The 107,845-nt window shown below is 51.1% G+C and carries 82 protein-coding genes, 2 pseudogenes and 1 riboswitch; of the genes and pseudogenes, 49 read left to right on the top strand and 35 right to left on the bottom strand.

The annotated features are described in order from the left end of the window. From F456_RS0112360 to F456_RS0112340, 5 genes and pseudogenes are all read right to left on the bottom strand, one after another. Nucleotides 1-206: pseudogene (locus F456_RS0112360) on the bottom strand (DUF4372 domain-containing protein); the annotation flags it as partial. A gap of 629 nt (nucleotides 207-835) precedes the next feature. Then, complete coding sequence (locus F456_RS0112355) at nucleotides 836-1,513, bottom strand: methylated-DNA--[protein]-cysteine S-methyltransferase (RefSeq protein ID WP_018977349.1); 678 nt, start codon at nucleotides 1,511-1,513, stop codon at nucleotides 836-838. 48 nt (nucleotides 1,514-1,561) lie between these two features. After that, nucleotides 1,562-2,650, bottom strand: coding sequence for a DNA-3-methyladenine glycosylase 2 (locus tag F456_RS0112350; RefSeq protein ID WP_018977348.1), 1,089 nt, complete (start codon nucleotides 2,648-2,650; stop codon nucleotides 1,562-1,564). Between the two features lie 160 nt (nucleotides 2,651-2,810). Then, a pseudogene (locus F456_RS0112345) lies at nucleotides 2,811-3,356 on the bottom strand (bifunctional transcriptional activator/DNA repair enzyme AdaA); the annotation flags it as partial. Nucleotides 3,357-3,516: 160 nt separating this feature from the next. Further along, nucleotides 3,517-4,986 carry an N-acetylmuramoyl-L-alanine amidase family protein gene (locus F456_RS0112340; protein ID WP_018977346.1) on the bottom strand — a complete coding sequence of 490 codons (1,470 nt, stop codon included), beginning with the start codon at nucleotides 4,984-4,986 and terminating at the stop codon, nucleotides 3,517-3,519. Nucleotides 4,987-5,430: 444 nt separating this feature from the next. On the opposite strand from F456_RS0112340, the gene F456_RS0112335 reads away from it, so the two are divergent. Together F456_RS0112335 and F456_RS0112330 are read left to right on the top strand one after the other, a co-directional pair. Further along, on the top strand, nucleotides 5,431-5,994 hold the full coding sequence (locus tag F456_RS0112335; protein WP_018977345.1) for an RNA polymerase sigma factor: 564 nt from the start codon (nucleotides 5,431-5,433) through the stop codon (nucleotides 5,992-5,994). Next, complete coding sequence (locus F456_RS0112330) at nucleotides 5,981-7,672, top strand: hypothetical protein (RefSeq protein WP_018977344.1); 1,692 nt, start codon at nucleotides 5,981-5,983, stop codon at nucleotides 7,670-7,672. Before F456_RS0112335 ends, F456_RS0112330 begins: the two co-directional genes overlap by 14 nt. 141 nt (nucleotides 7,673-7,813) lie before the next feature. On the opposite strand, the gene F456_RS0112325 is transcribed toward F456_RS0112330, so the two are convergent. After that, nucleotides 7,814-9,586 (bottom strand): solute:sodium symporter family transporter, encoded by a 1,773-nt coding sequence (locus F456_RS0112325; RefSeq protein WP_040925213.1) that lies wholly within the window; start codon nucleotides 9,584-9,586, stop codon nucleotides 7,814-7,816. A gap of 245 nt (nucleotides 9,587-9,831) precedes the next feature. Continuing rightward, complete coding sequence (locus F456_RS0112315) at nucleotides 9,832-10,632, bottom strand: hypothetical protein (protein WP_018977341.1); 801 nt, start codon at nucleotides 10,630-10,632, stop codon at nucleotides 9,832-9,834. A gap of 332 nt (nucleotides 10,633-10,964) precedes the next feature. On the opposite strand from F456_RS0112315, the gene F456_RS0112310 reads away from it, so the two are divergent. The 14 genes from F456_RS0112310 to F456_RS0112240 all read left to right on the top strand — a co-directional run bounded on the left by F456_RS0112310 (nucleotide 10,965) and on the right by F456_RS0112240 (nucleotide 33,785). Next, nucleotides 10,965-11,723: an exodeoxyribonuclease III gene (locus F456_RS0112310; protein ID WP_018977340.1), complete on the top strand. Its 759-nt coding sequence runs from the start codon at nucleotides 10,965-10,967 to the stop codon at nucleotides 11,721-11,723. Nucleotides 11,724-12,032: 309 nt separating this feature from the next. After that, the gene (locus F456_RS0112305) at nucleotides 12,033-13,865 is read left to right on the top strand and encodes a cache domain-containing sensor histidine kinase (protein ID WP_229675722.1); all 1,833 of its coding nucleotides are present in this window, start codon (nucleotides 12,033-12,035) and stop codon (nucleotides 13,863-13,865) included. Beyond that, nucleotides 13,840-15,360 (top strand): response regulator transcription factor, encoded by a 1,521-nt coding sequence (locus F456_RS0112300; RefSeq protein WP_018977338.1) that lies wholly within the window; start codon nucleotides 13,840-13,842, stop codon nucleotides 15,358-15,360. Before F456_RS0112305 ends, F456_RS0112300 begins: the two co-directional genes overlap by 26 nt. 286 nt (nucleotides 15,361-15,646) lie before the next feature. Continuing rightward, the gene (locus tag F456_RS0112295; RefSeq protein ID WP_018977337.1) at nucleotides 15,647-17,131 is read left to right on the top strand and encodes an ABC transporter substrate-binding protein; all 1,485 of its coding nucleotides are present in this window, start codon (nucleotides 15,647-15,649) and stop codon (nucleotides 17,129-17,131) included. Nucleotides 17,132-17,233: 102 nt separating this feature from the next. Continuing rightward, entirely contained in the window at nucleotides 17,234-18,163 is a 930-nt protein-coding gene (locus tag F456_RS0112290; RefSeq protein ID WP_018977336.1) for an ABC transporter permease, read from the top strand. 28 nt (nucleotides 18,164-18,191) lie between these two features. Continuing rightward, complete coding sequence (locus F456_RS0112285) at nucleotides 18,192-19,109, top strand: carbohydrate ABC transporter permease (protein WP_018977335.1); 918 nt, start codon at nucleotides 18,192-18,194, stop codon at nucleotides 19,107-19,109. A gap of 141 nt (nucleotides 19,110-19,250) precedes the next feature. After that, entirely contained in the window at nucleotides 19,251-21,602 is a 2,352-nt protein-coding gene (locus F456_RS0112280) for a glycoside hydrolase family 3 N-terminal domain-containing protein (RefSeq protein ID WP_018977334.1), read from the top strand. 7 nt (nucleotides 21,603-21,609) lie between these two features. Then, nucleotides 21,610-24,771 (top strand): alpha-mannosidase, encoded by a 3,162-nt coding sequence (locus F456_RS0112275; RefSeq protein WP_018977333.1) that lies wholly within the window; start codon nucleotides 21,610-21,612, stop codon nucleotides 24,769-24,771. A 257-nt stretch (nucleotides 24,772-25,028) separates the two neighbouring features. Then, entirely contained in the window at nucleotides 25,029-26,348 is a 1,320-nt protein-coding gene (locus tag F456_RS0112265; RefSeq protein ID WP_018977331.1) for a glycoside hydrolase family 125 protein, read from the top strand. Then, on the top strand, nucleotides 26,345-29,749 hold the full coding sequence (locus F456_RS0112260; RefSeq protein ID WP_018977330.1) for a glycoside hydrolase 5 family protein: 3,405 nt from the start codon (nucleotides 26,345-26,347) through the stop codon (nucleotides 29,747-29,749). The genes F456_RS0112265 and F456_RS0112260 overlap by 4 nt, the downstream gene beginning before the upstream one ends. Before the next feature lie 261 nt (nucleotides 29,750-30,010). Then, nucleotides 30,011-30,871, top strand: a complete 861-nt coding sequence (locus F456_RS0112255) for a hypothetical protein (protein WP_018977329.1) — start codon at nucleotides 30,011-30,013, stop codon at nucleotides 30,869-30,871. Nucleotides 30,872-30,984: 113 nt separating this feature from the next. After that, entirely contained in the window at nucleotides 30,985-31,509 is a 525-nt protein-coding gene (locus tag F456_RS22500) for a hypothetical protein (protein ID WP_018977328.1), read from the top strand. A 78-nt stretch (nucleotides 31,510-31,587) separates the two neighbouring features. Next, a complete protein-coding gene (locus tag F456_RS0112245; protein ID WP_169577842.1) occupies nucleotides 31,588-32,154 on the top strand; it encodes an SUKH-4 family immunity protein in 567 nt (188 codons plus the stop codon). Nucleotides 32,155-32,492: 338 nt separating this feature from the next. Then, nucleotides 32,493-33,785: an amino acid permease gene (locus F456_RS0112240; RefSeq protein ID WP_229675725.1), complete on the top strand. Its 1,293-nt coding sequence runs from the start codon at nucleotides 32,493-32,495 to the stop codon at nucleotides 33,783-33,785. Between the two features lie 219 nt (nucleotides 33,786-34,004). Here the strand turns inward: F456_RS0112240 and F456_RS0112230 are convergent, their stop codons facing one another. The 3 genes from F456_RS0112230 to F456_RS0112220 form a co-directional block, all read right to left on the bottom strand. Further along, entirely contained in the window at nucleotides 34,005-35,243 is a 1,239-nt protein-coding gene (locus F456_RS0112230) for an MFS transporter (RefSeq protein ID WP_018977324.1), read from the bottom strand. Nucleotides 35,244-35,405: 162 nt separating this feature from the next. Then, nucleotides 35,406-35,843: an AAA family ATPase gene (locus F456_RS0112225; protein WP_018977323.1), complete on the bottom strand. Its 438-nt coding sequence runs from the start codon at nucleotides 35,841-35,843 to the stop codon at nucleotides 35,406-35,408. Between the two features lie 99 nt (nucleotides 35,844-35,942). After that, nucleotides 35,943-37,136 carry a M20 metallopeptidase family protein gene (locus F456_RS0112220; RefSeq protein ID WP_018977322.1) on the bottom strand — a complete coding sequence of 398 codons (1,194 nt, stop codon included), beginning with the start codon at nucleotides 37,134-37,136 and terminating at the stop codon, nucleotides 35,943-35,945. 273 nt (nucleotides 37,137-37,409) lie between these two features. Between F456_RS0112220 and F456_RS0112215 the strand changes: the two genes are divergently transcribed. From F456_RS0112215 to F456_RS0112200, 4 genes are all read left to right on the top strand, one after another. Further along, entirely contained in the window at nucleotides 37,410-39,095 is a 1,686-nt protein-coding gene (locus tag F456_RS0112215; protein WP_018977321.1) for a methyl-accepting chemotaxis protein, read from the top strand. 446 nt (nucleotides 39,096-39,541) lie between these two features. After that, nucleotides 39,542-40,942 carry a methyl-accepting chemotaxis protein gene (locus F456_RS22495; RefSeq protein ID WP_018977320.1) on the top strand — a complete coding sequence of 467 codons (1,401 nt, stop codon included), beginning with the start codon at nucleotides 39,542-39,544 and terminating at the stop codon, nucleotides 40,940-40,942. A gap of 433 nt (nucleotides 40,943-41,375) precedes the next feature. Further along, nucleotides 41,376-42,584 (top strand): enoyl-ACP reductase FabV, encoded by a 1,209-nt coding sequence (gene fabV / locus F456_RS0112205; protein WP_018977319.1) that lies wholly within the window; start codon nucleotides 41,376-41,378, stop codon nucleotides 42,582-42,584. A 59-nt stretch (nucleotides 42,585-42,643) separates the two neighbouring features. Beyond that, a complete protein-coding gene (locus F456_RS0112200; protein ID WP_018977318.1) occupies nucleotides 42,644-43,039 on the top strand; it encodes a hypothetical protein in 396 nt (131 codons plus the stop codon). 753 nt (nucleotides 43,040-43,792) lie between these two features. Here the strand turns inward: F456_RS0112200 and F456_RS0112190 are convergent. After that, the gene (locus F456_RS0112190) at nucleotides 43,793-44,527 is read right to left on the bottom strand and encodes a PDDEXK family nuclease (protein ID WP_018977316.1); all 735 of its coding nucleotides are present in this window, start codon (nucleotides 44,525-44,527) and stop codon (nucleotides 43,793-43,795) included. Between the two features lie 436 nt (nucleotides 44,528-44,963). Here F456_RS0112190 and F456_RS0112185 point away from each other — a divergent pair, with 436 nt between their 5' ends. The 5 genes from F456_RS0112185 (at nucleotide 44,964) to F456_RS0112165 (ending at nucleotide 50,077) form a co-directional block, all read left to right on the top strand. Then, complete coding sequence (locus tag F456_RS0112185; protein ID WP_018977315.1) at nucleotides 44,964-46,496, top strand: sensor histidine kinase; 1,533 nt, start codon at nucleotides 44,964-44,966, stop codon at nucleotides 46,494-46,496. 4 nt (nucleotides 46,497-46,500) lie between these two features. After that, complete coding sequence (locus F456_RS0112180) at nucleotides 46,501-47,211, top strand: response regulator transcription factor (RefSeq protein ID WP_018977314.1); 711 nt, start codon at nucleotides 46,501-46,503, stop codon at nucleotides 47,209-47,211. A gap of 305 nt (nucleotides 47,212-47,516) precedes the next feature. Next, nucleotides 47,517-48,422, top strand: a complete 906-nt coding sequence (locus tag F456_RS0112175) for a hypothetical protein (RefSeq protein WP_018977313.1) — start codon at nucleotides 47,517-47,519, stop codon at nucleotides 48,420-48,422. 12 nt (nucleotides 48,423-48,434) lie between these two features. Continuing rightward, entirely contained in the window at nucleotides 48,435-49,160 is a 726-nt protein-coding gene (locus F456_RS0112170) for an ABC transporter ATP-binding protein (RefSeq protein WP_018977312.1), read from the top strand. After that, entirely contained in the window at nucleotides 49,157-50,077 is a 921-nt protein-coding gene (locus F456_RS0112165; protein ID WP_018977311.1) for an ABC transporter permease, read from the top strand. Before F456_RS0112170 ends, F456_RS0112165 begins: the two co-directional genes overlap by 4 nt. A gap of 606 nt (nucleotides 50,078-50,683) precedes the next feature. Here the strand turns inward: F456_RS0112165 and F456_RS0112155 are convergent. The 3 genes from F456_RS0112155 to F456_RS0112145 form a co-directional block, all read right to left on the bottom strand. Beyond that, the gene (locus tag F456_RS0112155) at nucleotides 50,684-52,231 is read right to left on the bottom strand and encodes an MFS transporter (protein WP_018977309.1); all 1,548 of its coding nucleotides are present in this window, start codon (nucleotides 52,229-52,231) and stop codon (nucleotides 50,684-50,686) included. Between the two features lie 2 nt (nucleotides 52,232-52,233). Beyond that, nucleotides 52,234-52,743, bottom strand: a complete 510-nt coding sequence (locus tag F456_RS0112150; RefSeq protein ID WP_018977308.1) for an ArsR/SmtB family transcription factor — start codon at nucleotides 52,741-52,743, stop codon at nucleotides 52,234-52,236. 284 nt (nucleotides 52,744-53,027) lie between these two features. Continuing rightward, entirely contained in the window at nucleotides 53,028-53,780 is a 753-nt protein-coding gene (locus F456_RS0112145; RefSeq protein ID WP_018977307.1) for a ZIP family metal transporter, read from the bottom strand. 234 nt (nucleotides 53,781-54,014) lie between these two features. Here F456_RS0112145 and F456_RS0112140 point away from each other — a divergent pair, with 234 nt between their 5' ends. Continuing rightward, nucleotides 54,015-54,281, top strand: coding sequence for a hypothetical protein (locus F456_RS0112140; RefSeq protein ID WP_018977306.1), 267 nt, complete (start codon nucleotides 54,015-54,017; stop codon nucleotides 54,279-54,281). A 138-nt stretch (nucleotides 54,282-54,419) separates the two neighbouring features. After that, nucleotides 54,420-54,854, top strand: a complete 435-nt coding sequence (locus F456_RS0112135; protein WP_018977305.1) for a hypothetical protein — start codon at nucleotides 54,420-54,422, stop codon at nucleotides 54,852-54,854. Between the two features lie 156 nt (nucleotides 54,855-55,010). Here the strand turns inward: F456_RS0112135 and F456_RS0112130 are convergent, their stop codons facing one another. Next, nucleotides 55,011-55,736, bottom strand: coding sequence for a metallophosphoesterase (locus tag F456_RS0112130; RefSeq protein WP_018977304.1), 726 nt, complete (start codon nucleotides 55,734-55,736; stop codon nucleotides 55,011-55,013). A 223-nt stretch (nucleotides 55,737-55,959) separates the two neighbouring features. Between F456_RS0112130 and F456_RS0112125 the strand changes: the two genes are divergently transcribed. The 16 genes from F456_RS0112125 (at nucleotide 55,960) to F456_RS0112050 (ending at nucleotide 74,550) form a co-directional block, all read left to right on the top strand. After that, nucleotides 55,960-56,595 (top strand): TetR/AcrR family transcriptional regulator, encoded by a 636-nt coding sequence (locus F456_RS0112125; RefSeq protein WP_018977303.1) that lies wholly within the window; start codon nucleotides 55,960-55,962, stop codon nucleotides 56,593-56,595. Nucleotides 56,596-56,779: 184 nt separating this feature from the next. Then, nucleotides 56,780-57,298, top strand: coding sequence for a DUF4188 domain-containing protein (locus F456_RS0112120; protein WP_018977302.1), 519 nt, complete (start codon nucleotides 56,780-56,782; stop codon nucleotides 57,296-57,298). Nucleotides 57,299-57,605: 307 nt separating this feature from the next. After that, a complete protein-coding gene (locus F456_RS0112115) occupies nucleotides 57,606-58,988 on the top strand; it encodes a sodium-dependent transporter (RefSeq protein ID WP_018977301.1) in 1,383 nt (460 codons plus the stop codon). A gap of 215 nt (nucleotides 58,989-59,203) precedes the next feature. Continuing rightward, nucleotides 59,204-60,289, top strand: a complete 1,086-nt coding sequence (chvE, locus tag F456_RS0112110; RefSeq protein WP_018977300.1) for a multiple monosaccharide ABC transporter substrate-binding protein — start codon at nucleotides 59,204-59,206, stop codon at nucleotides 60,287-60,289. 23 nt (nucleotides 60,290-60,312) lie between these two features. Continuing rightward, a complete protein-coding gene (gene mmsA / locus F456_RS0112105) occupies nucleotides 60,313-61,872 on the top strand; it encodes a multiple monosaccharide ABC transporter ATP-binding protein (RefSeq protein ID WP_018977299.1) in 1,560 nt (519 codons plus the stop codon). Then, nucleotides 61,847-63,010, top strand: coding sequence for a multiple monosaccharide ABC transporter permease (gene mmsB / locus F456_RS0112100; RefSeq protein WP_018977298.1), 1,164 nt, complete (start codon nucleotides 61,847-61,849; stop codon nucleotides 63,008-63,010). Before mmsA ends, mmsB begins: the two co-directional genes overlap by 26 nt. 214 nt (nucleotides 63,011-63,224) lie before the next feature. Next, nucleotides 63,225-64,235: a substrate-binding domain-containing protein gene (locus tag F456_RS0112095; RefSeq protein WP_018977297.1), complete on the top strand. Its 1,011-nt coding sequence runs from the start codon at nucleotides 63,225-63,227 to the stop codon at nucleotides 64,233-64,235. Next, the gene (locus F456_RS0112090; protein WP_018977296.1) at nucleotides 64,216-66,129 is read left to right on the top strand and encodes a cache domain-containing sensor histidine kinase; all 1,914 of its coding nucleotides are present in this window, start codon (nucleotides 64,216-64,218) and stop codon (nucleotides 66,127-66,129) included. Before F456_RS0112095 ends, F456_RS0112090 begins: the two co-directional genes overlap by 20 nt. Next, on the top strand, nucleotides 66,126-67,355 hold the full coding sequence (locus F456_RS0112085; protein WP_018977295.1) for a response regulator: 1,230 nt from the start codon (nucleotides 66,126-66,128) through the stop codon (nucleotides 67,353-67,355). Before F456_RS0112090 ends, F456_RS0112085 begins: the two co-directional genes overlap by 4 nt. Nucleotides 67,356-67,454: 99 nt before the next feature. Next, nucleotides 67,455-67,886 (top strand): DUF6526 family protein, encoded by a 432-nt coding sequence (locus F456_RS0112080; protein ID WP_018977294.1) that lies wholly within the window; start codon nucleotides 67,455-67,457, stop codon nucleotides 67,884-67,886. Between the two features lie 228 nt (nucleotides 67,887-68,114). After that, nucleotides 68,115-68,825 carry a response regulator transcription factor gene (locus tag F456_RS0112075; protein WP_018977293.1) on the top strand — a complete coding sequence of 237 codons (711 nt, stop codon included), beginning with the start codon at nucleotides 68,115-68,117 and terminating at the stop codon, nucleotides 68,823-68,825. A gap of 1 nt (nucleotide 68,826) precedes the next feature. Beyond that, the gene (locus tag F456_RS0112070) at nucleotides 68,827-70,284 is read left to right on the top strand and encodes a HAMP domain-containing sensor histidine kinase (protein ID WP_018977292.1); all 1,458 of its coding nucleotides are present in this window, start codon (nucleotides 68,827-68,829) and stop codon (nucleotides 70,282-70,284) included. Further along, nucleotides 70,281-71,252, top strand: a complete 972-nt coding sequence (locus F456_RS23635; protein ID WP_018977291.1) for a PepSY domain-containing protein — start codon at nucleotides 70,281-70,283, stop codon at nucleotides 71,250-71,252. Before F456_RS0112070 ends, F456_RS23635 begins: the two co-directional genes overlap by 4 nt. Nucleotides 71,253-71,412: 160 nt before the next feature. Beyond that, nucleotides 71,413-72,084 (top strand): PepSY domain-containing protein, encoded by a 672-nt coding sequence (locus tag F456_RS22485; protein ID WP_018977290.1) that lies wholly within the window; start codon nucleotides 71,413-71,415, stop codon nucleotides 72,082-72,084. Nucleotides 72,085-72,323: 239 nt separating this feature from the next. Then, a complete protein-coding gene (locus F456_RS0112055; protein ID WP_169577841.1) occupies nucleotides 72,324-73,628 on the top strand; it encodes a DUF5050 domain-containing protein in 1,305 nt (434 codons plus the stop codon). A gap of 229 nt (nucleotides 73,629-73,857) precedes the next feature. Next, nucleotides 73,858-74,550 carry an MgtC/SapB family protein gene (locus F456_RS0112050; protein WP_018977288.1) on the top strand — a complete coding sequence of 231 codons (693 nt, stop codon included), beginning with the start codon at nucleotides 73,858-73,860 and terminating at the stop codon, nucleotides 74,548-74,550. Nucleotides 74,551-74,651: 101 nt separating this feature from the next. On the opposite strand, the gene F456_RS0112045 is transcribed toward F456_RS0112050, so the two are convergent. The 8 genes from F456_RS0112045 to F456_RS0112010 all read right to left on the bottom strand — a co-directional run bounded on the left by F456_RS0112045 (nucleotide 74,652) and on the right by F456_RS0112010 (nucleotide 83,429). Continuing rightward, nucleotides 74,652-75,953 (bottom strand): pyrimidine-nucleoside phosphorylase, encoded by a 1,302-nt coding sequence (locus tag F456_RS0112045; RefSeq protein WP_026293844.1) that lies wholly within the window; start codon nucleotides 75,951-75,953, stop codon nucleotides 74,652-74,654. Nucleotides 75,954-76,077: 124 nt separating this feature from the next. Further along, complete coding sequence (gene deoD / locus F456_RS0112040; protein ID WP_018977286.1) at nucleotides 76,078-76,785, bottom strand: purine-nucleoside phosphorylase; 708 nt, start codon at nucleotides 76,783-76,785, stop codon at nucleotides 76,078-76,080. 543 nt (nucleotides 76,786-77,328) lie between these two features. After that, entirely contained in the window at nucleotides 77,329-78,510 is a 1,182-nt protein-coding gene (gene deoB / locus F456_RS0112035; protein ID WP_018977285.1) for a phosphopentomutase, read from the bottom strand. A gap of 43 nt (nucleotides 78,511-78,553) precedes the next feature. Next, the gene (locus F456_RS0112030) at nucleotides 78,554-79,759 is read right to left on the bottom strand and encodes a NupC/NupG family nucleoside CNT transporter (RefSeq protein ID WP_018977284.1); all 1,206 of its coding nucleotides are present in this window, start codon (nucleotides 79,757-79,759) and stop codon (nucleotides 78,554-78,556) included. A 136-nt stretch (nucleotides 79,760-79,895) separates the two neighbouring features. Next, complete coding sequence (locus F456_RS0112025) at nucleotides 79,896-80,294, bottom strand: cytidine deaminase (RefSeq protein ID WP_026293843.1); 399 nt, start codon at nucleotides 80,292-80,294, stop codon at nucleotides 79,896-79,898. 70 nt (nucleotides 80,295-80,364) lie between these two features. Then, on the bottom strand, nucleotides 80,365-81,030 hold the full coding sequence (deoC, locus tag F456_RS0112020) for a deoxyribose-phosphate aldolase (RefSeq protein WP_018977282.1): 666 nt from the start codon (nucleotides 81,028-81,030) through the stop codon (nucleotides 80,365-80,367). A gap of 239 nt (nucleotides 81,031-81,269) precedes the next feature. Continuing rightward, complete coding sequence (locus F456_RS0112015; protein WP_018977281.1) at nucleotides 81,270-82,256, bottom strand: hypothetical protein; 987 nt, start codon at nucleotides 82,254-82,256, stop codon at nucleotides 81,270-81,272. Between the two features lie 42 nt (nucleotides 82,257-82,298). Then, nucleotides 82,299-82,390, bottom strand: a riboswitch (cyclic di-GMP riboswitch). Nucleotides 82,391-82,490: 100 nt separating this feature from the next. Continuing rightward, nucleotides 82,491-83,429, bottom strand: a complete 939-nt coding sequence (locus tag F456_RS0112010) for a DNA-binding transcriptional repressor DeoR (protein ID WP_026293842.1) — start codon at nucleotides 83,427-83,429, stop codon at nucleotides 82,491-82,493. 202 nt (nucleotides 83,430-83,631) lie between these two features. On the opposite strand from F456_RS0112010, the gene F456_RS0112005 reads away from it, so the two are divergent. The 3 genes from F456_RS0112005 (at nucleotide 83,632) to F456_RS0111995 (ending at nucleotide 91,763) form a co-directional block, all read left to right on the top strand. After that, nucleotides 83,632-84,456 carry a 4'-phosphopantetheinyl transferase family protein gene (locus tag F456_RS0112005; RefSeq protein ID WP_083923646.1) on the top strand — a complete coding sequence of 275 codons (825 nt, stop codon included), beginning with the start codon at nucleotides 83,632-83,634 and terminating at the stop codon, nucleotides 84,454-84,456. Nucleotides 84,457-84,516: 60 nt separating this feature from the next. Further along, complete coding sequence (locus F456_RS0112000; protein ID WP_018977278.1) at nucleotides 84,517-91,302, top strand: non-ribosomal peptide synthetase; 6,786 nt, start codon at nucleotides 84,517-84,519, stop codon at nucleotides 91,300-91,302. Nucleotides 91,303-91,418: 116 nt separating this feature from the next. Further along, nucleotides 91,419-91,763, top strand: coding sequence for a hypothetical protein (locus F456_RS0111995; RefSeq protein WP_018977277.1), 345 nt, complete (start codon nucleotides 91,419-91,421; stop codon nucleotides 91,761-91,763). Nucleotides 91,764-91,940: 177 nt separating this feature from the next. Here the strand turns inward: F456_RS0111995 and F456_RS0111990 are convergent, their stop codons facing one another. Together F456_RS0111990 and F456_RS0111985 are read right to left on the bottom strand one after the other, a co-directional pair. After that, a complete protein-coding gene (locus F456_RS0111990; RefSeq protein WP_018977276.1) occupies nucleotides 91,941-92,201 on the bottom strand; it encodes a GlsB/YeaQ/YmgE family stress response membrane protein in 261 nt (86 codons plus the stop codon). A 268-nt stretch (nucleotides 92,202-92,469) separates the two neighbouring features. Beyond that, the gene (locus tag F456_RS0111985) at nucleotides 92,470-93,696 is read right to left on the bottom strand and encodes an outer membrane protein assembly factor BamB family protein (protein ID WP_018977275.1); all 1,227 of its coding nucleotides are present in this window, start codon (nucleotides 93,694-93,696) and stop codon (nucleotides 92,470-92,472) included. A 691-nt stretch (nucleotides 93,697-94,387) separates the two neighbouring features. On the opposite strand from F456_RS0111985, the gene F456_RS0111975 reads away from it, so the two are divergent. Continuing rightward, complete coding sequence (locus F456_RS0111975; RefSeq protein ID WP_018977273.1) at nucleotides 94,388-94,699, top strand: ribosomal protein L7/L12; 312 nt, start codon at nucleotides 94,388-94,390, stop codon at nucleotides 94,697-94,699. A gap of 179 nt (nucleotides 94,700-94,878) precedes the next feature. Further along, on the top strand, nucleotides 94,879-95,595 hold the full coding sequence (locus F456_RS23630; RefSeq protein WP_018977272.1) for a class I SAM-dependent methyltransferase: 717 nt from the start codon (nucleotides 94,879-94,881) through the stop codon (nucleotides 95,593-95,595). Between the two features lie 180 nt (nucleotides 95,596-95,775). On the opposite strand, the gene mnhG is transcribed toward F456_RS23630, so the two are convergent. The 10 genes from mnhG to F456_RS0111920 form a co-directional block, all read right to left on the bottom strand. Continuing rightward, nucleotides 95,776-96,273 (bottom strand): monovalent cation/H(+) antiporter subunit G, encoded by a 498-nt coding sequence (gene mnhG, locus F456_RS22475; RefSeq protein ID WP_018977271.1) that lies wholly within the window; start codon nucleotides 96,271-96,273, stop codon nucleotides 95,776-95,778. Beyond that, entirely contained in the window at nucleotides 96,245-96,535 is a 291-nt protein-coding gene (locus F456_RS0111960) for a Na(+)/H(+) antiporter subunit F1 (protein WP_018977270.1), read from the bottom strand. Before F456_RS0111960 ends, mnhG begins: the two co-directional genes overlap by 29 nt. Then, the gene (locus F456_RS0111955; protein WP_018977269.1) at nucleotides 96,535-97,014 is read right to left on the bottom strand and encodes a Na+/H+ antiporter subunit E; all 480 of its coding nucleotides are present in this window, start codon (nucleotides 97,012-97,014) and stop codon (nucleotides 96,535-96,537) included. Before F456_RS0111955 ends, F456_RS0111960 begins: the two co-directional genes overlap by 1 nt. 6 nt (nucleotides 97,015-97,020) lie before the next feature. Beyond that, complete coding sequence (locus tag F456_RS0111950) at nucleotides 97,021-98,499, bottom strand: Na+/H+ antiporter subunit D (protein WP_018977268.1); 1,479 nt, start codon at nucleotides 98,497-98,499, stop codon at nucleotides 97,021-97,023. Continuing rightward, nucleotides 98,496-98,852 (bottom strand): Na(+)/H(+) antiporter subunit C, encoded by a 357-nt coding sequence (locus F456_RS0111945; RefSeq protein WP_018977267.1) that lies wholly within the window; start codon nucleotides 98,850-98,852, stop codon nucleotides 98,496-98,498. Before F456_RS0111945 ends, F456_RS0111950 begins: the two co-directional genes overlap by 4 nt. Next, a complete protein-coding gene (locus tag F456_RS0111940; RefSeq protein WP_018977266.1) occupies nucleotides 98,852-99,277 on the bottom strand; it encodes a Na(+)/H(+) antiporter subunit B in 426 nt (141 codons plus the stop codon). The genes F456_RS0111945 and F456_RS0111940 overlap by 1 nt, the downstream gene beginning before the upstream one ends. Then, nucleotides 99,270-101,837 (bottom strand): Na+/H+ antiporter subunit A, encoded by a 2,568-nt coding sequence (locus F456_RS0111935; protein WP_018977265.1) that lies wholly within the window; start codon nucleotides 101,835-101,837, stop codon nucleotides 99,270-99,272. Before F456_RS0111935 ends, F456_RS0111940 begins: the two co-directional genes overlap by 8 nt. 397 nt (nucleotides 101,838-102,234) lie before the next feature. After that, entirely contained in the window at nucleotides 102,235-103,419 is a 1,185-nt protein-coding gene (locus F456_RS0111930) for an asparaginase (protein WP_018977264.1), read from the bottom strand. A gap of 330 nt (nucleotides 103,420-103,749) precedes the next feature. Further along, on the bottom strand, nucleotides 103,750-104,712 hold the full coding sequence (locus F456_RS22470; protein ID WP_018977263.1) for a bifunctional helix-turn-helix transcriptional regulator/GNAT family N-acetyltransferase: 963 nt from the start codon (nucleotides 104,710-104,712) through the stop codon (nucleotides 103,750-103,752). A gap of 301 nt (nucleotides 104,713-105,013) precedes the next feature. After that, nucleotides 105,014-107,023 carry a methyl-accepting chemotaxis protein gene (locus tag F456_RS0111920; protein WP_018977262.1) on the bottom strand — a complete coding sequence of 670 codons (2,010 nt, stop codon included), beginning with the start codon at nucleotides 107,021-107,023 and terminating at the stop codon, nucleotides 105,014-105,016. A gap of 376 nt (nucleotides 107,024-107,399) precedes the next feature. Here F456_RS0111920 and F456_RS22465 point away from each other — a divergent pair. Continuing rightward, a partial coding sequence (locus F456_RS22465; protein ID WP_018977261.1) for a RidA family protein occupies nucleotides 107,400-107,845 on the top strand: 446 nt, incomplete at its 3' end.

Here is a 107,845-nt window from a genome sequence, read left to right as displayed (position 1 = left end):
TTCAGGCCGCTGGCGGCCAGACGCGGTTCGGCATCCCGGTACCCCTTCCACTGCTGCAAAGCCGCTTCAGCCAAAAACAGAAACAAATCGTAACCGGTGAACTTCCGAGCCACATCGACATAGCCGATTTCCGCGAGCAACTCTTCGATTTGCTCGCGGGGAAATACAGTTTGCAGAACACTCGAGAATGTCGTAGACTTTGTCATGAGGTCGCCTCGTTTCGATGTTTGTAGGGGTACAAACAGCTTAACAAAGAGGCGTCCTTTTTGCTATTTTTTGGTTAATCAACAGGCCTACTTATATACAATTAATTTCCGCAAAAGCTCGCCAAATCGTACAATAAGTGCACAGGTACAACTATTTAATAGGGAAGTACAGTTAGAAACTCGAAAACGCTGAAATAAGTGTATGGAAGCACTTATTTCAGCGAAATTCAAAAATTCGATAAAAATAATTGCATATGCGCACTTATTTTCTTTTTTCTCTTCCTTTCCTTCTTTCTCACACCTTCAATAGACTCTTCAGAACACACTCGCAAGCCTCTTTTTCATACTTTTTAACACACTTTAGAAGACGTGTACGCAAACTTCAGGAGTGCTTTTAATTCCATTAAATTAAAGACATAAGACATTGATACGATTTAACCGACGAAGAGTGGAATGCCATTGAATCTTTTTTGCCCCTGTCCAAATACAAAAGGAGGGACGGCATCCGAAAGATCGGAGACATCGACTGAATGTGGTACTTTGGGTCGCACACACCGGAGCGGCTCGTTATGGCAAGGCAGCGAGCATGTTTAAGGCTTTTTTGGCACTGATCTCGGTTGGGATCTGGCTTAACTGAGTTTGCGTACAGAACCAATTCTGCCGAACTTTGCTTCATGCTGCAGCAGCCACTCTTTGCGCCACAGCCCGCCGGCATAGCCGGTCAGTTTGCCGCTTGCGCCGACGATACGGTGGCAGGGCAGTACAATGCTGAGTTTGTTGCGGCCGTTGGCCGCGCCTACTGCACGAACAGCGCGCTGACTGCCGATTGCGACGGCAAGGTCTTTATAGGAACGGAATTCTGCATAAGGGACGCCGGACAGCTCACTCCAGACAGCACGTTGGAACAATGTACCGTCGAATGTATAAGGGAAATCGAACTCACGCCGCTGACCGCGGAAATATTCAACGAGCTGTCGACGGCACAACCGCAGGGCCTCGGGAATCTTGCTTTCAGGCGGATCGGATGGATGGATTTCGGACGCCGATGCGTCAGGGAACGGATGAACGGCAGGCCAACCTTCAGGCATTGTCGTATCAGTGAACAGAATTGTTGATACCGCTTCGGTCGTTCCTTCAATAAGCAGTTCGCCGAGCGGCGAATTGTAGAATAAGCGGGATATCCTAGGCGTTGACGATGCAGATGCTGTTGAATCAGACAGCTTAACCTGCTGAATTGTAAGCGCCGAAGCATTCGAACCGGTAGCATGTGAACCGGTAGGATGCGAAACGGGGATATGAACGTTCATATCGAAACCTCCTTCTATCTGATTATGAAAAAAGCAATTTATGAAAAGTTACAGAAGCGACTGCCATAGATAAAATGTCGCATAGGCTTCCCAACCGTGCCAGCCGGCAGAGACTTCGGCAATCTCGTTCGGGTGAGGCTTGCGATTTAATCCAAGCGCTCGCTTGAGTGCTTGATGCAGCCCGGCATCGGCAATTGGGAAAGCCGACGGTCGGCGCAGACATTTCATTCCGACGTAGTCCGCCGTCCACGCTCCGACACCGCGGATCGAGAGCAGCATTTCCCGGGCCTGCTCTTCGTCCATACGCAGCAGGCCCTCCTTGGAGAGACGGCCTTCCTCCATCATCTGCGCAATGCCGATGATATATTCCGCTTTGCGGCCGGAAAACTGCATGGGCCGCAGGTCGTCCGGCGTTAATGCAGCGATACGTGCAGGGCGCGGAAAGAGATGAAAAGGCTCGTTTGCAGCTCCCATAATCCCAACATCGTCACCAGCAATGACTGCCGCTTCACCAACAATATCTGCAGCGTCAACAGTAATATCTGTCGTGTTATCAACAATATCTACAGCGTCTGCAGCAGCGCTAATAGAGAGCGTTTCACCATAGGCTTCAACCAGCCGCCTTTTCATCGTATAGGCAAACGGTAGGCTGATTTGCTGGCCGATGATTGCCCAAGTCAATGCTTCAAAAAGGTCGGGAATGCCGATCAGCCGCAGTCCGGCATGGGCGGAGACGACCAGGCCCAAGATAGGATCGCGCTGAGCCATAACAGAAAAAGCTTCCAGATCATCGTCAAGGCCGAACCAGTCACGGACATAATCCTCGGCCGCATTCCGAAGTTCCGGCCCAGGGTCCTCCTGAGGAAAGCCGATCCGTAGTGCGGAGAGGACACTTGCAGGCATCGCATTGTTTCGAAGAACATTTTCTTGCGTATAATCCAATTTCAGCAGAATAGGATATCCATTCAATTCGACGGCTTTGTATACGCAGTCCTCTTCAACACGGTGCATGATCTCCAGATCGGATCTTCCCAAGTAAGCCAAACATTCCGACCAGCTGAAAGGAGCGGGAACGCGCAGTTCAATCCGCTCGCATGCATCAGGAGATATAGAGAGAGGAGAGAATTTGTTCATCATGCAGCGTGTCTCCTTTCAGATGGGGATTTCATGTTCTGAGACCCGTTCAATACCCTATTTCACTCACAACCATTTGACCGACGTATTCGGCGTTTTCGGCAGCTGCCGAACGTTTTAGGGCTTTTCGCCGAATATCTTCGCGCATGATCGGTGCACCTTGATTGCGATACTCGCCCGGCGAGCAATCGTGATGACGGCGGAATGCTTTGTAGAAATTGGACGGCGTATGAAATCCAGCCTCGTAACAGATCTCCAGATTCGATTTTTCGCTCCATCGCAGCAGATGTGCCGCACGATCTACCCGCACCTTTTCTAGATATAGACGGGGCGTTTCTCCAGTCTCCTGTTTGAACAGCCGGTCAAGATAGTGGACACTAAGTTTGACATGTTCCGCAATGTCTTTTAACAGCAAATTTTCCCTATAATGTTCGACGATAAAAGCTCTTGCCAGCAGCACAAAGCCGTTCCAGGGGGAGTGTTCAACCTGCGGCTGACATCGTTTGCACGGCCGATATCCGGCAGCTTCCGCTTCGGATATAACCAGGTAAAAATCCACATTCTCTTTTTTGGGTTTGCGCGAACGGCAGGAAGGTCGACAGTAGATGCGTGTCGTCTTGACTGCCGTGAAGAACAACCCGTCGTAGCGATCGTCGCACGCCATGATTCGTTCCCACATCTCCTCGAAAGAAAGCCGGCTTCCGGTCATTCCGCATTCCTCCTCTACGTTTTCCGTTTCTCGATTCGTCGGTTCTGCTCTTATTGTAACAGGACCGGATAAGGAACATCCTCCTCAATATTGCTCTTATGGTCTTGGTTTGGAATTGAAAAAAGACTCCTCATATGAGAAGTCCTTTCGGGTTGGCACATCAATTCAATTTCAGATATTCCTTGATACCCGCTACGATCGCTTCGGCAACTTTCTGCTGGAAGCTGTCTTGGGTCATTAGAGCGGCTTCCTGTTTGTTGCTGAGGAATCCGATTTCCACCAGAGCGGCCGGCATATTCGTTTTGCGAATAACGAGATAATTGGCCTGCTTGGAGCCCCGGTCTCTGAAGCCCGTAGCTTCAAGCACATGCTTCTGAATGGTGTCCGACAGCGACTTGCTGCGTGCGGCGTCGGCATAGAAGGTCTCGGTTCCGCCTGCACTGCTCGATGAAGCCATATTGGCATGAATGGATACGTAGACATCCGCTTCGGCATTATTGGCCAACTGCGCACGTCCGTCCAGTGTGACGAACGTATCGTCGCTTCGGGTCATAATCAGATCGATATTAGGCTCCTGCTTGAGCAGAGCGGCGACTTTCAGTCCGACATTCAATACAACGCCTTTTTCTTTCACGCCGTTGCCGACACCGCCGGAATCATGATCGCCATGTCCCGGATCAATGACGACGATCTTTTTGCCGTTGGTTCCGGCAGGAGGTGCAATTCCATCGTCATTCAGATCGACGATAACCAGATTGCCCTGCGTGTACAAGTTGTAGCCAACGCTGCGGTTTAGGTCGAGTACAACCCGAACGGTAGATGGGCTTTCGCTGAACAGCGAATAGCGAACCTGCTTGACGACGGCTGAATTAGATACCGGCAGAGTCGCGACTTTGCCAAGACTCAGGTTTTCTTTTTGAAGCAGGCCTGGGCCAAAGGCGCTGTTCGGCAGGTCGACGACGATCCGGTCCGGATTGCTCAATACCGTGCTTTTCGGCGTCACGGATGCTCCGGCGGAGATCGTCAGCCTTTTGTCGCTGAAGCTGATACTATCGATCGAAGCAGCTGACGAAGGTGTTGAAACGACAGGTACTGAATCGACAGGTGCCGAACCGACAGGTGTTGAAGGCACTGGGACAGCCGGAGTTGCAGGAGCGGCAGGTTCTTCAAGCCGGCTTTGCAAATACACGGTCTGGGAAGCTTGTTCCCATTTGACCCCGAGTCCCATCTGCGAGCCGACAAAACGCAGCGGTACGTACGTAGTATTCGAACGGACAAACGGTGCCTGTTCCATCGCAATCGTATGGTTTGCCGATTCGGCGGTCAGACTGCCGAGCGTCAAAATGAGAGGAGGGGAGGAACTGCTGCCGATCGTAATGCGTCCGGAATTCTGGTTCCAGTTTACGGAGTAGCCGAGCTGCTCCGAGACGATCCGAATCGGGACCATCGTCGTTCCGGCAATGACAATAGGCTCGGCACCTTCGATAGTTTGCCCGTCCAGCACAATGCGTGTTCCGGCTTCTGCAGCGGCGGCGTGTCGAATCGATCCGGGAAGTACCAGGGTGGCCAGCAGCATAACGGCCATAAATACCGCAGCTGTTTTTTTCCACATGTGATTTCCGAGTTTCATTTTCACTTCTCCTTTGCTCTCTTGATGATCGCAACTATCCGACGTTTTCATAGAATTGGACGCTTGAATATAACAAAAGTTTCGCCCGCGCAAAAAATATTACCTTACACAAAAATAGAGCATTAAAGAGAAAAATTCAAGTGAATTTGATTTGATAGAATGGACAAACTTACGGCAAAAAGGCTGGGAGCGCTGCTTCAGGGATATGGGCGTTTATGCGAAGAGGGATGGCGGGCAATGAGCTGCCGCTTTTTTAATGAGGGGATATGCAAAGACGGCAAGTAGTGCGGACATGAGATAATGAGAATCATACCTGGTTTTTGCATAATTACTGACGTGGGAAACGCAGTGAAATTTTTTGGTGTGAAAGTGAGTACTTCGGAAACAAGTATCGTCTATGTATAAGGATCAGATCGAGATGATACAGAAAAGAGGAGGGGGACGATGAGCGAACCACTGACAGAGCGAGAACTGCTGATGCAGATCCGACAGGGAGACAAACAGAGGTATGCTTTGATCGTTGACCAATACAAAAATAAAATCTACGGTCTGCTGCGGGGGATGGGGGCCGGGCATCAAGATGCTCAGGATTTGGCGCAGGAGACCTTTATACGGGCTTATCGGAAGCTTGGAGATCTGAAGGAAGAGGAACGCTTCTCGGCTTGGATCTACAGTATTGCGGTCAATGCCATGCGCGATTTCACTCGAAAACGAAGGCCGCTGTACATAGAAGATGAAAACATAGCGGAGCCCCGCAGCGACGATACGCCCGAACGGCAAGTTTTAGAACTCGAAATGCGCAGGGAAGTACATCGGCTGCTGGAGCGTTTGCCCGAGAAATACAGGATTGTGCTGCTGCTTCGATATACGAATGAACTCAGCTACGAAGAGATTGCTGGAATTACAGGGTTAAGTGCAAACCAAGTCAAAAACCGCATTTATCGAGCCAAGAAGAGTTTGTACAAAAAAGTGCAGGCGGAAGGAGGATTGCGCTATGAGATGCTTTAGCCGCAGCGAGTTGGAACACCATGTTATGAGAGAAGCCGACCCATCGGGGTCTCCGGTTAGCGCCCATATGGAGGCACATCTGAAAGAATGCGATGCCTGCAGAAAAGAATTGGATCGGATTCGGTCCGAGCAGCGTATGTTCGAGAATGCGTTTTATTCGGACGGTCCGGATGAAGGGTTTACTGCGGGAGTGATGGCAGCCCTCGAAGGAGCGGAAATTGAGTACTCGGGTTCCGCAGCGAGGCATACGACACGCAGACTCAAACCTATCGCTCAATGGAGAAGAGCTGCAGTCGCCGCATGTGCGCTGGTGCTGCTCGGAGGCGCGGGGTGGTATGCCGCTCTTCAAAGCGGCATGGAACTTCTCGGAAAGCAGGAACAGCAGCCTTCCATTACCGCCGGCGTACAGAAGAAGATCGATACCGCCGACCGTGAACGGATCGGAAAGCTGCTGAATGATCCTAATTACGAGTGGAGTTGGACAAGCCGAGCGGCGCTGTTGGATTCGTTCGGACTGGTATTTTATCCGGACATCTCGCTTCACGACGATAAGAGCGGGTACCGTTTTGAAGTGATGGGGATACTGGCGGACGCCTCTCAAATTGTCATTCTGACCCGAACGACCGACGGTAACGGACAGCCTGTCAGCAGAGCGTTTCCGTACGAACTCCCTTTTGTGCTGACAGGTCCTGACGGCCGGGAGGGTGCTGTTCATGCCCGCACAGATCAGTCTGCAGTAAACGGAATGGAAGCCTATGTGTATGTAATGAATCAGCCGCTTCCCGATCGGATCGAGTTTTCGGGGGAAATCGAAGGAATTAACCGAATGGACAGAGAGTTGGATCGGGAAGAGATCGTCGAGACCGAGCCGCTTGTGTTCGATTACTCACTGGATCTTCAAACGGCCAAGAAATATGCCGCATTCTCGGCTGTCGACAAGACTTACAAGGCGCCGGACGGATTGAACATCGAGGTAAACCGTTTGATCCGGACTCCGGGAACGATTCGCGTTGATCTGCATACGATCGCTTCTGGCGAGATCAGGGATCGCAGTCCGGGGGATTTGGGCAGTCAAATCGAGTTCCAATTTCGTATCGAAGATCAAGACGGACGCGTGGTTGGGCGTTACGGCAGCACAAGCAATTATTTTAACGCGGAGACCGTTTTGACACATTACGACAAGAATACCGGAGAGGGAGAATGGACGCTTGTTTATCCAATGGCGGAAACAAATGGTTTGAGCGGAGACGGTCAGCAGCCTTATAAATTTATTTTGGAAAGTTACCAAACCGCTCTGGAAGGCCGGGAAGAGATTACATTTGATCCGTCCGATCTTAAGCGGAATCCCGTTGTACTGGAAGACGAAGGTGACCGCTTTGAGCTGACAGGTGCCGAGATCGACAAACGGGACGGCATCCCTACCGTATATTTGGATTACCGGTCCGAGTATGTCAACGGCCGCGACGGGATCTGGGAAGCGGTCGATGAAAACGGTCAGTTTTATTATCCCGATCCGACTGCGGGAGATGAGGTGCGTTTTGAAATTTTATACATGGAGAAGCTTCCGGAACAGCTGACGCTTCGACGTACGATGGTACCCAAGATTTATAATGATGTCGGCTGGTCGGTCGATCTGCCGGCAAATGCGCTTTCTTTGCCGACAGAAAGCGGAGAATGACCGTTTTCGCTTACAAATAGCCTGCAAATAATAGGACGATAAACAGACGAAAAGCGTAAGAGCGGGCTGATGCCCGTCCTTACGCTTTTTGAATTTGGTCTGTATCAGAATTTGGCCTGCACGATAAGTCATACCATTCAATCAGGGAGTATGATTTTCCGCCTGATCCGGTGTTCGATTCAGATAATGGGCGTAACGTCCGTTCCATTTGCGGATCGACCAGAGCGAGATTAGCACGGCCAGAACAATCAGGGCGGTTATGGCCGGCAGGAACCAAGGCGACACAATACCGTCCGAATATGCCAGACCAATTGGGGAGAATAGAATGTACATCCCGATGATAGCCGAGAACAACAAGATGGAAGACATGATGGCATATTTCCAAGGAGTCATATCACCGCGGGGACGATAGGGAATCCGGTAGGATTCCCGGGATTTGCCTACGCGTCCGATCACCAGCATGATACCTGCTTCGACAAAGAACATGATGCCGTAAACGTAGACGAAATTCAAACCAAGATCAAGGCCGAACAGCTGATCCGTTCCCCAGACGAGCATATAGTAGGCAATGACGTGGAAGATGATAACGACTTTGGCTGCCATAGGCGGCACTTTCTTCGTCCAAATGCCCATCAGCAAAATTACGATGATCGGAATATTGAAAAATCCCGTAAATTTGCGGATGAGATCCCACAGTCCGTCCGGAGCATTAACCAGCAGCGGAGAGATCGCCATGGAGACTACAGCAACAATCGTTCCGAATATTTTACTGATCCGGATCAGCTTCCTGTCATCCGCATTTGGAGCGAACAGCGGCTTGTAGACGTCCAATGTAAACATGGTCGCCGCGCTGTTCAGCAGGGAATTGAACGAGCTGAATACGGCCCCCAGCAGAACGGCGAGGAAAAATCCGCTTAAGTAGATTGGAAGTTCATTAGCGACAAGCGTCGGATAAGCGAGATCGACGCTGGCTAGATTTCCGCCATACAGATGAAAGGCAATAACGCCTGGAATCATCATGAAAAAAGGAATTAGAAGCTTGAAGTAACCGGACAGAAGAGCCCCCTTTTGTCCCTCGGCCAAGTTCTTTGCACCGAGCGTCCGCTGAATGACATATTGGTTTGAGGACCAATAGAACAAGTTGGCGAACAAAATGCCGGTAAAGATCGCTGCGAACGGTACGGAATCCGTACTGGAGCCGATCGCGTTCAGTTTTTCTGGTGCCTGCGTTGCAATCGTCTTCATTCCCTGCAGTATGCTCCCGTCTCCAAGAGCGATAAAGCCAAGAATAGGAACAAGAATGCCGATAATCAGCAGGCCGATTCCATTCAGCGTATCCGAAACGGCTACGGCACGAAGTCCGCCGAAGATGGCATAAATCGCTCCGATAATACCGATGATCCATACGATCAACCATAACGACTGGCCATAAGAAATTCCGAACAGCGAAGGAATATCAAACAGCTGCATGACCGCCAGTGCACCGGAATACAGCGTGGATGGGATCGTCACAAGAATATAGCCGAACATAAACAGCAGAACGGTCAATCTTCTAACTCCATCGTCGTAGCGCTTACTCAGAAATTCAGGGATGGTCGAGATTCCGGCGCCAAGATATTTAGGCAGCAGATAGAGCGCCAGTACGATCACTGCGACACCGGCAGTAACTTCCCAGGCCATGTTTGACAAATTTGCCCGGTAGCCTTGACCGTTCAGGCCGATCAACTGTTCTGCGGACAGATTGGTCAGCAGAAGAGAACCGGCGATAAACGTTCCGCTCAATCCTCTTCCCGCCAAGAAATAACCTTCGCTGCTGTTCACCTCGCCTTTGGTCAGGCGATACGAAATGTAGGCGACGAGGCCCATGAAGAACAGGCAGGAAAGAAGGGTGAACCAGATATTCGATACTTCCAAACGAACCACCTCGACGTAAAATTCTTCTTTATACATACAAGCATCCACAGCAAGCGACATATCTCCTATTAATAGCCGGAGAAAAGCTTCATGAATCACCGGCTGTTATTTTTTTTCAGATATCTTACGCTGGGAGAAGAAGAACCGGAGGAGCAGCAGGAGTTCGATAGAAGGTTTGGCGGCTGAACGTTTTAGAATATGATGTCTTGCATCTTAGACCTGGGCAACCGATGGCAGAATTCGGCCTAGGACGGCAGTTTTGCCGCTGCCGACTTGACTGCTGTTGAGATCTGCTTTTCCCAGCCGTAAATTTTCTGTTGGGAAGAATGGATTTTGCCGAGCTGGGTATACATCAACGTCATCTCGGCTGCCGCCGTAATGGCATTGCCCTGCTTGACGGAGGAACGATAGCGCTTATAGGCGGCAGCGCGTGTTTTGTTAAATCCCGCAATTGATTTATTCTCGGCGGTTATCTGCTGCTTGAGCGCCTTAACAGGTGCAAGGGTATCTTTGACGATCTTCGCTTTGGCTGCCGCCTGCTTTTTGGCCGCAGCCAGGGCGTTTTGGGCGTTCTTGATCTCAATCTTGGCGGCATTAACCGATGGCTTCAACTTATTGCGTTTTAGATCGAGCAGGTCTGCATTTTTCTTGTCCTTGCGCTTACGGGCTGCGCTCGCCTGTTTGCCTAGATCGCTGTACTGCCCGATGACAGCGGCATATTTGCTTTTGAGTGCTGCCCACTCTGCGGCGAGACGGTCGATCTTCGGCTTGTCGATCGCCTTGATAGCGGCATTTACATTTTTAAGTCGGGCCGCCGTGTCTTTGCGCAGCGTTTGAATTTCCAACTTCTCGATTTTGTTGGCAGTTTCGAGCGCCGTATAGCCGTCGTACAGGGTATCAATGCCGGACAGGGCGGAAGCCCATGCCCCGTCGGCGGCATAGGTGCGACCTTGGGGGGCGGCAAATGATAGTGTGAGCGTAAAGACCAGCAGGAGGGCGGCGAGACGAAGGGGACGGCGTTTTTTGGAAATGGACAACAAAGACATAAATTCAGCTCCTTTTTGAAATGAAATAGTGAATCGGAACGGTAGAACGCAAAAAAGCACCCTGCGGAAAGGTTAATTAACCTTGTCCACAGGGTGCTTCCCCGCGCCGTTCACTTCAATTGCGTCCACTATACTACAAGAAGACTATTGTCGTCAACAAAAAATGGAATGTATGTTCCTATCAATACACCCGGCAAGCTTTTGCGGAAAATGAAAAACAGATACAATAGATGCTGCAGGTCAAGGAGCGGACAATATGATACACTGGCTTACGGAGCCGGCCGATCATCTGCCATCTTCCGAAAGTTCAACGTTAGAAGGAGAGTTTTACTGTGAAATTGATTTCTTGGAACGTCAACGGCCTGCGGGCTGCGGTCAATAAAGGCTTCAACGATTATTTCGAGGAGCAGGATGCCGACATCTTCTGTCTGCAGGAGACGAAGCTGCAGGAAGGCCAGATCACGATGGAGCCTTCCCGCGAATATTATCAATATTGGAATTATGCGTTGAAAAAAGGCTACTCCGGCACCGCTGTATTCACTAAGGTTCGTCCGCTGTCAGTCCGCTATGGCATCGAGACCGATTCGGAAGACGAGGGTCGCATTTTGACACTGGAATTTGAAGGTTTTTATCTGGTGAATGTCTATACGCCGAATGCCAAGCGCGACCTGACCCGTCTGCCCTACCGACTAGAATGGGAAGACCGATTCCGCGATTATTTGATCCGGTTGGATGCGGAGAAGCCTGTGATCGTCTGCGGTGATCTTAATGTGGCACATCAAGAAATCGATCTTAAAAATGCCCGTTCCAATATCGGCAATTCCGGTTTCACGCATGAGGAGCGCGGCAAGATGACCGAGCTGCTGGGCGCCGGTTTCATTGATACATTCCGTCATTTCCATCCGGATAAGACGGATGTCTACAGTTGGTGGTCCTATATGGCAAAAGTCAGAGAGCGCAATATTGGCTGGCGAATCGACTATTTCCTGGCTTCCGCGCGTCTTGCGCCGAAATTGAAGGACGCGCGAATCGACTGCCTGATTATGGGAAGCGATCATTGTCCGGTCATTTTGGAAACGGAAGATCTGTAGCTGTACTTCGGGACGAATTCTTTACATCCGGTGGTCACGAGCCTATAATTCGAGTGAACATTCCAACGGATATAACCGAGAGACCTGTCGGAAGACGGGTCTTTTTCCTTTTCTTTAATTCAAACACCAAATCTTTAGTTTTGCCCCTTATTGAAAAGGCTTTCATTGTATAGGGTAGACAGATAATGATAGTTGAAAATAGAACATTTATGTCTCAAGCGGATAGACAGATAGCAAACGGAATGCGAAAATATCGAAAAATCCGAAAGGGGAGGAGCGGGCAAACATATGCTGGAGTTTTATCGAAGAATGTTTAAAAACAATTTGTTTACCAAAACCATTCTGCTCTTCTCTTTCATTACAATCGTAACGATTATCGCTTTTTCTTATTTTATGTTTGTTTCCATGTCGCAGTCGGCGGTACGCCGGGAGCTGGATAATCAGAAAGCGGCCATGTCAGCGATCGATCGTTATATCGGTCTGCGTCTTGAAAATGCGGATTCGATCATGCCGGATATTTATCGTAACGATGCGCTGTCGCTCGATTTGTCGCATTTTCTCTTATACCCGTATCCGGATTACGTTCGCTATCGGCTCGACCTCTATACGCAAACGGGTATCGATTCAGCGAATGCCAAGACGCATATGGAGAATGTGCTGGAGACCCAACCGGATATCCGGATGCTCGTTCTGTACAGCAGTGAGCAGCAGATGCTTTATGCTTACGGCCGGAATGCGGAATTCAAAGCGGTGCCGGTTAACGCATCGCAATCCTACGTGCCCGATGCGATGGCATTGGAGAGCGCTAACGTCTCAAAACCTAATGCTTGGGTAAGCCGTGCTCTCGGCAGCAGCGGAGAAACGATGTACTCGGTTACCAGGCCAATTAATGATAAGCAAAGTTTTAAAAATCTTGGTCAGCTGACCGTTTGGTTTGATTCGACCGGTCTTTGGAATGCGCTGACTGCCTACGAACAGGAATTCAAAGGAGATATTTTTGTGTTGGATGCGAATGGGCAGGTCCTGTTCGATACGTCAGATCAGTACTATGGTGGCAAGTTCCCCTATGCGGAGCGGTTGAAGTCGGTCTATGACGTCAGCTCGTCCGGCCCGTCGCCGGAAGGCGGTCTTTACCTCAACAAGCTGGCTTCGACTTCCGGCGGTTATACCGTTGCCGGAATCCTGAGCCCGGCCGAAGCAGCCGAATCGTATGAGCATCTGCGCAATACAATCGTGACCATTGGAGCGGTATGCATTCTTTTTGCGATTCTCGTTCCGTCACTGTTCATTTTCAGTTTTGCAAAACGAACGAACCGGATTATTCGTCTAACCCAGCGCGTCAAACACGGCGACCTGCAGACACGAATCCACGATCGGAAAGAGGACGAGCTGGGGCAGATTGCCGGAAGCTTTGACGACATGCTCGATGAACTGAATTTGTATATCGATCGAGTGTACAAAGCGGATATCAAACAAAAGCATACGGAATTGGCGGCGCTGCAGGCAAGGGTGAACCCGCATTTTCTGTATAATACATTGGAAGTGATTCGGATGAGAGCCGTGTCGCAGGGAGCGCGCGACGTCGGCGAGATGATCTACAGCCTGTCCATGCTGTTCAAGAGCTTCGTTCAGCAAAAAGAGCGGCATACCATGAAGGATGAATTGGAGGCGTGTCGGCTGTATCTCGAGTTGTTCCGTATTCGGTATAAAGATCGGCTGGCCTACGATATACAAGTCGATCCTGAACTGCTGAATGCGGAAGTGCCGAGATTGTGTGTGCAGCCGATTGTGGAGAACTATATCGTGCACGGTATTCGCAGTCGGGATGAAGACAACCGCATTGTCATTTTTGTCGACCTGGAACAAGGGGATATTGCGGTACGGGTACGGGACAACGGGCGTGGGATTCCGTCCGAGAAACTGTGCGATCTGCGTAATATGCTGTATCGCACAGATGGAGAAGCAGCAGCGGAAGGAGGTTTCGGCCTGCGCAGCATACATGAACGATTGAGGCTTCTTTATGGGCCGGAATACGGTATTGAAGTACATAGCGGAGGCGCAGGGCAGGGAACGCTGGTCGAAATGCGCTGCCCCAATTCGGGAGAGGAGGAGCGGCATGTACAAAGTGTTTCTGGTGGATGACGAACCTTTTATTATCGATGGACTTTATGACATCATGGATTGGAATTCGCTCGGACTTGAAGTTGTAGGAAACGCATTGGACGGCCGCGAAGCGTTGGGGGCGCTGCGGGACATATCGGCAGATGTGCTGCTTACCGATATTTCTATGCCGGAGATGAACGGGCTTGAGTTGATTCGCAAAGTCCGGGAGTTTCAGCCGAACCTTAAAGTGATTGTATTGAGTGGGTTCAACGAGTTCAATTATCTCAAGGAAGGCATGAAGCTTGGCATCGAAAACTATTTGCTCAAGCCGATTAATGTAGAAGAACTTGAAGCGACTCTGGCAAATGTGACGGAGAAGCTTAGCCGTGCAGAGCGCGAGAAGCGGTTCGATGCGTTCGGTACAAGAATTATCCGCGATAATGTGCTGCATCGTTGGCTGACGGAGCAGATCTCACAAACGGAATTCGCCGAACGGGCAGGGCTGATGGGTCTTGAGTTTCGGCATCCACAGCTGGCTGTGCTGATGCTTCGTTCTGTCCGGGACGGTGACACGCTGACAGACCGTGCGGAGGAAGCTCTCCGGGATGAACCGGAGTGCATCGTTTTCCGCGATATTGACGGTGATGTCGCCGTTATTGTCCAACTGACCGACAAAGACGGGCGAGATCGGCTGCTGCAAATTGCGCACAAGCTGGAACAGCGGATCGGTGAAGAAGGGCTGCGGATCGGTTCTGGCAGTAGCGGTCTTCTGCCGCAGCATGGACCTGCCAGCCGAATGGAAGCGAAGAAGGCGCTGGAGTATGCACTTGTCGATCCCAAAAGCCGAATTTTCGAGTATAAGCTGCAGGCTGCGGCTTCCATGCCGGAGACGACAAGCTCGGCCAAGGCGAATCTCGGCCGGGAATATGCTCGTCTCATTCTGTCGCGCGATCGAGAAGAGCTGAAGCGGCGTATTGGCGAGGATTTGACGCTGCTGAGCAGAACGGAAGGCATAACACCGGAAGAGCTGCAAAATATTGCACTTGGCGTTTGCGCGGATTTCCGTGCCGTGCTGCGTGAATTCAAGCATGAAGAAGACGGCGAACCTCTGCTGCGGATGTTGGATCGAATCCGTGCAGCTTCGCACATGGAGGAATTGATCGAAGCGGTTCGCCGCGCAGCGGAAGAGACGGTTGGGATGCTGAGCCGCGATACGCGAAGCCCCGTTGTGCAGCAGATACTCGGCCATATTGCCGACCATTACGGCGAAGAGCTGTCGTTGAAAATGTTGGGCTCGCAGTACCATATCCATCCCGTTTATTTGGGGCAGCTGTTTCATAAGGAGACAGGAGAAACTTTTACGGATTATCTGAACAAATATCGGATTGAACGGGCGAAGGAAAAATTGCGAACGACCAGCTTGAAAGTACAGGATATTTCGCGAAGCGTGGGCTACTGGGAGACGGGATACTTTTACAAGCAGTTTAGAAAACATGTGGGCATATCGCCGACCGAATACAAAATGCTTCAGTAAACGTGAAGTCCAAGCAATGAGTATTTCAATGCTGAAAATTAAAAGTATATTCGTGTTATTTTCATGTTACTTACATGTAAAACATTTTATCATTTCAATGATAGAGATCACCATTTGGTGGTCTTTTCTTTATTTTGTACCCTGATATATTGATTTTATCTTCTTTTTGAAAGTGCTTTCATCATTTAAAGTGAAGATAGTTCTTATCACAAGGCAGAAGCAAAGATAATTCAACCGTGCAGAAACACACAGACACACAGCAGTTCAAAAAAAGGAGGTCTATTTTATGCAAAAAGGCAAAAAAAGATTCTCGATTGCAATCACCATGCTTACGGCATTCAGTTTGATTCTTTCCGCTTGCGGTGGAGGCGGGGGCGGAAGTTCGGCTTCGGGCGGTGAAGGGGATGCGGATAATCCAGTTGAGCTGATCTGGTATACCATCGGTACGCCGCAAAAAGACGTCGACACGGTCATGGCCGAAGTCAGCAAATATACGACCGAGAAGATCGGCGCCACCGTTACGATGAAAATGATTGATTGGGGCGACTATCAGCAGAAAATGCAGGTGCTGGTCGCTTCCGGTGAGCCAATGGATATTATCTTCACTTCGTCGGGCGGCTTCGATTACGTACAGAATGCGCGAAAAGGCGCATTTATGGAATTGGACTCGCTGCTGGACGAGCATGGACAAGATCTTAAAAGTACGATCAACCCGGCTTTCCTCGAAGGCTCCAAGGTTGACGGCCATAACTATGCAATCCCGGCTAACAAAGAGCTGCCGCAGCAGGAAGTATGGCGCTTCAATAAAACGCTGGTCGACGAGTACGGCCTCGATATCAGCAGTGTTCGCACTCTGGACAGCCTAGAGCCGCTGCTCAAAACGGCAAAAGAAAAGTCGCCAGACATTACGCCGTTCGCCATGGATAAAAACTACGTGCCTTATGTGCCTTACGACTACGTCATTCAAAATCTGCCGATGGCCGTCAAGTTGGACACGACGGACTACAAGATCGTAAACATTCTGGAAACGCCTGAGATGAAAGAGGCACTCACCACGATGCACAAATATTACAAAGCAGGCTATATTGCACCGGAAGCGGCAACAACGGGTTCAACGGGAGACTTGATGAACTCCGGAAAATGGCTGCTTGATCGGGCGCAGACACAGCCGCTCGCGGATAATTCATGGAGCGCAAGCTACGGCTATCCGGTCGTCTCGACACCAGCCAGCGATCCGATTATTACAAACAACTCTGTTCAAGGCTCCATGATGGCAATCTCGGCCAACTCGGAATACCCGGAAAAAGCGATGCAGTTCCTGAATCTGCTGAATACAGACGCGACGCTGCGCAATATGGTGGACTCCGGTATCGAAGGAACTCATTACAAAAAGACAGGCGACAACCGGATGGAAAACCTGCCGGAGTCGAAAAATTACGATATGCCGTCCTATTCGCTCGGCAACAACATGCTGCTCTACTTGAACCCGAACGATCCGGACAACAAATGGGACGAGTTCGAAGCGTTCAATGAATCGGGTACGAACTCTCCGATCCTGAGCTTCAACTTCGATCCGAAGAACGTATCTTCCGAACTTGCCGCCGTGCAAAACGTGAAGGAACAGTTCTGGTCCTCTCTGATGACCGGTACGGTCGATCCGGAAACCTATCTGCCGCAGGCGATCGAGAAATTCAATCAGGCCGGTCTTGAGAAAGTGATGGCCGAAGCGCAATCTCAGCTGGATGCCTGGAAAGCGGAGAACGGAGCTTAAACAAAGTTTGCGCAGGCAATGCAAAAAGGGATCGGGCGGGCAGGCGGACGCCCGATCCCTTTTTTATCCCAATTTTGGGGTGACAAGGAGGATGACAAAGACATGGGAAACTTTTTTAAAAACCTAAACCGAAATAAAGTGCTGCTGTTCATGGTGCTGCCGGGTGCAATCTGGTTCTTTTTCTTCTCGTATCTGCCCCTTGTAGGCACAATCGTAGCGTTCAAAGAATACCGTTTCAGCCGTCAAGGATTCTGGGCGAGTATCATCAACAGCGATTGGGTCGGCTGGGACAACTTCAAATTTCTGTTCAGCACGGAAGACGCCTTCGTCATTACGCGCAATACGCTGCTGTATAACATCGCGTTTATTGCACTCGGCCTAGTGTTCTCCGTTCTGATGGCGATTATTTTGTCCGAGCTGGTCAGCCGGAAGATGTCGAAAATTTATCAGACGGGCATGTTCCTGCCTTATTTTCTCTCTTGGGTGATCGTCGGATACTTCGTGTTCAGCTTCTTGAGCATGGACCGAGGACTGCTGAACCAGATGTTGGGATGGGTAGGCATGGAACCTGTTCAATGGTATTCCGATCCAAAGTATTGGCCGTATATCCTGGTGCTGGTCAATCTTTGGAAAATGGTCGGTTATAACAGTGTCGTCTATCTGGCGGCGATTATGGGGATCGACCGATCCCTGTACGAAGCGGCGATGATCGACGGGGCCAACAAATGGCAGCAGATTCGCAGCATTACCATTCCAATGCTGACACCGATCATCACGATTATGACGCTGCTGGCCGTGGGCCGGATTTTCTATGCGGACTTCGGGTTGTTTTATCAGGTGCCGAGAGATTCCGGTACGCTGTATTCTGTCACGAACGTTATCGATACCTATGTCTATCGCGGGTTGATGACAACCGGGGAAATCGGCATGAGCGCCGCTGCGGGACTTTATCAATCGATTGTCGGCTTCACTCTGGTTATCGTTGCGAATTATGTCGTGCGCCGGGTCGACAAGGACAGTTCGCTGTTCTAAACGGACAATAAGAAAGGAGAGTGTCTTCATGGCCCGCAAAGCGAAAGCGATCCGCGATTTTCAACAGATTACACCAGTATGGAATGTGCTGTTTAACCTTTTTGCCGGTATTTTTGCTTTTATGTGCGTCTTTCCCTTTATCTTTGTCGTGATCATCTCCCTGACGGACGAAAGCGTGCTGGCAAGCGAAGGCTACCGGCTGATTCCATCCAAATGGAGTCTAGGCGCTTATCAGTACATTTTTGAAAGCGGAGATACGCTGCTGCGTGCTTACGGCGTTACGATCGCAGTAACGGTCATCGGCACGATACTCAGCTTGTTTATGATCTCGCTGTATTCGTATGCGATCTCGCGCCGCAATTTCCGGTACCGCCGCTTCTTCTCAGTCTTCGCGATTCTCACGATGCTGTTCAACGGCGGCATCATCCCAACCTACATGATCGTAGCGCAGCTGCTCGGTCTGAAAAATAGTCTATGGGCGCTTATACTTCCACTGGCGATGAACGCCTTTTACGTCATGATCCTGCGTACGTTCTACGCCACCAGCGTGCCGGATGCACTCGTTGAATCGGGCAAAATAGACGGCGCCGGCGAATTCCGTATTTTTTTCAAAATCATTGTGCCGCTTTCCCTGCCGGGTCTGGCTACAATCGGATTGTTCAGTACGCTGGGGTATTGGAACGACTGGTTTAACGCACTGCTGTACATTGACGATCCGAATCTGGTGCCGCTGCAGTCGATGCTGATGCGGATCGAGACCAGTATGCAGTTTATTCAGCAGAATTCGGCCAACAGCAATATCAGCATGGCTGCGCTGCAGTCGCTTCCGCAGGATACGGCACGGATGGCGATGGTGGTGCTGGCAACGCTGCCGATCATTTTCGCTTACCCGTTCTTCCAGCGTTACTTTGTACAAGGTCTGACTCTGGGAGCGGTAAAAGAGTAGAAAAAGGATGCGTGCTTCGGAGCCTAAGACGACAGGGATAGGACAAGGGAACAGATACGGCCAAAAGATTGGATGAAGCGGACAGGGAAAAGGATGTGACGAATTCTAAGGATGTCCACCTGTGAAGGAGGAGTGTCGGTGATGACAGAACGTAGACGGCCTACGAGTACACTGCAGGAAAGATCTTGGATGGATGCGGAGCTGCCGGCCGAAGAGCGTGCCGAGCGCCTGCTTTCGGCAATGACGGCTCGAGAGAAGGTTGGTCAGCTGGTTCAGCCGTTCGGTTGGATGACCTACTCGCGCGGAGATGGCCGAACAGAACTTACGGAAAAGTTCAGGGAACAGGTGCGTCAAGGAGATGTCGGTTCGCTGTACGGTACGCTCAGAGCGGATCCTTGGACGGGTGTTACGCTGGAGACGGGCTTGTCTCCGGCAGAAGGTGCCGAAGCGGTCAATGAAATCCAGCGCTGCGCGGTGGAGCATTCCAGACTCGGTATTCCGCTGCTGATTGGGGAGGAGTGTTCGCACGGTCATATGGCGATCGGAGCGACGGTGTTTCCGGTTCCGCTCGCAATCGGCAGCACCTGGAATACGGAACTGTACCGGGAAATGTGCCGGGCAGTTGCAGCGGAGACACGGGCGCAGGGCGGCGCGGCCACCTACTCGCCGGTACTCGACGTCGTACGCGATCCCCGTTGGGGACGGACGGAGGAGTGTTATGGAGAAGATCCGTTTCTGATCGGAGAGATGGCCGTGGCGGCGGTTGAAGGGCTGCAGGGTGAGAGCTTGGACAGCGCGCACAGCGTAGCGGCGACGCTGAAGCACTTCGCAGGCTACGGCAGTTCCGAAGGAGGGCGGAATGCGGGTCCGGTACATATGGGTTGGCGGGAGCTGCTCGAGACCGATTTGTATCCGTTTGAACGCGCGGTGCGGGCGGGAGCGGCTTCCATCATGCCGGCTTACAATGAGATCGACGGCGTGCCGTGTACAACGAACGAGCGGCTGCTCAGTGGCATCCTACGAGACGAATGGGGCTTCGACGGTCCGGTCATTACGGACTGCGGGGCAATCGATATGCTGGCAAGCGGACACGATACGGCAGAGGATGGCGAAGAGGCGGCGCTGCAGTCGATTCGTGCAGGCATCGACATGGAGATGTCCGGCGAGATGTTCGGCCGCTATTTACTGTCGGCGTTCGAGGCGGGCAAGCTTGAGCCGCAGGTGCTTGACCGTGCCGCGCTGCGCGTGTTGAAGCTGAAATTTCGGCTCGGGCTGTTCGAGCGTCCGTACGCCGACGCGAAGAGAGCGGCCGAAATCATCGGCTGCGAGAAGCATGCGCGGCTGGCCAGGCAGCTAGCCGCTGAGAGCGTCGTTCTGCTGAAGAACGACGGAAATGTGCTGCCCCTGCCGAAGGAGATCGGCAGGGTGGCGGTGATCGGTCCCAATGCGGACCGCGGTTACAACCAGCTCGGCGATTATACGTCGCCGCAGCCAGAAGGAAGCGTCGCGACCGTGCTGCGCGGCCTGACCGAGCGGCTGGGGACAGAGCGCGTGCTGTATGCGCCGGGCTGTCGTATTCGCGGGGAGTCGCGCGAAGGCTTCGGACGGGCACTGGAATGCGCGGCGCAGGCAGACGCCGTCGTCCTGGTCATGGGCGGATCGAGTGCCCGCGATTTCGGCGAAGGCACGATCGATCTGCGCACCGGAGCCTCGATGGTCACGGGAGAAGCGATCAGCGACATGGACTGCGGCGAAGGGATCGACCGGATGACGCTGGGGTTATCGGGCGTTCAGCTCGGCTTGATCCGCGAAGTTTATGCGGCGGCTGCCGGCAGGCCTGTTATTGTCGTCTATATCGGCGGACGTCCCGTTGCGGAACCCTGGGTGGAAGAGCAGATTCCCGGCCTGCTGCAGGCTTGGTATCCGGGACAAGAAGGCGGGCACGCAATCGCGGATATTCTGCTGGGTGACGTGAATCCGTCGGGCCGGCTGACCCTTTCGATTCCGAAGCATGTCGGACAGCTCCCTGTACACTACCGGGGCAAACGTTCACGCGGCAGGCGATACTTGGAAGACGACTCGAAGCCGCGTTATCCGTTCGGCTATGGGCTGAGCTACACGTCTTTTGAATATTCGAAGCCGGTGCTGTCCGAAGTTCGGGTGTCGCCGGAATTTATTGCAGCAGGCGGTACAGTGACACTGTCTGCAGTGGTCACGAATACCGGCAAACATGAAGGAGCGGAAGTCGTACAGCTGTACATTTCCGATATGTCCAGTGCCGTAACCCGTCCCCTCAATGAATTGAAAGGTTTCCGGAAAATTCGGCTTGCGCCTGGAGAAAGTCGGGAAGTTGAATTTGAGATTGGGGCGGAGCAGCTTCGTTATATCGGACCAGACTATGTATCGATCGTTGAGCCCGGATTGTTCCGGGTTAAGATCGGCAGCAGTGTCGAGCATACGCAGAGTATCGATTTAATCGTAGGAGAGGGTTGAGGCATAGATGCAGCGTTTGAAACGTTTTATTCGGGAACTGTCCCAGAAGCAGTGGCTGAAACAGATGGAATGGAAGGACTGGGACATTACCCGCTCCACGTACGGACTTCCGGGGCAATATACGGATATTGAGCCTTATCCTCAGGGAGCGGAACTGAATCCTTTTCCAAGCCGTAACGGTACAACCTATTTCTTCCGTACAAAGCTCCGCCTGCCGGCCGACTGGAACTCGGACACTGTGGGTCTGATCTTCGACTGCGGAGGGGAAGGGCTGCTGCGAGTGAACAGACAATCATGGCAGGGGATCGACGACAATCACACGTACGCCACACTCGACCTGAACCTTGTCGGCCCTGAACCGGAGCTTGAGATCGAGATGTTCGATATTATTCCGGAACCGTATGATCCGCTGAACGAACAGGCGACAATCAAGCCGCCGATCACGGCGGTACGCAGCTTGATCGTTCTGCCGAACGAACCGGTACGCAGTTTGATGTACACGGTGACGGTCGTGCGCGATTCGGCAGAGCTGCTGCCGGAGAGCGATTTCCGCCGTGTTCGGCTGCTGGAAGCGCTGCACGATGCGATGGACGCTTTTACGGATCTGAACGAAGAAGAAGTGCTTGAAGGCTCGGTCGTGTCGGGGATCGAAGAACGACTGCGGATACGCACGCGCGAGATTGGCGGTAACTATGCAGAAGGTCAGGAAATTATGGTCGGTCAGTCGCATATCGATATCGCTTGGCTGTGGCCGGTGCGGGAGACGGTGCGTAAGACGAGCCGGACATTCGCAAGCGTTGATGCGCTGATGCGCGAATACCCGGGTTATCTGTACACGCAGAGCCAGCCGATCCTATTCGAGTTTCTCAAAAACAACGATCCCGAGCTGTACGAAAGAGTCAAAGAGCGGATCAAGGAAGGGCGCTGGGAACTGGTCGGAGGGATGTGGGTCGAACCGGATCTCAACATTCCGAGCGGCGAGTCGTTAATGCGGCAGATGCTGTACGGACAGCGTTTCTACCGGGAGGAGTTCGGCAAAATTTCGCATATTGAGTGGCTGCCCGATACATTCGGCTACTGCGCGTCCCTGCCGCAGATCTTAAAACACGGCGGCGTGGAATATTTTATGACGACCAAATTGAATTGGAACGATACGAATACGTTCCCTTACGACCTGTTCCACTGGGTAGGCATTGACGGTACGCCAATTCTGTCGTACCTGAACCACGGCGTCAATGAGCACACGCATCCCAAAGACGTTCATGAACATTGGCAGTCTTATCGGCAGAAGGACAGGCACCCGGAGCAGATGCTGCTGTACGGACACGGCGACGGAGGAGGCGGCGTTACGCGCGAAATGCTGGAATACATCGACCGTGCAGATCTCATGGTTGGTCAACCTTCGAGTCGTTACGGCACGGCTGCGGAATTCTTCGACGGAATCCGTCAGGCAGCTCCGGATCTTCCGGTCTGGCGCGGCGATCTGTATCTGGAGCTGCACCGCGGCACGTATACGACGCATGCGTATAACAAGCGGGCCAACCGTAAAGCGGAAGTGCTGTACCGCGAAGCGGAGCTGTGGAATGTGCTGGCTGCGGATGCGAATGGGACGCTGTCTGCTTTGCAAACACATGCCGGTTACGGCGAAGCAGTGGAATCCCTGCATAGAGGCTGGAAGCTGATCCTGCTTAACCAATTTCACGATATTATTCCGGGCTCGGCCATTATGGAAACGTACGTGACTTCCGACTCCGAGTACGATGAAGTATTTACTGAAGGCTTCAAAGGACTCAATATCGGCACAAAGGCACTGACGGATCGGATTAACACCGAGGGCGAAGGAACACCGTATGTCGTTTTCAACAGTTTAGGTTGGAATCGTTTTGCGGTTGTGGAAATTGAGAATGCGGAATCGGGAGCGGCGTACGACTCGGAAGGTGCTCGTCTTGAAGGAGATTACGATGCGGCAAGCGGCAGGCTCACTGTATTCATTCCGAATATTCCCGCACTCGGTTATACGACGATCTGGCTGCGTTCGGCAGAAACGGTAGGAAGCGGAGGAGGAAGCGCAGATCAAGCTGTCGACCTCGCCGGACAAGCGGCACCGCTATCGGATTCCGGATTCCCCGATGTATGGCACACGCCGCATTATACGGTGCGTTTCAACGAACTCGGCGAGATCTTGTCCCTGTTCGACAAAGAAGCGGAGCGCGAGATCATCAAACCGGGCGAGGCGGCAAATGTATTCCAGTTCTTCCATGATCGTCCGACGGAATGGGATGCCTGGGACATTGATCCGCGTTTTGAAAAACAGTCGGCGGGCAAAGTGCAGCTGCTGGAACTCTCGGTCGTTACGTCCGGCGGCGTGCGTGATATCCTGCGTTTCCGTTGGAAGCTGAACCAATCCATCATTGAGCAGGACGTCATCTTCTACAAATACGACCGCCGCATCGATTTCAAGACCCATGTGTCTTGGCATGAAGCGCATAAGCTGCTGAAAGTATCTTTCCCGGTCGATGTACTGACAGAGAAAGCGACGTACGAGATTCCGTTCGGCTCGCTGGAGCGTCCGACCCATCGGAATACGAGCTGGGAACAGGCGCAGTTTGAAGTGTGCGGACACCGGTTCGCCGACGTGTCCGAACGCGGATACGGCGTCAGCCTGCTGAACGATTGTAAATATGGCTATGATATTCAAGGCAGTACCCTTAGACTCTCTCTGCTGAGAGCGCCAAAATGGCCGGATACCCAAGCCGATCTGGGCGAGCATGATTTCACGTATTCGCTGTATCCGCATCGCGGCGACTGGAGAAGCGCGAACACTGTGCAGGCCGCAGCGGCGCTTAATCAAACGCTTCCGGTGGTGCGAACAACAACGCATGCGGGCGATCTTCCGTCTTCAATGACACTCGTTCTCTTCACGGGTGAGCATGTTATACTGGATACGGTCAAGCCAGCCGAAGACGGAAGCGGCATTATTGTGCGAATGTATGAGTCGGCAGGCGGCCGGGAGACGGTCATATTGAATTGGCGTCATGCGTTTGAACGGGCTGTATTGTCAGGTGCATTGGAGGAAGACGGCGAGGAATTGGAGCTGATCGACAGCACCGCTGTATCGCTATCGTTCAAGCCGTATGAGATCAAGACGATCAAATTGATCCGAGGCTGAGCGTTTTTCCAAAACTCTGCGCTGGCCCAAAGAACTGACATTAAGAAGAGCTCTTTATTGAAAAACGGAACGTCGCAAACGGATAATCATCCGGGCATCATTCTGCTGCCGGCGCTCCGCAGAAATCCGAAAGCCGCTTGTTACGGCCCAAACGGTTTTTGCGGCGCGCCGGTTTTTATTTGAGAAGAAGTTTATTGGATAGCCAACTGATCTGAACGCGAAGCCGAATCTTATACATACACGAAGGAGCGATTCTCTTGGAACAATTCAGACTTCCCCGGATCCCGATGCCGAAATTCGATCTGCCGCAGGCCGTACAGGAGGTGCTGACCGAAGCGGATACTGCGCTGGCCCATCGTCCCAAGCTGCTGAAACTGTTCAAGAACTGCTTTCCGAACACACTTGAGACAACGACCAAATTGATGGACGACGGCACCACCTTCATTATCACCGGCGATATTCCGGCCAGCTGGCTGCGGGATTCTGTCGAGCAGGTGATTCATTATCTTCCTTTGGCCAAAAGGGACGAAGATCTGCAGCGCATCATTGGAGGCTTGATCAAGCGGCATATCCAGTACGTGCGGATCGATCCTTATGCCAATGCGTTCAACGAATCGGCCAACGACTGGCATTGGAACAAGAACGACGGTACCGAAATGTCCCCATGGGTATGGGAGCGCAAATTCGAAATCGATTCGCTCTGCTTCGTCGTGCGTCTGGCTTATCTCTATTGGAAGGAAACGGAGCTGACGGACATTTTTGACGAAAGTTTCCGCCTTGCTATGGAAGAGATCGTCAACGTGTTCCGCACGGAGCAGCATCACTTCGAAAAGTCGCCGTACCGATTCTCCCGCGATAATGGTATAGAGCACGACTCACTGCAAAACGGTGGTCTCGGTATGCCCGTCAATTACACAGGCATGGTCTGGTCGGGTTTCCGCTCCAGTGACGATGCCTGCGATTTTCATTACAATATTCCGGGCAATATGTTTGCGGTCGTCGCACTGCGGCAGATGCAGGAATTTTTCGAATGGATTTTCCGGGATCAGTCTTATGTGCTGGAGCTGAAAAAGTTGGAGCAGGAAATCGATCGCGGTATCCGGTTATACGGCATTTACCGTCATCCGGAATTCGGACCGATCTATGCGTACGAAACGGACGGTTTCGGCAATTACTGTCTGATGGACGACGCCGGTACGCCTGGGCTGATGTCTATTCCATACCTGGGTTATACAGACGCTGATGATCCCGTATATCAAAATACAAGACGGTTCGCGCTCAGCAAGGAAAATCCTTTCTATTATGAAGGTGAGGCGGCCAGAGGAATCGGCAGTCCCCATACTCCGCCGAACTATATCTGGCATATGGCGCTGTCCATGCAGGGATTGACGGCGCAGACGAAAGAGGAGAAGCTGGAGATGATTGAAATGCTGGAGAACACGGATGCGGACACCGGCTTTATGCACGAAGGATTTCATGCGGACGACCCGGAAATATTTACGCGTACATGGTTCGCCTGGTCCAACAGTCTGTTCTCGCAGCTCGTATACAAGTCGATGAAAGAAGGGATTTTATGAATACAACTTATTTGAAAAAAGCGCCCGAAGCACCCAACAGTCGGCTGATCTTTTTCCGCGATCCGAGCTTCCCGGCTTCCGGACCGCTTCCGGGGATGAAAGAACTCGGCGCCTACGGCGTTGTGACAAGCGCAGCGGATCTGGGCGACGCACTGAACGATCTTTGCGGCGACGGAAACGGGGTGCTGATCAATCTTCATGCGCCGTACTTCCCGGAGAGTGCATGGAGCAGTATTCTGGCGTTTCTCAAAAAAGGCGGAGGACTGCTCAGCGTCGGCGGCGCGCCGTTTAAGCGTCCTGTCCGGCAGGAAAGCGGACGTTGGCGGATCGGTCCGGAGCAGACGGGGTACCATCAGCAGCTGTTCATTCATGAAACGCTGCCGGTAGAAGCCGGTCGCGCGCAGCGGCTTGAAGCGGCGGCTGAACTTCCGCTGCTGAGCGGCGACGAAAGATTATTTGGCACCGGCGTTTCGTCGGAAACGGGTGAGGAAGCAGAGAACGGAGTGTCTTCGGACGCAGCAAACGTCAGTACTTGGAATCTGGTGCCGCATACGACCCGCGACGCCGATCTGCCGGAGCAGATGGGCTCGGCCGGTACCATGAGTACTCGGATTACGCCGCTGCTGCGGGCTTATGATGCCGCGAATCGGCCGGTGGCCGCTCCCGTCGTGCTGTGGGAGCAGGTGCGCGGCCCGTTCGCAGGCTCGCGTTGGGTGTTCGTAAACCGTCCGATGACTGCGGCACTGGTGGAAGGTGAAGGGCTTGAAGCGCTGTCGCGCTGGGCGGCGTTCTGCGGACGTGAAGCGGCCGAGCTGTCTCTGGCGCCGCACAGCGCCGTATACGAGCCTGGCGAGCGTGCCCGGCTGACGCTGCGCGCGCAGCAGATCCGGCGCGCAGGAATGCCGGCGGATCTGCCGGCTTTCGCGGGACAGGAAGATGTCGACCGGCTGATTGCCGGTGGCAAAATCGAGCGAATTGCCAAATCCGGAACCGGGCGTAAAGGCGAAGCGGCTAATCGGCAAAAGGAACAAATTTTCAGGAACGAAGTGAACGCAGCTGATACGGAGTATGCTGCAGTAGAACAAGGTTTGATCTCGCAGATCGCTCCAGGCACCTGGACCTTCCGCCTATCTGTCTCTTCGCCGTCGGGTGAAGAAGTTTTCTCGCAGGTGCTTGAAGTTGTCGTGACGCATGATTGGGTCACGCAGAATATTCCGCTTCCTTTCGAGATCGAACCGGGATTGTATACGGTCGTCTGCCGCGCGGAATCGGCGGAAGGCGAAGTTCGCGTACTTACCCAGGGCTTCTGGGGACGTGATGACGTCCTTCTCTCTTCCGGTAAGCCGATTTCGGCAGGCCGGGATTATTTCATTCAGGACGGACGGCCGATGCCGGTCGTCGGCATGACTTACATGACGTCCGATGTGGCGCGCAAGTTCTTGTTTCTGCCGAATGCGGCAGTCTGGGACCGCGATATGGCCGCCATGGCCAAGGCCGGCATCAACTGGATTCGTACCGGAATCTGGACCGCTTACCGCAATATTATGCAGGTAGACGGACACGCTTCCGAGGAAGTGCTGAGAGCGATCGACGCGTTCCTGCTGACGGCAGCGAAGCATAATCTGCATGTTACGTTCACGTTCTTCTCATTCACGCCGGAGACTTGGGAAGGCAAGAACCCTTATCTTGATCCGCAGAGTGTCGAGGCGCAGAAGAGATTTATCCGTTCGATCGTAAGCCGTCATACAAGTACGACACTTGTCGACTGGGATCTGATCAACGAGCCGTCGATGTTCGACCCGGCGCAGATTTTCTCGAAAGGCCCTCGTTCCATGAGGGATGAATATGAACAGGCTGCGTTTGTCACTTGGCTCAAGAAGCGGCACGGTTCGATTCATGAACTGCGTGAGCACTGGAATATGACACCGGCTGAACTGCCGACATTCGAGGCGGCCGCAATTCCGGAATTTCACGAAATTAATTTTGACGTACAGGATATGCACAAAGGAAAGAAAGGCACACGCTGGCTCGACTACACGCTATTCTCGGTCGAAGTTCACAGTGCCTGGGCCGCAGAACTGACGGCTTCGATTAAGCAGTTGGTGCCGAATCATCTGGTAACGGTCGGTCAGGATGAAGCATTGGGCGCACAGCGGCCGTCGCCGCTGTTCTACGAAGATGCGGTCGATTATACGACTGTACATTCGTGGTGGCTGAACGACAGTCTTGTCTGGGATGGTGTATTCGCAAAAACGCCCGATAAACCCAATCTGATTCAGGAGACCGGGATCATGTATGTGGAGACGCCGGATGGCCGGGCGAAGCGCAGCGAGCTTGAGCTGCGCAATTTCCTGGAACGCAAATACGCATATGCTTTCTCGACTGGCGGAGCCGGTGCGATCCAGTGGATCTGGAATACGAACTTCTATATGGATAACGCCAACGAGTCGCATATCGGTGCGCTGCGCGCCGATGGCACGGAGAAGCCGGAGGCGGACGTGTCTTACGATTTCGGCCGCTTTATGGCAGAGATCCGCGATCTGTTTGTCGGCCGCGAACTGGAAGATGTGGCGGTCGTGTATCCGTATTCGAACGATTTCTCAAACCGTTCGTTTGCCGTTGAGGCGACGAACCGCCTGACCCGAGTGCTGACTTACGGATTGAAGCTGCCGTTCCGCGGAGTATCCGAATATCGGCTCGACGTACTGAAGCAGCATCCGGCCAAGCTCATTCTGCTGCCAAGTCCGCACAATATGGACGAAGATTCCATGAAAAAGCTGCTGCGCATTGCCAAATCGACGCATGCGACGCTGGTCATTACCGGACCGGCCGGTCTCGATGCCTACTGGCACGAGTCCGATCGGGCGGATAAGCTGCTCGGTATTCGTACATTGTCGAACGTACGGCGTGAAGAGATGCTGGAGCTTGAAGGCAGACGTCTGCCCGTGTCCTTCGGAGGACGCCGAATTGCCGAGACGCTCAAAGAAGTTCCGGCCGACTCGGATGGTCGCGCGGACCGCGTGCTCGACGTGCCGAACGGCAGAGGACATCTGATCTGGAGTCCGCTGCCGATTGAGCTGGGAACAGGCGATGAACCGATCGCCGAGCTGTACCGCTATGCCGCGGAGAAGGCGGGCGTGACAGACGATCTGGAATGGTTGGCCGGCGGCGAATTGGCCGGCGTATACGGCCGTAAGCTGAAGTTTGCAAGCGGCAGTCTATATGTGTTCGTGTCCGAATATGCTTGGGACACGGAGGTGCGTGTTCGCGACCGTGTCACAGGCACTGGATATGCATTCATACTAGAGAGCGAGCGATCGGTCTTGTTCGCAGCGGATGTTAAAGGTAACGTCACGGCTGTGTATCGGCCGGAAGAAGTGCAGATTGAGAGCGGCGAATAAGTAAAAAGAAGAACCTTCAGGGCTGCCTTGCGGCTTTGCGGGTTCTTCTTTTTTGGATTGAAGGCTGCCGGGTAACCTTCATGTCTGATCGATCTGCAATCCGCTGTAAACGGGCATGGTAGAAGAAGGTCGGAAGCTAGGTTCTTCGAAGGAGCCTGCGTCAGGTATTCAGGTTAGGGTTAAAAGTGAAAGTGTGCGGAAAGACGCTTATATAACTAAATAGCGATTCTTTTCGTCAATTATTCTAGGAGGTGCATCCCCATGAAAACTTATAACCGTGCGGCAAGCTTGATTGGCGTACTGCTGCTGAGCGGAGCTCTGACAGCCTGCGGAAACGAGTCGGAGACCGCATCTCAGGCAGATCCGGCAGACGACACGACTATAACTGCAGAAAATAATAAGGAAGCTGTCGAAGATCCCGCAGCTGCCGACGGAGATAAGGCAGATGCTTCCAATGAAGCGTCTGGCGAAGAAGCGGACGCTGCAGGAGGCGGCGGAAGCGAACAGGCGGAAGACGATTCTGCGAAAGACAATTCTGCAAAAGGTGACGCTGATACTTCCGACGCTGACAAAGCCGGAACAGACGCGAGCAAAACCGGAGCAGACGCGAGCAAAGCCGACATCGAAAAGGCCGATCCGGCTAAGCAGGGCAAAAAGGGTGCGGGCAGTGACCGTCCGGGCACCGACTCGTTCAATCTGATAGGCAGCGGGGATACCGTTAAAGGCAAGCTGGTGGAAGGTTATGGTTATGCGCTCTACGCGATGGAAGGTTTTGAATTTGATGCCGAAACGAATATGCTGTCGATGAGCGACAACCCTGATTATTACGCGATCGTCAAGCCGCTTGAATCAGGATACGCATTGGCAACGCTCCGCAAGCAGGGCCAGAACGAGCTCCGGCAGTTCGGCAAAGTGGTCGAGTTGAAGGGCGCGAATACGCCGGAGCAGCTCGTACGCTCTCGATTGTTCCTTTCGGCGGAAGGCGGGCAGGGTACACACCAATACGCATTATGGGAGACGCCGGAGAAAGGCTATCTTCTTCATATACACATGCCGGAAGGCGCGGATCAAAAAAAAGCCGCAGAGCTTATTTACACTTCACTTTCGACCATTGCGGACTAAGCGCATAATGAACCAAGTTCAACCGTACCGAAAGGTACGGTTTTTGCTAACCGTTTAATGGGGTATGATATAGATGCGCGAATAAATTCAGAAGGAAGCGGAGGCGATTCACTTTGCCGGACCGAAAGCTGCTGGACGAGCTGTATCGAATGCGCGATCTGGACGGAAATGACGATGATTTGGAGCGTTTCAACGATATTTTGAATGAGTTAAGCCATAGAGCTTCAGCCGATATTATACCGGATCTGTGCCGAATGCTGGAGGACGATGTGATCGAACCGAGTGCGGCCGGCGACTTGTTGGAAACTATTTTTTATATTTCGGATCGCTGCGGGATCGAAGAGAGCATGCGTTACTTGGCTTTGGGCGTTCCATGCCTTTTTCCTAGGGCGGAAGGTTGGGCCGTAAGGCTGCATCGGATGCTGCTTCATGCCGACCGTCCGGGCGCTCCGTATATTGAAGCTTACAGCGCTGCCCTGTGCGGGATTCCCGCACGTGCGCTGCGCCGGGTCGTGAACATGCTGCTCGATATCAAGCATAAGCAGCCGGAGCTGTACGCAGACAAGGTGAACCGCTTTCTGATGGCGCTAATGCGTGGAGAAGAGAGCGAAGGAGGCTGCGAACCGGTAAGGAATTAGCCCCCGGCCAGGTTTTAAAGCGATCTTATGCGCATTCAAGGGACGAGGCAGGAAAGGCAGAAGATGGAGGTGGCGGACGTGACGACGATAACTCCCGAACAATTTAACACCGCCTGGAATACGTCCGTGGATGGCGCGCTTCAACGCTTTGATCCCGAAGCGCTGGCACAGGTGCCGATTACGGAAGAGGCCAGGCGTTTTTTATGTGAAGCCGGGCTGCCCGCAGACTCGGCTCCGTATTTGGAATTTCGGTCAGATGAAGGCCGATTGTCCGATCTGAAGACAGCCTTTGGCATGCCCAAACAATATTCAGCCTATTGGCTGCTTGGTTCGACAGGTTACGGCGATCCGGTCTGCCTTAAAGCGGGAAGTTCGCAGGTCGTCTGTATTCGGATGGATCAAGGTGGAACCGAATGGTTTATTAATTCTTCCATACCGCAGTTTGCGGAGTTTCTGCTTGTGTACGCGGAACTGGTACAGCGAACAATTCGCCAGAACGGACCCGATGCTTTTCTGGAAAGTAATATTCCTCCGGATGCGCTGAAATGGATGGTGCGCGAATTCGGCCGGATCGATCCTGCGGGATTCGCCCAAGGGACATTTTGGAGGGAAGAAGTAGAAGAGCGGCTGCAGCGTGAACGATAGGGAGGAAAAGCCGTATCGTTCATTGGAACCGTTCCTCAAAGAGCTTCATTGTTTATACATATTAGGTAAGCGAACAAGACGGTGTGAAACGAAAAAATCGCTCACGATATCGATTGGCTGCGATCTTCCTTCACCGATGGACATTTTGAGTCCGTTCGGTGATTTTTTTCGTGATCTGATGCGGGTTGTCAATTTTTGTTGTAGGATAGAGTGTGCGTCTCGCGAACGCGTGTATGCATTACTGTGATAGAGAATCGGAGGAACATGAAGTGGAACGTACCAATGAGCCGGAAGGTGAACAGCTTCAGAAGAAGCTGCTTCCCCGGCATATCAGTTTTATGGCGATGGGCGGCGTAATCGGAACCGGCATCTTCAAAGGAAGCGCCGAGACGATCGGATTGGCTGGACCAGGTGTCGTATTGACGTACCTGTTCGGCGGTCTGCTGCTGCTGGTCGTAATGGGAGCGATCGCGGAACTGGCGAGCGTCTACCCGAATCGCAATATGAAAGACTTTGTCCGTCAGGCTTTCGGGCCTCGTCCGGCATTTATCGTCGGCTGGCTGTACGCCTTCCTGATGCTGACCGTATGCGTGATAGAGGTAGTGGCGGCAGGATCATTCCTGCAGTATTGGATGCCGGGCGTACCCTTATGGATACTCAGCCTTGCCAGCGCTGCGCTGATTCTTGGCATCAATCGGCTGAGCGTCGAAACTTTCGGCGAAACGGAATTCTGGTTAGCCGGGATTAAGATTGTGATGATTGTCGTATTTGTCATTCTGGGTGCCGGACTGCTGTTTGGACTAATTCCAGGTACGACCGGAGAAGCCCCAGGATTGATCAATTACACGGCGCATGGAGGATTCCTGCCTAACGGTTGGCTGTCCATCTTTTCCGCGCTGCTTGTCGTCATGTTTTCTTATGGAGGATCGGAGCTGATCGGTCTGACACTGACGGAAGCGAAAGACGCCGAGAAAGTAATGCCGAGAGTCGTCAAAAGCTTCATTGTGCGCGTTGTACTCTTCTATACGCTGCCGATTCTGGTTATCTGCGGATTGATTCCGTGGAATCAGCTTGCCGGGCAGGCGAGTCCGTTTGTACAGGTGCTGGAAGCGACGGGGTTAAGCAGTGCGGCGCATATCATCAACTTCATTCTGGTGACGGCGGTACTGTCCGCGGCGAACTCCAGCATTTACGGAGCGACGCGGATGCTTCATTCAATGGCTGCCGCAGGCGAAGCGCCCAAGGCATTGGCAGCAACGACGGACAAAGGTGTGCCGGTCGGCAGTCTGCGCCTATGTGCGGCAGTTCTGCTGCTGGGCGCAGTCGCGGCGTTCTTTGCGGGAGACAGTCTGTTCTCGTTCCTACTGGCGGTACCGGGATTCGTCGTGCTGATCGTCTGGGGTTCGGTCTGTCTGGCGCAGCTTAAGCTTCGTCCGCAGTATCCGAAAGCGCCGACTTTCCGCATCTGGGGTTATCCGTACATCACGGCTCTTACAGCTGTCGTTCTGGCAGTAATCGCCGCAGGATTTTTGGTTAATCCGCAGAACCGGCTGAGTATTGGCGTCTGTGTAGGTGTTCTGCTGCTGCTGATTGTCTGGTCGGTGGCGAAATTCAAAAAGTCAGAGGCATGAAGCATGACTATTCGGATGATGGATCGCTTCATAATCCGAATTGCTTCATTATTTATTGCCTGCGATTGCTTGCGAATTGACGCTGCCTCGTAATGAACGCTTATTATACGGATATAGATCAAAGATATAAGATGGAAGTACGAAAAAAGAGCCGACGCGCATCATTCGCATTCGGCTCTTTTTTTGCTAAAATATTTCCTGATAGTCGTATCCGGCGGATTAAACAGTCGCTCCATCTTTTCTTGTTCGGTTCAAATAAATCATCAGGAACACGAACGCTGCCGCAAACGATCCTGCAATGATCCAGATTGGAATACGAGGATCGAGTGTGTACGCCCAACCGCCGACAATGCCGGCAGGGGAGGTGAGCAGTAGGATGACGACGGACAGCATGGAAAATACTTTGGCCCGTTTCTCGTCGTCGATCGCGTTCTGTACGGCCGCCTCGAGGTACGGCGAGCTGATCATCAGACCGACTGCAGCAAGAACTGTACTGAAGCCGATCCAGACCAGGTTCGATGTCGGCCACAAGACAAGCATAGCGTTCGATGCGACCGACAGAGCGAAGCCCGCCATCATTGAGCGGGTCTCGGCCTGCGCCGGAATTTTCGGCATAATGAGCCAAAGCGCAAACAGCATGACAATCGAGGAGACGGCTGGAACGAGCGAGATCAGCCCACTGTCCACATGCAGATAGTCGGCCAGATACAGCGATAGATACGTCGTCTTGAGCGTCATTTGGAAATTGAACAGGATGTAGACAATGAAGATCAGCATCAGACTTTTGCTTGCAAACAGGTCGCGAATGGCACCGCCGTAGTCGATCAGGCTGGCCTTAAGACCCAGCTCGCGAGTTTCTTTCATTTTCCGATAACCCATTTCTGTCTCGCGCGTCGTCACCTGCCGCCCGATGAATTGGAATGTCATGGATACGCAGCAGAATATGTACATGATTCGGGTGCCGTCGACAATGCCGTAATGATCGACGAGCAGACCGCCGAGCGGAGCGAACAGGCCGCCGACCACGCCGATGATCTGCAGCAGTGTGAATACGTAAGTCCGGTCTTTCGGCGGCGTATCCTCAACGATCAGGCAGTAGAAAGCGACATGTGGGACCCGCTGAAATCCGTTAATAAAAGTAGCAATGACGAAAAACCAAATGTTTTGCGAAAAAGCGAAAATGAGCGTAGCCACGGACCAACTGAGAACATCGAAGATGAGGATAGCGCGTTTGCGTCCCATCAAGTCGGTCAGATAACCGCTCATGAACGAGGAGAGCACCTGCACAATCAGGCCGAGCGTTGTAATCCAGCCGATATTCGTTTCACTCACACCCAGCTCGTACATATACAGGGTCGCGTAGGTCATTACCATGCTGTACGGAATCAGAAAAAAGGGCTCGAAAGCCAAGCATCCTCGGCTGTTGCCGCGAAGCCTCGGGAAAAGCGTTCTTGCCATGCGACGGTTCCTCCGATGTCATGAAATAAAAGAATGGATATAAAAGCGTTTTCGAACATACTGCCATATAGATTACTATAGAAGAAGTGAAAGAAGAAGCAAAAAACGACCGAATTAAGAAAAAGTTAGTTATCACCCGATCTGCTGCCTAAGTTTAGAACTTCAATCCATAGACTTCACCGTAAATGTACCGTTCATTGAAACTACCGTATGAAGCTCGTCGAATCCTTCTGAATAAGAGGGACGGACAAGCTTTTTCAGCACGCTTTGGATCCCGATTTCTCTTACAAAAGCTTTGCCTGTCCGCTGTGCATTGCGCCGGATCGACGCCTCGTAATCGGGTTCGAAAAAGAAACCGACGACCGTAAAATGATACTTTTTCGCCGCTTCAATATATTTGATCCGGTCTTCGGGCAGGGGATTGGTATTGTCGACAACAAAAGGCTGCTTCGCTTCAAGAAAGGCAGTCAGAAGCAGATTTTCCCGGTAGCGGGTCTTCAGCATATCCATGTTTAACCGCAGATGGGTATCGATATAGCACTCTTTATAGAAGGAAGATTTGCCCGAAGCTTGAATGCCCATTAGAACGATGCATTCCATGTAAGCCCTCCTTTTTGAAGTTAAGATAAAAGGAACGGAAAAATGTGAAAAGGCCGACGGCATACCGAAAGATTCCGGTATCCGCGGCCCTGAGAAAGCTTACGCTTCGTCCAGCAGCTTCGCTGCAGCGATGCTCAAGAAGGCTCGTCCGGCGATTAGTAAGGCGCGTTCGTCGATATCGAACCGCGGATGGTGATGCGGAAAGGATGTATCCGGATTGTCGTTTTGTGAGCCGACATTGAAGAAGTTGCCCGGACGGTGCTGCAGATAATAAGCGAAATCTTCCGCACCCATCGAAGTGTCGGGTCCATACAGCACATCCTCACCGAATTTCCGTGCAAAAATACCCCGAACTTCTTCGGCCTGCTTCGGCGGATTGACGAGTGCTGGATAGCCGTTAACGTAATCCAGCTCGTAAGTGGCATGCTCGGCAAGCGTAATACCGTGCACCATGTCGCGAATATCGCGTTCGATCTGCTGGCGGACTTCAGGGTCGAAGCTGCGTACCGTACCTTCAATCTTCGCTTTATCCGCGATTACGTTGAAGGCCGACCCGGCTTGGAATATGCCTACAGTTACGACAGCGGAGTGCAGTGGATTGATATGACGGGCTACAATATGCTGCAGCGATGTTACGAGCTGGCTGCCTACGACGATCGCATCGACTGTCTGATGCGGCTTTGCACCGTGACCTCCTTTGCCCTGCACCGTAATAGCAAACGAGTCGACAGCGGCCATGGAAGGTCCGGAAGGGACGGACAGTTTGCCCAACGGCATGTAACTTGCCAGGTGTGCACCATACACTTCGTCGACACCTTCGAGTGCCCCGGCTTCAATCATCGCAATCGCACCGCCGGGGAGCTTCTCTTCGGCATGTTGGAAAATGAAGCGAAGACTGCCTTTCAGCTCGTTCTGCCGGTCGGCCAGTACTTTTGCAACACCTAGCAGCGTTGAAGTATGACCGTCATGACCGCATGCATGCATGACACCCGGGTTTTGGGACTTGTACGGCACCACGTTTTCTTCCTCGATTGGCAGTGCGTCAAAGTCGGCGCGGAAAGCGATAGAAGGTCCGGGACGATTTCCTTTAAGATCGGCCAGAATTCCGTTGCCGCCGACACCTCTGCGCACTTCGTAACCGAAACCTTCTAATGTCTCTGCGATAAACTGCGCCGTTTTCGTTTCCTGAAATGAAAGTTCGGGGTTGGCATGCATATGGCGGCGCCACTGCACGATCTGTTCATACTCGCTTTCAAGTTTTTCGGTCCATTGTTTTTGAATGTGTGTGGTCATTGGATCGCTTCCCTCCGAAATGTCTTGTAGTGAGTTTAATAATTCGCTTGATATGGTTTTCAAACTATCATTTTCACTATAAAGCGTCAAATGAGAAAATTCCTGAAAGCAGGAAGAAAGAAAGCAAATGGTTGAGCCAAAATTAAAAAACGATATTTTTCGACATTTATCTCCTCACACATGAACATATAACCGATAATAAAACAGGAGAGTTACATATGTATCAAGGTTAAACTTGATCTAACCAAAATTCATTGAGGAAGTGGGATGACCATGCGAGTAAAAACAAAATTATTTACCATCATTTTAATATTGGTAACCGTACTGCTGGGCAGTGGGATACTATCTCTAGTTGCCATTGAGAAAAGCGTGCAAAACAGCACAGTTTTGGAACAAAAATTGGAAATGCAAAAATTCCTGAAACAGCTCCAGTATCGGATGACAGGATTGTCCAATGACGAACGGGGTTATCTGCTGACCAGTAATCCGGAATTTGCCGAAGGCATGAAGAAAAAAAGTGAAGAAATTAAGGGTTTGCTGGATACCGAAAGTGAACGTTTAACCGGTGAGGACCTGGATGCCCTGAATAAGATCGCCATGGGAATGGAGAATTTGGTTGATCTTAATAAACAGGTCGTGAAGCTGATCGAAGAGGGAGAGATCACCCAGGCAGAAACGATTCATTTCGGTGAAGAACGTACGCTGCGCAAGGAGCAGGTCGATCCGGCTGTCAACGAATTTGTAGACCGCCTCGAGAGTGAAGTGGCTGCATTGAAGGCAAGCAACGTCAGCGAAGCAAAAGTTACCCAAAACATTCTGCTGTATGCGGTGATAGCGGCCGTTGCGGCCGGAATAGGTCTTGGCTTCTGGCTGCTGCGTTCGATTATGACTCCGCTGACTCTATTGAACCGGCAGATGAACGATATTGCGGAAGGTGATGCCGATCTGACGCGCAGCATCGATCTGCGCCAGAAGGACGAGTTTGGTGAGTTGGCCGGGAGCTTCAACGCTTTCGTTGCTTCGCTGCGCGGAATAATGACACAAATTGGCGAAGCATCGGAACAGCTGGCGTCAGCTTCCCAACAATTCTCCGCCAGTGCTGAACAGTCCAAGTCAACGACACACCAAGTTGCGGAGGCCATGCAGCAGATTGCGGAGCGTTCGGGTGAACAAACGCGAATCGCCGGAAGCAGTACGACATCAACCCACGAAACACTGGGTCGGATTACTGAGATTGCTGCTTCCACTGCCGAAGTTGCTTCCTTCTCACGGGAAATGAGCCGACAGGCAGCAGAAGGCGAGCGCGCGGTTGTACAAATTGATGAGCAGATGTCGTATATCGACACGGCTGTCGGCGATGCGGACAATCGCATTCAGCAGTTGGCTGTCCATACGGACAAGATCAATGCGATTACGACACTGATCACGGAGATTTCGGCTCAGACCAATATGCTGGCATTGAACGCTTCGATTGAAGCGGCCAGAGCAGGTGAAGCGGGACGCGGCTTTACGGTCGTGGCCGGCGAGGTCAAGAAGCTGGCCGATCAGTCCTCGAAATCGTCGAGGGAGATCAAGGATCTGATTGTCAGTATTCAGCAGGAAACGCATGCCGCAATGGAGACCATGCATGAAGTAAAGCGTCGGGTACACGAAGGGGCTGAAGTGACCCATCATGGTGCACGTCAGTTCGGCGGTATTCTGAAGTCTATTGGGGAAGTGTCGGAACGTACGGAAGCTATGGCTGCTTCAACGGAACAGGCCCATAACGGTTTTGCGGAAGTATCGCGTTCAATGGAGCACGTTAGTGAAGGCACACGCGAAATTTCAGGCGGTACGGAAGAGATTGCAGCGGCGACGGAAGAGCAATTGGCTGCCAGCGAAGAGATGCTGCATGGAGCATCGTCGCTGAGTGACCTGGCCGACGGACTGCAGATACTGGTATCGCGATTTAAAGTATAAGAAGCAAAGAAATGAATAGAAGATCCTAACTTTATAAAGGTTGTGTAGGGGAAAAGGCGGCGATTGCTTTACGGATCGCCGCCTTTTTGTTGTGCAGTGGAGTTTCAATGTCCAGGTCTTCAAGCAGCCTAATGTGCTTGGAGCAGATCAGTAAGTGACTATGCGGCTCGCTTTGAATGAATATTTTGCTGCTCCTGTCTTTATCCGAGCAGAAAATCTATTGCCTTCTAATTAAGTTGTTGTAAATAAAGTTTCGGAAAATTTTAAAGAGGTGTTTCAACACTAGCTAACTTGTATATAATAACTAATAGATAGTAAGAACTAGACCTAAAGACCTTAACTCACAATAAAATGGTTCTAATAGATCAAGGTAAGAACCGTTTCCAAGTTTGAATCAGGTCAAAAGTTTCTTTTTACTTTCAAAACAACAGAAGAGGTGCAGCATAATGAAAAAATCTATGAAAACAATGACCGGAAGTTTGTTTATTCGAGTGCTGGGAGCGGCCGTGTTAGGCATGCTGCTTCCAACCTTATTGAACGTTGTATTGATGAGCGATTTCGTGCAGCTTGTGAATTTCTGGCGTGCAGGTCCACTGGTCATTTCGGTACTTGGATTCGTGATATCTTTTGTCTTGCTGTTCTTCATTGTAAGAGGCATCGTTCGACCGATCCAAGCTGCGGCGTCTCATTTAGATAAAATGGCTGACGGTGACTTTACACAGAGAATGTCGGAAAAGTACTTGCAGCGCAGCGATGAAACCGGAACCCTTATTCGAGCGGTCGATCGGATGCATACATCGGCCTATCAACTGCTGGCGGCTGTCTCGAGAGAAGCGGCGGAGTTGAATGAAGCTACCGGCATCGCCCAAAGCAAGTTTATGAGCATGGAAAATGCACTGCGCGAAGTATCGTCGACAACAGAACGAATGGCATCAGGCATGCAGCAGACGGCTTCTTCCGCTCAAGAAATCGACGCATCGACGCAGGAATTTGAACGTGCAGTCGGTTCGATTGCACAGCGCGCCGAAGAAGGCGCCGGGCAGGCTGGAGAGGTCAGCGCCCGTGCTATGGAGATTCAGGAGAATCTGACCCGATCCATTGAAGCTACGAAAAAAGTCTATACCGAAGTGAAGCAGGAGCTGGATGCAGCACTTGAAGAGTCACATTCCGTAAATATGATCCGTGATCTGGCAAACTCGATTCTGCAGATTGCACAGCAGACGAATCTGTTGGCACTTAACGCATCCATTGAAGCGGCCAGAGCGGGAGAAGCGGGCAAAGGCTTTGCAGTCGTTGCCGATGAAATCCGTAAGCTGGCCGACGCCTCGAAGCGGTCGGTTGAGCAGATCCATACCGTTACCGAAAGAGTCGTCGGTTCGGTTGACAATCTGCAGCTGCACTCCGGACGTCTTCTGGAGCTGATGACAACAGAGATCGCAGACGACTATCAGATGATGCAGAACAATGCGAATTCTTATCTGCAGGATGCTCTATATATCGAAAATATGGTTTCCGATTTCAGTGCTACCAGCGAGCAGCTCAGCGCTTCGGTACAGAACTTGTCCAAAGCAATCAGCGAGATTGCAGCCGCCAACGGTGAAGCTGCCGAAGGGACCGAGACGATCTTCGAGCAATCTTCAAGTGTATTGGAAGCATCCAATCAAGTTGCAGTGCAGGCTCGCCGAACCGGCGACAGCTCGCAGCGTCTGGAGAACATTGCTTCCCACTTCCGTTTCCTGAATGAACAGACGGATAAGACCGTTTCTCTGCCAGCGTCCGCTGCCGCTGAAGAAATGACACAGGTCCGTCAGGCCGTGCGGACATCGCAGCCTTCGCGCATTGCCTGAATGTACAGAGAGAGGTCCGGTCAGTCATGTCGGTGAAATTTAGTTCTTTTTCTCGATTTCAACATGCGACCCAAAACCTTTCGAAGAAAGGTACATCGTAAGCATCAGCTAACGAATTTCTCCTGCAGCCATTGGGTTTCCAAAGCGAATAAGACTTTCTCGACAGCTTGGCGAAGCTTCTTCGGAAGCTTCGCCTTTTTTGTTTCCGCTTCTTCTTGAGTTCTCAGCCTATTGCGCCTTCTTTTCAGTATCTTCCGATTGAATGATTTGTTGGAACATGCAGAGTACAGAGCCAAGGCGCACAGGAAGAGTGCCTAAATCCGAAAAAATTGGTACACTGATACGGATAGGCTGCGGACCGGCTGTTCATATACAGTTCGTACATCCGGTCCGGAAGCCGAGTACAAGAATCGAAAAGCGAGGGACATCTACCATGATTATCAAACCGAGAACACGCGGATTTATTTGCACGACCGCTCATCCGAACGGCTGTGCCGCGCAGGTACAGCAGCAGATTGATTATATCGCAGGCAAGCCGCGTCTTGAGGGACCGAAGAAAGTGCTCGTAATCGGTGCTTCCACCGGCTACGGCTTGTCCGCTCGCATCGCAGCCGCTTTTGGCGCAGGAGCGGCAACGGTCGGCGTATACCGTCCGAGCAAGAGCAGCGAGACCCGTACCGCTTCAGCGGGCTGGTACAATTCCGCTGCTTTCGAGCAAAAGGCCGCGGAAGCTGGACTGAGATCGTTCAGCGTAACGGGAGACGCCTTCTCGAACGAGACAAAGGCGAAGACAATCGAAGTTATTCGATCTGAGCTGGGACAAGTCGATCTGGTTGTCTACAGCGTAGCTTCGGCGCGCCGCATTAACCCGAAGACAGGTGAAGCGGTCAACTCCGTGCTGAAGCCGATCGGCGCTCCGTACACCAACAAGACGGTCAACTTCCACAGCGGAGAAGTGAGCGAAGTAACGATTGATCCGGCGACGGAAGAAGAGATTGCGGCGACGGTCGAAGTTATGGGAGGCGAAGACTGGCAGCTGTGGATCGATGCACTGCGCGAAGGCGGCGTGCTGGCGGAAGGCGCAACGACAATCGCTTATTCGTACATCGGACCTGACCTGACCCAGCGGATCTATCGCGAGGGATCGATCGGCCAAGCGAAAGATCATTTGGAAGAGACGGCTCACCAAATTGGCGCACAGCTGGCCGATAATGGCGGGCGTGCATTCGTATCGGTCAGCAAAGCATTGGTTACCCAATCGAGCTCGGCCATTCCGGTCGTACCGCTATATGTCTCCGTCCTTTACAAGATTATGAAGGAAAAAGGCCTGCATGAAGGCTGCATTGAGCAGACGTATCGCCTTTTTGCAGAGCGTTTGTACGGTGAAGGAGAAGTGCCGGTCGACGAAAAAGGCCGCATCCGCATCGACGATTGGGAAATGCGCAGCGATGTACAGGAGGAAGTTGCCGATATTTGGGAGCAGATCTCGTCGGACAATATCAGTCAGCTGAGCGATTTGGAAGGGTACCGTAAGGAGTTTTTCCAGCTGTTCGGTTTTGAGACCGACGGTGTCGACTATGAAGCAGACACCAATCCGCGCGTAGAGATGCCGGAAGGCAGCCTGCGGCCGGTGCAGGAATAATCATCGCCAAGTCGACTCCTGCAAAAAGTCTGTTCCCGAGACAAAAAGGAGGAGGCCAAATGGCGAAATTTTACCGTTACTTTATGTCGATCACCTGGGTCCTGATTGCCTTGATGGGCATCAGTCTGTTCTTTTTGGAGAATGCGTATACGATGCCGCTGCTGCTGCTTTATATCGCGTTGCGAGTCGTAAGGCACAGGAAAGAGATCGCCGATGTGCGGCGTCGTTCGACACCCAGGCAGAAAGCGATCGCGCTGGGGTCTTTCGTCGCCGCAGTAGCTGCTGCCTATGTGCTGATCGTGTATGGTGGACGCTGTCTACAGGCGCTCGGTCTTGGAAGAGTCGCGCTGTACAGCTTGATCGCATTCGTGATTGCTGTCGTATTGATCGGCATGTACACAGTCATCGCCCGTTCCGGATTTGGGACGGAACAGCCGCGCGATTCCCAAGCTTGAAGCTTGCGGTTTGCAGCTTGTGGCTTGAAGCGTGCAGCCTATAGGAACAGGATTCGAAAACATCGCGGCACTTCAATATGAACGGACGATATGAACGAACAAGATAAACGGACAAGATAAACGGACAGGCCGCAGAAGCGGACCTGTCCGTTTTTTTTATAGACGAATGGGATTCGAAATCAGCGAACAAGCCGGATTTGTAGTTTCCGCTATTTTTAAGTCTCGTACATTTTTGCAGCAGTTCATAGAAAATATGGAGCTGCTGCGAGTCGCCTGATAAATCGACATCCGGCAAGCCTATCTGCCAACAGAAGCAAATAGAAACAGAAGCAAGCAGGCGCAATCAGAAGCAAGTAGAGAAAGTTGCAGCCAGTACAACATTTTGCATACATAAGTCCACTTTTGAGCCGTAAGCTGCAGAAAGTGCAATATTTTTGATGCAAAAATGATTTTTTAAGCGTAATTGCTTTAAAAATGCTGTAGTTCATACAACTTCGAAACCTAATTGGCCGTGCTGAACCCAATAATTTTGCATAGAGTACAACTTCAATTCGCTTCGTCCACAATTTCATCTTATTTCATCTTGCTTCACCCACAACTTTGATTGACTTCGTCTCCTACTTGAATTTGCTGTAAGCTGATTGGATCTTCATCTAATTAGATCTTCATTCAGCATAGAAAGATTCCGCTCCCTCTATTTTTAACAAAGAGAGCGGGCTATTAAATTATTGTTCATCCATATTGTTCGTCCAACTATTCGATAAGGAATTTTGGAAATCCGCCGACGACTTCGTAATAGCGTACATATTTACCGCTGCCTACAGGTTTCATTAGGCTCTGCTCGACTAAGCTGTTCAAAAGGGAGCGAGCTGTGCGGAAATTTATCCGATAGGTCTCGATCACATCTTTCGGCCGAATCGCTCTGCCCAGACGCCAGGCGAATCGAAGCACATCCTTTTGCATGGGCGTCAGCACCTCGTTTCCTCTCACTCCCGGGCTTTTTGACGCAGACGTACCCACTATCATCGGCATCGCGCTCATTTGCAGCAGCATTCGGCATACCTCGGGGCGGCGCTGAATATCATCGAAAGCAAAGTGCAGCATTTTCCAACCCAGACCGGTGAGAAACGAATCGCGATTCAGCGCATAACTGAATTTCTCGCGATCCATGTCTTTAATATGGCTTTGAAATCCGTCGCATTCGATGCCGATCCGCCCGCCGCTTTCCGGAAGAAAAGCAAAGTCGAGAAACTGCGAGCGACGGTTCCAATCGTAAATTTCATACTCGGGATGCAAATGCTTCAGGCTGCCAAACAGCGGCCACCAAACGTTTTGTAAAAACAGTTTTTCAGCATACTGATGCCCTCGCTCCAATCTTCCCCGGCGTTCGCCGGAACGACGGCTTAGATGCTGCTCCAAGAAGATCGCGTGGGCAGTTTCGAATTCGGACAGCGGTTCGGCAGCAGTCGTAGTTCCCTTTTTATCCATTCAATCATTTCCCACCCTTAATTAGACTGAACGCAAAAAAACGCCCTCTCGGCCAAAAGCCAAAAGGACGTTCTTCGTCGCTCGGTCACTTGTAAATAAAAAAAGTATAGCATAGGCCGCCATTTGCTGGAAATCCGCTGCCGAATCTTTTTCTGTCGCTTTCTTCCACCGCATTCTTTCACCCAGTTTATGTTTTGTTAAAATCCTGTTTACCCCAGCGTTATCCCCGCATGCTATCATTCAAGTAACGAAAACGCACGAAGCCTATCTGACCATAACGATCTATCCAATTAGTCCTATTTACTGATTAGTCCTATCTGCCGATTTGTTCCGTTTACCCGATTTGCCTGATCCGCGCGTCTGTGATCCGATCGGAAGCGGCCGCGGTATCGGAACATCGGCATGCATCGTACCCAACCCACACAGGAGATCACCCATGACGATTAAAAGAAGGCTGTTCATATCTAATATTCTGATGATTGTTATTCCTATCGTGCTTGCTATCATGCTGTCAATTCTTGGCACGTTTCTGCTCTGGATGAATTTCGGCTATGAGTTTAGAAACAGCAACGATTATTACGAGGGACGAGATACCGTTATGGCAGCGTCTCAAGAGCTTCTCCAAAATTCCGACGCTTCCGAAGTCATGCAGTTGGACTTTCTGGTCGAACGCATTGAACGCCTGCTGCAAAAAAACGATATGGCGTTGAGAATCTACGAAACGGACACAGTCACGACTCCTTCAGGCGGTTCCGCTTCTGAATCGGCTTCGGAGACGGATATCGACAATCAAACCGGCTCCCTCCGTTACTCGCTCGGGAAAAAGGTTTTTGTCGATCCTCAATTGACTCAAGCGCTGGAGGCGCTCGGCGGAACGGGAATCGTAGGAAAGGACGGGCACGAACTGTATGTGAAAAAAGTAAGCGATTCGGTTACAAATAAGACTTACCGGATTGAGCTGTTCAGTACGAGAGAGACGTCCAGTCCGGCGGATCAGGATGACAGGGGAAGCGGCTGGATTCCACTGAGCCTGCTGCTTGGAATGTTCACGGTCGTCTTTTTCACCAGCCGTTTTCTGACTCGTTTTGTTTTCCAGAAGATTCGGCATCCGCTGCAGATTCTGGCAGATGGTGTGACGCAGATCAGGGATGGCAATCTGGATTACCGCATTCAATATACACGCAAAGACGAATTCCGGCCGGTATGTGAAGCTTTCAATGAGATGGCGGGCCGGCTGAAGGAGTCGGTCTGGGCCGTACAGAAGCAGGAACTGAACCGCAAAGAGTTAATGGCAGGCATCTCACATGATCTGCGTTCTCCGCTGACTTCAATCAAGGCATATGCCGAGGGGCTCTTGGATGGAGTCGCAAGCAACCCGGAGTCGCAGCGCCGCTACGTGACAATGATCAAGACCAAGGCAGAGGATATCGACCATATGGTGTCCCGGCTGTTCCTTTTTTCAAAAATGGATCTGGGCGACTATCCGAATTATCCCGAATACTTCGATCCGCGCGAACAGCTGGAAACTTTCTTCCTTGCGGCAGCCGAAGAGCATGCGGAACAGGGACTGCGGGTATCGTTTGGCGAACTTGAAGAAGGACTGATGCTGTATGCCGATCCTGTTCAGTTCCGGCGGGTGCTGGCCAACATTGTCGAGAACAGTATGAAATACAAAGAACGCGAAGACGTTACCGTGTCGGTCGAAGCGAGAGAGGCCGGCGGCAGATTGCGGATTAAAGTGGAAGACGACGGTCCCGGTGTTACCGATGAAGCGCTGCCGAAGCTGTTCGATGTCTTTTACCGGGGCGACGCCTCGCGCAGCAGTCCGGACCGGGGAAGCGGCCTGGGTCTCGCGATCTCGGAGAAGGCGATTGCTTTTATGGACGGAAGCATCAGAGCGGAACATGGGACGGGCGGCGGTCTGCGAATTGTGATTGAACTGCCTGTTCAAAAGAAGAAGGAGGAGTAAGAGATTGGATACGACAAACTCAAAAATATTGATCGTTGAAGATGACAGTGCTATTGCGGAAATTGAACGGGATTACTTGGAAATTAACGGATACGAGGTAGAGATCGTCGACAACGGACCGGCAGGGATTCAGCGCGGAGGCAGCGGAGAGTTCAATCTGATTCTGCTGGATGTCATGCTGCCGGGCGCAGACGGATTCGCTGTATGCCGCAAACTGAGAGAGACCGTGGACATTCCCATTCTGATGGTGACAGCGCGCCAGGAAGATATCGACAAAGTGCGTGGACTGGGATTGGGCGCAGACGACTATATTGTCAAACCTTTTTCGCCGGGAGAATTGGTGGCGCGTGTCAAAGCCAATCTTGCCCAGTATGAGCGTCTGCGCAGCCGAAGCGGTGGAGCCTCGGCGGTAAACAGCGAATTGAAAGTCGGCCAGATCACGATCCGTCCGCAGTCCCGCCGTGTGTATGTTCGAGATGAGGAGCTGTCGCTCAAAAACAAGGAGTATGAGCTGCTGCTGTTTCTCGTCGAGCATGTCGATATGGTGCTCAGCAAAGAGACATTATATGAGAAAATTTGGGGATATGATGCCGTCGGCGACAGTGCGACGGTAGCTGTACATATCAATCGGCTGCGTGAAAAGATCGAAGACAACCCCGGTGATCCGAAAGTCATTCAGACGGTGTGGGGAGCGGGATACCGGTTGAAGGCGTGAGTATTGGCATCGCTATCAGTATCAATAGCAGTATCAATAGCAGTATCAATAGCAATAGCAGTATCGGTAGCAGTATCCAAGCAGATTAGATTAAAGAGCTCGGCGCAGAAAATGCGTCGGGCTCTTTTCGTTTTTATTGGATATATGGAATATTTAGGAACGGTTTAACTTTTGTTTAGAAAGTATGCGCGGGCAGTTTATTTCACGGCTGTAGGATAAGGGTGTACCAAGGAAACAGTAATAAAAAGCGTTCAACAAAAGCTAGCGGCATCAGAAACTAAATCGAAAACAGGGAGAGATGAACGATGAAAAAAAGCATGCGCAGCAAAACGATCGGAGTCATGGCGGCAGGCATGATTGTAACAGGAAGCCTCGGCGCGGCAGCTTATGCGAACGGAAATGCTTACGAGCACTTCCGCAGCGCTGCAGTTCAAACTATGGAAATCGACAACTCGACAATGAATTCGACGATCGAAATTCGGCAGAATGGCAAGGTAACGGCGAGCGGGCAGTTTGAAGTGCAGAAATCGGGCGAAGAAAGCTACTCGCTGGGACAATTTGAAGTCGGCGGACAAAAGCTTGAAGTGGAGCAGGCAACAGAAGACGGTAAAGTGATTCTGCGCAAAGGCGATCAGTATTACTCCGCAGCGATAAACCCGGAAGAGTTGGAAGAGGAGCGCTTTGATTCGTCACCGAGCGCGGTACGTCTTGCAGAAGCGGCAAGCGACCTGCTGTTGGGTGACATTAAGAATCGCTTTACACAAAACGGAGACACGATCACGCTCAGTCTGACAGGTGCACAAATTCCGGAATTGGCAAACCTGGCTATGAACGCAGTGCTGGAAGCGGGAGCGCACCAAGGGCAGAATCGTCTGAACGAAGAAGCTGAGTGGCAGTCGGAATGGAAAGATTTCGATTCCAAAGCGCTGTTCCCGATCGTCTCTGACAGCCGTGTGGAAAGTGTCCGCCTTGATGCTGGTGTGCAGAATGGAGCGATCAGCACGTTAACTACGACAATCGTTGTATCGGGCCTGGACGAGAATGGTCAAAAGGTAGAACTTGAAGCTTCGATGGACAGTATAATCGGCGAGCTGGGCACGACAGTACCTCAGGATATCGATGTGACGGGACAAACAGTCAAGGAGCTTGAAGAAATGGCAGGATCTCATGGGTTCGGTCACGGCGGCTTGGACAGCGACCGATTCGAATAAGGAGGAGATAACATGACCATCGTTCGTATCGAAAACCTGACGAAGAAGTATGCCGGCCGCCGTGGTGTAGAGAACTTAAGTGTGGAAGTTGAAGCGGGTCAGGTTCTCGGCCTGCTGGGCCCGAACGGCAGCGGCAAGACGACCGCCATGAAGGCGATGACGGGCTTAATCAGACCGGATGCCGGAGAAATTTCGCTGTTTGGTCTGAATCCGTTGGAGGAACTGCCTGCCATTTTGGCCCGGACAGGCTGTATGATCGAGACGCCCGGCCTGTATCCCTACTTAACGGCGGAACAGAACTTACTGCTGACCGGCCGCTTCTATCCCAGGTTCGATGCGAAAACGGTGGAGCCGTTGTTGGAACGGGTAGGGCTGCTGCCTTACCGCCGTGATAAAGTCCGGAAATTCTCGATGGGCATGAAGCAGCGTTTGGCCTTGGCGGCCGCACTGCTTCCCCGGCCGGACCTGCTCGTACTGGATGAACCGACAAACGGCATGGATATCGAAGGTGCAGCTTTGTTCCGGGAACTGCTGCTCGAGGAGAGAGCTAGAGGATGCGCGGTGCTGCTGTCCAGCCATCTTGCGCATGAAATGGAGCAGCTCTGCACACATGTGGTTGTGCTGCGGGAAGGTACGCTGCAAGGTGGAATGCCGGTAGCCGAAGTGTTGGAGCGTTACGGCAGTCTCGAACGCTATTACTTAAGAATGACAAATGGAGAAGGGAGAGAGGCGATATGAATAAGCAGCGAAACGGAACGGCCGAATCTTATATGGAGTCGGACGCCGGATCGGGAACAGGGAGCGTCATCGAAACGACTGCCAAGACAAATGCGAAGAAGCCTTATGGGATAGGAAATTCCGCTTCTGATTATGTCGATGCCAATGCTCAGAACAAAAGCGGTACCGAACCTTCTTGGGGAACAATGGTCGCTCGTACGACAGAAGTTGAACTGCGAAAGATTATCGCCCAATTCAAGTATCGAGCCGTTCCGGTACTTGTGGCTCTGCTGCCTCTGATTGTTCTGCTTACGAATCGTTCAGGCGGCGTGATCCGCTTCTCGCCGGAAAATCTGCCGTATACGCTGTTGTCACTTGCGGCTTACGTGCTGCTTCCTCTGACAGCCTGTATGCTTGCGGCTGATCTGTTTGCCGGAGAGCGGGAGCGCGGCGAGCTGAAGATCCCGCTCACTCGTCCGGTAAGCCGTCCCGCATTGGCAGTCGGCAAGATCGCTGCCATACTCATTTATCAGGTAGGTCTTCTGGCTCTGCTGCTGGTACTGTCGCTTGCGGCGGCGCTGCTGTCGGGTGCCGGGCTTGGCGATCTGAGCCTGCTTACCGTGCTTGGCGCTTATGCGGTAACGCTGCTGCCGGCTGCCGCCATCAGTGCGGCTGCCGCTTTCGCTTCGACACTTGCCCGAAGCGCGACTTCCGGCTTCCTGTTGGGTGTTCTGCTTCTGCTGGTACTGAATGGAGCCGGTCTGCTGTTTCCGGCAGCGGCGCCGATGCTGCTGACCGAGTATACAGTGCTGTATAAGACGGTGATCGGATCGGAAATTGCTTACGCTCAGTTGGCAATGGGCGTCGGCATTCTGCTCGGCTGTGGAACCGTGCTGACAACAGCCCAGATTCTGCTGTTCGATCGCAGAGAAATCTGACTGGTTATGCCGATTCGGATATGAACTCGGTTTTGAATGTGAATGCGGCTTTGGGCTGTACGAAAAAACGTTCCATTCGGCGATGCCGGCGGAACGTTTTTTGTATGGAACCCTTGAATCCTAATAAGATTTGATTAATAAAATCCGATCAATAAGATTCAATGTAAAGCCCAATAAGTGCTTATATGCAATTATTTTCTGCAAAAGCTCGCTAAATCGTACAATAAGTGCACAGGTGCAACTATTTAACATGAAAGTACCGTTAAAAACAGAAAAACGCTGAAATAAGTGTATGGGAGCACTTATTTCAGCGAAAGTTAAAAATTTGAGAAAAATAAGTGTAAGGGCGCACTTATTTTTCTTTTGTTCTTCTTCCACCTTCAATAAACTCTTTCGGATCTAGCTGAAATAGGTTTATGTATAGGCTCTAAATCTCTAAATCTCTGAATAACTGAATAACTGAGCAGCCCGATAATTAGCCTGCAGATTGCAGATTGCAGATTGCAGATTGCAGATTGCAGATTGCAGATTGTTCACTGTGCACTGCTCACTGTTCACAGTCGATCCATCCTTTAAATGCTTGTTTAGCTGCTGGAAGCCCTGTCTCTATTCGAATTTCCGAATATGTGGTGAACACAGTGCCGTTAGCAGGATGACAATACCGGCACAGGCAAAGATTGCGATTGTTGGAATACCACCGATTGTATCGGCGAGGTATCCGACAATCAAGTAGCCGACCGGAAGCAGAGCGAATGAGCCGAGCAGATCAAGGCTTGCGACCCGGCCGAAGCTTTCGGCAGGAACCAGCTCTTGCAGACTGATCTCCCAGATAATCATGAACATCATCATGCCGAAGCCTTCAAGCATCATAGCCATAACCAGTCCTGGTACCCAGTTAATTACCGATAGCAGCAGGAGGGCAACTCCGCCCAGCAGCGCGCCGCCGTAGGCGACAAGACCGCGGCGTTTCCAGCTGCGTTTTGATCCGAACAGGAGTGCAGCCGCGATGGCACCGACCGCCGTACCCGCCATGGCGATGCCGTAGACAGATGGCGATAAACCGTGATGAACTTTGAACAACCAAGGCACCATGACGGCGACGATGCCGGTATAGCAAATATTCAGCAGGGAGAAGGCGATGATTGTAATCCACAGCCAAGGCAGTCCCCGGAGCACATGAACGCCTTCCATAATCTCGGCGGCAAAGCCTGTACGGACCGAAGATGCGCCAGCATCGTTGAGCGAAGCACCAGCAGAGGCACCGCCAGCAGAAGCACCGCCAGAAGCACCAGCAGAAGCGTCGGCAGAAGTTCTGGAGGAACTGTCGATGGAACTGCTGTGGTCTGCGCCAGGTCTATGGTTGATTACGGAGTCTTCGGTCATCATCGTTCCTGCCATCGGTTCGATCGACGTCTTAGCGGCACTGTCCGCGCCGATCAGCGCTGCCGCTTCACCAGTAATCGCAGCGCCGTCAAGAGTCGGGGAGCCAGCTTGACGATGTCTTCGTTGAGCGGCAAGAACTCGTCCCAGCATCATAAAGCAGCACAGCGAAAGAAGATATGTAATGGAATCAAGTGCAAAACCGGCTCCCGGAGAAGCGGCAGTGACCAGCATACCGCCGAGAGCCGGACCGAGCAGCCGAACGCCCTGAATACTGAGCTGACTCAGCGCGTTGGCGGCATTGCGAATGTCCGGCGTGAAAATTTCGGCGCGCAGAGCAGAATAAGCGGGATTGAACACACCTTCCATCATCCCGTAAAACACCAGACCAACATACAACCGCTCAAGTGTAATGCTCCCGTTGAAAATAGAAATGGCGGCCAGCAGCATAATGAACAATCGTACTCCGTTGCTGAGCATCACAAGTTTCAATCGGTCGGTCTTATCCACAATCCACCCGGCAAAAGGCAGAGCGAGAATGTTCGGCAGCATATAGCAGGTCATAGCCAGTCCAAGCGCCGTCGACGAATCTGTAAGGGAATAGACGACAAGCGGCAGAATCAGTACGGACACCGAACTGCCGAGCATAGCAATCCATTGACCGAGCCAGAGATAGGTAAAAGCTTTCGATTTTCGGATCGGAGACAGAAAGACGGACAGCCGGGACTCGATCGAATTTTCGACTGCCGGATTTTTATCAATATCGGATAGCATGCTCAGCCGCCCTCTCTTTCATCGATTCGTCCAAGACGAACGGTGACGCCGTATTCCTGCCCGCCTACCGTATTGCGTTCCCATTTATCAAACAAGGATTTTAGCTCCTCGGAAAACTGCACGGCTTCCTCCTCGGACAGGTCGAGGCGAGTGGCATGATACTCGGAAAAAGAACCGCCTCCCGTCCAAGCCTCATCGTCTTTTTCCCAAGCTTCACCCTCGGCAGATCCGGGGAAATGAAACTGCGATGCTGTAGCAAAATAATACTTCTCTACGATGCCGGCAACGTTACGGGTATCCGTCAATTCAAGCAGTCCGCCTTCGTACAGCCGCTGAATATGATAATGGACGTTTCCCGGCGTTTTGCGCAGCAGATCGGCAACCTGCTTCGACGTCATCGCTTCCTTGGACAGTGCGTGCATAATCTTGATACGCAGGGCGCTCTGCAGGAGCTTATTCTGTTTTTCATTGATAATCAGAACTTTGTTGCTAGGTTCCTGACCTGAAGTCATAACTGTTCCCCCCGCTTCTGTTTAAATTTTGAGAAATGATCTATAAACAAATCAATCTGGATTCAAATCAATCTGGAATCAAAACGATCTGGATTCCAGATTGATGAAATGAATGGTATCATCATTTTTGAAAAAAGTAAACCGAATGAGTTCTGAAATGTACACTTACCTTGAGTATCTGAATTTGTGGAAAGAAAAAACCTTTCCCGGAGGAAAGGCAGAGTGACAGTAATATAACGTACAACCGAGAACGGATCAAGCAAGCTTGAACGCCTCTCGTTATCTTATGAGAGCGTATCAAGCAGGATTGCGGTCAGCAGTCCCATGGAAGCGATGAAGCCGACAAGCGGTCCGCCTTCTTCGAATGCTTCGGGCATCATAGTGGAGCAGAGCATCGCGATAATGCCTCCGCCGGCAAAAGCGCCGATCGCCGCTTTCATTTCGAGGGGCAGCTGCTCGAGGAACAGATAACCGCCCATCGAAGCGAGAGCCGAGACCAGCAGGACGGAACCCCACATCACGAAAATTTTACCGCGCGAGTAATTGTTTTTCTGCAATCCGACTGTGCTCGATAATCCTTCCGGAATGTTGCTGACGAAGATTGATACAACAAGAACTACGCTGACCCCCTTGCCGGCAAGTAAGCTTGCTCCCAGCATGATCGACTCCGGAATAGCGTCCATTACGGTTCCGGCAAAAATGCCGAGGCCGCTTTGGTCCGCTTCGCCAGCTGCCTGCGAGCCTGAAGTGTCTTTGCCCGAGCGCTTACGGTTTGATCCGCCGCGCCGGGAGATCAGTAGGTCGAAGACGGTATAAACGAGTGAGCCGGCGGCAAAGCCGATCGCGGTCGCCATTAGTCCGCCGTCTTCCAGAGCGTCGCCGAGCAATTCAAAAGCCGCCGCTCCGATCAGTGTACCGACGCCAAAAGCCATGATCCAGCCGATGTACCTTTTCTTAATATTCAAAAACAAAGCCGCTAATGCGCCTAATACTACGGCGGAAGCGGAGATTGCGCCCCACATCAAGGCATTCCACATAATCTTTCCTCCTCGACCAATTTTCCTCCTTGACCAATTTTCCTTTTTTGGCGCTGTGTCTAAATTTACACAATGGGTCTTCCTGAACGTTCATTAACCCGTCAGCTTTAAGAGCAAACGTATCGGTTTCTTTCGTAATTTTTGTTATTGAATGGTATAATTTAGGTCTGTATTACCATGGTAGACAGATTAACTGTTCGTCAGTTTCATTTTATAAATAAAGGAGAAATCATCATGAGTATCCAACCAGAATTTCCTTCCGACATCCCGACTCCATCTTCGTTGACATTGGGACAATGCTTAAATATGCTGCACAAAGACTTGGTTCTCGTCGATATGTCACGTCCAGGCAAGCCGACTCATCCCGTATCGAAATGGAAAAAGCTGCTGCCGCTCGAGACTCCGGGCTATGAGCTGCGTACGATGAGCTTCAACCACGGTCGCACGCAAAAAAAATCGATCGTTCAGGTCGATGGCCCTGGAGTTTGGCATGAATGGTAAGTGCGTGAGGAATGCAAACGGGTAATAAGCCTTGCAGGACTTTTTATAAGATTTGTCAATTGAAAAGACTTTCCATTTGCAGATCACCGAATGCTGATTTCAGGAAATGCCATTTCGATAAACAGGGAGGCTGACACAATGAGACAGGATATTGGTGAGCATGGAGATTACTATATTGTTCGCGCGTCTAACGCTCCAGCACCGTCAAGTATGCAGCAGGCTTCTGAGCCGGAAATTCAGCCGGAGGAGCCGCCGGGCTTCGTTCCGGGAACTTCTCCGGAAATAACGCCGAACGAGCCACCGGGCGTAGAGCCCACCAGAGAACCGGAGATCATTCCTGCTGAGCCGCCGGGCGTACAACCTGGTCAAACGCCGGAATTTGATCCTGATGATATGCCCGGTGTTCAGCCGAATCGGCCTGAAGTCACACCGGGTGAAATTCCCGGTGTCCAGCCCGGACATATGCCCGAGATCCAGCCAATGAATCCACCGGACATTCAGCCGGGTCATATGCCCGAGATCCAACCGGTGAATCCGCCGGATGTACAGCCTAGTCAGCCGCGGGAGTTTTAGTTCGAATAGATCGTTTGTCAGTAGATCGTTTGTCAGTAGATCGTTTATCAAACTTGACATGTTTAAACCCTCTCTGCCTTTATTGGCGGAGAGGGTTTTTGATGTGTAAGGAGCGAGGAGAAATGCTTTGCCCTTGTTCTGTTTCTCTTTTTGTATTTAATGCAGTAGATCGGCCTTAACGTAAAAAACTTTACCGCTTTGCATGTCGATTGCATTCAGTTGGCCGCCGAACGCTGCACCGCCATCAATCCCGATAATCCGGTTGGCTCCGTAATAGATGCCGTCATTATCGGGATCACGGTGCAGGCTCCGGGTTGGGGTATGCCCGAATACGACCGTCTTGGTGCCGTCGTAACCCCGATGGAATTCCTCGCGAATCCAGAGAAGTTCCATCGGATCGGATTGGGCAGCGGTCCGGCCGGGTTGGATGCCGGCGTGGACATACAGGCAATCATCCGTTTCATAATAACGATCTAAGCTGCGAACGAAGTCCAGGTGTCGTTCCAGCGCTGCGGATTTCAATGCCGGACGCTTATAGGCTTCGCCCGTTTCAATACGCAGTTCATGATCGGAGAAGCCATAGCTTTGGAGCGTGGCACAGCCCCCATTGCGGACGACCCAGCGTTTCCAATCCTCTTCGCCCCCGCTTACTAGAGCACGAAGCATCAGATCTTCATGATTGCCCATTAGCGCAATGGCACCTTTGGCACGAAGTTCGATTACTCGCTCCAGCGTCTGCATGGATTTGGGTCCCCGATCGACGTAATCTCCAAGCAGAACGAGCTGGTCGGATACCGGATCATATTCGATATGATCCAACAGGCGATCCAGCAAATCGAGTTCGCCATGAATGTCGCTGATCGCCAGTGTTCTTTTTGGCATACTATGCAGCCTCGCTTTCGTTGTTGATCCAAACAAGTGCCTGCAATGGCAGTGGCAAAGCCATACAACGATCTTTGCAGTCTTTTTATTTTAATTGCCGTATACTGCAGCAGCAATAATAAAAATTCAAAACAGAAATAAAAGTCTTGCATATTAGATTAACTTGAGTAAACTAATGAATAAGAGTTAAGTTAATTTTTCGATGTGGAAAGGAAGAGCAAGGTTGGAGAAAAGTTCTTACTCGCTGCGAGAGGTCAAAAAAGCAAGAACGAAGATTGCTCTCTATGAAGCGGGACTGTCATTGATGAAGGAACGCAAATTTAGCGAAATTATGGTGGATGAAATTTGCCGGAAAGCGGAAGTTTCGAAAGTAACATTTTTCAAGTGTTTTCCGCAAAAGGAGGCGCTGCTGGTCTATTTTATGCGTGTTTGGCTGACTAATCGCATATTGGAAATTGACGAGGCCGGTAAGAGAGGGTTTAACGGAATCCGTCATCTGCTGAACAGCGTGGCGGAATGGAACGAGATCGTGCCTGGCGTTATGCCGAGTCTGATTGCTTTTTTGGCAGAGAAAGACATGCATCCGCTCATGCCGGAGCTCAGTGAAGCTGAGGTTCATCTGCTGTTTTCCGGAAATGAAGAACAGGGAAGCGAGACGCCTGTACTGCCTTTTTTATTTCACCGCTGTATGAAGGAAGCGGAGCAGGACGGAACGCTTGATCCAAGTCTTGCGGTAGATGACGCCGTCAAGCTGTTGTCGACCGTATTTTACGGAGCTTTTTTGACAGCAAGATTATACGCTTCCCGCGATATCCAAGGTTTCTATGAACTGCATCTGAGTCGCTTGGAAAAAGACTGAACTGCAGCATATGCGGAAACTGCCAATCGACTTCAGACTTTATCTCTAACGCTGGGCCGCTTTATTGAGAACCAAACTGGGCTTGAACGTCGAAGCAGCTCCTTTTTCAAAAAACGATGAGTTTGCGTACCGATCCTACAGTATTTCTTCAAATTTGAAGACATGTTTCGAGGAGGCGACAAGAATGGGGAAAGTAATACCAGGTCGTATGGCGGCGGAGATTGAAGGTCCATTTGTCGTATTTATTATTGGGGTTCGTATCAATAAGTGGTTGGCGGTGCGCCAATGGCTGCCGGTTCTTCAGGCTATGGGTCCTATGCTTAAGGAGCTGTACGCAAATAAGGAGTTGGGTTTTCTCGATGCGATGTATTTTATGTCGGGAAGAGGAGTCTCGATCGTACAGTACTGGCGCTCGTATGATCAGCTGGAGCAGTATGCACGGGGCGGGGCAAACCATCTGAAAGCCTGGAAAGATTTCAATCGCAAGGCAAGAGCCGGCGAAGCGGTCGGAATTTATCACGAGACCTACTTGGTAGAGAGCGGAGCTTGCGAGTCGATTTATGTCAATATGCCGGCGATGGGACTTGGACTTGCCGGCAGTCTGCATCCGGTTGGTGCAGGACGCGAAACGTCGCGCGAGCGGGCAGGGCTTGGCAGTGCAGCAGGCGGCAGAACAGAAGCAGGCAGAGCTGCAGAAGAATAAGCGATCCCTGTTCCCTAATTACAAACTGTCTACTTCAATTTGAAAGAAAAAGGAGCGGAAAACTTTCCGCTCCTTTTTGCTTTGTTCTTAGCGCTGCCTGATTCAACTTCGCGCTCCCTTCTTTATGGTTTATCAAAAAGATTGAAATCAAGCTTACGTTCCTTCAAAAAGAAGGAATCGATATTGTTATATTTTCGTTTTGCTATTGACTATGGAAAATAAAAACTGTGGACAACCCGATGTCGATTCGCTAACATGAGGAAATAAAAATCCGAATTATAGAAATCGAGTGAAGAGAGGTTGGCGTATGAAAGGTTTAGACAAAAAGGCGGGAAGCAGTGGTGAAAGACCCGGTGAAGGAGGAGTCGGCTTTTCCAAAGGCGGATTCATCTTGGCGGCGATCGGCAGTTCTGTCGGGCTCGGCAACATGTGGAAATTCCCTTATATTACAGGAGCGCACGGCGGGGCGGCCTTTTTCCTGCTGTTTATTCTCTGTCTGGTCATTGTTGGTCTTCCGATCCTGCTGGCGGAAATGACGATCGGGCGCGGAGGACGCGGCAATGCTTCCGCATCGCTCTTCAATCTCACAAACAAAAAGCATTGGAAATGGTTCGGTCTGATCTCGATCATTACGGCATTCCTGATTATGTCGTACTACAGCGTAGTAGCAGGCTGGACAGTACATTATATGATTCAGTCGTTCGCTGGAGCCCTGTCGGATTCTGGAACGGATTATGCGGCGGCGTTTCTCGGATTCGCGGGCGGCTATATGCCGGTATTCTGGAGTGCGGTCATCATGACGATCACTGGGTTCGTTATCGCGAGAGGCGTATCCAGCGGTATTGAGAAATTCAACAAGATATTGATTCCCGGCTTCATGATCATTCTGCTGATTCTAATGGTCCGTGCGCTGACTCTGCCTGGCGCGATGGAAGGCGTGGAATTTTTCTTGAGACCAGATTTCTCCAAATTGAGTGAGGAATCGGTATTGATTGCGCTTGGACACGCGTTCTTCTCGTTGTCTCTGGGTATGGGCTGTATGCTGACTTATGGTTCTTATGTACAGAAGAGTCAGTCGCTCGGCAAGGCGGCGCTGGCGATCGGATTCGGTGACCTGCTGTACGCTTTTGTCGCGGGTCTGGTCATCTTCCCGACCGTATTCGCGTTTGGTATGGAGCCGGCAAGCGGTGTCGGTCTTGCGTTTATTGCGCTTCCGGCCGCTTTTGCACAAATGCCGCTGGGCTTCCTGTTCGGCGGATTGTTCTTCCTGCTGCTCGCCATTGCGGCGCTGACCTCTGCCGTATCGATTCTCGAAGTGCCGGTTGCCTATGCAAGAGAGCAGTGGAACTGGAGCCGGAAAAAGACAGCAATCATTATGGCGTCACTCGCTTTCCTGCTCGGCGTGCCGTCGGCGCTGTCGGTGGAAGGAACGAGCGGCCCGCTGAGCAGCTTCTACCTGTTCGGCAAAACAATTTTCGACCTGTTCGATTTTTCGACTTCATATATCCTGATGCCGATCGGCGGCTTGATTATTACGCTGTTCACGGGATATGCCTGGAAGCGTGCCGGTGAAGAAGCAGGTCTTACGGGAGGGCTCTATCGGGCTTGGATGTTCCTGCTGCGTTATGTGTGTCCGCTGCTGATCATCCTGATCTTCCTTCATTCGATCGGACTGCTCGATTTCAAATGATTGCAGCCAACTTTAAGGCGTTCCGCGTATGCGGAGCGCCTTTTTTCGTATGAGCAAGAGAGATCAAGCAGGAAAGTCCGATTTTTATAAAAAAGATGCGGTTTCGTATAAAGACCCCCTATTGAAAGCGGTGTTATGCTGAGTTCGACAAAAAAACAAGGTAGCGCGAATAACTTGAAAGCGCTATCTATAACGGAAGACGGGGAGGACTCGGAATGAAAAGATATGCGGCGCTTCTGCTGGCCATCCTGTTAATGCTCGCCGTGACGGGCTGTAATCTTGCAGAGAGCAGCGCAGGGAGCGCGGAGAAGGGATATGTCGGGCTGGCTATGCCGACCAAATCGTCGGAACGCTGGGTAGCGGATGGTCAAAATATGGCGCGTTTGTTCCAGGAAAAAGGCTATAAGACAGATCTTCAATATGCGGAAGACGTAGTGGAAAATCAGATTTCGCAGATCGAGAACATGATTACGAAAGGTGTCGACGTTATCGTGATTGCAGCGGTAGACGGCAACACGCTGACCGATGTCATCGGCAAAGCCCATGACCGTGGGATTGAAGTCATTGCTTATGACCGACTGATTCGCAACACGCCTCATACCGGTTATTACGCAACATTCGATAACTTTAAGGTTGGCGTACTGCAGGCTTCTTATATCGAGCAGGCGCTTGGTCTTAAAGAAGGCAAAGGTCCGTTCAACATTGAGCTGTTCGGCGGCTCGCCGGACGATAACAACGCCTATTTCTTCTATGACGGGGCTATGTCGGTTCTGCAGCCGTATATCGACTCCGGCGATCTGGTCGTGCGAAGCAATCAGACGACGATGGCGCAGATCGCAACACTGCGCTGGGATGGAGCACTTGCACAATCGCGAATGGATAATCTGCTAAGTGCTTATTACTCCAGTGAGAATCTTGACGCTGTTCTGTCGCCGTATGACGGTATCAGTATCGGAATCTTGTCCTCGCTCAAAGGGATCGGGTACGGTTCGTCTACCAGACCGCTTCCGGTCATTACGGGTCAGGACGCGGAACTCGCTTCGATCAAGTCGATTGTAGCCGGTGAACAGACACAAACCGTGTTCAAAGATACCCGCAAGCTGGCCGAACAGACTGTTTCGATGGTTGAAAGCGTACTAAGGGGCGAAGAAGCCGAAGTCAACGATACGGAATCTTATGATAACGGCATCAAAGTCGTTCCGGCTTATCTGCTTGATCCTGTCTCGGTCGACAAAAACAATGTACAGCAGGAAATCGTAGATCAGGGTTACTACACAAAAGACGAAATCGGTCTTAAATAAAACGGCGAAGGGAGAGGAGAGTCATGTCGGAATACCTTTTAGAAATGCGGGGAATCGTCAAGACGTTTCCCGGCGTCAAAGCGCTGAACAACGTGAACATCAAGGTGCGCCGGGGCGAGATCCATTCCCTCTGCGGAGAGAACGGTGCGGGCAAGTCGACGCTGATGAAAGTATTGAGCGGCGTCTATCCGTTCGGCAGCTATGAAGGCGATATTTTGTTCGATGGACAGACCTGCCAATTTCGGGATATCAAAGAAAGCGAGCAAAAAGGGATCGTTATTATTCACCAGGAATTGGCGCTGATCCCGGAGCTGTCGATCGCGGAAAATATTTTTCTTGGTAATGAGAGAGCCCGCAAAGGCGTAATCGATTGGAACGAAACGATCGTCAAGACGAATGAACTGCTGAAAAAAGTCGGACTGAGCGAAAATCCGAATACGCGGGTGACCAATATCGGCGTCGGCAAGCAGCAGTTGGTCGAAATTGCGAAAGCGCTCTCCAAAAAAGTAAAGCTGCTCATTTTGGACGAACCGACCGCGGCGTTGAATGAAAACGACAGCGAGAACCTGCTGCAGCTGATGCTGGAATTCAAACGCCAGGGCATTACCTGCATCCTGATTTCCCACAAGCTGAATGAAGTGTCGAAAGTCTCGGATTCGATTACGATTTTGCGGGACGGTCAGACGATCGAGACGCTGGATATGCATCGCGACGAAGTGACGGAAGACCGAATCATTAGCGGCATGGTAGGACGTGATATGACCCATCGCTTCCCGGAGCGGCATCCGCAGATCGGCGACGTTGCGCTTGAAGTGCGGGATTGGACCGTCTATCACGAACATCACGCAGATCGCAAAGTGCTCGATGGGATCAATATCAATCTTCGGCATGGGGAAATCGTAGGCATTGCCGGATTGATGGGGGCGGGCCGCACAGAGCTTGCCATGAGCATTTTCGGCAAAGCTTACGGACGGAATATTAGCGGCACCCTGATCAAGGACGGCAAGGAAATTCGCAACAATACGATCAGTCAGGCGATCGACAACGGATTTGCTTATGTGACAGAGGATCGCAAAGAGTACGGACTGATTCTGATGGACGATATCAAGCGCAATATTTCGCTGACCGGCATCGGAAAGATTACCAAGCGGGCGGTCGTAAACGAACATGAAGAAGTGCTTGTAGCGGAAGATATGCGCAAACGGATGAATATCAAATCCCCAAGCATTCTGCAGCAGACAGGCAACCTAAGCGGGGGCAATCAGCAGAAAGTTGTACTCGGCAAATGGATTTTTTCGGAGCCGGACATTCTGATTCTCGATGAACCAACGCGCGGAATCGACGTGGGAGCCAAGTACGAGATCTATACAATCATTCATCAGCTGGCTGCGCAGGGCAAGGCGATTCTCGTGATCTCTTCGGAACTGCCGGAAGTCATCGGACTGAGCGATCGCATCTACGTGATGAACGCTGGACAAATCACGGGAGAAGTAAACCGTGAGCAGGCTTCCCAAGAGACGCTGATGAAATACATGACCAAAACTGGAGGGGTTAAGGATGGAAGCGATAAGCAAACTGTTTAAAAGCAATGTCCGGCAGTACGGCATGATCATCGCTCTTATAGCGATCATGATTCTGTTTACTGTATTGACGGGCGGATTGCTGGTCAAACCAATTAATATTACGAATCTTATTTTGCAGAACAGTTATATTCTCGTCCTGGCAATCGGAATGGTGCTGGTTATCATTACCGGTCATATCGATCTGTCAGTCGGCTCAATCGCTGCGTTTGTCGGCGCGATTTCCGCGGTTATGATGGTTGACTGGGGTCTGCCGGCTTGGATCGCGGTTATTGCTTCCCTGGTTGTCGGAGGTCTGATCGGTGCTTGGCAGGGCTTCTGGATTGCCTACGTAAAGATTCCGGCGTTTATTGTTACCCTTGCAGGCATGCTGCTGTTCCGGGGATTGACCATGATCGTACTGGAAGGGCAGTCCATCTCTCCATTCCCTGGAGGATTCACTCAGATCAGTGCCGGATTTGTACCGGATCTGGCCAACACAGCTACGAATATGATCGCCATTCTGGCAGGTATCGCATTTACTGTGCTGTACGTACTTAACGAGCTGCGCGGACGCCGCGAACAGCTCAAATACAACTTTGAAGTGACTTCTTCTACATTATTCGTACTTAAGCTGGTATTGGTTGCGGTTATTTTGAACCTGTTCACCTTCATGCTGGCCAGTTATGCAGGTATTCCGAACATTCTTGTTCTGCTGCTCGTACTGATTCTCGCGTACTCTTTCGTCATGAACAAAACGATTATGGGCCGTCACATTTATGCATTGGGCGGCAATGAGAAGGCAGCTGGATTGTCCGGCGTCAAAACGAAAAAAGTTACGTTCTGGGTATTCGTCAACATGGGCGTGCTTGCAGCGGTCAGCGGCCTGATCTTCGCGGCTCGTCTGAATGCGGCAACGCCTAGAGCCGGTACCAACTTTGAACTTGATGCTATCGCAGCCTGCTTCATCGGCGGAGCTTCCGCTGCCGGCGGCATCGGTACCGTATTCGGCGCCATTATCGGCGGTCTTGTTATGGGTGTGCTCAACAACGGGATGTCGCTGATCGGTCTCGGTATCGACTGGCAGCAGGGAATCAAAGGTCTTGTCCTGCTGCTCGCTGTAGCCTTCGATATCTACAACAAAAACAAGAGATCCGCATAATTACCGAATGTTTCATCAAGAAAGCCGTATCCGTCGCATGATCCAACTATGCGGAAGGGTACGGCTTTCTTTGCGCCTGCTGCTCTCCGCTCTTTTTTTCTCTGCGTGTTTTTTGTACATTTAGAGGGGGAATAAGCGGAAGCGCGATTGAGAAGGCGGCGTTTGCTGCCCATGTTACTGTTTCATTGTCACCGCTCTAAGGAGGAAAGCAGTTGTGAAAAAAATAATTTTGCTCTATGTCCTGCTGATCGGCGCTTTTCTCGTCTATGCCGTTCAGCATTACCAGACCGGAGCGAACGAAGAAGACCCTTTCCATTCGGAACGTCTTCGCGGTGAGCTCGGTGAGAATTATGTGATGGTTACCTTTTTATCAGGGATCGAATATTGGAAAAGCTGCTTGAAAGGATTTGAAGATGCGGCGGAAACGTTGAACGTCTCAATCGAATATCGGGGAGCAACCCGTTACGACACAAGAGAGCAGATTACCGTATTGGAACAAATCATTGCTAAAAAGCCGGCAGGCATCGCGATTTCCGCGATCGATCCCGCTTCGTTGGCAGGAACGATCGACAAAGCGGTAGACGCAGGTATTCCCGTCGTACTGTTTGATTCCGACGCTCCGGGAAGCCGCGCTTATTCGTTTCTCGGAACAGACAACTACGAAGCGGGAGCCGCAGCGGCCAGGAAAATGGGGCAGCTTGTAGGCGGGAAAGGCAAAGTTGCCGTTATCACTTTGTATTCTCAGCAGAACCACGAAGAGCGCACCCGGGGGTTTCAGGAAACAATTGATCGGGCCTACCCCGATATGCAGGTTGTAGCTGTAGAAGATGACAAAGGCGATGCCATGGTAGCCAAAGATCTGACCCGCTCTCTGCTGGAAAAAGAACCGGATCTTGCCGGAGTATTCGTAACGGAAGCGGTTGGCGGAGCAGGGGCAGCGGAAGCCGCCAAGGAGCTGGGCAGAACCGAACAGCTGCATGTCGTTGCTTTCGATACGAACAAAGATACGCTCGACAGAATCAAGGAGGGGAATATCTCGGCCTCGATTGCCCAGGGAACATGGAATATGGGATACTGGTCGCTTCAATATCTCTTCCATCTGCATCATGATCTGACTATTCCGTCGCCTGCCGCTTCAGGAGTCGTGTCGCCTGTTCCAGTAGAGGTTGATACGGGGATCTCGATTGTAACACCGGAAAATGTGGATGATTATTATGCGAAATGAAACTTCGGAATCAGAAGTTCGGACAAATCAAACTAATCAAACAAATCAAACAAATCGAATAAAGAAGCTTTCCAACCGTTTTCGTCTGAACCGTCTGCAGCTTCGTTATCAATTAATGATTTTGTTTCTGCTGGTCAGTCTGCTTCCGTCGATCGGACTTGGTTATTTGGTCAACTGGACAGTAAGCCGCGTGCTTGAGCAGCAGGCTGTCGACCATACGATCCAACTGATCGGCAAGGTCAATCAAGCGTTGGATAATGACATGGAAAATTTGCAGAATACGACTTACCTAATCGGTTTCGACAATCGGGTCCGATCGCTCATGACCGGCAGCGGGACACTGTCGGATCAGGAATCGTATGAGATTAAGCAGTACCTTCAAGATTTCACGACGCTGTATCCTGAAATTGCTGGGATTCTGGTAGTCGGAGCGAACGGACAATATGTCAGCAACGAGATGTATGCGAACGAAACGGCCGATCTGACACATGAAGCTTGGTATGAGGCTGCTGTCGACAATGAAGGTCTGTTTACTATTCTGGGACAGCCATCCGGTCGGCAGTTGACGTCCCATGTTCATTATCAGGATGACGAAGTGGTAACGGTTGTCCGCGCCGTAATGGATCCGAATAACGGCCGTGCGATTGGAGTTGTGCTGATCGATCTCAAGCTGTGGACCATTTCGAAATCGGCGCGTGACGTCAAGCTGGGCCGCACAGGTTATCTGATGGTATTGGACCGGGACGGGCGAGAAATTTATGTGCCGGATGAGCCTTACACACGCAAACTGCCTGCCGAATGGTTTGACAACGAAGAATCGGGGGCAGTCACACGTAAGGTCGACGGCCGCGAGCTTCAGCTGATCTATGCGGCTTCGCCGTTTACAGGCTGGAAGACGGTAGGTGTGTTTCTGACTCACGAATCGGTATTCGAAGCTCGGCAGATTCATTTTTACGTGATCTGCTTCCTCTTTCTCGTCTGTCTATCCGCCCTCACGGCTTCTCTTCTGCTGTCGCGTTCCATCTCCAATCCGATCGCCCAATTGATGGCCTTCATGCGGCAGACGGAATCGGGCGATCTATCCGTGCGATACGAAGGCAGCCGAAGTGACGAGATCGGGATGCTGGGGCGAAGCTTTAATCGAATGTTGGTCGAGATTCGTCACCTGATTCGTCTGAATGAACGTAAAGAGCGGCAGAAGCGGGAAGCCGAGCTGAGAAGTCTGCAGGACAACATCAAGCCGCATTTTTTGTACAATACATTGGATACGATTCACTGGATGGCCCGCAAAAAAGGAGCGGATGAGGTCTCGGAGATGGTGGAGTCTTTGTCGAAGCTGTTCCGTATCGGCCTCAGTAAAGGAGGAGACATTATTCCGCTGACGGACGAGATCGAACATATCCGCAGCTATGTGCGAATCCAGAAAACCCGTTATCAGGGACGCTTAACAGTCGACATGCGAATCGATGCGGAAGCCGCCGAATTCCATGTGTTGAAGCTGCTGCTGCAGCCGCTTGTGGAGAACGCCATCTATCACGGGATCAAGGCGCGGAGAGGTCCGGGAACGATCACGATTGACGTGGCTGTAAGAGAAGATTGTCTGGTGCTCAGCGTAATCGACAATGGCGCAGGTATGGACGAAAAACGTCTGGCCGAGCTGCGCAGGAAATTGGAAAACCCGCTGGACGCGATCGAACGCCAGGGAGCCGGGGCAGAAACAAGCGTCAGAAGCTATGGCATGCTGAACGTGCAGGCGAGACTCCGACTTGCTTTTGGGGAGCGATATGGCTTAAAGATCGACAGTATCGAAGGAGAAGGAACGAAAGTCGAAGTGTGCCATCCGCTGCTGACGCAGTATTCCGCTATGGCTGCCAAAGAGGAGGAGAAGAAATGAGAGAGCCGCTGTATAAGGTGCTGATTGCGGATGACGAGCCGATTATCCGGGAAGGTCTTCGGGAATCCGTAAATTGGACAGAGCTCGGCATGGAAGTGGTCGGGGAGGCCGAAGACGGCGAGGAAGCACTGGAACTGGCGCTTGAGCTGGAAATTCAGCTTGCGCTTGTCGATATGAATATGCCGTTTGTCAATGGAATCGAGCTGATGAAGAAGCTGCGGGAACGGCTTCCGGACTGCCGATTTATTATCATTACAGGGCATGATGAATTTGCGTATGCCCAGGAAGGAATTCGGTTGGGCGTAGAGGATTACATTTTGAAGCCCGTGAACTCCGAGCATCTGCATCAAGTATTGGCTAAGGTGAAAGAAAATTTGGACAGTCAGTTTAAGCAGCACGAATACTTGAAGCTGGCTTCCGAACAGATTCAGAAAAATATTCCGCTTCTGAAAGCCCGCTTCGGTCAGGAATGGATCGATGGACTGCTGAGTCCGGAAGAAATCGAAGATCGACTGAAATTTCTGGAGCTCCCGACAGACAATCTGATTCAGCTCTGCGCTGTACGTTGGCCGGAAATCGATGCTGCACAGCCGGGCATCCGGGAAAGCGACCGGCAGCTGTATCTGTTTGCAGTCGAGAACATTGTATCTGAATTGGCAGAGGGCAGACGCAGCATGCTGTTTCGGGATACTTCGGAACTTATTCTGCTGCTGCTGTGGGATGAAGCCGAGGAAGGAATCACATCGCAGATTGAGCGTAATGTGAGGCAGTTTCTCAAAATCGCGGTTAACGCGCATATCGAAAAGATTTCCGAAGGCTGGGGCTGTCTGCCTGACATTTACAAGAAATGCCGGGAATCGATATATCGGGAAACCCAGCTGTCTCCTCTCGTGCGCAGAGCCCGGCAGCATATTCAGGATTACTACAGCGATCCGGATTTGACATTGGAAACGTTCGCCCGCAGCCTGCAGGTTTCGCCTGTCTATCTAAGCCGTGTTTTGAAAAGAGAACTGGGCGATTCGTTCGTGGCGCTGCTGACTCATATGCGAATTCGCAAAGCGATTCAGCTGCTGAACGCGACCGATTTGTCCATTTACGAAATTGCAGAACAGACCGGTTACGACAGTCAGCATTACTTCAGTACCGCATTCAAAAAAGTGATGGGTGTCTCTCCCAACCAGTATCGCAAAGGAGCGGCCTTCTCTGATCGTCCAGCCGGCGTCTAGAAAACGGATCATGGTTGTCGATATGCCGAACGGTGTAATAGAGCTTAGCAGCCGGGCGAATAACCGGCTTCATAGCAGAGGGAAGAAGGGGGGACTCGGATGAAACCGTCGAAAAAGTTAAATCTGCGCTTTGATTGGCCTTATCATTTCGTCACGCTGCCTCTGTCAATCGCAGTACTGATCGCTTCAATCGTCAATCTGGTACGGACTTCGCGTGAAGGAGAAGAACCGCTGCCCGCCTGGGTATTAATGGGGCTGGCTCTGTGCTTGTTTCTGGCCGTGACGATCATCCGGGTATATGCGACGAAGACTCAGGACCGGATCGTGCGGGCCGAAGAAAGTTTTCGCTATTATCGGTTAACCGGTCGTGAACTGGACAGCCGCTTAACCCCTGCACAGATCATTGCTCTGCGCAATGCGAGCGACAAAGAGTTCCCTGCACTGTGTACCCGCGCAGCTGACGAGAATTGGGACGCCAAACGTATCCGTTCTTCGATTCGAAAGTTTCGTCCGGACACGATGAGAATTTGAAGACAAGCCTAAGAAGTGATGAGGATTGGAACAGCCAGTTTGGCTGTGGATAAAGCTGATCAAGAGGAGTGCGGAAATATGCACTTCTCTTTTTTTGCGCTGAAATGATCCGGCGGCACAATCGCTTCTGGCGGACTATCAGAGCATCGCTTAGAATATGAGGAAAACGAATGGAACGGAAGTCGCCCAAAGTATGGAACAAGCGGCCCGTAAAAAGGAGTGGCACGGTTGAACGGAAGGATACTGATTGTCGAAGACGAAGAAAAAATTGCCCGGCTGCTGGAGATTGAGTTGGGTTATGAAGGTTATCAAACAGGACGGGCGGTTTCGGGGACCGAAGGGCTTGAAAAATACAGGGAAGGAAGCTGGGACCTGATTTTGCTTGACGTCATGCTGCCTGGACTCAGCGGTATCGAGGTACTGCGCAGAATTCGGGCCGCCGATCCGCTGACGCCGGTCATTCTGCTGACGGCGAAAGACTCTATTGAAGATAAAGTATCGGGATTGGATCTTGGGGCAAGCGATTATGTGACCAAGCCGTTCGAGATCGAGGAGCTTCTGGCACGGATCCGCTCGTCACTGCGTGTTCGCATGGCTGCTGGCGCTCGAGTTCGTGCTCAAGAAGAACTGATGGAACAGGTGCTGAGCGCCGGTAATTTGAGGCTGAACGAACAGACCCGCGAAGTCTTACGGGGAGAACGCCGCATCGATCTCACGCCGAGGGAGTTCGACCTGCTTGTCTTCCTTCTGCGCAATAAGCGGCAGGTACTGGGTCGGGAACAGATTATCCGGGAGGTATGGGGATATGATTACGCTGGCGATACGAACGTGGTCGACGTATATATCCGTTATGTACGCCGAAAGATCGACAGCGAAGAACAACCTGAGCTTATCCATACGGTTCGAGGTGTTGGTTATGTATTGAAGGAGTCTTCTTGAAATGCGATTGAAAAGCAAAATCTATCTGTATACTTCGGTGCTGTTTGCCATCCTGCTGACTGCGGTCTGCATATCGGTCTATATGCTGTTTGGACGTATGGCGATCGGCGACGAGACTCGGCGAATCGAAGCGGAAGCGCTGCTCATTGCCGATCGAGTCGCAAGCTCGGCTTCCGAGATCGCGCCGGACGATCTGCTGCGCGCCTATGTGCCGGCGGATGGAATGCTCAGAGTCGTAAGGCCGGACGGCACAAGTCTTCCTGCAGTTACTAACGGTGACGGCGATCCTTTTATTACGGAAGCTTATGAATATCGGGAAGATCTGAATAATGAACATCTAAGCGGAGGAGGTCACGGATATATCCGCGTGTCGGTTCCCGTCATTTGGTCGGATGGCGAGGTACGGAGTGTGCAGATCAGCCGAAGCATTGCCGATACGGAAGGAAGGCTGGCCGTACTGCGCACTGTACTGGCTCTGGTCGCTCTGCTCGCTATGGTTCCAGCCATTCTGGCCAGCGGCGTTCTGGCCAACCGGATTATCAGGCCGATCTCGGCGCTTACGGGTACTATGAGCGATATTCGGCAGAGCGGTACGTTTCGACAGATCGAGACGGGTCAGAAGCCGGGCGATGAACTGGCCGAGATGGAACGGACTTTCAATGAAATGATTGCGCTGTTGGAAACGAATTTCGAACGCCAGGAGCGCTTTGTTTCGGATGCGTCGCACGAGCTGAAGACACCGCTCACTATTATTGAGAGTTACGCCAATCTGCTTCGCCGCCGAGGACGCGAACGTCCGGAGGTGTTCGACGAGGCGGTAGATGCAATTTTGTCCGAATCGGTGCGAATGAGAGAGCTGACCGAGCGGCTGCTGCAGTCGGCTCGGCGTCCGGAAGCGGACACTCTGCAGCTGACGGAAGCGGATTTGGCCAAGTGTGTACGCGAATCCGCTTCTGTAATCTCGAAGGCATATGGACGCAAAGTTGAGGTGGAATCGGCAGAATTTGTGACGGTGACAACCGATGAAGCTAAAGTTCGTCAGCTGCTTTTTATCCTGTTGGATAATGCGCGCAAATACAGCGAGGAAAAAATTGAGGTGGAAACACTCGGAGGAAAAGGGCTGCCTGCTGTCATTCGTGTGAAGGACCGCGGAGTCGGTATTCCGGAAGCCGAGCTGCCGAAAGTATTCGACCGTTTCTATCGCGTTGATTCTTCCCGGACCCGCCAGACCGGAGGTTCGGGTCTGGGCCTGTCGCTGGCGAAAGATATTGCCGATGTGCTGAATATTGCAATCAGGATCGACAGCGAAGTCGGCAGAGGAACGACAGTAACGCTAACTTTCGCTCCAGAAGGCATACCGCCGCGGGTTTCCGAGAAGGAAGCCGGGCGATATGGACTTCTACGCCGAAGTGCACGTCATGATGGACGCCTCGAACAGCGGAAGGAGGAGGAAGAATGAAACGTATAACGGGCAGAACAGCAGCCGCTGCAGCGGTCGCGTCAGCAGCTGCAGCAGCGCTGATTCTATGGAGTCCCTGGGACGAGACATCCTCCGCCCTGACGCAGGAGCAGGCGAAGCAGCAGCTGCTGACACGCTACAGCGGACAAGTAGAGTCTGCCGAATTGGAGGACGGACATTACAACATGCTGCTGCGTACCGAAGCAGGCTTATATACGGTGGCACTTTCCGCCTCGGACGGACGAATCGAATCTATTCGAAGACTGGAGACGACGGAACAGATTCCCGAGATTCTGGATCGCATGCAGGTGAAGGAAGAGCTGGAGAGTCGGCAATCCGATACGGAAATTCAGAAGCTCGAATTGCAAACTCCGGCAGACGGAAGCCGTCCTATCTATGCAGCCGAACTGACGGATGCGCAGGGCCGCCGCTTGATCGTGGAAATCGACGCATACAGCGGAGACATTTTATCGGAAAAAGTGTCTCAACCGGCAGCTGTCGAAGGCGGCGAAGCCGCACCCAATCCTGAATCTCCTTCAGATTCTCCAAGCGAACCGGACAAGGAACCTGTAATCCAACAGCCTAAGCCGCCATCTGGTAGTTCCGCAGCTGGAGATAAGCAGCCAGGTCGATCGGACGAACCTGCAAGGCTGCTTACCGAGCAGGAAGCGCAGCGGATTGCGGAACAATCGCTGGCAAATACAGGCTCCACAATCGAAGACAGTGATGCAGACCTGCGCACCCAAGATGATGGACAAGCGTACTACCTGGTTGAAGTTGAATTGGCGAATGGACGAGAAGCCGCGGTGCAGATTAATGCGGTTTCAGGCACTGTGCTGTCGACTACCTGGAATGAAGACGATAACAAAGACGACAAAAGTAACAATATTGATGACGAAGATAGCGGCGATGATCAAGATGATAAAGACGACGAAGAAGACGGCGACAGCGACAGCGACGATTCTTAATTTCGCCAAGTGTCCCGACATGATGAACGAACCCTATTCGTTTTCTCATCAAATTCTAATGAAGCTCTCTTCGGGTTCTCAGATTGCGGGGTTAATCTATACATGTAGCGGGGCGGAAGGCTCTGCAAAACCGTAGAGAACCCAGAGGAGGAGAATGAACATGGTAAAACGCAAATTGATGATTGGCGCGGTAGCAGCCGCATTAACGCTTGGAGGTACGGCAGCACTGGCAAACGGGACTGGAACGAGCGGATCTGTCTCTAATCAGGCGAACTTGTCGGCAGGTACAGCGGGTGTACAGACTCAAAATGTGTCCAAAGCTGCAATGATCTCGCCGGAACAAGCCAAGGAAGCTGCGCTCAAAGCCCAGAAGGGCATAGTGGATGATATCGAGCTGAAGACCAAAAACGGAAAGAGCTATTACAAAGTCGAAATTGATCGGACCCAAGGCAGCGACGTAGACGTTTGGGTCGACGCGTACACGGCTTCCATTTTGAAAGTTGTGAACGATGATAATGACGACGACGGGGATCAGGCACGGAGCGGCAAGCAGAAATCCACTGTGTCGTCGGCAGTGAAGATTACTTCGGCTCAGGCGGGTGAAATTGCAGTGGATCAAGCCGGCGGCGGCAAGGTTACGGATATCGACCTCGACAAGGACAATGGACGTTATATTTACGAAATTGAAGTCAAGACGGCCAAAGGCGAAGCGGATGTCGAAGTTGATGCGGCAACCGGCAAAGTGCTGTCGTACGAGGAAGACTTCGACGATAACGGCGACAACGACGACAATGACGACAATGACTATGAGGATGATCAAGACGACGACTGATCGAAGCGAGAATACATGAATGTCTGATCCAAAGTAAAGCTTTAGCATCCGGAGCAAATAGGACTTTCACGATAGCTTCGAAGACCAGCCTTGGGCTGGTCTTTTTATTGAATTCTCGTATTTCCCTGTTTTTTGTAGACCTCGACATGGTAAGCTAATAACATGAGGAGAGCGAGCATATGGAAGAAATATTGCATATGCAAGCGGAAACTCACGATAGAAGAAAGAGGGAATACGGAATGACAAAAGGATGGAAATGGGCCCAAAGATTCGCACTTTCTGCAATGACCGCACTGCTGGTTGCTGCGGGATCGGCTGCAGCTGCACCTTCGACAAACGCAGCGGCTTCGCAGAAGGCGGATGTTTACTATATATCGGACAGAAATCTATACCGGGTCGGCACTGACGGAGGTGCTTCGCAGCTTCTGCGTCAGAACTTCGACGGTGAGGAATTGAAAGCGGCCGGCAGCTACATGTATTACATGTACGACGAGAATTCGACGACTCTGCTTCGGCTGTCGCTGACGGATTCCGGTGCAAAACCTTCCAATTTCGGCAAAGGCAAGCGCATTATTCATTTCGATACCAAAGGAAGTACGGTCTATGCCATGGACGATTCCGGGGTCCTTTATGCAGCGTCGACCAAGGCAGTGAAGCTGACTGATGGAATTAAGATCACTGAGATGGCCGATCCGAATTTCCCGGCTTTCAAGATTGTAGAGAATCGGATTTACTTCAATGCTCTGAAAGACGGCCGTACAACTTGGGTGGCTTCCAAAAAAATCGACGGCACGGGATCGGTACAGTGGATCGCTAAAGGTGCCCTGGACCATTCGTATTACGCCCGTACGGACAGCACTCGCTTATACCTGATGGTCAACACAGGTCCGCAGGAGCAGATATATTCGAAAGACTGCATGGTGCTGTACTCGCTGCCGAAAAAAGGCGGGACGGCAAAAGCGTTGAACGCCAAGGCTCCCATCGATGCCAACGCCGTATATTCCGGCGGATGGGCTAACGGTTATTACGCTTTTAATAAAGGCATTCGGCTCGATTCCAACGGCGATTACGACTATACCCAAGGTCAAGGTTATGTGATCAGCGCGGCGACAGGAAAAATAACGAAACTGCACAGCACGGGCATATACGAAATTGCAAATGTAGGCAAAAGCAGCTTGGCTTTCAACGATGCAGCAGGGAACGCTTACGTGGTCACTCTAGCCAATGGGAAAGTGACCAAAACGAAAAAGCTTTCTATAAACAGTGTCGGATATGTACGTAACCTGACAAACCAGGGTGCTGTGCGTTCAACAATGGTATTTGCCGAAAACGGCGCTTACTTACTCAACCCGGCATCGCTGACTCTCAAAAAAATGGTCGGCGTCGAATGGGATCTGTGCCAATATGAAGATGATGTGGCAGGGATCTTCTATGTGAACGCAGCAGACGGCGGCCGATTGTACTGGATGAATGAAGCCGGAACCAAGAGCGTTAAGCTGACGAATGGGAAAGTATCGGATATTGTGCTGATCGCGAAGAAGTAAGGGAGAATGAGCGTGTGTTCAAAATTACATTTTCCTAGAACCCTATTTATAAAAAGAACTGTGTTTATAAAAAGAGACGCTGTATCTGCAGTGTCTCTTTTTTATATGGATCGGTTTAAGGGAAATCCAAAAAAGTGTAAAAAGAAGATCGTGATTACGTAAACTCTGGGTAAAAAGGATCAAAGCTTCCGCGTCATTAGAAGGTTCTGCGGAAGAGAGGGGGAGACAAATGGGATATATCGATATGATTAATCTGCCAATGGAACTGGAGCATTTGTTCAGAGTGCTGCTGGCCGGAATCTGCGGTGGATTGATCGGTTATGAGCGCAAAAGCAGACGCAAGGAAGCTGGAACGCGTACGCATTTTATCGTTGCGGTAGGTGCGGCGCTGATCATGATCGTTTCCAAATACGGCTTTATGGATCTTGAGGGAAGGGACGGCGTGCAGATCGATCCGACAAAGGTCGCTTCAGGAATCGTAAGCGGGGTAGGTTTTCTGGGAGCAGGAATGATCTTTATGCGCAAGCAGACCATTAACGGCTTGACTACGGCAGCGGGAATCTGGGCAACGGCCGGAGTCGGAATGGCACTTGGTGCGGGACTTTATATACTCGGTATTGCGGTTACGCTGATTATTTATTTAACGCAGCTTGTTCTGCACAGCAATATAAAGGGGAAATGGATATCTTCTACCCAACGTCTCGTCGTCACGGTCCAGAATGTACCCGAAGCCGTACAGGAACTGAGGAAGGTGCTGGAGAAGCACGAGCTGACTATCGTTAACTTCAATATGGGTGAAGCAAAGGAAGGGAACCGGCTGCTGCTCGATATGGTCGTCCGTCTGCCGAAGGGAAAATCCGTCAATGAATTGATGACTCTAATGCAGGAAGAGAATCCAATCAAAAGTTTAGAAGTCAAATGATTTGGAAGTGAAATCATTTAGAATTGAAATCGTTCAGCAGTCAAATAAAAAGAAGGAGCAGGGATTATCCTGCTCCTTCTCTTATAAATTACTCGGTTAAATTACTCCGTAATCGTACCGTAAATCAGCGTAGGTGCTTCTGCGGTGTCCGCGATAGAGATTGCCGCGAGAATCTTCTCACGCACATTTGCCACGTCTTCGCTGTTGGCATGAATCGTAACGAGCGATTCACCTTCCTGAACGGCTTCGCCGACTTTTTTGTTCAGCATCAGACCGACTGCAAGGTCGATCTCCGATTCCTTAGTCGCACGGCCTGCGCCGAGCAGCATAGCGGCCACACCGATCTCGTCGGCAACAATTTGCGAGACGACACCCGAGCGGGGAGCCGGAACTTCGATCTTGTAAGCCGCCTGCGGCAGTCTTTCCGGATGGTCGACTACCGAAGCATCGCCGCCCTGATTCGCGAGGAAGTCGCGGAACTTCTCCAGTGCTTTGCCATTCGCAATCACTTCGCGCAGCTTGACTTCGGCGTCTTCGAGCGAAGAAGCTTTGCCTGCGAGGAAGACCATCTGGCTGCCAAGAGCCATACAGAGGTCTTCGAGATCTTTCGGGCCTTGTCCTTTGAGCGTATCAATCGCTTCCTGCACTTCAAGTGCATTGCCGATCGCCGCGCCAAGCGGTTGGCTCATATCGGAGATTACAGCCATCGTGCGGCGGCCGACATTGTTGCCGATCGATACCATCGCATGGGCCAGATCTTTGGAGCCTTCCAGCGTCTTCATGAACGCGCCAGCGCCCGTTTTGACGTCAAGTACGATTGCGTCAGCTCCCGCCGCGATCTTCTTGCTCATGATGGAGCTTGCGATCATCGGAATCGAATTGACGGTTGCCGTTACATCGCGCAGCGCATAGAGCTTCTTGTCGGCCGGCGTCAGGTTGCCGCTCTGACCGATAACCGCGATCTTGTGCTCGTTGACGAGCTTAACGAATTCTTCATTTGTAATCTCAACGTGGAAGCCAGCTACCGCTTCCAGCTTATCCACGGTTCCGCCTGTATGGCCGAGACCGCGGCCCGACATTTTGGCAACCGGCACGTCCAGCGCCGCGACCAGCGGAGCCAGTACAAGTGTCGTAGTATCGCCAACGCCGCCTGTAGAGTGCTTGTCGACTTTGACACCTTCAATAGCCGACAGGTCAATCGTATCGCCGGAATTAACCATAGCCATCGTCAGATCGGCACGTTCGCGATCCGTCATGTCTTTGAAGAAGACAGCCATTGCGAATGCGCTTACTTGATAGTCCGGAATATCTCCCTTGGTATAGCCTTCGATAATGAAGTTGATTTCCTCGGTGCTCAGTTCTTTACCGTCGCGTTTTTTCTCAATCAAATCTACCATTCTCATCATTGTATGCCTCGCTTTCGTCAAATGAATCCGGCCGGACTCGCACAGTGCGTGAACCCGACCGGTGTTTGTTGATAGGTATAGTAAGAGAAACGAGGAGCCGCCTGGCTCCCGCTCCGTGATCTTACAGAGTCAGAGCCGTTTCGAGCGCGACTTCCATCATGTCGTTGAAAGTGGATTGACGCTCGGCCGAAGTCGTTTCTTCACCGGTTAGGAGGTGATCGCTGACCGTCAGGATGGTCAGCGCGTTCACACCGAATTTCGCGGCGAGCGAGTAGAGGGCCGTCGTTTCCATCTCAACGCCGAGTACGCCGTGCTGCATCAGCTTGGTCGTAACTGTCTTATCATCGCGATAGAAGATGTCGGAGCTGAGAATGTTGCCGACATGGACGTTCAGTCCTTTTTCTACGGCACGTTCGTAAGCTTCCTTCAGCAGACCGAAGCTTGCGATCGGAGCAAAGTCAAAGCCCGGGAACGTGTTGCGGTTCATGCTGGAGTCGGTACAAGCTGCTTGTGCCAGAATGACGTCGCGGACGCGGACACTTTCCTGCATACCGCCGCATGTGCCGACGCGGATCAAGTTTTTGACGCCGTACTCGCTGATCAGTTCATTGGCGTAGATGGCAAACGAAGGGATACCCATGCCCGAACCTTGAACGGAAATGCGCTTGCCTTTGTAAGTGCCGGTGAAACCGAGCATGCCGCGGACCTGGTTGTAGCAGACAACATCTTCAAGATAAGTATCGGCGATGAATTTTGCTCTCAGTGGGTCGCCCGGGAGCAGGATGGTTTCGGCGATATCGCCGACTTTGGCTTCGATATGAACACTCATTGGATTAAAACCTCCGTTTTTGGATATGTGGGTGTTTGAGAGGCGCTGCGAAGCGGTCGGGCCTGCGATCGCCGCTGTATTCCTGTTTTTCGATTTAATTTTTATAAGGGGAAAACAGGAATACAGATGCGAACGCTTCGCTCCATCGGCTCTTTCCGCTTCTCCGCTGGTACGATGCGGAAAAGGTCGGTTTTTGCAGTCGCATTCCTTTTTGAGCAGAAGAAAGATTTACGCGGTGGAGCAGATAGGTCGGTTTCGTGTCAAGCATCTTGTACTTTCTACAAGCATTTTCCTCTGAAACAAGGCTTTGAAAAGGAAAAGTTGTAGTTTATGCAGGATTTTGAGATGTATCAAAGCTTTTTGGAGCAGGTAGAGAAAAAATGTTGTAAAAGCTGCAGCTTGATCTTATGAAATGCAGTTCAATGTGTATTAATACTGTAGTTTTTACAACTTGGATACTTTCTTTAGCAGACACTTTTCCATACCGCCTGTTTGAAAATCATTCGATTAGAATATTTTGGCTGCAGGATGACTGCAAGCTTCTTACTTCAGATCACCCAAGAAGCTGGTGCCGTATTCCGGCATCTTAACGCCAAAGTTCTCGGCCACAGTAGCGGCGATATCGGCGAATGTGCTGCGCAGAGGCAGCTGCTTGCCGCCGGCTGTGAAGCGCGGCGAGTAGGCGAGCAGAGGTACATATTCGCGCGTATGATCGGTACCGCGGTAGGTTGGGTCGTTGCCGTGATCGGCTGTGATGAGCAGCAGATCGTCTTCCTGCATTTTCGCAAATACTTCCGGCAGACGGGCGTCGTATTCTTCGAGCGCCTGACCGTAACCCTGAGGATCGCGGCGGTGGCCGAAGAGAGCGTCGAAGTCGACCAGGTTCAGGAAGCTGAGGCCGTTGAACGGCTTGTCGAGTTCCTCGACCAGTTTGTCCATACCGTCCATATTGGACACAGTGCGCACGGAACGGGTAACGCCTTCGCCGTCGTAGATGTCGGCAATCTTGCCGAGAGCGATCACGTCGAAGCCGCCGTCCTGCAGTTCATTCATCGTTGTACGACCGAACGGTTTGAGCGCGTAATCGTGACGGTTTGCCGTACGCTTGAACGCCCCAGGTTCGCCAAGGAACGGACGAGCGATGATGCGACCGAGCATGTACGGATCTTCCAGCGTAATCTCACGGCAGAACTCGCAGATTTCGTACAGTTCTTTCAAAGGAACGATTTCTTCGTGGGCAGCGACTTGAAGCACGGAGTCGGCCGACGTATACACAATCAGCGCGCCGGTCTTCATATGTTCTTCGCCCAGCTCATCGAGAATTTCCGTACCGCTGGCCGGCTTGTTGCCGATGACCTTACGTCCCGTATGCTCTTCGATACGCTGAATCAGCTCGTCCGGGAAGCCGTTCTCGAAGACGCGGAACGGCGTGTCGATATACAGGCCCATGATTTCCCAGTGGCCGGTCATCGTGTCTTTGCCGCGGGAAGCTTCCTGCATTTTCGTATAGTAGGCGAGCGGCGCTTCGGCTTTCGGTACGCCTTGGACCTCTTCAATGTTGGACAGGCCAAGTTTGGCCATGTTCGGCATGTTCAGACCGCCCATTTCGCGAGCGATGTGGCCGAATGTGTTGACTCCGAAATCATCGAACTCCGCGGCATCCGGCGCTTCGCCGATGCCAACCGAGTCCATCACGATCAGGTGAATCCGTTTAAATGTAGACATGGTTTATGCTCCTTTCGAAAAATCTTATTTTACACCCTAACGATTAAATGAACAATCCGACGATGATGGCGGACAGCATGCTGACTAGTGTCGCGCCGTACAGCAATTTGAGACCGAATCTAGCGACAACGTTGCCCTGCTTTTCGTTCAAGCCTTTGACCGCGCCGGCAATGATGCCGATCGAGGAGAAGTTGGCGAACGAGACGAGGAATACGGAGACAATACCGATCGTACGGTCGCTCAAGGTTCCGGCATCGATCAGTGTTTTCAGGTTGAGCATTGCGGCAAATTCGTTCGTCATCAGTTTGATGGCCATGATACCGCCTGCCGTAACAGCGTCGCTCCAAGGAACACCCATAACAAAAGCGAGCGGCGAGAACACGTAACCGAGCATAGTCTGGAACGAGATGCCGAAGATCGCGGCGAAGATGCCGTTAAGCATAGCAATCAGAGCGATAAAACCGATCAGCATGGCGGCTACAATAATTGCGACTTTAAAGCCGTCTATGATGTATTCGCCGAGCATTTCGAAGAAGGATTGTTTTTCCTCCTTCTCTTTCTCCTCATCCGGCATTTCCAGTATATCTTCTTCCGGCGATACTTTATAAGGGTTAATGATCGAAGCGATAATAAATCCGCCGAATACGTTGAGCGCGATTGCAGTAACGACATACTGCGGTGGAATCAGTGTCATGTAGGCGCCCACAATGGACATGGATACGGTAGACATGGCCGCAGCGCAGAGCGTGTACAGCCGCTCCTTCGGCAGCAAGCCGATCTGCTTTTTGATGGAGATGAAGACTTCGGACTGTCCAAGAATTACGGATGCAGCCGCATTGTACGATTCCAGCTTGCCCATTCCGTTGATCTTGCTCAGTACCAATCCGACAACATTAATGAAAAGAGGCAGAATCCGCGTATACTGCAAAATGCCGATCAATGCCGAAATGAAGACAATCGGCAGCAGAACGTTTAAGAAAAAGACGGATGCGCCTTCAGCGACAAGAAGCCCGCCGAATACGAAATTGACACCCTCGGCCGCATATTCGAGCAGCGTATTGAATGTTTCTGATATACCAAGGATTAGAAAGTTGCCAAACACCGTATTAAGCAGCAGGAAGGCGAGAAGCAGCTGCAGCACGATCATCACGGCCAGCGGACGGTAGCGAATAGCTTTTTTGTTGCTGCTGACAATAAAAGCGAGGCCGAATACAACGGCCAGACCGAGCAGCGCGATAAGAATATTCATAGATAGAGATCTCCCGAAAATTAGTTTTTAATTTTTAATATTATTGAAGCGTTTACAAAAATTGAGTAAGCAGGCAAGGGGGAACAAACGAAGAAAACTTGCCCGACCGAATCCGAAGAACGGCAGGGCAGTTGTTTTAGTTCGACTTGTCCATATCCTTGGCCTGAAAATAGCCTGGAAGCAGACGATCCATCGTCCATTCCTCCGTGTCACCGCTCAGATTGGTCAGGTAAATGAGCGTATGCTCGTCAGCGAATTCGGCGATCACTTGGCGGCAGGCTCCGCATGGGGAGACCGGGCCTTTCGTATCGGCAACAACCGCGATCGCTTCGATACGGCGAATGCCTTCGGAAGCGGCTTTGAAAATGGCGGTACGTTCTGCGCAGTTCGTCAGACCAAACGACGCATTCTCAATATTGCAGCCGGAGTATACGGTGCCGTCCGCCAGCAGAGCTGCGCCGACTTGAAAATGCGAGTACGGAACGTATGCGGAAGATCGTGCTTGTATAGCGGCTTCAATCAGGCTGTCTTTCATAGGGTGGCTCATTGAGTGGCCTCCTTCAATCGGATTCGGAAAGCAAGATTGGCAAGTTTAATGCTGTGAATTAGTACGAAGAATCGGATTGCCCGCCCTGCATAATTTTCACGCCGGAGCTTGCGCCGATGCGTGTAGCGCCGGCTTCGATCATCTTCTCCATATCTTCACGGCTGCGTACGCCGCCGGAAGCTTTGACGCCGAGGTCAGGACCGACGGTCTTGCGCATCAGAGCGATGTCTTCAGCTGTAGCGCCGCCTGTCGAGAATCCTGTGGACGTTTTGACAAAGTCGGCTCCCGCACGAACCGCCAGTTCGCAGGCCAGCACTTTTTCGTCATCGGTCAGCAGGCAGGTCTCGATGATCACTTTAACGATCGCTTTGCCCGAAGCTGCCTCAACGACCGCGCGAATATCGCGTTCCGCAAGTTCGGCATTGCCGCTTTTCAGCGCGCCGATGTTAAGAACCATATCGATCTCACCGGCTCCTTTTTCGATCGCGTCGCGAGTTTCGAACGCTTTTGTTTCCGGCGTTGATGCTCCCAGCGGGAAGCCGATAACGGTGCAGACTTTAACTTCGGTTCCGGCAAGGCGCTCAGCCGAGTAAGATACCCAAGTCGGGTTAACGCAGACAGAAGCGAATTTGTACGTTTTTGCTTCCTCAATCAATTTAGCGATCTCCGCTTCTACAGCGTCGGCGCGCAGCAGCGTATGATCGATCATGGATGCAAGATTCATCTTGGATCTCTCCTTCAAGTTCGGTTTAATCTCATCATAACATCTTTATGAACAAATGCAAAAGGGTTATTGAAATTTTGTTCATAAAGATGGACGTATGTTTTTTGAATGCATGCACGAACAAAAAAAGCCCGCTTGCAGACTTTTTGTCAGGGAAGACAAAAAAGTCGCAGCGGGCGAAAAAATGAGGATGTTGGCCGATCGTTCGCTCCGGTCGACAGACCGGCCGAGTAAACGTTTTATTTTTGTTTCTTGCCGGGCGGAGTCGGTTTGGGAGCTTTTACAGCCGTCTCGGTTTGTCCTGTGCTTGGCAGAGGAGCGGGCAGGATCGCCGCTGCCTCTTCTTTGTCCTGCATTTTTTTCCAACCGTCATAGTCATGTACGGCAATTCCGGCAAAAGAGGAGCTGCCGCTCACGAGCTGCTTGACGGCTGCAATCTGGCTGTTCAGGTAAGATGCGCCTTCTTCGTAAAAAGTGACTTGGGGCGTTTCCGACGACGGATTTGTTTCGACTGCGATCCGAACAGGCTTACCGAGTTGTTCGCCTTCCGCAAGTTCATTCTTTGCTACTTCGGCAATCTGCTCGGCGGAATCGCGATAAGCCATAATCGTGATGCCATCGAAACGACCGATCATCCAAGAGCTGAGCGTTCCCGATTCGCCAGGCATCGTATGTTCATCGAACCAAAACGGAATATCCGCTTCAATGGTCAGACCGAGATTCCTTGCGCCGGCGATCAACGAATCGATGTTTTCTTTCCAGGAAGTCAGCAGAGCCTCGCGTCCGCTTGTCCATTCAGGGAGCAGATACGGTTCCACGTCGATATGAATGCCCGAGAAAGCTTCGTTGGCTGCCGCAGAAGATTGATAATCGGCCAGCCAAGCGATCAAGGCCTCCGACGGACTGCGATCCAGTGCCCAGCGAGGCGCACCGTCCAGCGCGTAAACGCGAATGCCCTGCGCTGAAGCGCGGGCAATAAAAGAAGCATAATCCGATTTAACCATGTCTCGGTCAATTTGGAGGTACAGCGTCGTTACGTTGTTCGCAGCCGCAAAACGCAGCACATCATCGGAAGAAGTGCGAAGCAGCCAAGGATTCCAGAGCCATGTAGAGTATCCGCCTTGTTCACGCGCATAAGTGCTTGTCGTACCGAACGAACCTGCAGTAAATGCCAGAAGCAGGACCAAAATAAGGCAGCGGGAGAACTTGAAGCTTGTATTTATCATCGTATTCTTCACCTTTCGATTCATCCGCAAATCAGGTCCGGAATCGGCGGCCCGGCTGCCTTGGCCGCCCGGAGGTCGGCTGTAGGCCCGTGGCTTTGCGTCCTCGTCTTTCGGCGAGTTTGCCCTGAGCAGGATAAGAAGTGGGCGGCAGGAAGCGTTTTCCGTTCGCCAATTTGATAAAGCGTGTGCAATTTAATCTGCACACGCTTTATATCGGCAGAGGGGTCGTCAGATTCAATCCGCCAGCAGAGAAATAGCGGTAAATTGGTCCGTTACTAAAATATTCGCGTAGCGTCCAGTGAGTGCAGCGCGTATGGCCCGAATCTTACGCGGTCCTCCCGCAACCAGAATTGCTTTTTCTTTTCTCCGCAATTCCTCCAGGTCGATGCCTACGGTTCGCGCATTCACTTCCTCGCTGCAAATCTTTCCTTGGTCGTCGAAGAAACGGGAACAGATATCTCCCGCGCCTGCCGCCTGCAGCATCCGCCGCTGCTTGTCGTCAAAATACCCCAGTTTAAACAGCAGGGCATCTTCCTCGACGGTTCCGACAGTAAAGACGGCAACGTTGGCCTGTCGGCCCAGTTCGATAATGCGCTGGATATGGCGGTCTTCCTCCACCATTCGTTTTAACTCGAAACTGTCGAAAATCACGGGTAGAGGCAGATAACGGGCAATGGTGCCGAATGCTTCCGCAAACAGATTGGCCGTTTCTGCAGCATAAGTAGGAACTTGCGAGTGGCTGACTCCGCCTTTGAGCTGAACGATTTCGACACCCCGTACGGGCTTGTGCTTTAACGATAGGGCCAGTGCATGCATAGTCGTTCCCCAGGTGATTCCGATAATGTCTCCATCTTGAATGGTTTCTTCTAAATATTCCGCGGCTGCAGCTGCAACGCTCTGGCGAATTTCACGGTACTCGTTCTGCGGCGAATAGCAGACTCGGGCAGCTTGGAGTCCGAAGCGGCGAGCCAGTTCCGCCCCCAATGCGTCGAGATCTTCAAGCGGATCGGAAATGCTGATGCGAACAAATCCATTTTCTTTGGCGTACTGAAGCAGCCGCGAGACAGTCGGGCGCGAGACGCCGAGTCGAACCGCGATGTCCTGCTGGCTGTAATCAGACAGGTAATACAGCCGGGCAGCTTCAATACTGAGCCGTTGTCTGTCCAGATCGATTTTTTCCGTCATGGTCGTCCCCTTGATTTTTTACGCTCATTATACGTGCCTTGCAGCAGGTCTTCAAATCAATGGAAGGCCAGGGAGAGAGAAGCGCATAAAAAAGAGTCTAAAATACAAAGTTCAAAGTATAGCGCTGTAGAAAATAAGATTAAAGGCTAAAATGCGACTTTTTCCTTAAAAGTATTGTATTTTTAGGTCTATGTTCCGATATTCTTTAAGTGAGTTTTTTTGGTATCGACGGCAGGAAGAGCAAGTTGAGACCGTCACATACGGTTTATGCAAAAGTATAGAAAGGGGACGTATACCTATCGAAGTATATGCCTTTTACCTTGATTTTTCTCTTGACGAATGGGAGTGGAATCGTCTGATTTCCACTTTTGCTCCTCAAGAAAGAGAGCGTGTGATCCGTCAGGTTCGGAAAGAAGACCGCCTGCTGAAAGCCGCTTCACATATGCTTGTATCCGTGCTGCTCGGCGAGCGTCTAGGCATTGGCTACCGGGAACTGGTGTTTCGTCGGGGGAAATACGGCAAACCGTATCTAGATTACGAATATGCGCCCTCATTCAACCTCTCTCACTCAGGCAAGCTTGTGGTGTGTGCGCTGGCAGATCTGGAAGTCGGTGTCGATGTTGAGCGCAGCGATCCGCTTGATGCGGCAGTGATTCGGACGCTGCTTGGCGAAACTTCCCCTGCCGCCATAGGCGGGTTGGCAGAGCCGGAAGAACTACAATCTTTTTATGAGCGCTGGACGATGTTGGAAAGTTGGCTTAAAGCGGAGGGAACAGGATTAAGCGGCGATTGTATGTTGGCGTCGTTCAATCCTCGCTGCGAAGGGCAGCTTTTTCGTGCAGAGGCAAGCGATTGTGACAGCAAGCCATGGATAATTGAACGGTTGTCCCTTGGCCTTCCGATTTCCGAGCCTTATGTATTATCTGTCTGTCGCAGACCTGAAGAACGTCCGGCGTCGGAAATCAACATGCTTGACGCAAGCAGCCTGGCACAGCGATTTTGCAGGTTAATCTAAGTTATGAACGTTACGAATTACAGAGGGCAGTCAACATGCGGAAGGGGAAAAATACAAACGATGAATACTGAATTGAAAAATGTACCGGATATAAAAGCCTACTGGCTGGAGCAGCTGCGGAATGTGGAGGAGAAAACGCTGCTGACCGGTGAAACGATAATCCCTGCGCAAGGAATCGACACGGTAGAACGTGAGTTTCCCGCAGTCGATTCCGCTTCGTTATGCCATGAAATCGTATGTGCGGCTTGGTCAGTCCTGCTGCAGCGTTATCTGCGTACTGAAAATTTGGCATTTGCGGTCTATATGCCGGCCTCCGAAGGAATGATTCCTATGCTGTTGAAAAGCAGCGGACAGCATTCATTTCGGATTCGCACGGAAGAAATATCCAAGCATCTTCGCGAGGCGGCCGAGCTGTCGCTCGAACCGTCGGACTTTGCCGAGTGGTACGCATCCGGGACCGTAGATTGTCCTTACAATACGGGGATCGGATTCAATTTGACCGAGACTGCGTCCGAAGCGCTGGAGTCGTCGGGCTGCGATTTGTTTATCACTTTCTCCGGCAAGGAGCGAATTCAAGCCCAGGCCGCTTTTCGCAAATCCGCTTACAACAGTCAATTCGTGCAGGCGGCACTGGCCCATCTGCAAGGTATTGTCATTCGTATGACTACCGTTCCGGATTCAAGGATCGGCGAAGAGGATCTACTGGGCGAACAGGAGCGGGAGGTTCTGCTGAATCTTTGGGGGAACGGGGCGGCTTCGCTTGAAGCGAACCTTCCCATTCACCGGATGATCAAAGAAACAGCGCTGCAAATTTCGGAACGCGATGCGGTTGTGTGCGAAGACGGCACACTCAGTTACGGAGAGCTCGACCGCCGTACGGATGTGTTGGCGTACGAATTGCGCAAATCCGGATTGGTTGGCGGAGAGATCGTAGGCATAATGGCAAAGCCGTCAATTGAAATGATCTTGTCCGTATTGGCTGTCTTGAAAGCCGGAGCCGCTTACCTGCCGATCGATCCCGAATATCCGCAAGAGCGGGTTCAATTTATGCTGGAAGACAGCGGGTCCGATCTGCTGCTGCTAACTCCGGGACTTGAAGCTCCAGCAGGCTATGCTGGCAAAAAGCTGCACATCGACAACAATCGAGACTGGGGAATGGAAGTCGAGGAAGAATATGTTGGAACATCGGATGAACCTGCTTATATTATCTACACCTCGGGTTCTACCGGTACGCCGAAAGGTGTGATCATTGAACATCGCTCGCTTGTGAATTTGGCACAGTGGCATATCGACCATTTCCGGGTGACATCGGAAGATCGGACTGTCAAATACGCGGGCTTTGGGTTCGATGCTTCGGTGTGGGAAATCTTCCCTTACCTGCTCTGTGGAGCCTCCATTCATATGATTCCCGAAGATTTGAGACTGGATCCGTTAGGACTGAACAGGCATTTTAATGAAAAAGGCATCACGATCGCATTTTTGCCGACTCAACTCTGCGAACAATTCATGGAGTACGATAACTATTCGCTGCGAGTGCTGCTGACCGGCGGCGATAAGCTCAAGACGTTCCGTCCCCGTCCTTATGAACTGCATAACTGTTACGGTCCAACGGAAAACACAATCGTGACCAGCTCCCATCTCGTTACCGAAATGGAGGACAATATTCCAATCGGCAAGCCGGTTCGCGGATCGCAAATTATGATTTTGGACGCTTACGGCAGTCTGCAGCCGGTCGAAGTGGCAGGCGAACTCTGCGTAGCAGGGGCCGGACTGGCCCGCGGCTATCTCAACCGCCCAGAGCTTACGGCGGAAAAGTTCTCTTCGCATCCTTACCGCGAAGGCGTTCGCATGTACCGTACGGGAGATTTGGCGCGTTGGAAACGAGACGGGACGATCGAATTCTTGGGCCGCTTGGATCATCAAGTCAAGATCCGGGGGTTCCGTATCGAGATCGGAGAGATCGAGCAGCGCATTCTGGAGCGGGAAGACGTACGCGATTGTATTGTTGCGGCTTTGAAAGACTCATCCGGCGATTCCTATCTCTGTGCTTACGTCGAGTCAGATACGGAATTGACTTATGCCGAATGGGCCGCCGAATTGGGGCGGAGTCTGCCGGATTATATGGTCCCGGCTCACTTTGTGACGATGACGAAACTTCCGGTCAACGCCAACGGCAAGATCGATCGGCGTTCGCTTCCGGAACCGCAGGCTAGGGAGACCGCCGCCTACGAGCCAGCAGCTGGAGAGGAAGAAGGGCGGCTGCATATTCTCTGGAGAGAAGTATTGGGACACGACCGCTTCGGAGTGCTCGATCGTTTCTTTGATATTGGAGGCCATTCCCTGCAGGCGGCTGTTCTGCGGGCTCGAATCGAACGCGATTTTGGTGTGAACTTGTCGATCCGCGAACTGTTTGAATATACAACAGTCCGGACCCAAGCTGCGGTAATTGCCGAGCGTGCCGGCATGCGAAACGCTTCGCTCCCACAGCACTTGTCGATTCCGGCTGTGCTGCCGACTGACCACTATCCCGCTTATCCTGCACAGAGCCGCTTGTTCTTCATCGAACAGATGGAGGGCGCGAACAAGGCGTATAACGCGCCTATGCTGCTGCGTATTGAAGGCGCAGTGGATCCTGAACGTTTGGAGAGCTCGCTGCAGCAGTTAATCCGGCGGCATGAATCGCTGCGAACTTCATTTGAACTGCTGGGCGAACGCATCGTGCAGCGCGTACATGATCACGCCGAACTGCGCCTTGCACTTTTGCAGGCGCAGGAAGAGGATGTCTCGCGTTTGATGGATAATTTCGTCCGGCCATTCGACTTAAGCCGCGCACCGCTTATGCGCGCAGGTCTTGTATCCTGCGGAGCAGAGCTTCATTTCGTCATGCTCGACTTCCATCATATTGCGGTCGACGGCATATCGATGCATGTCTTCTTTGAAGAATGGTCCCAGCTTTACCGAGGGGAATCTCTTGAACCTTTAAGAATTCAGTTCAAAGATTTCTCGGTTTGGTACGATCGCGAAGCCGCAGCTTCTATTCGCGAAGCGCAGCTTGGTTATTGGCGTGAACAGCTGGCCGGCGAGCTGCCGATGCTTCAACTGCCGCTCGACAAGCCTCGTCCCGAAAAACAGAGCTTCGACGGCGATACACTGCACAGCGAAATTGGCGCAGAACTGCAGCAAGAATTGAAAAAGTTGGCTGATCGTACCGGCACAACTTTGTTTATGGTCATGCTGGCGGCGTACGGTACACTGCTCAGCCGCTACGCGGGACAGGAAGATCTCGTCGTCGGGGTTCCTGTTGCCAATCGAGGCCGCGAAGAGCTGCACCATGTAATCGGCATGTTCGTCAATACACTACCGCTGCGGACATACCCGGATAAAAAGAAGACGTTCGCCGAGTATCTTCAAGAAGTTAAAGCACAGCTGTTGAGTGCATTCGATCATCAGGAGTATGAGCTCGGCGAGTTGGTGAACGAGCTGAACGTACCGCGTAACGCGGGACGCAGCCCGTTGTTCGATACTTTATTCGTCATGCAAAATACAGGCAGTCTGGCTCCCGATTTTGCAGGTGCCCAAACAAGAACTCAACCGTATGCGCCGAAAATTGCCAAGTACGATCTGATGGCTGATATTACGGAACATGAAGACGGCATCCGCGTCGACTTTCAGTACGGCACTGATCTGTTCGAACAGAGCACGATTCGGGCTATGGCCGATCATTATATCCGTTTGCTTGAAGCTGCGGCCGACAATGAGCATTGCACACTGCACGCGCTGCCGATGCTGGCCAGCGAAGAGCAGGAATCGCTTATATATGACCTGAATGACACGGCTTCGGATTACGATCGGAGCCTAACGATTCAGCAGGCGTTTGAGCGCCGTGCCGCAGAGATCCCGCATCATACAGCGATCACGTTCGAAGGGAAGTCCCTTACCTATGCAGAATTGAATGAGCGGGCCAACTGCCTTGCGCATACACTTATGGAAAAGGGCATAACTGCCGATAAATTGGTTGGGCTTATGCTCGATCGCTCGCTAGAGATGATTGTCGGTCTGCTTGCTGTTCTCAAAGCGGGTGGAGCTTATGTACCTATCGACCCGGAGTATCCGGAAGATCGTATTCTGTATATGATGGAGAACAGCGGATCGGATCTGTTGTTGACTCAGCGCCATTTGGGAGACAAGTTCAGATTTGATGGGGAACGACTGTATCTGGACGAAGAGGAAGCCTACTCACAGCAGACAGAGAATCCTCCTGCCCGAAGCAGTGCGGAAGATCTGCTCTATGTAATCTACACTTCAGGTACGACAGGACGACCGAAGGGGGTTATGCTGGAGCATCGCAATATGATCAACCTGCTTCATTACGAATACACGCAAACGAATGTCGATTACACCGGACGGGTTCTGCAGTTCACAACACTCAGCTTTGATGTTTGCTCGCAGGAGATTTGGTCGACACTTTTGGCAGGCGGCACGTTGTGCTTGATTCGCAGTGAGATGCGGCGCGAAGTCGGCCGTCTGCTTCAATTAATCGAAGAACAACAGATTAGTGTCTTGTTTATGCCGGTGTCGTTCTTGAAATTTATTTTGAGCGAAAAACAATACGAGGAACGCTTCCCGACCTGTATCCGTCATATCGTTACGGCGGGTGAACAATTGGTTGTACCGGAGAAATTCCAAGAGCATCTTCGCCGTCACGGTATTTTCCTGCACAACCATTACGGGCCTTCGGAGACGCATGTGGCAACTGCATATACGATTGACCCGGTTGGCTTAATTCCTGAGCTGCCTCCAATTGGCAGACCAATTACCAATACAAGGATCTATATCCTGAACGACAAGCTGAATTTGCAGCCGAGAGGAACAGCCGGCGAACTGTATATTGCAGGCGAATGCGTAGGACGAGGTTATTACAATCAGCCTCAGCTGACGCAGGAACGCTATTTGCCCGATCCATTTGTCGAAAATGAACGTATGTACAAAACAGGAGACTTGGCGAGATGGAACGCAGATGGGGAGTTGGAATTCCTCGGACGCTTGGACCATCAGGTCAAGATTCGCGGATTCCGTATCGAATTGGGCGAGATCGAAACGGCACTGCTGGAGCATGATTCAGTCAAAGAAACGATCGTATTGGCGAAGGAAGACAAGACAGGCGGCAAATATCTGTGTGCGTATACCGCTTCTTCGTCTCCGGTCTCCCAGCGTGAGCTGCGCGACCATCTGGCCGATCGTCTGCCGGATTACATGGTTCCTTCGTACTTCGTACAATTGGATGCCATGCCGCTGACACCGAACGGCAAGATTGATCGTCGTGCACTTCCGGAGCCGCAGCCGGGCGAAAGAATGTCCGAAAGCGAATATGCAGCGCCGCAGGACGAGACCGAGCGGAAGATAGCGGAAGTATGGCAGGCTGTGCTGGGCGCAGAGCGAATCGGCCGCAGTGATAATTTCTTTGAACTCGGCGGTCATTCGCTGAAGGCGGCGGTCATGGTAGCGCGTCTTCAAGAGCAGTTCGAACTCAGCATCAATGACGTATTCGAACATCAGACGCTCGCAGAGCTTGCCGGCGTCGTAAAGCCTGCATCCAATCGTATTGTAGAAAAGTTGGAAGAATTGAAGGAAGCCAGCCGCAAGCAGAGTGAAGATACGTTGTTCGAAGCTCGCGAGACGTACCTCCGCCGGTCTACAGCCGATGCCGCTTCCGTCGATTTCGAACAACTTCGAAATTATCGGGGAGTTCTGCTGACCGGCGCGACCGGTTATGTTGGCGTGCATATGCTGCGTGACATGCTGATGCACACCAACTGGAACGTTTATGCAATTGTACGTGGAGACAACGACGCTCAGGCTTTCCGGCGTATTCGTGCAAAGCTTGATTTCTACTTCGGCGAAGGGTCGCTTGTCGAGGAACAGTCCCGTCTTCAAGTATTGAGCGGCGACCTGTCGGAAGATCGCATGGGTCTGTCGGATGAGACTTATATTCGGTTAGCAAGTGAGACGGACGCAATTGTTCACGCAGCTGCTACAGTCAAGCACTATGGCAGTTACGAAGACTTCAAGCGTCATAACGTCGAAGCAACGGAAATGCTGCTTCGCCTAGCGGAGTCCGATCGTCGGAAAGACTTCCATCATATTTCGACGTTAGGCGTCGCTACCGGAATCATTCCGCAGTGTGAAGAGGCATTCTTCAGCGAGTACGATCTCAATTTGGGTCAGGAATATGAAAATTATTATGCCAAGACCAAGTTTGAAGCCGAGGAAATGGTCGTGGAGGCGAGACAGCGAGGGCTGCGGACAAGCATTTATCGTCTGGGCAATGTTGTGTTTCATTCGGAAACAGGACGCTTCCAAGAAAATATTGGGGAAAATGCGTTCTATACGATGCTGCAGTCGTTTGTTCGTCTCGGCATAGTTCCCAAGCTTGAACCGGACACGGATTTTTCCTACGTGGATGGAATAAGCCAGGCTATCCTGCTGCTGATGAGACCCGAGAATTTGCAGAACGAAATCTTTCATCTGCTGAATCCGAACTTGGAGAGCATGTATCGAATTTTGACGGATAAGCACGTAGGACGTCCGATTAAAACGCTGGAATTCGCGGAATTTGTCGACGAAATTATGAGTAAATTTTTAGCAGGCGAGTCGCGTACGGAAATCGATAAGATTATGCTGCACTATGGATGGTTGGAAAGTGCTCAGATTCAAACTCGTTTCGAAATTGCTTCAGAGCGCACCACTGCTTACTTGGAAGGGCTCGGGTTCCAGTGGAAGAAGATGGACGATACGATGGTGGCACGAATGCTGGCCTATGCCAAGCAAACAGGATTTTTGGAATAATTCGCAAAAGAAAGCAAGGGCTTTTTAAGAAAATATGTAATTTTCTTGTTTGAATTCGACAAATTTTTTAGTACACTGATGAATGAGGCCACACATTCAATTGGAGGGGATTTTAAATGTTCAAAATTGAATACCTGCCAGCGCAAAATCGCCTGATCTGCACGGTAGAAAGTATTACTATGGATGAAGTCGAGGCGTATAACAGAGAATACAAAGCGGCGCTGACTAAAGTGAAACCAGGTTTTACAGGTCTGACAGATCTGAGCAAAGGAAAATTGTTCACACAGGAAGTCGCGGTGGCATTAGCTCCGCTAGGTGAACTGTCTGTAGAGAAAGGCCTGACAAAATGGGCTTATTATACAGGTTCTGCCGTGTCGAAAATGCAGATGAAGCGTATGTTCGGCGATATCGTTGTTTCGTTCGAAAAGCTTGACGATGCAGAAGCTTACCTGAATAGCTAAGGTCTGACACTGTCACAGATCGTGCAGTAGAATAAGGCTGTTTATGCAGATTAAAATTGCACACAAAAAAGAGCGCATCTTCGCCATGGCGGGATGCGCTCTTTTCTAGCGGTGCGCGTGCGCGTTTTCTTGCGAAAACGTGCGGCGTACCCGATATTCTATATTACCCGTATTCGATTAGGCGCGATTTCTGCGACCAACCGAACGCATGATCAGGCTGACAATCGCAACCAGTACGATAGCGCCAATCAATGCCGGAATAATATAGAATCCTCCGATTTCAGGACCAAGTTCACCAAGGATTACTCTACCGAGCCAACCGCCAATGAAACCGGCGATAATGTTCCCGATAATGCCTCCAGGAATATCTTTGCCTACAATGAGTCCGGCCAACCAACCGATTATGCCGCCTACAATCAACGACCAAATAATACTCATTTTCTATCGCCTCCGTTTTATGTTTTGTTTGCTCAACTACAACTTAACCTTCTAGCAAGCATTTGAATAAGAAGTCGAAAATTTAATTTTGAAACACCTTGGAATCGTAAAATTTTCGAGCGATTATAGATAGGCTTAACACGCGATTTTCAGCGCACAAATACAGCATAACAAAAGGACGCTGCGGTCTGCCGCAGCGTCCTTTTGTTTGAACTATAAATGTGTTCTTTCTAATAAAGCAGCCACAGCCCAACTATAATTTATCATTTTAATTCAAGACATATTTGACGAGAGAACCGGACTTAGCTGCATACAAAAAGCCGTCGGCATAAGCAAAAGCATAATCCGATCGAAGCGGTAAATTTGAAACGGCCTGAACGACGTTAAGTGTATTGGGATCAAAAATATAAAGCGTATCGGCCATATCGATCTGCAGATCTTTATCGTTGGTTCGCTCCAAAACGACAATCTGACCGGGCTCGTCCATTAGCTTCTGCTCGGCCTGTTTGCCGCTGAGATTGAAAGAAGTTACCGTACGATTTGAATACGTAACGTACCCGTTTCCGGTCGAAGTGATGACAGAGTCGGCGGGAATAACGCGTCCCCACAGCAGTCTGCCCTGCGGAGATATCGCAAACAGTTTATTGACCGTTCCAGCCACCGAACCGCGGAAGATGATGGTACCGTCGTCCTGTACCAGAATGGGCATTCCACCGCCGTCTCTAAGCAGATTTACGCTGTTGGGAAATTTATAGCTGTAGAGGCGCTTCAAATCCGTCGTGTATACTTCGACCGACGGACTAGAGGAGCGTTCCCATGTGCTGCCGATTCGAACAAGACGGCTGGTATCTGTTACGATTCGATCATTTTCCGTACTGAGAATACGGCCTGGCAATATGTGCGAAGACAATGTTTTCCCAAAAGAATTACAACGGGACACTGACGTTTTGACAAGGCCGCTTTGATCTGGTCCTTGCGGCGAGGCGATCAGTAGGCCTCCGTCGTTAAGCAGGTAAACATCGCTTCCGTAAGGAATGATCCGGGTCCAAGCTTCTTGGCCGTCCGGTCTCAGTGCATAAATTTTTTGAGTGCTGTTCGAAAAAGTGCCTGTGAAATAGATCGTTCCGTCTTCAGTGTACAAAATGGAACTTGCGATCGTATAGGGTCCGCTCTTTTCGTGGAAGGTATAGGACCATTTTTGGGTACCGGTAGCTGCATCGAATGCGGTCACCGTCTCTAAATACCAATCATATGAGGTTTTTGAAGAAGTTTTGTTAACATGTTGAACGGTATGAGCATAGACAAGTCCGCGAGATTTAACGAAGTGAATGTCATGTGCAGAGGCGGATGATGCATCGTAAACGGAAGCGGAAATCCAGGAAGGTTGAGGAAGTGCGGTTTTAGCCTCGCTGACGGAAGCACCCGCATAACTGGGGGCGCTCAGCAGCACGGCTGCGCTGAGTACAATCGCTCCCCATTTTTCAGTTGATTTCATTGAAAATTTTCCATTCCTCTCTGTAAATTTAACGTCCGGTGTAATTCGACAATGCTGATTATACACGCAGGATGCTGTATTTACCAGAAGTTTACGTTTCCTTTTATCCTGCCCTTACAATATTCGTTACCTATTCCGCTTAGTGGTTCGATAGGTAGGGCTTTTTATCTTTTTATACGGTCATTAGACTTGAATTCAACTTTTTTATAGATAGTATGACAAAAAAAGGATTGTAATTGCTTGCTTAGTCGCTGAGGCTCATATGCCATGGCTTCGGTTGTGATTTGCTTTCAAAGGGTGCAACTTTGTCCCTGAAAATCGGAAAAGCGGTTTATTTTTAACGAGCTCCGGTTATATAGTCGTATTAGATAACTGAGCGGCTTAACGTTCTACATACATATTTAATAGTATCCATACACATTTAATGCTGCATACATAGACTTAACGCTGCATATACATATAAAAGGAGAACGGCATAAAAATGAACATGAGTGTACATAATTTGATGGCTTTTCATTCGCAATATTTTAGACCGCAGCCGGCAGTATCTGCCCAGAAAAACGCAGACGGAGATAAAGAGAAGAGCTTCCATGAAATTCTCAAAGAGAAAATGGACCGGCCTACACAGAAATCATAAAACATTGATTTGCGGCTTGATATCGGATCATTGTTTTAAAAGGAGGCGGAGTACATGGAATTCGACTACGAGACTATTGTCCTGGCCGTTATCGTGTTTTCGCTAATGCTGATGGTTATAAGACTGCGCTTTGAAGTGAAGCAGCTGCGCGACGAGATTGATCGAATCACTGCAGCTCCCCGGCCTTACCGTTCTTTTGCGGGGGGCGCGCAGAATCAAGATCCTTCTTCGCATCTTTCCAGAGAAGGTGACGAAAGACTGCGAGTCTTGATGGCAAAAGGTAATAAGATTCAGGCAATTAAGGAAGCGCGAGAGCTTTACAACTTGTCGCTTAAAGATGCCAAAGATTACGTGGAAGCCTTATAAGATTCGCCCAAATTTTTAGGTGGAAAGCCGCGGCTGTCGTCTGCGGTTTTTTCGTCTGATGAAATTCGGTCCTGGGACCGAGCACAAGTTCAATCGCCAGATGGAGCCGCTTTGACAGCCGCTGCGATAGAATGGAAGAGAAGACGGATACCGGTTTGAACAAAACGGGAGGGATACCCATGTTCGATACGACGCGAATTCCGGGAACGGTAGAGTCCGGACCCTATTCGCTGCCGCGTACCAAAGAAGGATTCGTTCGTGCTGTCTGGCCGCAGAGGATGGAGCTTGCCAATGCTCGAGCAATGGTTTTATACAATCGGATCGCCCGTTTTCATGCCAAGTCGAACCGCATTTACTTCAAGCTGCGTTTTGGAGGGGAAATTCATTATCGCTGGACATTTCTGTCCGAGTTGAATATCCGAAGTGGCGATCGGGTGCTGGAAGTGTCGGTAGGTACGGGAGCCAATCTGCCAATTCTGCCGGCGGGCGCACAGCTGTACGGACTGGATCTCTCACCGGCTATGCTGCGCGAGGCGGCTCGCCATTTGAAAGATTGGGGGATGGAAGCGGAACTGATTCACGGGGAAGCGGAGCATCTGCCGTTTCGAAGTGATTCATTCGACTGCGTTTATCATATTGGCGGTCTTCGCGATTTCGGAGATCCGTCTCTGGCACTGTCGGAAATGGTTCGAGTTGCAAAAAGCGGAACAAAATTGTTGATCGCAGACGAGGTCGGCCGCCGATCTCGAGAGCAGCGTCCTCGGATTTCGTTGGCAAAACAAAGCGATCCGTCATATCCGGACGTTCTGCGGATGCTGCCGCCAGGGATGTTGGATGTGTGTTACGAAGAGGTATGCAAGGGACACATGTACCGGTTGACGTTTCGCAAACCTTGACAAAGTTTACCGGATCGGTGGCAGCAGAGATGTATACATAAGACGCGGGATTCTCGCAACGTAAAAAAAGAAAAGCGCTTTTCGGCAAGGGATCTTCTTTCTTTTGAAGAAAGAATTTCTGCCGAAAGGCGCTTTTTCGTGTGTTGACTGCGAATTAAGGGGTTGAGTTACACAAATCAATCATTTTGTTGATGCAGGAGGTTCCTGCCGACCGCTTGCATTTGCTTCCGCTTCTTCGGCGAATTCTGGATTGCCGGGCATATGGCTTGGTTTGGAAACGGAGGATGCTCCGCTTTTAGACGATCCTGTATCCGGAACGCCGGCAGCCTGCGCCGCTTCGGCAAGCTCGTCCTGTATGCTGCCGGTCCACAGAGGAACACCGGTGCGATGAGCGGCCCGGCCGTTCAAGTATCCGGCAAGCGGTGCGGTAATAAAGAAAAAGACGATGCCCAGTAAAATATTCATGTTAGCGGTCTGCATCGATGAAGCAAAATACAGAAACACGCCGGTGAGCACACAGAGTACTCCCAATGTAGAGCTTTTAGTGGCGGCATGCGAGCGCAAATAGACGTCGGGCAGTCGGATCAGGCCGAAGGCACTGAATACGCTGAGCAGAGCACCGGTCAGTATGAGCAGAAGGCTCAGCCATTCAATCACGAATCGAATCGTCTGCAGCATCGAACACCCGCCCCCTTTCCATATAACGGGCCAATGCGACCGTACCGAGGAAAGCCAGAATGCCGATCAGAAGAACCAGTTCAAAATAAGCTGTCGAACGTGTATAAGCGCCTGCAACCGCAACTTCTGCGGCAATATTGACCCCAATTGTGTCAAGGGCGGCAATTCGGTCAGCGATCGAAGGACCTTTAAGCACCCGATAAAGACATCCGCAAATGGCTAGTGCCAGCAAAATCATCGAAATCAGCAGGACGGCTTGCATCAGCTTCGGGTCACCTCCATGATTGCATGTTCGAACGTGGTTCGGATATGGGTTTCCACGCCATGGGCTTCCTGAATATCCATGGCATGAATGTACAGCGTTTTTTCGTCGGAACTGATCTCCAGAAGCAGCGTGCCGGGTGTCAGATTAACAAGTCCGCACAGCAGTGTCAGTTCCCAGCCGGGATGAAGTTCGGTTTTGTAGGCGAATACGCCCGGCGTCAGTGTCAACTTCGGTTTTATGATCTGGCGGATGACGGTGAAGGAGGCGACGACAAGTTCTTTCAGCAGCAGTCCAAGCAATTTGAGACAGCCCCAGACTTTTTTTGGATAAAAAGGTCTAGGGAAAAATCGGCGCATTAATGTCATCAGCAGCAGTCCGATCAGCAGTCCTACAAGAAATCCGGATAATGACAAGTCGCGCATAAGCAGCATCCAGACGAAGGCGATGACCAGGTTGAGCAGCAGTTGAAAAGCCAAGGGCATCTACTCCTTAAATACAGCTTGTATATAAATGGACGGATCGCTCAAAATATCTGCCGCTCTTGATACGTAAGGCATAGCCGGCTCTGCGAAAACGCCGAGCAGGACGATCAGCAGCAGCAGAGGGGCAGAGCTCCACAGCAGTTTGGGATGCTGTTTCCAGTTTGTTTCGCGCGGTTTGCGAGGCTTGCCCCAGAAACCCAAAATGAAAATTTTGATTAACGAGTACAGCAGCAGCAGACTGAGCAGTACGCCAGCCGCAGCGATCATATACTCTCCGCTTTCCAGACTGCCCTGAATAATCAGCAGTTTGCCGGGAAATCCGCCAAGCGGCGGAATGCCGACGACAGCGAGCGAAGCAATCAGAAACATCCAACTCAGCAGAGGAGAATGATCAAGCACACCGCCCATTTTGTTGATCCGCTCCGTACCCGTTTCCGCTACAAGAATGCCGGCCAGCAAGAACAACAGTGCCTTGACGATCATGTCGTGCACTAAATAGAAAACGGCGCCTTTAAGCGTATCTTCATTGGAGACCGAGAGGGCGAGCGAGACAAATCCGATACTGGCAATGACGTTGTAACCAAGAATCCGGTTAACATTTGTTTGGGATACGGCGCCAAATCCTCCCAGCACAATTGTGGCGATGCCCATAATTCCGATCAGCGTATGAGTCACTGCCGTTTCGTGGTAGAAAATTAATGTAAATGAACGAATCAGCGCATACATGCCGACTTTGGTCAGCAGCGCACCGAATAGAGCGGAAATGGCGGCGGGCGGTGCACCGTAAGATCCCGGCAGCCAGAAAAACAGAAACAATCCAGCCTTGACGCTGAATACGACCAACAGCATTGCGGCAACGACCGTAATTGGACCGCTTTGTCCGCTCTCGGCGATTCGCAATGAGAGATGCGCTAAGTTCAAGGTACCTGTAGCTCCGTACAAATAGGCGACCGAAGCGACAAAGAGAGTCGAAGACAGGACATTGATCAGAATATAATGCAGCGTCTCGCGAAACTGTCTTCTCGTCCCGCCCAATACGATGAGGGCATAGGAGGACATCAGCATCAGCTCAAAACAGACGAACAGATTGAATAAGTCTCCCGTTAGAAAGGAACCGTTCACACCGGCAAGCATAAAGTGAACGAGTGAATAAAAGTAATGTCTTTCCCGTTCTTCGTCGATGCCCCGAAATGAATACAGCAGGCAGCAGGCGCTGACAATTGAGGCAGCGAGTACAAGCAGAACAGCAAACATATCGGCGACCAGTACAATGCCATAAGGAGGAGCCCAGCCGCTCATATTGAGCGTCTGTATACCTTCTGTTCGCACCCGATACAGCAGGAAGATCGCGACAGCTGCATTCAACAGAGAGCTCAGCAGGCTTATCCATCGCTGCAGCTGCAGCCGATTATGCAGGAAGATCAGAATGACCGCCGTAAACAGCGGAATCAACATAGGGGCGGCGGTCCAATTGTTCATCGGCTGTGCCCCCTATGTCTTGAAGATTCGCTGCGCAGCCAATCCATGTTTGTCGTATCCAGCTTCTGATAAGCGCGATAAGACAAAACGAGGAAAAAGGCGGTAATACCGAAATTGATTACGATTGATGTCAGAATAAGAGCCTGCGGCAGAGGATCCGCAAACTGCTCCTGGCCTCGGTCCAGCAGCGGGGCCGCTCCAGTCTTCAGCATAGCCATTGTCAGCAGCAGCAGGTGAACGGCATGTGTCAGCAGAGAAGTGCCAAGTACAATGCGCAGCAGGTCCTGCGTTAAAATAAGATAGATGCCGACGGCAAACAGAACGCCGACGATTATCGCTACGATCACTTCCATCAGCTGTCCTCCCCAATGGTAATCAGGATCGTCATTGTAACGCCCACGACTGCAAGATAGACCCCAAGGTCGAAGATTAAGGCGGTATGGAGTTCGGTTTTTCCGAGAAGAGGAAGGTGAAAGTAGCCGAACGCATGCTTTAAAAACGGTTCTCCGAAGAAGAAAGCGCCCGTACCCGTGCAAAGAGCAATGAGCAGACCGAGCGCCATAACAAGCTTGAAGTCGACCGGCAGAACTTTGCGGACTGTATCGATATCAAAAGCAAGTGCCAGCAGCAGCAGTGCGCCTGCACTGGTCAGTCCCGCAATGAAACCGCCGCCGGGACTGACGTGGCCGGTAAAAAATAAATATAAAGCAAAAGCTAATATAATAAAAACAACAATTTTAGAGACATTCTGCAGAAAAATGTCGCTTCCCTTAGGCATTTTCTTCTCCTCCTTTCGCGGGCGAGTCACTTTCGGCAGTCTCTTCCTCTGCCTGCTCGTTGAAGTCCGCTTCAGGTCCGTCATAACCGTATTGGGATTTGCGCATCTCCGCCGCATCTTCTTCAGCGAACTCCCCTTCATGCATCACTTGGCGGGAACCTACATCGGTCGCTTTGCGACGAAGTTTGATCATATTATAAATACCGAGCGAAGCGACACCGAGTACCATAATTTCAAGCATTGTATCGAAGCCGCGGAAGTCGACAAGAATAACATTGACAATATTTTTTCCGCCTGCTGATTCGTAGCTCTCGCGAACATAATAATCCGATACCGGTTCGAATGGATTGGTACCCAATACCGCCAATGCGATCAAGGTCATCAAGATCCCAACCGCTACCGCTACAAGGAAATTCGGCAGTTGGAAGCGGACGGCTCTCTGTTCTGTCCGCAGCTTTGGCAGATGGTAGAAGCAGAGCAGGTACAGCGTAACGGAGATCGATTCGACAACCATTTGGGTCAGGGCCAAATCCGGTGCACGCAGGAATACGAACATCAGCGTCATCAGATAGCCGACCGTACCGGTCAAAATAATGGCGACCGGACGGGATTTAGTAAATGGAACAGCGAGCGCTGCAGCGGCCAGCCCAAGCAGAATCAGCCATTCATAAGGCGCAATCTGTGCGTAGGCGCCGACCCGGAAGGTGATATCTGCTGAGTTGAAAAGGATAAAGCCCAGCACCAGCAGCATAAAGCCCAAAATGTATTTAATATAGCTGCGTGAAGAGCCGTTCATATACAGCGAAGTGACCCGGAAGGTGAGGCGTTCGAAAAAATTCAAGCTTACATCGTAAAACCCGCTAATGGAAAATTTGCTGGGGAAAAAGGTATACACACGAGTCCATTTCCGTGCAGTCAAAGTCAATAATGTACCTGCGGCTACAACGCCGATCGTCATCCACAGTGCTGGCGTAAAGCCGTGCCACAGCTTAATATCAGGCGAAAGTCTTTCGCCCGAAGCGGTAATGATGGGCATCATGGCTTCAACCGCAGGAGCGATTAACGAGTAAGCGGCCAAGCTCGGGAAGAGCCCCAGCACGAGCGCCAGTACTCCCAGCAGTGCAGGGGGGAATGTCATGAGAAACGGAGCATCATGGATCTTACTGTGCTGCAATTCCTTTTTACGAGGCCCCAGAAAAGTCCGTGCAACAAGCAGTGCAGAATAGACGAAAGTAAACACGCTTGCAATCCAGGCTATAATCGGAAATAGAACACCCCATGTTTCAAGACGGAATACACCTGCATGCAGCGGTTCAATAACAGCCTCTAGGAACATTTCCTTGCTCAAAAATCCGCCAAACGGCGGCAGCCCTGCCATTGACAGCGCGCCGAACAGTGAAATGGTGAACGCGATCGGCATCACTTGGGCCAAACCGCCCAATTTGCGGATATCTCTGGTGCCGGTCTCATGGTCGACAATTCCTGCAATCATAAATAAAGAACCTTTAAAAACGGCGTGATTAAGCAGGTGGAACAAGGCGGCTGTTCCTGCAGCGGCATACAGCAGCCGTTCTTCGCCCTCCATTAGACCTGTCAGGGACGACAAGCCGAGTAGACACATAATCAGACCGAGCTGGCTGATCGTCGAATAGGCAAGAATGCCTTTGAGATCAGTCTGCTTGACCGCTGTTACCGAGCCATACAGCAGAGTAATCAATCCGCCGAGTGAGACGATCCAGAACCATTCAGGAGCGCCTGCGAATATTGGACTCATTCGAGCAACAAGGTATAGTCCGGCTTTGACCATGGTAGCCGAATGCAGGTAAGCGCTGACCGGAGTCGGGGCTTCCATCGCGTCTGGCAGCCAGATATGAAACGGATACTGTGCCGACTTGGTGAATGCTCCAAACAGGATCAGCAGCATGGCCGGCAGGAACAGCGGATGCGAAGCCAGCGGTGCACCTGCCTCAAACAATTCGCGAATCGTATAGGTTCCGCTCATGATGTAGAGTAGAATAAACCCACTCAGCAGACCCAGTCCGCCGGTCATTGTAATCAGCAGAGACTTGAGTGCGCCGTAACGAGAGCGCTGTTTGGCATGGTTATAACCGATTAGGAGGAAAGAAGTGACACTTGTCAGCTCCCAGAATCCGTATAACGTCAATAAGTTGTCCGATAGAACAAGGCCGAGCATCGCTCCCATGAAAATCAGCAGACAAACATAAAACCGATTTAACGAATTTTCGGCTGCGTTCATATAGCCGATCGAATAGATGGAAACCAGCGTCCCCATTCCAGTAATAAGAAGGGCGAACAGAAGAGAGAGACCGTCAAGGTACAGCGTAAATGATATGCCGAGAGACGGAATCCAGGCCAGAGATTCGTTTATCGGGGAGCCGGCTTGAATTTCGGCGGAATAGCCAATCAGCGTCATGAAAAGAATTGCAGACCATACAGCGGCAACCCAACCTTTATGAAGGCGCGGAGCCATTTTTCCGAGCAGCGGGAGAACTGCGGCAAGTAAAAATGGCGATAGCGTCAAAAAATGAAGTGGAGACAAACGGTTTCTCCTTTCCGCAGCATGGTTTCAACCAAACGTTTTATTTTTTTATATTACCCAACTTTATGTAAGACAAAGCTTACAAAACGACGTTTATAATAGGAAGGGAAAAAGTGGTATAGACGGAATTAAAGGGCTGGAGCAGCAAACATCTGCGTTTAACAGCTCAGCGCAAAGAGCTGCATGTTCAGCTACTTTGCTCGGAAGAACACCGTTCCTATTACGGAGGATTGGGATTTGAAGAATTTGCTTGCAGAATGAAAAGAGACAGCCGAGGGTAAAGTGAAACGAAAAGCGCTGTCTGCCGATGGCCCCGGTCGCTTGAACGGAAAAAGGTTCGAAGCTGCGAGAGCTTCGAACCTTTTTGTATTTCGTAAGTAATCATTACACGGCAACTTTACTTTTCCGATACACTCACCTGAGCATGTCCGTAGCTTTCGAACCAACCTTTGATGGTCTCAAAATCGCTTGAGAACGAAAGGGACAGCAGCAGCATAAGCCGCGCATGTGCTGCGTTCAGGTTATCTCCAGCAATGATATGATCACCGCTGGAATAATTGCTTCCCGATCCGGTACGCGTTGTTGTAACAAAGATCGTTCCATGTTCCTTGATTGCCGCTGTACGTTCGGCGCCCATTGCTCGCGAAATACCGCCCGCTCCGGTTCCGGCAGTTACAATACCGTCTGCTCCGTTGGCAACGAATGCCGAGATGGCTCCGGCTCCGGCATCCTGATAGGAGTAAGCGATTTCCACCTTGGCAAGTGCGGCTTTGTCGAGTTTTGACAGATCAAAAGGCGTATTCCATTTTGCAGCGCTCAGCAGTGCCCGGGATGGAGCGCGGTAGACACGAACGTTTTCTTCGTCAATGTATCCGAGTGCGCCAAGTTCCGGCGTAACGAAAGTATCGGTTCGATAGGAATTGGATTTGGTTACTTCACGAGCAGCATGAAATTCATCATTTAACATAAGGACAGTACCAAAATATTTGGTTTTTCCGCTTGCCGCCAACTTAATGGCGTTATAGAGATTGGCCTGCGCATCGCTGCCAATAACGGTCCATGGACGCATGGAACCGGTAACGACAACCGGTTTTGGACTGCGAACGGTCAAATCAAGGAAATACGCAATCTCTTCCATTGTGTCTGTACCGCTGGTCACAACGACCGCATCCTGAGTCTCAAGTGCTTTGTCTACTCGAAGAGAGAGATCGTACAGGTCGGCGATGCTATAAGCACTGGAACCCGAATTGCCGAACTGATATGTACTGACTTGTGCGATCTTATCCTTGTCGGGAAGTTCCGCTACCATGTCTGCGATCAGCAGAGTACCGGCACGGTAATTGGCAAAGCTGGTAGCATCGGCAGACTGGCCGGCGATCGTACCGCCTGTCGCAATGACTTCGACTTTTGGAAGTGTACTTACCACTGAAGAGGCTCCGGCGGGAGCAGGAGTACTGGCAACGACGATCCCAGTTACTTCCGCTGCAGAAGCGCTGCGAATTTCAAGAACAGGCGCAGCTGCCGCAGTAGTGACTCCGAATGCAAGTACAACCTTCAGCATTTTTTTGGATATAGTAGACATATAATTCCTCCTCTAGATCACAACATTTCAGAAAAAGGAAAGTTTGATAACTCTCTCTGCTTTCTGATGTCTATAAATATAAATCAATGTAAGGAAAATTAACAAATCTACATACTAAGCAAAAAAACGCTTTATTCATGTTTATTCTGTTTTATTCGACTTTTTTCTTCTTATTTCATGTTAGTCTCTAATATTTATGCTTGAGAATATATCAAAATAAGGAACAATCAATGTAAATAAATATGACTTAAACGTTTGTTTAAGTCATAGCAGTGGTCAAAGTTATTAACTTTTGCATAAATAGATAGTTAAAACTGAAATTCATTGCTCTTACTTAGGTGTGCCGGAATGCAGTTGAAGCTCCCACTGTTCTACATCGAAATGAATACCATAATATGAAACGCTCGGCCGCTCGGTCTGCTTGAAACTTCGTTTGATCAGCAGTCCTTGCAGACGGCGCTGACCTCGAATCGTCCACAGCATCAATTTGCGGCAGCTTGTCTGACGGGCAAAAGTTATCGCTTCGTCAAGCAGACTTCCGCCGATGCCCAGTCCCCGGCGTTTGGATTCGACCATAAATAGTTTGATATGCAGTTGGTCGTCATCCAATTGTTCCAACAAAATTGATCCGGCGCTTTCGCCGTTCATTTCGGCAATCCAGCAGCGAGAATATAAGGATTCATCGGCTTTTGGATTGAAAAGTCGGCTAACGGTATCGTTCAAGACATTCCAAAATCCATCTTCGGGCCCAAAAGTCTGTTCGTAGAGAGTTTCATAAGCGCGTATGATTCGTTCACTATCGGAAGGCTCCGCTTCCCGCAAGAAATATAAACTTTCATTGATATGGGACATCTTGGATTCGTTGATCTCTTCGATTGTCCGAATCGCTTCCATCAATCGGACTTGATCCGGTTCCGGTATTCCGGCCAAGTATTCGGCGACGTCATCGTCTACTCTGCGATTAAGCAGTTGAGCGATACGTGAACCGTGTGCAGTCAGCTTTAATAACCGTCTTCGACTGTCGCCTTTGCTGCGAGGACGTTCGATTACACCGCTGGATTCCAATCTGCTCAACAGACGACTGAGATAGCCGGGATCCAGACCAAGCCGGCGGCTTAGATCGGTGGCGGTCAATTGGGTATCAAGAGATATTTCCAGTATCACTCGGGATTCCGTCAATGAGTAAGAACTGTGCAGCAGACGTTCTCGCAGAATGCCAGCTTGCATCATTTCATTGTAATTGAATGCACGTATGGCTTGAATTCGTTGTTTCCAGATCCAAGGATCAGGCATTGCTTCACTTCCTTCCGTTGGTTCTTTACGATTATATCAAGAAAGGGAAGTAAGTATGAACCTGCCAATTGTTTTGTCCGAAATTTTGAAACTCGACTATGAAATTGAATGCGGGTTCCTGATCTGTGTAGTCGCCGGGTAGGCGGCACCCGTCCGGTGGGTCTTGTGAGGCACCCGGCCTACAGCCTTGTGAAGTGCTCTTCTGCCGGCGAAAGCGCAAAAAACCCGCAGAGAGAATGCTCTCTTGCGGGCTTTTCGATATAGATATCTGGTTCTGCATGGACGTCCGGTTCTGCGTACTTTATACCCGGAAACGGGCAACAACTTCCTGCAGTTCCTGAGACATTCTGCTGAGTTCTTCGGCGGAATAGGAAACTTCGTTCATCGATGCGCTCTGCTGCTGGGTCGAAGCGGCAACACCGTGCGTGCTGCCGGCCGATTGAGCCGCGATGCCCGCCATGTCCGATACGCCGTCTACCATGTTTTTCGAGCTGATATTAACTTGTTCGACGATAGCGGAAACAGCTGAAGCTTCCTCGGCCACGCGGCCAATGGAGCTTAAAATCTCTTCGAAGGCTGTTCCTGTCTGCGATACCATGTCGATACCGGTACGCACGACTGCGGTGCCTTCCTGCATCGAGCGGACCGCCTTCTCCGATTCACTTTGAATTTCGCCAATTAAGGCGGTAATGCTGCCTGCAGCGTTACCGGACTGTTCGGCCAGCTTACGGACTTCGTCCGCTACGATGGCGAAACCACGTCCGTGCTCGCCGGCACGGGCAGCTTCAATAGCAGCATTCAGGGCGAGCAGATTTGTCTGGGAAGCAATTTCCGTAATCAGACCAACAATTGTACCGATTTCATTCGTTTTCCGGCCGAGTTGGTTAACAACTTCGGCGGCTCCCGTTGTCGAATCCTGGATCAGATACATCTGTTCAACCGTCTTGATTACAACAGCATTGCCTTCCTGAGCCTTACTGTTGGTCGCATCAGTCAGTTCGGAAACAAATTGGATCGACGAAGCGGCTTCTTCCATGCCGTTAGAGATTTCTTGAGTCGCCCGCGAGAAGGCTTCAGAGCTGCGCACCTGCTTCTCGGATCCGTCCGCGATTTCTTGAATCGAGGAAGAGATATGTTCCGAAGTGACTTTCGTCTGCTCGGCGCTGGCGGAGAGTTCTTCCGAAGTCGCCGCAACCTGTTCGGCATGGAAGCCGATCTGCTCGATCAGATGACGCAAATTCTGGCGCATTTCGTCGACGGAGCCGGCCAGATGACCAAGTTCGTCCTTCGAAGTAACCGGGATCTCCTCGCTCAATTCACCATTGGCGATTCGCTGCGTTGCGCCAACGAGACGCTTGAGCGGTATGTTGATAGAGCGTACGACCCACCAGGTCAGAAGCATACCCAATACGATAGCGGCAGCGATTACGCTGATTGTAGTCACCAGGATACCGCGGTTGGCAGCTGCAATTTCCGACTCATTAATAACGCCGACGATCTTCCAGCCGGTCAACTCGTTGGTCGTATAAACGGCAGTGTGATTTTCGCCGTTCGAGGCAAAGGAGATTTCTCCGGAAGGCTTTTCGCCCAGTGCGGCGACATACCCTTCGGCATTCTCGCTGCCTGCCGCAATTTCCGGGTGAGTCAGGTACTTGCCGGACGAATCCAGAATCGTCATGTAGCCGGTCTCGCCAACTTTGATAGCATTAGTATGTCCGGCCAGGTTGCTCAGACTGAGTACGACGCTGACAACACCCGTGCCGTCTGCGCTTGCTTTCGAAGGTACGACGATGACTTTGCCATCCTGCGCTACGATAGGGCTGTTGACGAAGGCCGTTCCTTTCTCAGCCATAGCCGCGCTGTACCATCCCCGTTCGCGCGGATCAAATCCTTCGGCAAATTCCTGTTGGGGAGAGTTCAACAGCTTTCCGTCCGTTGTAGCGAACTGAACATGATCATATTCTTTCTTGACTGCTTTGACCGGATCGAGAATGCGGCGCAGTTCGGGACTTGTTTCTCCTTCAACCATGCTGCCTGTTACAGTCTTCGACAAATAGTCAAGATCGTCCAAGCTCGTTTGAATGATATTAGTTAACTGTGTGTCGACGGCCTGGACGCTTTGACGAGTATTTTTCATAAACTGTCCGGTAATTTCGGTTTTTGACTTCTGGTAGGAAGTTACGCCGAGAGATACAGTTGGGATGAGCAAAATAATAAGGAATGCAGCGAATAGTCGGCTTCTGATGCTTAAGTTCAACCGGAGTTTTCGACTCCCTGCTTTCTTCGAACTTTGTATGGATTTGATCTTCATGATTCTCCCCCTTGTTATGTTTGCAGCAGCATTCGCATCGTCATTTGTTTGGTCCGCGAATGAAGTAAGCTCTCTTAATGTCGGCAAGTAAGGAATGAACATTTAGTTTTATATTCGCTTTTTCCTTGAAGATGGTTCCAAATACCTGGTTTTAAAAATGTTTTTTCGAATAAAACGTTTTAAATATCAATAAAAGGCTGTTTTTTCGAAATGTAAGTGAATCATAAGATAGAGAAATCGGATTGACAGTTTTATTTTGTGTGGTATATTAGTCCTTGTTTGCTAGGTGGCTAGAAAAGAGGGAGAGTATTTCCCGTAATCCAGTAAAGGCTTCTTAGTGATAGGGATCAGATGATTACAAGTGAGGAGTGGGGAAATGTTCAAAACAAAAAAGCCGGCACTTAAAGTCCTGGCAGGTCTCATTGCTGTTCAAGTAGGCGTATCAGCTTACGGCACTACTGCATTTGCAGAGCCGATATTTACATCGCCGAATGGGGTTCACACACTGGCGCCAGTAGGAGCCATTCAACCGACAGGTACTTGGAATCTGGGTACTCGCGCGGGAGATAACATCTATGTAGCAGGTATGCGGGGAATCGATCCGTCGACCAATCAACTCGTGGCAAGCCCGGAAGGCCGAATTCGTCAGGCATTCTTGAACATGAAATTGATCGCAGAATCCGAAGGCGCAAGCCTGCAGGATGCGACGCGTATCGTCGTATACACAACCGACATGTACCGCTACCGTCCGCTCGTTAACCAGATCCAGCAGGAACTGTGGGGAGCAGGACCGTACCCGCCGCGTACAATTGTGGAAGTGGA

The organism is Saccharibacillus kuerlensis DSM 22868, from assembly GCF_000378145.1.
Taxonomy (GTDB): domain Bacteria; phylum Bacillota; class Bacilli; order Paenibacillales; family Paenibacillaceae; genus Saccharibacillus; species Saccharibacillus kuerlensis.
This window is presented reverse-complemented; position numbering and strand designations above follow the sequence as displayed.

Excerpts from the sequence above, each read along its gene's own strand:
- F456_RS0112355 (WP_018977349.1), bottom strand. The coding sequence starts at position 1,513 with ATGAACGTTCATATCCCCGTTTCGCATCCTACCGGTTCACATGCTACC.
- F456_RS0112350 (WP_018977348.1), bottom strand. The coding sequence starts at position 2,650 with ATGATGAACAAATTCTCTCCTCTCTCTATATCTCCTGATGCATGCGAG.
- F456_RS0112340 (WP_018977346.1), bottom strand. The coding sequence starts at position 4,986 with ATGAAACTCGGAAATCACATGTGGAAAAAAACAGCTGCGGTATTTATG.
- F456_RS0112335 (WP_018977345.1), top strand. The coding sequence starts at position 5,431 with ATGAGCGAACCACTGACAGAGCGAGAACTGCTGATGCAGATCCGACAG.
- F456_RS0112330 (WP_018977344.1), top strand. The coding sequence starts at position 5,981 with ATGAGATGCTTTAGCCGCAGCGAGTTGGAACACCATGTTATGAGAGAA.
- F456_RS0112315 (WP_018977341.1), bottom strand. The coding sequence starts at position 10,632 with ATGTCTTTGTTGTCCATTTCCAAAAAACGCCGTCCCCTTCGTCTCGCC.
- F456_RS0112305 (WP_229675722.1), top strand. The coding sequence starts at position 12,033 with ATGTTTAAAAACAATTTGTTTACCAAAACCATTCTGCTCTTCTCTTTC.
- F456_RS0112300 (WP_018977338.1), top strand. The coding sequence starts at position 13,840 with ATGTACAAAGTGTTTCTGGTGGATGACGAACCTTTTATTATCGATGGA.
- F456_RS0112295 (WP_018977337.1), top strand. The coding sequence starts at position 15,647 with ATGCAAAAAGGCAAAAAAAGATTCTCGATTGCAATCACCATGCTTACG.
- F456_RS0112290 (WP_018977336.1), top strand. The coding sequence starts at position 17,234 with ATGGGAAACTTTTTTAAAAACCTAAACCGAAATAAAGTGCTGCTGTTC.
- F456_RS0112285 (WP_018977335.1), top strand. The coding sequence starts at position 18,192 with ATGGCCCGCAAAGCGAAAGCGATCCGCGATTTTCAACAGATTACACCA.
- F456_RS0112280 (WP_018977334.1), top strand. The coding sequence starts at position 19,251 with ATGACAGAACGTAGACGGCCTACGAGTACACTGCAGGAAAGATCTTGG.
- F456_RS0112275 (WP_018977333.1), top strand. The coding sequence starts at position 21,610 with ATGCAGCGTTTGAAACGTTTTATTCGGGAACTGTCCCAGAAGCAGTGG.
- F456_RS0112260 (WP_018977330.1), top strand. The coding sequence starts at position 26,345 with ATGAATACAACTTATTTGAAAAAAGCGCCCGAAGCACCCAACAGTCGG.
- F456_RS0112255 (WP_018977329.1), top strand. The coding sequence starts at position 30,011 with ATGAAAACTTATAACCGTGCGGCAAGCTTGATTGGCGTACTGCTGCTG.
- F456_RS0112240 (WP_229675725.1), top strand. The coding sequence starts at position 32,493 with ATGGCGATGGGCGGCGTAATCGGAACCGGCATCTTCAAAGGAAGCGCC.
- F456_RS0112230 (WP_018977324.1), bottom strand. The coding sequence starts at position 35,243 with ATGGCAAGAACGCTTTTCCCGAGGCTTCGCGGCAACAGCCGAGGATGC.
- F456_RS0112225 (WP_018977323.1), bottom strand. The coding sequence starts at position 35,843 with ATGGAATGCATCGTTCTAATGGGCATTCAAGCTTCGGGCAAATCTTCC.
- F456_RS0112220 (WP_018977322.1), bottom strand. The coding sequence starts at position 37,136 with ATGACCACACACATTCAAAAACAATGGACCGAAAAACTTGAAAGCGAG.
- F456_RS0112215 (WP_018977321.1), top strand. The coding sequence starts at position 37,410 with ATGCGAGTAAAAACAAAATTATTTACCATCATTTTAATATTGGTAACC.
- F456_RS22495 (WP_018977320.1), top strand. The coding sequence starts at position 39,542 with ATGAAAAAATCTATGAAAACAATGACCGGAAGTTTGTTTATTCGAGTG.
- fabV (WP_018977319.1), top strand. The coding sequence starts at position 41,376 with ATGATTATCAAACCGAGAACACGCGGATTTATTTGCACGACCGCTCAT.
- F456_RS0112200 (WP_018977318.1), top strand. The coding sequence starts at position 42,644 with ATGGCGAAATTTTACCGTTACTTTATGTCGATCACCTGGGTCCTGATT.
- F456_RS0112190 (WP_018977316.1), bottom strand. The coding sequence starts at position 44,527 with ATGGATAAAAAGGGAACTACGACTGCTGCCGAACCGCTGTCCGAATTC.
- F456_RS0112185 (WP_018977315.1), top strand. The coding sequence starts at position 44,964 with ATGACGATTAAAAGAAGGCTGTTCATATCTAATATTCTGATGATTGTT.
- F456_RS0112175 (WP_018977313.1), top strand. The coding sequence starts at position 47,517 with ATGAAAAAAAGCATGCGCAGCAAAACGATCGGAGTCATGGCGGCAGGC.
- F456_RS0112170 (WP_018977312.1), top strand. The coding sequence starts at position 48,435 with ATGACCATCGTTCGTATCGAAAACCTGACGAAGAAGTATGCCGGCCGC.
- F456_RS0112165 (WP_018977311.1), top strand. The coding sequence starts at position 49,157 with ATGAATAAGCAGCGAAACGGAACGGCCGAATCTTATATGGAGTCGGAC.
- F456_RS0112155 (WP_018977309.1), bottom strand. The coding sequence starts at position 52,231 with ATGCTATCCGATATTGATAAAAATCCGGCAGTCGAAAATTCGATCGAG.
- F456_RS0112150 (WP_018977308.1), bottom strand. The coding sequence starts at position 52,743 with ATGACTTCAGGTCAGGAACCTAGCAACAAAGTTCTGATTATCAATGAA.
- F456_RS0112145 (WP_018977307.1), bottom strand. The coding sequence starts at position 53,780 with ATGTGGAATGCCTTGATGTGGGGCGCAATCTCCGCTTCCGCCGTAGTA.
- F456_RS0112140 (WP_018977306.1), top strand. The coding sequence starts at position 54,015 with ATGAGTATCCAACCAGAATTTCCTTCCGACATCCCGACTCCATCTTCG.
- F456_RS0112135 (WP_018977305.1), top strand. The coding sequence starts at position 54,420 with ATGAGACAGGATATTGGTGAGCATGGAGATTACTATATTGTTCGCGCG.
- F456_RS0112130 (WP_018977304.1), bottom strand. The coding sequence starts at position 55,736 with ATGCCAAAAAGAACACTGGCGATCAGCGACATTCATGGCGAACTCGAT.
- F456_RS0112120 (WP_018977302.1), top strand. The coding sequence starts at position 56,780 with ATGGGGAAAGTAATACCAGGTCGTATGGCGGCGGAGATTGAAGGTCCA.
- F456_RS0112115 (WP_018977301.1), top strand. The coding sequence starts at position 57,606 with ATGAAAGGTTTAGACAAAAAGGCGGGAAGCAGTGGTGAAAGACCCGGT.
- chvE (WP_018977300.1), top strand. The coding sequence starts at position 59,204 with ATGAAAAGATATGCGGCGCTTCTGCTGGCCATCCTGTTAATGCTCGCC.
- mmsA (WP_018977299.1), top strand. The coding sequence starts at position 60,313 with ATGTCGGAATACCTTTTAGAAATGCGGGGAATCGTCAAGACGTTTCCC.
- mmsB (WP_018977298.1), top strand. The coding sequence starts at position 61,847 with ATGGAAGCGATAAGCAAACTGTTTAAAAGCAATGTCCGGCAGTACGGC.
- F456_RS0112090 (WP_018977296.1), top strand. The coding sequence starts at position 64,216 with ATGATTATTATGCGAAATGAAACTTCGGAATCAGAAGTTCGGACAAAT.
- F456_RS0112085 (WP_018977295.1), top strand. The coding sequence starts at position 66,126 with ATGAGAGAGCCGCTGTATAAGGTGCTGATTGCGGATGACGAGCCGATT.
- F456_RS0112080 (WP_018977294.1), top strand. The coding sequence starts at position 67,455 with ATGAAACCGTCGAAAAAGTTAAATCTGCGCTTTGATTGGCCTTATCAT.
- F456_RS0112070 (WP_018977292.1), top strand. The coding sequence starts at position 68,827 with ATGCGATTGAAAAGCAAAATCTATCTGTATACTTCGGTGCTGTTTGCC.
- F456_RS23635 (WP_018977291.1), top strand. The coding sequence starts at position 70,281 with ATGAAACGTATAACGGGCAGAACAGCAGCCGCTGCAGCGGTCGCGTCA.
- F456_RS22485 (WP_018977290.1), top strand. The coding sequence starts at position 71,413 with ATGGTAAAACGCAAATTGATGATTGGCGCGGTAGCAGCCGCATTAACG.
- F456_RS0112055 (WP_169577841.1), top strand. The coding sequence starts at position 72,324 with ATGACAAAAGGATGGAAATGGGCCCAAAGATTCGCACTTTCTGCAATG.
- F456_RS0112050 (WP_018977288.1), top strand. The coding sequence starts at position 73,858 with ATGGGATATATCGATATGATTAATCTGCCAATGGAACTGGAGCATTTG.
- F456_RS0112045 (WP_026293844.1), bottom strand. The coding sequence starts at position 75,953 with ATGAGAATGGTAGATTTGATTGAGAAAAAACGCGACGGTAAAGAACTG.
- deoD (WP_018977286.1), bottom strand. The coding sequence starts at position 76,785 with ATGAGTGTTCATATCGAAGCCAAAGTCGGCGATATCGCCGAAACCATC.
- deoB (WP_018977285.1), bottom strand. The coding sequence starts at position 78,510 with ATGTCTACATTTAAACGGATTCACCTGATCGTGATGGACTCGGTTGGC.
- F456_RS0112030 (WP_018977284.1), bottom strand. The coding sequence starts at position 79,759 with ATGAATATTCTTATCGCGCTGCTCGGTCTGGCCGTTGTATTCGGCCTC.
- F456_RS0112025 (WP_026293843.1), bottom strand. The coding sequence starts at position 80,294 with ATGAAAGACAGCCTGATTGAAGCCGCTATACAAGCACGATCTTCCGCA.
- deoC (WP_018977282.1), bottom strand. The coding sequence starts at position 81,030 with ATGAATCTTGCATCCATGATCGATCATACGCTGCTGCGCGCCGACGCT.
- F456_RS0112015 (WP_018977281.1), bottom strand. The coding sequence starts at position 82,256 with ATGATAAATACAAGCTTCAAGTTCTCCCGCTGCCTTATTTTGGTCCTG.
- F456_RS0112005 (WP_083923646.1), top strand. The coding sequence starts at position 83,632 with ATGTTCCGATATTCTTTAAGTGAGTTTTTTTGGTATCGACGGCAGGAA.
- F456_RS0112000 (WP_018977278.1), top strand. The coding sequence starts at position 84,517 with ATGAATACTGAATTGAAAAATGTACCGGATATAAAAGCCTACTGGCTG.
- F456_RS0111995 (WP_018977277.1), top strand. The coding sequence starts at position 91,419 with ATGTTCAAAATTGAATACCTGCCAGCGCAAAATCGCCTGATCTGCACG.
- F456_RS0111990 (WP_018977276.1), bottom strand. The coding sequence starts at position 92,201 with ATGAGTATTATTTGGTCGTTGATTGTAGGCGGCATAATCGGTTGGTTG.
- F456_RS0111985 (WP_018977275.1), bottom strand. The coding sequence starts at position 93,696 with ATGAAATCAACTGAAAAATGGGGAGCGATTGTACTCAGCGCAGCCGTG.
- F456_RS0111975 (WP_018977273.1), top strand. The coding sequence starts at position 94,388 with ATGGAATTCGACTACGAGACTATTGTCCTGGCCGTTATCGTGTTTTCG.
- F456_RS23630 (WP_018977272.1), top strand. The coding sequence starts at position 94,879 with ATGTTCGATACGACGCGAATTCCGGGAACGGTAGAGTCCGGACCCTAT.
- mnhG (WP_018977271.1), bottom strand. The coding sequence starts at position 96,273 with ATGCTGCAGACGATTCGATTCGTGATTGAATGGCTGAGCCTTCTGCTC.
- F456_RS0111960 (WP_018977270.1), bottom strand. The coding sequence starts at position 96,535 with ATGCAAGCCGTCCTGCTGATTTCGATGATTTTGCTGGCACTAGCCATT.
- F456_RS0111950 (WP_018977268.1), bottom strand. The coding sequence starts at position 98,499 with ATGAACAATTGGACCGCCGCCCCTATGTTGATTCCGCTGTTTACGGCG.
- F456_RS0111945 (WP_018977267.1), bottom strand. The coding sequence starts at position 98,852 with ATGGAAGTGATCGTAGCGATAATCGTCGGCGTTCTGTTTGCCGTCGGC.
- F456_RS0111940 (WP_018977266.1), bottom strand. The coding sequence starts at position 99,277 with ATGCCTAAGGGAAGCGACATTTTTCTGCAGAATGTCTCTAAAATTGTT.
- F456_RS0111930 (WP_018977264.1), bottom strand. The coding sequence starts at position 103,419 with ATGTCTACTATATCCAAAAAAATGCTGAAGGTTGTACTTGCATTCGGA.
- F456_RS22470 (WP_018977263.1), bottom strand. The coding sequence starts at position 104,712 with ATGCCTGATCCTTGGATCTGGAAACAACGAATTCAAGCCATACGTGCA.
- F456_RS0111920 (WP_018977262.1), bottom strand. The coding sequence starts at position 107,023 with ATGAAGATCAAATCCATACAAAGTTCGAAGAAAGCAGGGAGTCGAAAA.